We start from the raw sequence: 114,308 nt of genomic DNA, 5'->3' as shown, positions 1-114,308 counted from the left end.
CTGCGGGGGCTCGAACGCGGCACGCTGCGCATCGGCGCCAGTACGACGCCCGCCAGCTACCTGTTGCCCTATCTGATCGCCGCGTTTCACAAGCGCTATCCAGACGTCGCGGTGACGATCATCGATGGCAATACCAGCGACATCGTCGCGGCGCTGGGCGCGCTCGACATCGCATTGGTCGAGGGCCCGGCCGGGCAGGATCTGCCGCTTGGCACCACGGTGACGTCGTGGCGCGAGGACGAGATCGTCGCCATCGCGCCAAAGGGGCATCCGCTCGCGGACGGCCGCGAGTTCGTCACGCTCGACGAACTGGGCGCGCAGCCTTTGGTGCTGCGCGAGCCGGGTTCGGGCGTGCGGCTGATCGTCGAACGGGCCTTCGCGGAACATGGCGCGCCGATGCGCGCGGCGCTCGAAATCGCGGGCGTGGAGGGCGTGAAGGAAGCGGTGCGAGCGGGCATGGGCATCGGATTCGTCTCGGCGATGTCGATTCGTCACGAGGACAGCGCACTGCAACGACTGCGCCTGGCGCCTGAACCGTTGACGCGGCGTTTTTCGATTCTGCTGCCGCATGCCGCCACGCCGTCGCGCGTTGCCACGCGCTTCCTGCAGCTATGCGAGGAGCCTGGGTTGATCGGCTAGGGAATTCCACTATGGCGCGTCTCCCGCACTCTGACGCACCATTCGCTCTGAATCAGGACGCTTCGGCGTCTTTTTTGAAAAGTGTTAATGGAACCGGTTCCAATCGTGTGAATGGGCCGAAATTGATAGTGGGTGGTATGTGAATCAGTTTTCTCGGCGGGAAGCGGCTCCGGAAGTGGTAATCGTCGCGAGCGCGTTCGGCGCGGAGGCGATTCGCCGCGATGGTCACGCCGTCTGGGCCGGCGCGGCGGCGCGGGCAGGCGCGCACGGTTTCGAAGTGCGCCGCGAGCTGTTCGCAAGCGATGCCGATGTGCAGCCCTCCGTGCTCGCGCGGCTCGGCGCGCGGATTCGCGCACAGGGTTTGTGGGCCGTCTATTCAACGCCCGCCAGCTTGTTCCGCGACGACGGCGCGTTCGATTCAAAGGCGCTTGCTCTTGCGATCGAAGAAGCCGCGGCGCTGGGCGCGCGTCTCGTGAAGCTGCAACTCGGCGGCACGGAGCAAGCAGTCGCGACGGACGGCGTCACGCTGGATCAGTTGCTGTCGGGCGTCGCGACGTCGCGGGCGCGCGTGGTGGTCGAGAACGGACAGCTGAAGGCTGGCGGCACGCTCGGCGTGTTCGAAACGCTGTTCGCCGCACTGCCGCGCCAGAGCGGCCTCGCGATGACGTTCGACACCGGCAACTGGCAGTGGGCAGAACAGGATTCGCTCGATGCCGCCCGGCGACTTGCGCCGCATGTCGCCTATGTGCATTGCAAGGCGGTGATGGGCGAAGGCGGGCGCCGCTTCGCCGCCGCGCCGGCTGATGGCGACGCGCGTTTCGCGACGCTGCTGGCGAGTTTGCCCGGCGACGTGCCGAGAGGCATCGAATATCCGTTCATGGCCGGCGCGGACATCTCGCTCGCCGACGATGCCGCGCGGCAGGTTGCTCGCATCGGCGCATTTGCGCGGCATTTTGAATAACGCATTTTGCATTCAACGTTGCATTTTGCATTCAGCATTCAGCATCAATCAGTAAAGGAACCGACATGCAAGCTCAGACCGACTCCCTGGACGTCGTCACCTACGGCGAGGCGATGACGATGTTCGTTGCGGCCCAGACCGGCGATCTCGCCCGCGTCGGCCAGTTCACCAAACGCGTGGCGGGCGCGGACCTGAACGTCGCGATCGGACTGTCGCGGCTGGGCTTCAAGGTGGGCTGGATGAGCCGCGTGGGCAACGATTCGTTTGGCCGCTACGTGCTCGACGTGCTCGCGGCCGAAGGCATCGACGCGCGCCGCGTGACGGTGGACCGGCGCTATCCGACCGGCTTCCAGCTCAAGGGCAAGTGCGACGACGGCAGCGACCCGGCGGTCGAGTACTTCCGCGCGGGATCGGCGGCCAGTCACCTGTCGCTCGACGACTATGTTGCCGGCTACGTCCTCGGCGCACGCCATCTGCACCTGACGGGCGTGGCTCCGGCGATCTCCGCGACCTCGCGTGAACTCGCCTTCCACATGGCCCGCGAAATGCGGGGGGCAGGCAAGACCATCTCGTTCGATCCGAACCTGCGGCCGACCTTGTGGCCGTCGCGCGAAGCCATGGCGGAGTCGCTCAATGCGCTGGCCGCGCTGGCCGACTGGGTGCTGCCTGGCGTGACCGAGGGCCTGACGCTGACCGGCTACGCGAAGCCCGAGGACATCGCCGCGTTCTATCTCGAGCGCGGCGCGAGAGGTGTGGTGGTGAAGCTGGGCGCACATGGCGCGTACTTCCGCACGGCGGACGACGAGCAGGGCATCGTCCCGGCGATTCCGGTGACGAACGTGGTCGACACGGTCGGTGCGGGCGATGGCTTCGCCGTGGGCGTGGTGAGCGCGCTGCTCGAAGGACGCGACGTGCGGCATGCGATCGCGCGCGGCAACCGTATTGGCGGGCTGGCGATCCAGGTGATCGGCGACAGCGAAGGCTTGCCGACGCGCGCCGCGCTTGATTTGCTCGAACAGCAGGATTCCAGCGACAGGGCGGCCAGCGCTGCATTCGATCCGGCTTGAGTTAGAGCCTGACTGAGGGCCTGAATGAAGGCCACGAAGGCCCTCGCCCGTGCATTGAATCGTGCATTCAAAGTGCAATAAACCGCGCATCAAACATGCTGTAAACCGTGCATTCAACATGCACGATGCCGCGCTCACCGTTCTGCTTCAGGAGACAACCATGCAGACTTCCTCCACTCCCACGCTGGCCGTGCGTCGCTGGTGGGCGATCATGCCGATCGTCTTCATCACCTACAGCCTCGCCTATCTGGATCGCGCGAACTACGGATTCGCGTCGGCCGCCGGCATCAACCAGGATCTCGGCATCAGCAAGGGACTGTCGTCGCTGATCGGCGCGCTGTTCTTCCTCGGCTATTTCTTCTTCCAGATTCCGGGCGCGATCTACGCCGAGCGGCGCAGCGTGAAGAAGCTGGTGTTCTGGAGCCTGATCCTGTGGGGCGGGTGCGCCGCGCTCACCGGCATGGTGAGCAACATCCCGTCGCTGATGGCGATCCGCTTCGTGCTCGGCGTGGTCGAGGCCGCGGTGATGCCGGCCATGCTCGTTTTCATCTCGAACTGGTTCACGAAGTCGGAGCGTTCACGCGCGAATACCTTCCTGATCCTCGGCAATCCGGTGACGGTGCTGTGGATGTCGGTCGTATCGGGTTATCTGGTGAACTCGTTCGGCTGGCGTCACATGTTCATCGCGGAAGGGCTGCCGGCCGTGGTCTGGGCGGTGATCTGGTGGTTCATCGTGAAGGACAAGCCTGCGCAGGTCAGCTGGCTCTCGGAGCAGGAGAAACGCGATCTCGACGCCACGCTGCGCGCCGAGCAGGCCGCGATCAAGCCGGTCAAGAACTACCGCGAGGCGTTCAAGTCGCCAGCCGTCATCAAGCTGTGCGCGCAGTATTTTTGCTGGAGCATCGGCGTTTATGGGTTCGTGCTGTGGCTGCCGTCGATCCTGAAGAGCGGCTCGACGCTCGGCATGGTCGAGACCGGCTGGCTCTCCGCCGTGCCGTATCTCGCGGCGACCATCGCGATGCTGCTGGCTTCCTGGGCCTCTGACAAGCTGCAGGCGCGCAAGGCGTTCGTCTGGCCGTTCCTGCTGATCGGCGCCATTGCCTTCGCGGGCTCGTATCTGCTCGGCTCGACGAACTTCTGGGCGTCGTATGCGCTGCTGGTGGTCGCTGGCGCGGCGATGTACGCGCCGTATGGCCCGTTCTTCGCGATCGTGCCCGAGCTGCTGCCGAAGAACGTCGCGGGCGGCGCGATGGCGCTCATCAACAGCATGGGCGCGCTGGGCTCGTTCGTCGGTTCGTATTTTGTCGGCTATCTGAACGGCGCGACCGGTTCGCCCGCCGCCTCCTACGTCTTCATGAGCGCCGCGCTGTTGCTGTCGGTCGGGCTCACGCTGGCCGTCAAGCCGCAGGCGACGGTGCGCACGGGCGTGGCGGCGCGATCCTGAGCCGTTTATGCTTGGCCCCTTCAACCCGTACTCGCATCGAGCGCCCATGACCCGAACCATCGTTGCCTACAAAGCCTTGCCCCCCGACGTCGACGCGTGGCTGCGCGAGCGCGCCGACGTCATCGACGTCGATCCGAAAGACCACGCCGCGTTCGTCGCGGCGCTGAAGCGGGCCGACGGCGCCGTCGGTGCGAGCGTAAAAATCTCCGCCGACATGCTCGAAGGCGCCGCGCATCTGAAGGCGTTCTCGACGATCTCCGTCGGCTTCGATCAGTTCGATGTCGCGGACCTCACGCGCCGCGGCATCGTGCTCACGCACACGCCCGACGTGCTCACCGAATCCACCGCCGACACCGTGTTCGCGCTGATCCTTTCAAGCGCGCGCCGGGTCGTGGAACTGGCTGACTGGGTTCGCGAAGGCCACTGGAAGGGGAGCATCGGCGAAGCGCACTTCGGCGTGGACGTGCAGGGCAAGACGCTTGGCATCGTGGGGTTGGGACGCATCGGCGGGGCGGTTGCGCGGCGCGCGGCGCTCGGCTTTCGGATGAACGTGCTCTACACCAACCGCAGCCCGAACGAGCAGGCCGAGCGGGACTATGGCGCGCGGCGCGTGGAACTCGACGAACTGCTCGCGCAAGCCGATTTCGTGTGTCTGCAAGTGCCGCTCACGCCCGAGACGCGCGGCATGATCGGCGCGGACGAGTTGCGCGAGATGAAGCGCAGCGCGATCCTCATCAATGCGTCGCGCGGGCCGACGGTCGACGAAACCGCGCTGATCGACGCATTGCGCCACGGCACGATCCGCGGCGCGGGCCTTGACGTGTTCGAGCACGAACCGCTGGCCGCCGATTCACCGTTGCTCGCGATGAAGAACGTCGTCGCGTTGCCGCATATCGGCTCGGCCACGCACGAGACGCGTCACGCGATGGCGCGCAATGCCGCCGAGAACCTGATCGGCGCGCTCGACGGCACGCTGACGCAAAATATCGTCAATCGCGACGTGCTGACGCGCTGAGCCACACGGATCGAGACGGATCGGACCCGCGCATGCGCTAACATGCGCGATGCGAGCAGAACCCTCATCAAGGCCGCGCGTCTCGCCGTCAGGCGCCGCGCGGGTCACGACCCTTATGTCCGACGATCCTTCTTCAACTCAGCCCCCGGCGCCGTTTGTCACGCGCCGTGCAACGATCACCGATGTCGCCCGCGAGGCGGGCACCGGCAAGACCAGCATCTCGCGCTACCTGAACGGCGAGATGGGCGTGCTGTCGCCCGACTTGCGCGAGCGCATCGAGGCGGCCATCGCCAGGCTGGACTATCGGCCGAACCAGATGGCGCGCGGTCTCAAGCGCGGCCGCAACCGTCTGATCGGCATGTTGCTCGCCGACCTGACCAATCCGTATTCCGTGGAAGTGCTGCAGGGCGTCGAGGCCGCGTGCCACACGCTCGGCTACATGCCGCTCATCTGTCACGCGGCCAACGAGATCGACATGGAGCGGCGCTATCTGCAACTGCTCACGACGTACCGCGTCGAGGGCGTCATCGTCAATGCGCTCGGCGTGAAGGAAGCGTTGCTGCAGGGCTTCGCGCAGGGCGGCATTCCGGTCGTGCTGGTGGACCGCTCGGTGGAGGGGCTCGTGACCGACATGGTCGGGCTCGACAATCACGCGGCCGTGGCGCTCGCCACCCGTCACCTCGTCGCCGAGGGGTTCGACGAGCTGCTCTTCATCGTGCAGCCCGTGACGCACGTCAGTTCGCGGCGCCTGCGCGAGGCGGCTTTTTGTGAAACGGTCGCGGCGCTGGAGGCAAGCGGCGCAACGCTCGTGATCGATCTCGCCGATGCCTCGGCCGCGCTCGACGAACTCGACGCACGCGTGAGCGCGGCACAGGCAGCGGGCAGGCGCGTCGCGCTGTTCGCGGCCAACGGGCCGGTTGCGCTGCGCGTCGCCGTGCATCTGAAGGCGCGCTATGGCGCGGACTGGCAGGCGCGCGTCGCGCTGATGTCGATCGACGATTCCGAATGGGCCCAGCTCGCCGGCATGACGTCGGTGCGCCAGCCGACCGGCGATATCGGCCGGCGGGCGGTCGAGTTTCTGCATGAGCGGCTCGGCGGCGCGACGATGCCCGCGCGTGAATGCCTGCTGCCTGGCGAGCTCATCGTGCGCGCCTCTACTGCGCGTGACCAGCACGCGCTATCCCACGGAATTTGAGGAACTTGAATGGTCAGTGTGTCGACCTTGTTGTGTCTTGCGCTGGCGGCGCTGCTGATCGCCGCGCTGCCCATCGTGTTGTATCGAAGGCTGCGGCCGCGCTTCGGCATCGTGCCGCGCGAGGCGATTCTCGGCGTGGGTGTGTTCGCGCTCTTCGCGATGGTCATCGAACGTGCGCTGCACGGTTTCGTGCTCGGCAATGCCGTCACGTCCGGCTGGCTCGCGAGCCCCGCGGTGTTCGTCGTCTATGGCGCGCTGGCTGCAGGCGTCTGCGAGGAAGTCGGCCGCTTTCTCGCGATGAAGTGGCTCATCTCGCGCGAACCCGGCGCGCTGGACCGGGTTGGGCCGGGACTTGGGTATGGCATCGGACATGGCGGGGCCGAGGCGTGGATCGTCGGCGTGCTGGTGCAGGTGCAGTGGATCGTCTACGCGGTGCTCGCTGATCGCGGCACGCTCGATGCGCATTTCGCCAATGCGCCGCTCGAAGCGGTCGCGCGCATTCATCTGGTGTTGCTGAGCCTGTCGCCGTTATCGGCGGGCATCTTCGTGATCGAGCGCGCAAGCGCGTTCGTTCTGCAACTGGGCTTCTCCGCGCTGATGTGGCAGATGTTGCGCGAACGGTCGCGTCATGCGCTGCCGTTCCTGATCGCGGCGCATGCGCTCGTCGGCCTGCCTGCCGCGCTGTTCCAGGCGCGGCTGGTGCCGCTCTTCGCCGCCGATGCCGTGTATCTCGCACTCGGCGTGTTCGTCGCGGCGGGGCTGGTGCGCTACTACCGGCGCGCGGCCTGAACCGGCTCCTACCTCTCCCGATCTCTCTTCGACACGGCATGGAAGACTATCAATACGACTGCCCGAGCGCGGACATCGACATGCTTGCGCGTGTGATCTCCGACCTCTTTCCGGAACAGACGCAGTTCGCGGAGCGCAAGGACGACACCGGCCGCACGTCACTCGTGATTCACTACGTGGCGATGCGCTTTGGCGCGCAGGCGCGGCGCATCGCCATCGAGGTGCGTTTCGATCCGGACGCGCTTGCGCGTTACCGGGCGATGCCGCAACGCATGCATGCGCGCAGTTATGCGGTGTTGCGCGCGTATGTGGAGGCCGCGCTCGGATCGCTGGAGGAGCAGTATGCGAACGGCGAGGCCGTGCCGCGCGAAGTGGAACTGGAGATGGGCGAGGACTTCGCCTGACGTGACTCGTGACTCGTGACTCGTGGCTCGTGACTCGTGACTCGCGGCTCGTGTCTAGAGCACGCGATATACCTTGGCGAAGCGCGCCGCCTTGACAACGCCGTAGTCGCCGGGCGCGTATTGCATGACCCAGTCGCCGGCATCGCCGGTGAGGATATCGCCGGCCGCCGAGCGCGCGACGGAGAAGGGTTCGTGCATCTCGCGAGCAAGCACGATGCTGGGCAGGTTGCGATAGATGCCCGGCTCGCCGTGTGCGATGCCGCCTTCAGGCGCGTACTTCGCATCGAAACGTGCGCGCGACACGACCCAGCGTTCGCCGCCCGCACCGCTGACGATGGCATCGCCCGGCATGTGGCGATTCGGACCTTCGAGACTCATCAGTTCGCCGTCATCGGCCGAAAATTCGACGGATACGGCTTCGTCCTTGACGACGCGGCATGCGGCCGGGTCAGAGGCGAGATCGAGCTGGGTCAGATGGAGCATGGTGCGATGCCGGATGGCGTGACATTGGAATGCGGGATCGTAACGGCATTCGCGCGCATTGTGCACTTCGGTACGTGAAAAAGCCCGCCTGAGCGGGCTTTGTATGCGTCATGCAAGACACGGCTCAGTCGGCTCAGTCGGCTCAGGGCTTGGTAGCCGAGGCCGGCGCCGCGCCGGCTGCTGGCGGGCGGCGATGCGCACGATGGCGATGGTCCTTGCCATGCTCGTCACGGAAGCTGGTATCGGCCAGCTTCTTCTGTTCCGGCGAGAGGCTTGCATACAGCGGTTCGAAAGCGTCGACGAGGCGCTTCGTGCCGTCCGCGTTCGCTTGCGTGATCTGCTGATACTGCTTCATGTCGTCGAGCGCGGACATGGTGCTGCGCTGGGCGACGCGCTGGCGATAAAGATCTGCCATGGTGCGGCCGTTGTCGCGCATCACGTCGGCGAACTTCGACCATTGCTCTTCCTGCTGCGGCGTGATCTTGAGGCTTGCGTGGAGCTCTGAAATACGTTCTTCGGTCCGTGCCTCACGCTTCGAGGCGGCTGGCGCCGAAGCAGCGGCCTGTGCGGCCGAAGCCGAAGCGGCTGCGGGCGCGGACGATTGCGCGAATGCCGGGCTCAATGCGCCCAGCGAGACCAGCGAGGCGGCCAGGGTGACGAGAGTTCTTTTCATTCGTGTGTACCTTGAATCGGGATGAAAGGTGGGCCTGCCGGTATGCTGCATGCCATTGGCGGATATTAGTATCACGATTGCATGCAAATGCGTTTGCATTGCGACAACTGCTTACATTCGATACGACTCTGGAAAAAAAGCGCAGTGGATACCTTGTTGAGCATGCGGGTCTTTGTGGCCATCGTGGATCTGGGCAGCCTGAGCGCCGCGGCCGAACGCTATTCGATCTCCGCGCCGATGGCGGGCAAGCATTTGCAGGCACTGGAAGCGCGTCTGGACACGCGGCTGATGGTACGTACGACGCGCCGCCAGAGTCTGACCGAGGTCGGCCGTGAATACTACGAGCGCTGCCGCCGCATTCTCGCCGAGGTCGATGCCGCCGATACCCTCGCCGAAGCCATGAGCGCGACGCCGCGCGGCGTGTTGCGCGTGACGGTCCCGTTGACCTATGGCGTGCATTTCGTCACGCCGGCCGTCACCGATTTTCTGGCGGCGTTTCCACAGATTGCGGTGGAGCTGGATCTCACCAATCGCGTGGTCGATATCGTCGAGGAACGGTTCGATGCGGCCGTGCGCATCGGCGCGCTGGCGGATTCGAGTTTCGTCGCGCGCCCGCTGAAGCCGTATGCGATGGCCGTCTGCGCGGCGCCTGGTTATCTGGCGCGTGCGGGGACGCCCGCGACGCCGGCCGATCTCGCGGGACACGAGTGCCTGGGTTTCGTGCATCAGGGACGCGAGGCGGGCTGGCGGCTGGAAGGCGAGGATGACGCGATCCTCGCACGCCGCACGGGTTCCGCGCGCTTTCGGGCAAACAACGGCGAGGCGCTGAAGAAGGCCGCGCTCGCAGGGTTCGGACTGGTATTGCAACCGCATGCGCTGGTCGAGGACGAGCTGAATAGCGGGGCGCTGGTGGCGGTGTTGCAGGCGTATTTGCCGAAGTTCTCCCCGGTGCATCTGGTGTATCCGCGCGATACGCGGGCGACGCCGAAGCTGGCGAGTTTCGTCGACTTCATGATGGCGCGGCTGGGGGTGTGACACGGGTGTGTGCGGACGGCGGACGGGACGGAAGCGTGGACGAGAAGCTTTGGGAACCTTGCCGCGATTCGAACGCGCCACTCTGCTTATGGCCCTGACCTGTCAGCGATAATGCAGAACACAGAATGCCAAAGGCGGTTTTGCATTCGAAACGCGTAACGCAAAACACAGCACGGCGGGAGTGAAGCGGGGGAGGGCGAGATGTAAGGCAGGCATGAAGTTGCTGTGTTACTCCGTTGTTCGGCTACTGGCTCGCACGTGAGTCCGCGAGCCTGAGAATCCAGGGGAAATCGCACACTGCTTGCCCATATACCGAAAGCAAACGTCGGATACCCTTTGGCATTCAAAACGCAAAACGCTTAGAACCAGACCAGCCAAAACCACACGCCAGGGACAACGCACACATGAGACCGCCGCGCCTCGATCAACTCGACGACATCGATCGCAACCTCGTCGCGCTGTTGCAGATGAACGCGCGTGAGAGCGTCGCTGAACTCGCGCGGCAGCTTGGCGTCGCGCGCACGACGGTGATCGCCCGCATTGCGCGGCTCGAGAAGAACCAGGTGATCGCGGGCTATGGCGTCCGGCTTGGGCAGGACGTGCTCGACGCGAGCATCCAGGCCTACGTGGGCATCAAGCTGACGCCGCGATATGGGCGCGATTTGCAGAAGCGTTTCGCGCGCATGCCCGAGATCCAGTTGCTCTGCGCGGTGAGCGGCGAGTTCGATTACGTCGCCTGGCTACGCGCCGACTCACCCGACCGCCTGAACGATCTGCTCGACGAAATCGGTGCACTGGAAGGCGTCGAGCGGACGACGACGTCCATCATCCTGGCGCGCAAGATCGATCGGGCTGGCTAGCGGAACACGACAAAATGCAGCGTTGCATGGTCAAAACGTCGAAAACGTTCGTCGAAGCGCATCATTTTGCGTCTAGGAACCGCATTCGTTCGCTCCTACACTGTTTGAAGAAGGCTTCGGCCCCACTCGAACACACACAAGGAGACGAATATGAAAGTGGCTCTCGTCGGCGCCGGATTGATCGGTCGAAGCATTGCTCAGCTGTTGCGTGACAGCGGGGATTTCGACGTTGTCACGTTCGATCGCGACGAACACGCGCTCGCGCTCCTCGACGCGCAAGGCTTCGCGACACGCCGTGTCGATTCCGCCGATACCCCCGCGCTGCGGCAGGCGCTGCAAGGCTTCGACGCCCTCGTCAACGCGTTGCCTTACTACCTCGCGATCAACGTCGCCTCGGCAGCGAAGGCGGCCGGCGTCCATTATTTCGATCTGACCGAGGATGTCCGCGCGACGCATGCGATCCGCGCCATCGCCGACGGTTCGGGACTCGCCTTCATGCCGCAATGCGGTCTCGCGCCGGGTTTCATCGGCATCGTGGCGCACGATCTCGCGAAGCGTCTCGACGATGTTCGCGAAGTAAAGATGCGCGTCGGCGCGCTGCCCGAGTTTCCGACCAACGCGCTCAAGTACAACCTCACGTGGAGCATCGACGGGCTCATCAACGAGTATTGCCAGCCCTGCGAGGCGATTCGCGACGGCCGTACGCAGTGGGTGCAGCCGCTCGAAGGGGTGGAGCATTTTTCGCTCGACGGCATCGAATACGAGGCGTTCAACACGTCTGGCGGACTGGGCACCCTATGCGAAACGCTCGCCGGCAAGGTGGAATCACTCGACTACAAGTCGGTGCGCTATCCAGGGCACCGCGATCTGATGCAATTCCTGCTCGACGATCTGCGCATGTCCACTGACCGCGATGGTCTCAAGACCATGCTCAAACGCGCAGTGCCGTCGACGGCGCAGGACGTGGTGCTGATCTTCGTCACGGTGACGGGCATGCGTCACGGCCAGCTCGTGCAGGACGTGTTCACGCGCAAGATTTTCGCGAAGCATGTGTGCGGCGTGCCGATGAGCGCCATCCAGATCACCACGGCCGGCGCGATTTGCGCCGAACTCGATCTGTTCCGCGAGGGCGTGCTGCCGCAGTCCGGCTTCGTGCGTCAGGAGCAAGTACCTCTCGAGGCGTTTCTCGGCAACCGTTTCGGCAAGCTGTACGAAGGCGCGAATGCGCTGACGCCGGCGCGGCAGCTCGCGGCCGCCTAAGACTCATTCATAAGGTGCATTCATTACGCGTAATACAAAACGCGTAATGCAACCTGCCTCATCCCGTCTCGATCAGACGCGCAAGCAAGTCCGCATCGGCCTGGTCCGAGGGCGCGGTGTTGTCGACCATCACGAGCGTGCGGGCGAGGGTGTCGTCGGGTACGAACAGGCGCTGGCGATACTCGTCCCAATGCGCCAGCTTGTACGCATCGTTTGGATCAGCGCGGGCAAGAATGCGCTCGCGCGCCACCGCCTCCGCGGTGTGAACCCATACGACACGGATCGCGACATCGTCGCCGATACCCAGCCACGCGCGCTCGAACAGGCGGCCGCTGCGCACTTCGCGCGTGAGCGGCGCAACGACGATCACGCTCGTACCCAGCGACAGGTTTTCCGCCGCTGTATTCATCAGCGAGCGGTATTCGGGATCCCGGAAGTGTTCGATGAACCGTGGGCTGTCGCGATCGTGCGGATCGCCGGTGAGCGCGCCTATCGCGGCGGCGCTGTACGGCCCGTAGAGCGTGTCCTTGTCGAGCAGACAGAAAGGCTCGCCGGCGGCGCGGCTGAGCGGCGCGAACAGGCGCCTGGCCAGCGTGGTCTTGCCGGTGCCCGCATGACCGCAGAAGAAGAGCAGATGTTTCACGCTTGAACATCCTCGAAAGGGTTGTGCATGACGATGATGCCGCGCGCCCGTGCATCCCGGCAAGCGCGCAGTCAATCGTCCGCGCTCGAGCGCTGATAGCGGTTCATGAGCGGCGTGGCGGTAATGCCGTGAACCACGACCGATGCCGCAATGGTCGCGATGACGAGCGGCACGAGCGGCGCCGCGATATCGCGCGGGGCGTGTTCGAGCGCAAAGAGCAAGTAATAGAACGAGCCCACCCCGCGTATGCCGAACCAGCTCATGAGCCGCCGTTGCGTGCCAGTCGCGTGGGAGCCGATCAGCGAAAGCTCGACGGCCGCCGGCCGCAGCACGAGGAAGAGCGCCGCAATCAGCGCCGCGGCTTGCCACGTGAAGAGCTCGCGCCACATCGTCGCAAGCAGGGCGCCGACCATCAGCATGATCGCCACCTCGGCGATACGTTCCAGTTCGATCGTGAAGCCATGCACGCGCTCGGCCACGAAAGCGTGCGCGCGTTCGGGATCGGCCGCGGCCGCGCCGACATCGTCCGCATCGATTTTGCCGACCGCCTGCCGCGGCGTCTTGTCGCCGCTCGCCTTCTGTTCGACGCGGCGCATCGCGAGTCCCGCCGCGAATACCGCGAGGAAGGCATAGGTATGCATCAGCTCCGCGACGCCGTACGACAGCGCGATCAGTCCCAGCGCATAGAAGCCTTCCGGCCCCAGTGCCTGTCCGTGGCGCGTGCGCAGATACGCGACGAGCCGCACCGACAATGCGCCGAGCAGCCAGCCGCTGGTGAGCGCCCCCCCGATACCCCATGCGGCCTGCAACGCAAAGCTCCAATGCAGCGCTTCGCTTGGCTTGGCCTCGAGACTGCACACCGCGATGCCGAGCAGCGCGAAGGGCAGTGCAATGCCGTCGTTCAGGCCGCCTTCGCCGGTCAGCGAAAAGCGCAGCAAGTCGATGTCGCCGGGCGTTTCCACCTGCACGTCGTGCGCCAGCACGGGATCGGTTGGCGCAAGCATAGCGGCGAGCAACAACGCCGGCCCCCAGCCGAGGCCGAGCACATAAGCACCGAAGACCGTGAGCGCGACGACGGTGAGCACCATCGCGACCAGCCCGAGACGCACGGGCAGGAGCCAGATGCGATCGGTCGGCGGCACGCGCAGGCGCAGACCAATGGCGAACAGCGAAGCAAGCATCGCGACTTCGGTGATGCGCCGCAGGATCGTTGCGTCGGTGGCGAGGTGGAGCGTCAGCAGATTGGCCGCGGCGGGGCCCAGCGCGAAGCCAATCGCCAGATAGCACATCGCGGTGCTGATCGGCAGGCGCCGGAACATCGAACTGGCAAGGCCCATGAAGATGAGCACGCCGCCGACGACGAGAAACCATAACGTCTCGATCATGAATGCCTTCGGTTGCTTGAGCCGGAAAGGACGAAAGCCGCACGCCTGGACGCGCGGCATGATTCACACAAAAGCAGCACGTGTCATGCCCATGTCCGCAACGGGCGCCCGGTGCAGCGTTCCTGAAGCCGCGGCGGCTTGCGCGTAAGATGCTTCGACCTATGTTTGGACTCATGTGGAGCGCATCGCCATCCACGATGGCGCGCTCGCAACGGATCACGGAGGCCTCACCATGTCACAGCATTTCGATGCAGTCGTCATCGGCACGGGACAGGGCGGTTCGCCGCTCGCGGTACGTTTGGCCGAAAGCGGCCGGCGCACGGCGGTGATCGAGCGGCATCTGTTTGGGGGCACCTGCGTGAATGTCGGCTGCACGCCCACCAAAACCTACGTGGCCAGTGCGCGGGCCGCGCATGTCGCGCGCACGGCGGCGCGCTACGGCGTGGTGATCGACGGCGACATCGCGATCGACATGGCGCGCGTGAAGGCGCGTAAGGACGAGGTGATCGGCAGTTCACGCAGCAGCGTCGAGAAGTGGCTGCGCAGCACGAAGAACGTCACCGTGTTCAAGGGCCATGGCCGCTTCACAGGGCCGCATGCATTGCGCATCGAGGCGGCCGACGGCTCGACCCAGGACATCGATGCCGATCTCGTCTTCATCAACACGGGCACGCGCGCCGCGGTTCCGCGCGTGGACGGCCTCGACAGCGTGCCCTATTTGACCAACTCCTCCATCCTCGAACTCACCGAGGTGCCGGAACATCTGGTGATCGTCGGAGGCAGTTATATCGCGCTCGAATTCGGCCAGATGTTCCGGCGTTTCGGCAGCCGCGTGACCCTGCTCGTGCGCGGCGAGCGGATCCTCACGCGCGAGGACAAGGACGTGTCACGCGGGATGCAGGACGTGCTGTCGCGCGAGGGCGTCGAGTTCCGCTTCGGCACCGACCTGCAGGGCGTCGAGCCGCTGGCGGCCGGCGTGCGCATCGTGACCGGCGCGGGGACGGTCGATGCGTCGCATCTGCTGTTCGCCACCGGCCGCACGCCGAACACCGACGATCTTGGCCTCGAGCATGCGGGCATCGCAGTGAACCGGCACGGCATGATCGATGTGGATGGCCAGTTGCGCACCCGTGTGCCGGGCATTTATGCAATCGGCGACGTGAACGGACGCGGCGCGTTCACGCATACCTCATGGAACGACTATGAGATCGTCGCTTCGAACCTGCTGGATGGCGAGGCGCGCAGCGTCGACACGCGCATCATGGCGTACGCGGTGTTCGTCGATCCTCCGTTCGCGCGCGTGGGCATGAGCGAGGAAGAAGTGCGGAAGGACGGCCGCGAAGCGCTCATCGCGACGATGCCGATGGCGCGTGTCGGCCGGGCGCGCGAGCGCGGCGAAACCGATGGCTTCATGAAGGCGCTCGTGGATGCGCGCACCAAGCGGTTCCTGGGCGCCGCAATCTATGGCATAGAAGGCGACGAGGCGATCCATACCTTCATCGACATCATGAACGCGGATGCGCCCTACACGACGCTGCAGCGCGCGATGCACATCCACCCGACCGTGAGCGAACTGATCCCGACGCTGCTCGAAGGCCTGAAGCCGTTGCGGTAGGGCGTAGCTTCACTGCGCGCGTGCAAGGTCAGGCCTTGACCGGCGGCTCCGCTTCCACCGTCTTCGCGTGCTCGGTGCGGGTCTCGGGCATCGCGAGCCACACCATCAGCACGGCCAGCGCGCCTGCGCCCGCCAAACCGAAGAAGCTCATGGTCGTGCCGAAGCGGTCGGCGGCGAAGCCCGCCGCCGCGGTGGACAGCGTCGCGCCGACGCCCGCCGCGAGACCGAAGAAACCGATGGTCAGGTTGTAATGCCCGCGTCCGCCCGCGACGTCCGCCGCGATGAGCGGCAGCATTACGCCGAATACCGCCGCGCTGATGCCGTCGAGCATCTGCACCGGCACGAGCAGGTAAGGGCTGCTCACGCCGGCGAACAGGATCGCGCGCACGGGCAGCGCACAGAAGCCGAGGATCAGCACCGGCCTGCGTCCCCACTTCTGCGCCTGGCGTCCGACCCACGGCGACATCAACGCGACGAGGAACTGCGGCACGATGATGCACGCGGCGATCACGAGTTGAACGTTGTCGCCCATGTGCGCGGTGACTTCGCCGGCGGCGAGATTGAGCATCGCCGCGTTCGACAGGTGGAACAGCACGACGCACATTGCGAAGATCAAGAGGCGCCGGTCTTTCAGCAACTCGCGCAGCGACTCGCGTTCCTCACCCTCGTGCGTGATCTTCGACTTGCCGGGCGGTGCGCGCGATATGGCGGGCGCCATGTCGTAATGGATCATGCGCAGCGCGAAGATCGCCGGCACCGCGAGTGCGGCGGTCAGGAAGAAGACCGAGCGCAGCGACAGGTACTCGCCGAATGCGCCCATCAGTGCGGCGGTCAGTGCACTGCCGATCGATGCCCAGCGCGCATTGCGGCCCAGCCGGTCGCCGAGATCGGCGCGCGAGACGAGGGCAAGCGAGATCGCGGCCATCGCCGGGACGAGCATGCAGCTCGCGAAGCCGTGCAGCACTTCGGCGGCGAACACAGGGACGAAGGTCGGACTCGCGGCGAGCAACAGCGCGCTCACGATGATCGCGACGATCGCGGAAAGCGCAGCGAATTTCTTGTTGCGCATGGCGTCGACGAGCGCGCCGGCCGGCAACTGGCTCGCCATCGCGCTGATCGTGCCGACGGAAAGCATCAGGCCGATCTCGCCCTGCGTCCATTTGTTGGCCGCAAGGTACGAAGCGATGAAGGGGCCGAAGCCGGTCTGCACGTTGGCGACAAAGAAGTTCAGCCAGTCGAGCGCGCGCAGACTGCGTGCAATTACCATGTTGTGAATCTGTTCTCGATGTCGTTATCCGTTATTTGGCGGGACGCGCGCTGGAGGCCGGCTTCTGCGCCGACACAGCGCCCGAAGCCGTCGTCCCTGTGGGGCCCGTCGCTGCCGCGCCTGATGTTCCCGACGCGGCCGACGCGCCCGCCGTCGCCGACGCCGCTTCCGGCGCCACCGGCGCCACCGGCGAGACGATCTTGATCGGCTGCTCGGGCGAGTAGGTCGGCGTCGCCTTCAGTTGCGCGTCGTTGAAGTCCATCTGTAATTGCCATTGCTTGTTGTGCGAGATGACATGCAGGTCGCCCCAGTTGGCGGCCACATGGCGCTTGTCCTCGGCCAGCGAACTCGACAGATCGAGGACGAGCGCCTGCGGCTGCGCCTGCGAATCGACCAGCACGTCGACCACCCGGCCGATGCGCGCGCCGCTCTTCTGCGACACCGTCGAGTCGACCAGCTGCACGAGATTCGCGGGCGCCTCATTGACCGGTTGAGGCTTCGGCGCCGGATCCGCGGGCTTGCCCTTGGCGGGCGGCGACGGTTGCACGAAGGTGATCGGCGCGCCCTTCGCATTGGGCGTGAAGCGGAAAGCCGTCCACGGGAAATTGACCTTGCGGTCGCCGACGCCCATGAAACCGGCCAGGTTCACCATCAGCAGCTTGGGTTTCGCGGCAGCATCGATATACATGTCCACGGCGCGGCCGACGACCTTGCCGTCGGGCCGCTGCACTTCGGCATCGAGGAGGCCGTGCAACTGATCGTGCTGCATGGTGCGCGTCGAGATGATCGGCGGAGGCGGTGGAGGCTCGGCCGGCTCAGGCGGCGGTGCGACGGCCGGCTCCTGCGGTTTCGGCCGGACGATGCGCCGCTTGGGCTTCGGTGCCGGCGCGGGCTTGACGGCGGAGGCGGGCTCGGGTGCCTGCACTTCGGGCAAGGGCTCCTCAGGCTCGCTGGGCGCGGCTTCGGCTGGCGTCGGGATGTAGGAATGCTCGACGATCGGTGCGGGCACCTGTTGCGGCAGCAAGCCGCATGCGGAGAGCGCCGCGGCGCCCAGGAGGGTCGCGGCGGTGCGAGGCCGAAGGGCGTTGGGGGTTCGCGGACAGATTCCTGCAAGTGTTCTTGCGCGGGTTCGTATGCAAAGTCGTGCGCAGGTTCGTGCGCCAACCCATGCGCATAGGGCGACGAGCGCCAGCGTGCGCGCCAACAGGCGCGCCAGGCAGTACGCGGCCGCGTGCAAGGCGTCATCGATCGGGCGCACGCGGCGAGGCGCGCGCTCACGGTTCGACGACCCATGACCCCGATGCGGGAAACCGCCTGTCATCACAAAAGCTCCATGGTTCCGAATTACCTGCTTGTCGGTCTTGATTGTCGTTGGTCGGATCGTGGCGTCGCGCAGTCGCTGTTGGCTTGTGCGCGTGCATTTGCGTCTGCGTCAGCGCTGCGCGGTTGCGAGCGGCGCACCCGTTTTAACACACTGCGCCCTGCATGCTTCGTGCGTCCCTCGCCAAGACGGGTTGCATCATGCATGCAAAAGGCTGAATGCAAAGTGCCACAGGCTGACGTCGATGCGTCGTGACGGGCCGCTTGCCGCCGCCGTGCGCTCGCGCCGACGTCCTCATGCCGCGCCCGGGCGATTGCGCGCGGCCAGTATTTCGACGAGGAGGGCGGCGGTATCGGGAGCGCCCATCTTTTCGGCGGCGTCTCGGGCCGAGAAGCCGCCGGCATCGCGCGCATCCGGATCCGCGCCGCGTTCGATCAGCAACTCGACGATCTCCACACGATTGAACATCGCGGCGATCATCAGCGCGGTGCGTCCATCGGGCGAGGCGCCTTCGACATCGGCGCCGTGCGCGAGCAGCGTCTCGATTACGTCCGTGAAGCCCTTGAACGCGGCGCCCGCGATCGGCGTCTGGCCGTTGTCGTTGCGCAGATCCGGATCGGCGTTGTGCTCGAGCAGCACGCGCACGGCGTCGGCGTGGCCGTGATAACTCGAAAGCATCACAAGACTGTCGCCCTTGTCGTTGCGCAGATTGGGCGGCAGACCCTTGGACAGCAGGGCGTCGAGCATGGTGGCGTCGCCGCGCCGGGCCACGTCGAACACTTCGCTTGCAAAGGCGATCATGTCGTCGTCGGGGCCGGGGTTCGGCTGCTTCGGCGCCTGCTGGTTCGAATCATGCTGCATGCTTCACTCCATTTCGATTGCGCCGCGTGCTCTGCTTCGTTGCGCCGGGAAGCGTTGCGAGCGGGTGCCTTGATGTGTCTTGCATGCATCGGTCATGCATGCAAAATGGCATTTCGCATGCAAAACGCATCATGCAAAATGAGCGGCAAACGCGGGATCAACCGGGAGCATACACAGGTTTCATGTCCCGCCACGCTTGCCGCGGGCCGGAGCAGCACGAATCGAGCCCAGCGGCGTAGCGGTCGCATGCTGTATGTTGAGTTTTTTGCGTCGGTGCGAGGCGCCTGCGGGCGCCACGGGCGTTGCGGGTGACCAGGCGCGTTGCGAATGCCGCAAAGTCTCGTGAGCGGCGAGAGTCGCAGAAGCCGCAAACGTGGCACGTCGCGAGGGCCGCAGCATCCGCGAAAGCAAGCGGAAGTGGCGACAGTCACGAAAGCCTCTGACACTGCAAGTCTTTCTCGCGTATGACCCGTCTTGCGAGACGTTGACATGCGCGACAAGGTAAGGCATCCACGCCGATCGAGCCCGCAACATCCAAATACCGAAAACCCAAACCCTCATTCCCACCCGATCGCCGGCGATCCGCAACACCATCACTCACACCCTCACCAAGACACGACCCAAATGACCGACGCAGCATCCGATCCCCGCGACACACCGCCGTCCGAAACCGGCATCCGCCGCCGCGCCCCGGCCGCTGAGCGCAATGGCGATGCAATCCTGTCGGTCCTCAGGCGAGTGCTGCCCCATCAGGGCGTCGTGCTCGAGATCGCGAGCGGAACCGGACAACATGCGACGCATTGCGCTGCCGCGTTGCCGGACATCGTCTGGCAGCCGAGCGATCCCGATGCCGCCTCGCGCGACTCCATCGCCGCCTGGCGTGCTCACGCCGGACTGGCGAACCTGCGCGAGCCGCTTGCTATCGACGTGACGAGCGATGACTGGGGAATCGACGCGGTATCGGCGGTGGTGTGCATCAACATGATCCACATTGCGCCGTGGGCGGCCACGGAGGCACTCTTTGAAGGCGCCGGCGCGCGACTCGGCATGGGGGGCGTGCTGTATCTGTACGGGCCTTACAGACGCAACGGTTCGCACACAGCGCCGAGCAACGAGGCCTTCGATCAACAGCTGCGCGCGCGCGATTCGCGCTGGGGCGTGCGTGATCTGGAGGAGGTGGAAAGATCAGGCGCGCGCGTCGGCTTTGCGCTCAAGGAGGTCATCGCAATGCCCGCGAACAATTTCAGCGTCGTGTTCGAAAAAATGGCCTAGCGCATTCAAGCTTCCGCCGCACCCGCACCCGCACCCGCACCCGCACCCGCACCCGCACCCGCACCCGCACCTGCGCGTGACAACCGTCCGCGCCATGAAACGCTTGCCATGAAGGAGGCGGCTACGATCATCGCGCCGCCGATCCATCCGGCAGTCGAGACATGTTCACCGAGCCATACGCTTGCGAACAACGCACCGAACGCCGGCTCGCTGCCCATCAGCAGGGACACGCGGGTCGGACTGCTACGCCCGATCGCGTAGTTTTGCGCAAAGAATGCAAACAGCGTGCATGCCAACACGAGGTACAGCACCGAGCCCCAGAACGCCGTATGTCCGGCGACTGACGGCAGCGGCTGCCATTGCGCCGGCGCGAACGTCATCGTGAGCGCCGCGCTGCCGATCGTCACGACACCCGCCTGCACGGCCGTCACCGTGAGCGCGGGCAGCGGCCCCGCTCGCAGCACGCGCTTGGTCACGCACACCGAAAGCGCGCGCAGCACCGCCGCAGCGAGGATCAGGCCGTCGCCCAGATTGAAATCGAAGGAAAGGGTGCCGTTGCCGGCAAGCAGCCAGGCGCCCGCAAAGGACACGCCGACTGCCGTCCATTCGGGCGTCGAGGGACGTCGGCGCAGCAGGCCCCACTCGATGAGCGGCGTCAGCACGACGCACAGACTGATGAGAAACGCGGCATTCGCAGCACGCGTGTGCAAGACGCCGAAGGTTTCGGCGAGAAAGATCGACAGCAGCAAGAGGCCGAGCACGATCACACCGGCAAGCGTTTTCCCGCTTGCCGACCGCAGATGCCGCAGATTGACGGCCAGCAGGCAGAACGTGATGCCGAAGCGCAGGGTCAGCAGCCCGAGCACGGGATAAAACGCCAGCGCGCTTTTGACGACGCCATAACTGCTGCCCCACACCATCGCGACGGCGAAGAGCAGCAGATCGGCAAGCGGCAGCACGCGGCGGGCGGGCGATTCGCGGGACATGGACAGCTCCGGAATTAAAAATGCAGAAGAAGCCGTCATTGTCGAATGATGCGTCGCGCGCGATAATCGGGTCGTCACGCACAGCGTTATTGTCGCCGATGCACAAATGAATCCCGTCGATCTGTTTGCCCTGATGCCCGACATGGCCGTGTTCGCGCGCGTGGTCGACGCCGGCAACTTTTCCGTTGCCGCGCGGCAGTTGGGCACGCCGCCCTCCACGGTGAGCCGTCAGATCAAGCGTCTCGAAGAGGCGCTCGCCACGCGCCTGCTCGAACGCTCGACCCGCAAGGTCCGCGTCACGGAAGCCGGGCAGCAGGTGTATCGATACTGCCGCGACATGGCCGCCGCCGCCGCGGCCGCCGTCGATGCCGCGGGTCTTTCCACCGGCAAGCCGCAGGGACGCGTCACGCTTTCGGCGCCGACGGCCTATGCAAAATCCGTTATCCATCCGCTCGGGCCTGCGTTTCTCGCGGCCTATCCGGACGTCGACGTGCAGCTCGTCTTCAGCGACCACGACATCGATCCGCTCGAACACGACATCGATCTCGTCATCCGCGCAACCGACCAGCCGCCGCAAGGACTCGCTGCCCGCCCGCTCGGGCGCGTGCGCTGGCTGCTGTGCGCGTCGGCGGAGTATCTGCGCGAGCGGGGTGTGCCGGAGCATCCGCGCGAACTCACGGCGCACGACTGTCTGTATCTCGGAGAAACCGCCGACGACAATCGCTGGCGCTTCACCCGGCACGCGACCCACGCGGACAGAGAGAGCGCTGAGACGGCGACGGTCACGGTGCACGGACGCTACCTCGCGAACCACGCGGGCGCGCGGCTGGAGGCGGCCGAACGCGGGCTCGGCATCGCGGCGCTGCCGGAATTTGCTGCCCGCGACGCGCTCGCCGCCGCCAGCGTGCAGCTCGTGCTGGCCGACTGGGAGATCCAGGTGCGCGCCTATCAGGGCCCGGTGTGGCTGCTGTATCCGCCGAACCGCTTCCTGCCGCCGAAGGTGCGCGCGCTGATCGATCATCTGCACGCGCACCTCGGGGACGCGGGGCGGGGCGCTTTGACATCGGCATAATTCCGGGCAAGGTTGCGCGCGCCGAAACGCAAGGTTGCGCGCGCCGAAACGGACGTCGCCGTGTAGACTGCGAATGGTCGTTCATTGCGCCGCAGTCGCCCGGGGCGCTCAATCCGATTTCACCTTTCCCGGAGGCGTCGTACATGCACGCAGCGTTGCCGCAAGGCGAGCAGGAAGCCGGTTCCACTGATACACCCGCAAGACCGACGCGCGATCTGCGCCGCGTCGATATCCATCCAGACAACTGGTATCCGCTCGCGTGGTCGCGCGAGGTGAAGCGCGGCCGCGCGCACGGCGTAAAGTTCGCCGGCGATCCGATCGTGCTCGTGCGCACCGAATCGGGCCAGGTGTTCGCGCTCGAAGACCGCTGCGCGCATCGGCAGGTGCCGTTGTCGGCGGGGGTCGTCGACGGCGAGTCGATCCGTTGCTGCTATCACGGCTGGACCTACGACTGCACTGGCCGCTGCACCGACATTCCCTATCTCGGCCGCGAGCGCCTGCCCAACGGCGTGCGCGCGTATCCGTGCCGCGAGGCGGCGGGACTGATTTTCGTGTTCACCGGCGACCCGGCGCTCGCCGCGGAAGCGAAGTTCCCCGAACTCGGTTCCGCCGATGATCGCGCCTACAAGACCCGCCGTTTCGGCGGCGATGTGAAGTGCCATTACACCTTCATGCACGAAAACCTGATGGACATGAACCATCAGTTCCTGCATCGCCGGCAGATGGGCAGCATGCGCGCGCGCTCGCTTGGGCGGCGTCGCGGGGATGACTGGATCGAGGTCGATTACGTATTCGCGCGGGAGGCGGGCAAGCAGCCGCTCGGCGAGGCGCTGGTGTTCAGCCAGAAGCGCGGCGCGAAGCCCGACGACTCGAACAAGGACGTCATGACGGTCCGCACCGAGTACCCGTGGCAGACGCTCAAGATCCGGACCAAGGACGAGACCATGGTGATGGATCTGTGGATCGCCTACGTGCCGCTCGACGCCGAGCAGCGCACCAACCGCACCTTCGGCCTCTTGTCGATCCGCCGCCCGAAGCTGCCGCTGGTGCTCGACGCCGCGTGGCCGCTGCTGGTCTGGTTCACGGAGCGCATTTTCACGGAAGACCGGTGGATCGTCGAGCGTGAACAGGAAGCGCATGACCGCCAGGGCGCGGATCACAACCACGAGGTGTTCCCGGTGATCCTGGACCTGCGTGCGTTGCTGTCGGAACGAGGCGTGGCGCACGGCACCGGTCGCGGCGGCGGCGAGACGCGTCGCGTGCATTTCATTCAGCCAGTGCAGGAACTGCCGGCTTCGTGAGCGGACTTCCTGCGGAGCGCTCTCGATTGCGCGCGCCGCGGCGCGGCGTTATACAGGACAGAAGGCAGCCCATCGACAGCAGGCGAACGCTCACGCACGGAGGACATCCATCATGAACAACGACCCGACCGAGCCGCGCAACGACGCTCCGCACATCGACGATGCGCATCCCGAAGTCGAGCACTTCGACGCGGCGATCTCGCACGTTGACCAATCCTACGCGGCCGGCAAGATGGCCGCGGGCGCGGCGAAGGGCATCCTGTTCAGCATCATCGAGACGCTCGGCACGCTGGTCGGCGACCCCGATCTTCCCGCGCATGCGCGCTCGGGCTATGAAGGGCTTCTGGAAACGGCGCGCGAACTGCGCACGAAAATCGAGCCCTGAGCCGGCCGTGAACACCGCCAGCGGCGCTTCCTGGCGCTTGCGGATGCTGACGTAAAGCTTCCTTCCTGCTTTCGGTTTCAGTGCGTCAGCGCTGAGCCGAAAGCCAGACGCTTGATCAAAGTAATGCCGATCCTGACGTCGCGGGTCAGCTGATCCGCACCACACGTTCCTCGCGCCGGTATCACCCGGCGCCGCCTTTCCAGGCATCTCAACATCCCCTGCAACCCCGTGGAATCGACGTTCCCGGCGATCTGCCCGCGTTCGCCGCGCAATCGTTCGTCTCATGCCAAACGCGCTCCGAAGCCATGTTGACGTCAGGTAATCGTCAGTTTCGCGACCGGATGCCGCCAAACGCAGCTTGCGAAAATTCTGGTTAACCAGACAGTGAAAAAAAACGACAACAAAGTGTGACGTTCTTTCGCATTCTGTCTGTAAGCCATACACTTCCCGTCGATAAAAGTTACGACTTGATACACGTGAAGCTGCTTCGGCGGCACCGGTTCCACAAGTCGACGACACAAGTTCAGCCCATTGCATGAGGAGATAAAAAATGAAGCGTTTCGCGCTGACCCAGGCCGCTGCCGTCGCAGCCACGACATTTGCGGCCGCGGCACCGGCTTTCGCCCAGAGCAGCGTTACGCTCTACGGTATCGTCGACGATTCGATCGTCTATCAAAGCAGCCAGACGTCGCTGGGATCGAACAGCGGCGGCCGCTCCAACGTCAAGATGGCGTCGGGCATCTGGGCGGGCAGCCGCTTCGGCCTGAAGGGCGCTGAAGATCTGGGCGGCGGCAACAAGGCCATCTTCCAGCTGGAATCGGGCTTCAACATCAACACCGGCGGCCAGCAGTACACCAACGCGATGTTCGGCCGCCAGGCATGGGTCGGTCTGACGAACCCGGGCTACGGTACCCTCACGCTGGGCCGTCAATACACCTCGTACTACACGCTGATGTCGCCGTACAGCCCGACCAACTGGCTGACGGGCTACTTCGGCGCGCACCCGGGCGATCTGGACGAACTCGACACGATCTACCGCGCGAACAACTCGATCGTCTATACGTCGCCGAAGCTGTACGGCTTCACGGTGAGCGGTTCGTACTCGCTCGCGGGCGTGCCGGACAGCGCCTACCAGGGTTCCACGTGGTCGGCTGCGATCCAGTATCAGCAAGGCCCGATCGGCGGCGCAGTGGCGTTCACGCGCATCAACAACTCGACCAACGGCGGCGGCGTGTACGGCGCGGACTCGACGACCAACACCGGCGGTCAGTCGGGCGTGTCGGCGGTGACCAACGGCTACCAGGGCGCACAGGCGCAGAACCGCTTCGCGGTGGGCTTCGGCTACACCTTCAACAGCGCGTGGGATGTCTCGGCGACGTACACGAACGTTCAGTACATCCCGGGCATCAACTCGAAGTTTAGCGACACGGCCGTCTTCAATACGGCCGGCACCGTGCTGCACTGGAAGGCGACGACGGCATGGGACTTCGCGGCAGGCTACAGCTACACGTGGGCCAGCAAGGCGAACGGCATCGACGACGCAGCGTCGTACCATCAGTTCAACCTCTCCCAGTACTACTCGCTGTCGAAGCGCACGGGCCTGTACGCACTGGAAGCGTTCCAGCGCGCGAATGGCCGCACGCTGGGCACGCCGGTGTTTACGCCGACGGGCGCGGTCAACCGCCAGATCAATGCGACTGCATCGATCGGCGATGGCTTCCAGGGCCAGCCGTCGTCCTCGCGCAGTCAGTTCGCGGCGGGCGTGGGTATCATCCACCGCTTCTAAAGCAGCTTCTAAAGCAGCTTCTAAAGCAGCTTCTAAAGCAGCTTCTAAAGCAGCTTCCAGGGCTGCTATCAAGCGATACATCGCGGCCGCGCGCCGCGAATCGTTTCGAATCCGGACGCCTCGTGCGTCCGGTTTTTTTTGTGCTTTTCCATGCGGCTCCGATGCGCCGGCGGGCGCGGCCCTTGCTGACCGCATCTTACCGACGCAGCCATGGAGAACCGAATCATGTCCAATCGCTCAGACCCGCCATCCGACGCCGATGCGCCCGCCGGCCTTGCGCGTCCCTTCAGGCTGTTCGCGGTCGAACAGCGCGTGCTGGCGCAGAACGTGGACGGCAAGGTGATCGACATCGGCGCGATGGAAGCGAGCAACGGCGCCTTCTGCGTGCGCACGGACTCGGGCGACATCGTCGCGGGGCCGAAGCGCAGCGCCGAACTGGCGTTGAAGGCGCTGGTCGGCCACCTGTCGTTCGACTTCCTCGATGGCCTCTTCACCAGCGAGCGCGAAACCGAATTCAGCGGACGTTTGCAGGACTATCCGGGCATCGAGTTCGAACTCGACGAGCCGTTGCCGCGCGACATGACCGACGTCCGGCCGCCGCATCTGTTCTGACCGCAGCCGCAGCCAGGGCCGTTCACGAGCCGGAGTGAATCGTCTTCACGGCGTCCTTCGGCGCCGCGCCGGGCGGACGACGCGTGTTGCGATCCGCGTGATCGGCGGCGCGCGGCGGAAACATCGCGCCAACCAGACGATCGACGAAGAAAAAGAACTTGTCGGACGCGTAGCCCGCGATGAAGGCGATCGCCAGCGGTGAAATGTTCTTGCCGCCTTCGAGCAAGCCGCTGAACAGGCCGATCGATATCCCGACGATCACCGCGCTCGTCACATGCGCCCGGTTCGCCACTTTCGAGTGCTCGGGATGGAAGGTGCTGGCCGCGGAATCGGCGGACAACTGGCGCAGGATCGCCGCGCACGCGCCGAGCCAGGCATAGAGCACCGGCAACATGAAGCCGGTGACCGCGCCGACGATCGACAAGATGATGTCGTTCGCATAGAGCGCCATCGCGCGAATGTCCTGATACACGGCGATCTTCTGGAAGCCTTGCTGAACGGCGTCGAGGTCGGTGGGTGGATGGCTGTCGCCGGGTTCCGCGTTCGGCCGGGCGAGCAGCGGCAGGGTGACTTCGAGCACCTTGCGCGCGACATCCGGATTGCATTGCCAGTCGCTGCTCTGCGTCTTGCCCGAGAAATAGCGCGGTGAATGCGAGGTGCGATAGGCGCCCTGAAAGTTGAGCACGTTTTCCTGGGCGTCGCAGGGCGCCTTGTAGGGGCTTCGGATCGCGCCAAGGCCGAGACTCGTCGTGAAGGCGCTGATGCGCGACACGTCCGCGAACAACTGGCGATTATTGGTCGCGAAGTTCTGCAGTTCCTCCTTGATCTGCAGCGCGGGCTGCGAGTTTTGCAACGCGATGACGGCATCGTCGTCATGCTTTTTTTCGGCGTCGCCGATCGCCACGGCATGCGCCTGCAACTGATTGTGCAGCGTGAGCGCGGCGGCGTCGTTGCTCTTGACGATGGCGGCGATGTCCGTGGCGACCTGATTGGCGACGAACAACAGACACGACAGGGACACGACAGGGACACGACGAACACCGTCAGCGCAATCGCCGAATACGTATAGATGCGGATGGCGCGGCGCGCGCCGACCCGCGCCTCGTCGCCCGCCGTTTCCGCGACGACCGGCGAGACCGCATGAGCGATGCGGCTCATCGCGGCGTAGAACGCGCTCTCGATGTGCGCGTCCCACGCATGTTCCTCCTGCGCCGCGCGCGCTTTCGCGATCGCTTCGACATCGTGTTCGTCGATCGGCTTGCCGTTCTGCGCGCCGTACGAAATCATGTCGCGGCAGTGATCGAGATCGCTGACGAGGCGCCGTCCGGGATAGTGCGCCGAGGCCGCGATGCGGATCATCGCCTCATAGAACGCGCTGCCGATCGTGCGATTCCATACGCCTTGATCGAACGCCTCGCGCGCGCGCCGCACGGCGTCGACATCGAATTTCGTCAGCACGGTGCCGCTCGCGGCCGCAGGCGAGAGGAGCGCTTCGCACGCCGCGCGGTCCTCGGCGACGCGCGGACCGGGCTGGCCGCCGGCGGTTTCGACTTCGCCTTCGTCTTCCTGAGAGTCGGCGGCGGGCCGCGCGGAGCCGTCGTGCGCCCCGTGCGCGGCGCGTTCCGGTGTCGTGGATGTGCTCATTCCGGTCTCCTCGTGTCCGGGCGGAGCATGGGCTGCGGACGGACGTGTTGCCGGCCACGCGCGCGGATGATTGCGATGGCAACTATCGGCGCATGGCGTGCGTGTTCGACTAAGGCGCCGCGCACGGCGTACTACGCGTTCATGTGCCGACAGTCAGCGCCTTCAGTTGCGTGACGAACGCCGGATATGCACTGAGAAAGCCTGGATCCTGCAGCCGCGCGACGAGACTCGGATCGATCGTTTCGTTCAAGGCCTGACCGGCGGTGCGCGGCTCCTCCTTGCACACCGACTTGAGGAACGGGTGGTGCGCGGTGAACTCGGTGTACGAATCGATGGGCTGCGAATCATAGGCGAGCGGCGATATCTGGATGGGGCCGTCGATGGCGAGACCGCGCGCGGCGGCTTTCTGGCGCAGCCATTCGGCCGGAATCAGCGGCAGCAGATCCGCGGGCGAGCGCGGTGGACTGAGATAGCCGCCGCCGACATTCGCATGCGCGCCGGCGAACCAGCGCTGTTCGAGCGGCAGAGCGCCGCGTGCTTCGTCGCCGGGTGTCCACAAGGTCGGTTTGTAGAGCGACCGGAATTCGTTGGCCGCGATCGCGTGATAAGCCGCCTTCGTGCCGTTCGACAGCGTGGTGTCGTGGAACCGGTAGTAACTCGAAAAGCCCGGGACCGGCACGCCGTCCAGCGGGATGCCGAGTTCGCCGACGGTATCCCACACGCCGATGAATTCGACATCCACCTCGCGCGAAAACTGCTTGCGAAAGGCGACGACCGATTCGGCCGACGCCCCGACATCGCCATCGCGATAGATGCCGTAGGCCCGATCGACCGAGTCCGCGTCCCAGCCGTTGGCAAGGCCGCATTTGCGAATGAGTCCCGCCAGGCTGCGCGCGGAATACGCGCCGCGGCTGAAGCCGAGAATGTAGATCTTCGCCTCGGGCCGGTAACGCTGGCATAGCCATGCATAGCCGCTCTTGATGTTCTGGCTGAGACCGTCGCCGAAGGCGCCGCCGAAAAATTTGTCGGCGAGCGCGAACAGGCCTTTGCCCTGCGTGCCGACGCCCGGCACGTAGAAGGTTTCCTGCTGATCGGTTTCCGGCGCGAGCTTGTAGAGCAGATAGGCGTTGGTGCGATCGTTGGGTTCGTTCCACGTGCCGTCGAAGAAGATGGCGAGGTTCATGAAGGCGGGTCTCCAGTGGTCCTGATCCGACGGCGCCGGTATGACAATTGACGCCCCGATGTAAGGAATAGGAAACGGCGGCCTCATGTGCAAGCACGCGAAGCATGTAAAGCGGGCTTCATGCACCGAAGCACTGCATTTTGGCGGATTAGCGTGGCATGAGCAGGACGCGGGAGCACATGCGTGCCGCGCACGCCGCGCGGCCTTGTGCGATGCTGAAGTGCGCGGCCGGGACAGCGGGTCGCGCACTTCAGCGGGGTGAATCATGAAAAGCAAGCCTTTCGGCGCGGCGTTGATCGTCGCATCGGTCATGCTGGCGATACCGGGTGCATCCGCATTCGCGCGCGATGATGGACCGCGTCTCGCGCAGGACCGCCTCGATGCGCTCGTCGCGCAGCATCGGGACGCGGCGCGCCATGTCGGCCAGACGCCGGTGCGTCAGGACCGTGAGCGATCGCAGGATCCGTTGCAAGCTCCGACCCAGGATTGGGCGCTTTCTGCGCCGGAAGCATGACCCAGTGAGTATCGGAGGTGGGCCACCCGGCCTGCCGGTTAGCCGGCGTGCAATGCGCCGGATGGCGCTCGCACGCATTTTTTGCGACGTGTTCCACTTTTTATTTGCGGGTAAAGGTATGAAATTTGCGGCCGCCGCCCGGGTGCTCCGCGGCGGTACGCCGTTGATCCTCCCTTTCACCTTCATTGAGACCCATGACAAGGAAAGCGCTATCGATCGCCATTCTCTCCGCCTCCGTACTCGCAGCAGGCTGCGCGGGCATCGGACCGGGCCACCTCAAGGCCGATCAGGTCGACTACGCCCGCGCGCTCGGCGACGCGAAAAAACGTGAAATTCTTGCAGCGATTGTCGGTTTGCGCTTCGCCGATGCGCCTTCGTTTCTCACCGTGAGCAGCATCATCGCGGCGTACACCTTCGATGCCACCGGAGGCGCGATCGTGAACGCCGGCTCCGGCGCCCAGCCGAACTATGCGCAGGCGACCGGCAGCGTGTCCTACTCGAACCATCCCACTTTCACGTTCACGCCGACCACCGGCGATGCTTACGCGAGCGCGTACATCCGGCCGCTGTCGCCCACGCTCGTCATGCCGCTCGCGGAGAGCGGGATTCCGATCGACCTGCTGTTGCGCATCACGGCGCAATCGATCGCGGGGCTGCAGAACGGCACGGCGCTAGGCGGGCCGAATTCATCGGGTTCGCCGCAATTCTTCCTATTGTTGCAGTCATTGCGCCGTCTGCAACTGGCGGGCGAATTGAACGTCGAGTCGCGCAATACGGACGACGGCAAGAGCGACAAGGCCGCCAAGGGGACCAGCCGGATCAACGACGCGGACAAGAGCGGCGTGTTCATCACGCTGGGAGCGACGCGAAGCGGCGACAGCAAGCAGGTCACCGACGATCTGGCGCTCGTACGCAAGCTCCTGCACTTGTCGCCGAAGATGAAGACCTATGAGATCGTCTATGGGCAATCGGCGGATCACGACCGGGTTCCGATGGTCACGCGCTCGGTGCTCGGCATCCTGACCGACCTTGGTGCGCAGATCGCCGTGCCGAACGAGCAGGTGGGCAACGGCGCGACCAAGCCGACGATCGACTGATCGGCGGTGAAACGCGGCCGACCATCGTGGTGAAGACGGGGGAGAAGCCGCCGAAGGATGCCTACGTGAACGTGCTTTACGACGAGTCCTCATACTGGATCGACCGTGGCGACTTCGATTCGAAATACGCGTTCACGGTCGTGCAGAATCTGATGGCGCTCGCGGAGGTGACGGATACCTCGAAGTCGCCGGTGGTGACAATTCCCGCGAATTGACGGACACCGCGCTTATCGAACCGTTCAACTGGGGCTGTAGCCGCCGACGCATGAGGTACGGCATGCCGCATGGACTCGGATGTCGCAGAGCCTGATCGCGCGCTTGCGTTTTGCATGCAGCATTTTTAATGCATAGAGGCATTTTGCATAACGGGCATTTTGCATAACGCATGCAAACGACAAAGAGCGACATCGAAAAGATGTCGCTCTTTGATCTTTCCGCCGCTGTGGAGCGAACGGAAGGGGACGAATGCCGGATGACTGGGGCGCTTGTCGGCTGAATTATTGGCCGAAATAGGTGCCCAGTGCCCGCGGCTGCGCGCCGACCGTGCGTCCCGATTGCGACGACCCTGCCACCACCGAACCGTAGTCGCTCGTTTGCGTGCTCACGCGGGCTTCGGCGGCCTGAATGTTTTGCGGGTACGACGGATCGCTGATGTTCGGGTTGTAGCCTGCCTGCTGGAGTTGGGCGAGTTCGGCGCGGACCTGTGCGCGCGAGACCGGGGCATCGGATTGCTGAGCGAACGACAGCGCGGGAACAGCGAGGGCAGCAGCAACAGCAAGGGTGGAAACGAGCGTCTTCATGATGTGTAACTCCGATTCGGATGTCTGATGATGCTGCCGTTCTTTTTCAAGCAGCTTGGAACGGAGTTTAAAGACGGGCCCCATGAAGATCATTCTCTTATCTGTTGATTGATCTTTGTCGATACGGGAATAATGGCAGCGACAAGCTTTGCGCATCATGCGAGTTTCAGCGACAGGCAATGCCGGATCTGGCTTGACATGCTAAAAAGGGCCTTGGTCGTTGCCTTGGAACATTTTTTATTACAAGACGCGTAAAGATGATTTCTTGAGGCGGCGCTTAATCGCGGGTCGTTGTCCCGCTAGAATCGCGGCGCCCCTTGGCCATCGTGACAAAACCATAAGAAGCGCAAAGCGGGCGACCGAATCGCCATCAGAATCCAGGTTATGCCGCTACAGGCGGCGCAATCCCTCTTTCATCAGCAGAAATCCTTCCGCATAAACCCTCGCAACCGTTTGCGCAAATTGTTTTGTAAGCTTCAGTTGTGTCATCGTAGCGAATGTTCTTGTCCGCTTGTTTCGGGCAATCCAACGATTCAAATAACGAACACCAAACGGGGCAAGCGGAACTTCGATGTGGATCGTCAGACTCGCGCTCAAGCGCCCGTACACTTTCATCGTCCTGTCGCTGCTTCTGCTGATCATCGGTCCGCTCGTCATCATGCGCACGCCGACCGATATCTTTCCCAATATCGACATTCCGGTGGTCAGCGTCATCTGGTCTTATACGGGTCTGCCGCCCGATCAGATGGAGCGCCGCATCACGCTGAATTACGAGCGCGGGCTGTCGGTGGCCGTGAACGACATCGAGCATATCGAGTCGGAATCCTTGCCCGGCATCGCGGTGATCCGCATCTACTTTCAGCCGGGTGCAAACGTCGATGAAGCCATCGCCGAGATCACCGCGCTGTCGCAAACCCAGTTGCGCTCGCTGCCGCCGGGTATCACGCCGCCCAACATCCTGCGCTTCAACGCCTCCACGGTGCCGATCCTGCGGCTCGCGCTGTCGTCGTCCGAACTCACGGAGCAGCAGCTCTACGACTTCGGCAACAGCTTTCTGAAGACCCAGCTCGCGACCGTGCAGGGCGCGTCCGTGCCCTTGCCCTATGGCGGCAAGCAGCGGCAGATCATGGTCGATATCGACTCGAACAAGCTGCAGGCGAAGAACCTCGCGCCGACCGACGTCGTCAATGCCATCAGCGCGCAGAACCTGATCCTGCCCACCGGCACCACGAAAATAGGCCCGATGGAATATTCGGTCGGGCTGAATGCGAGTCCGGGTTCGATCGACGGCCTCAACGACATCCCCATCCGCACGGGTCCGGCGGGCACGATCTATATCCGCGACGTGGCGCATGTGCGCGACGGCTTCCAGCCGCAGACCAACATCGTGCGCGTGGACGGCACGCGTGCATCGCTTCTGACGATCAACAAGAGCGGCAATGCATCGACGCTGGATATCGTCGCACGGGTGAAGAACCTGTTGCCCACTCTGCGGGGCATGGTGCCAGAATCGCTGAAGATCGAACCGGTCGCGGACCAGTCCCTGTTCGTGCGCGCGTCGGTGTCAGGCGTGTTGCGGGAAGCGGTGATCGCGGCGGGGCTCACCGCGCTGATGGTGCTGCTCTTTCTCGGCAGCTGGCGCGCCACGCTGATCATCGCGATCTCCATTCCGTTGTCGATGCTGACGTCGATCGTCGCGCTGTCCGCGATCGGCCAGACCATCAACATCATGACGCTGGGCGGCCTTGCACTCGCAGTCGGCATTCTCGTCGACGACGCCACCGTCGCCATCGAAAACATCAGCCAGAACCTGGAGCAGGGCAAGGCGCTGGAAGAAGCCATTCTCGATGGCGCGCAGCAGATCGCCGTGCCGACGCTCGTCTCGACCCTCTCCATTTGCATCGTCTTCATTCCGATGTTCCTGCTGACGGGCGTCGCGCATTATCTCTTTGTGCCGATGGCGGAAGCCGTGGTCTTCGCGATGCTGGCATCGTATTTCTTTTCGCGCACGCTGATCCCGACGTTGGCCAAGTATCTGCTGCGCCATCATGAACACATGGGTGGCGATGTCGCATCGATGAAGGGCTCGCGCAATCCCTTCGTGCGCATTCATCTTGGCTTCGAGCGTCGCTTCGAGGCGGTGCGCGGCCGCTATCGACGTTTTCTCGAAGCGCAACTGGCGCATCCCGGACGCTTCGCTTCATTGTTTCTGCTGTGCTGCCTGCTTTCGCTCGGGCTTGCGCCGTTCCTCGGGCGCGACTTCTTCCCGTCCGTCGATTCAGGCGTGATCGCATTGCACATGCGCACGAAGACCGGCACACGCATCGAGGAAACCGCGGCGCTGACCGATCGTGTCGATGCCCGTATCCGGCAACTGATTCCACGCGGCGAGGTCCGTTCGATCATCGACAACATGGGCCTGCCTGTGTCGGGCATCAATCTCTCGTACAGCAATACGGGCACCATCAGCTCCGCGGATTCCGACGTGCTCATCAGCCTCAACGAGGATCACGCGCCGACCGAAGGCTATATCCGTGAACTGCGCAAGCGCCTGCCACAGGAGTTTCCAGGCGTCGCATTCTCGTTCCTGCCTGCCGACATCGTGAGCCAGATCCTCAACTTCGGCGTCCCGGCGCCGATCGATATCGCGATCACCGGGCGCGACGTGCATGCCAACCGTGCGCTGGCCAACCGCTTGCTGGAAAAGATCCGCCGCGTGCCGGGACTCGTCGATGCGCGCATCCAGCAGCCGTCTGACCTGCCTTCCATCAATGTCGACGTGGATCGCACGAAGGCGCTGCAGGCCGGCTTCACGCAGCGCGACGTCGCGAACAACCTGCTCATCACGCTCTCGGGCAGCCAGCAGACGACGCCCACGTTCTGGCTCAATCCCGCCAACGGCGTGAGCTATCAGGTCATCACGACGGCGCCGCAGTACGACATGGATTCGCTGCAATCGGTCGCGAACATTCCGGTCACGTCGGCAAGCGGCAAGACCAATATTCTCGGCGCGCTTGCATCGCTGTCGCGGGGTGCGCGCGATGCGGTCGTGTATCACTACAACGCGCAGACCACCATCAACCTCTATGCGACCACCGAGCGGCGCGACCTTGGAGGCGTGTCGGATGACGTGCAACGCATCCTCGACGAAGCGCGCAGCGAGTTGCCCAAGGGCTCGTCGATCGAGATGCGCGGGCAGGTCGAAACCATGAACAGCTCGTTCTCGGGTCTCGCGTTCGGGCTCATCCTCGCGGTCGTGCTGGTCTATCTGCTGATCGTCGTGAACTTCCAGTCATGGCTCGATCCGTTCATCATCATCACGGCCTTGCCGGGTGCGCTGGCGGGCATCGTGTGGACGCTGTTCCTCACGCACACGACGCTCTCCATTCCCGCGTTGACGGGGGCGATCATGTGCATCGGCATCGCGACGGCCAACAGCATTCTCGTGGTGAGCTTCGCGCGCGGTGCGCTCGCCGAACATGGCGATGCACTGCGTTCGGCGCTCGAAGCAGGCTATACGCGCTTTCGTCCGGTGCTGATGACGGCGGCCGCGATGATGATCGGCATGGTGCCGATGGCGATAGGACTCGGCGAGGGCGGCGAGCAGAACGCGCCGCTCGGACGCGCGGTGATCGGCGGCTTGATGGTGGGCACCCTCGCCACGCTGTTCTTCGTGCCGGTCGTGTTCTCGATGATCTATCAGCGCATGGAAGCGCGCGGCAAGGGACCGGGCGCGACAGCGCGCGCGCCGCGCATTGAAACCAACGATCCGCAGGCGGAGTGAGCATGGAAGAGCAGGTGTCGCAACGATCCGACAAGCCGAAGCGCGGGCGCTGGTGGCTCGTGGCCGCGCTCGTGGTGATCGTCGCGCTCGTCGCACAGGGCATCGTCTCGCGGCATGCGGCGCATGCCGAACTGGAGCGCGATGTGAGCGAGCACAGCGTGCAGACGGTCGAGGTGATCAAGCCGGCGCGCATGAAGGCATCGCAGGACCTGGTGCTGGCGGGCGATATCCGCGCGTTCTCCGATGCTCCCATTTTTGCGCGCACCAACGGTTATCTGAAGCGCTGGACCGTGGACATCGGCACGCGGGTGAAGAAGGGGCAGTTGCTCGCCGAGATCGATGCGCCCGAGATCAACGACCAGTTGCGCCAGGCGCGCGCCGATGCGCAGACCGCGCGGGCCAACTATCTGCTCTCGAAGACCACGGCCGAGCGCTGGACGCAGATGCTGAAGAACAATTCAGTATCGCGTCAGGAAACGGATGAGAAGAACGGCGACATGCTCGCCAAGGAGGCCGCGTTCAATGCCGCGCAAGCGAACGTGTCGCGGCTCGAACAGCTTGTGTCGTTCCAGAAGATCTATGCGCCGTTCGATGGCGTCGTGACCGCGCGCAACACGGATGTCGGGCAACTGATCGATGCGGGCAGCGGCGCGGCAGGGCGTGAGCTGTTCCACATCCAGGATGCGTCCGCGCTGCGCGTGTTCGTCGACGTGCCGCAGGCCTATGCGCGCATGGTCACGGTGGGGCTGCCCGCTGAGCTCCTGCTCAATGAAGATCGCAACCGCAAGTTCGAAGGCGTGACCGTGCGCACGTCGGGCGCCGTCGATCCGGTTGCACGCACGATGCGCGTCGAGGTGGATGTCAAGAATCCGACCGGCGAACTGCTTGCGGGTGCGTATGCGCAGGTGCGTTTCCGGCTGACGAGCGCAACGCCTTCGTACACGCTGCCGGGCAATGCATTGCTGTTCCGTCCCGATGGCGTGCATGCCGCGAGCGTCGATGCCAACGATCGCGTCAAGCTGTTGCCGGTCACGCTCGGTACGGACTACGGCACGCGGGTAGCGATTGCGTCGGGTTTGAAGGGTGATGAACGCGTGATCGTGAATCCGCCCGATTCGATCATCGACGGGACGTCGGTGCGGATCGGCCGGACGCGTGGCGGCGCGGCGCAAGGACCGCGCGGGAGTGCGGCGAAGCCGGAAGGAAGCGAGTCGTGACACGCGCTGCATTCATTCTTCGGCGAGGCAGGCCGATCGCATGGCTTGCCGCGGCGCTGCTGTCGGGGTGCGCGGTTGGCCCCGACTATGTGCGTCCAGACGTTGCAATGCCGGCTGCATACAAAACGCAAATGCCTGCTGATGTCCCGGCATCGGCATCGGCGACGCAGGACTGGAAACCCGCCCGGCCCGCCGACGCCACGCCGCGCGCGCCGTGGTGGGAAGTCTATGGCGATCCGCAGTTGAACGCGCTCGCGGAACGGGTCGCCGGAGCGAACCAGACCGTGGCCGCGGCTGCGGCGCGCTATCGCCGGGCGCGTGCAACCGTGGCGCAGACCCGCTCGGCGTACTTCCCGACGATCACTACGAATGCTGCATTCAATCAGTCGCGCGCGTCGTCGAACGTGCTGTACAAGTCGAGTGCGGGCGTGACGGTGCCGGACTATCTCGTCGATGCCCAGATCTCCTGGGAGCCCGACCTGTGGGGGCGTATCTCGCGTGCGGTCGAAGGCGGCCGGGCAGAGGCGCAGGCGAGCGCGGCAGATCTTCAGGGCGCGATCCTTTCGATGCAGGCCGAACTCGCCACCAACTATTTCGATCTGCGCGGCACGGTGGAGGAAGAGCGGCTCTTGCAGGCCACGCTGCAGGCCTACGACAAGGCGCTCGCACTGACCCGCGACCGCTTCGCTGGCGGCGTCGCAGCCGAGTCCGACGTGGCGCAGGCGGAGGAACAGCTTCGCTCGACGCAGGCGCAGTTGATCGACCTGGAGACGTCGCGCGCGAGTCTCGTCAACGCGATCGCCATTCTCGTCGGCGAGCCGCCCTCGAGCTTTTCGCTGGACGTCGATCCGCTCAATGAAGGGAATGCGCCTCGACCTTCGGCTGCGCTGAACGCACTGCCGCTCAGCGTGCCCTCTGCCTTGCTCGAACGACGGCCGGACATTGCGGCGGCCGAGCGGCGCGTCGCCGACGCGAATGCGCGCGTTGGCGTGGCTACGGCGGCTTTTTTTCCGAACTTGTTGCTCGCCGCGACGGGCGGACTGGAAGCCACTCACTTCAGTTCGTGGATCGAGGCGCCGAGCCGTTTCTGGTCGCTGGGGCCGCAATTGGCGTTTACGGTGCTCGATTTCGGCGGCCGCGCCGCGGCACGCGATGCCGCGCGCGCGGCCTATGACGAGAGCGTCGCGGACTATCGGCAGACCGTTCTCTCGGCCTTCGGTCAGGTGGAGGACAACCTGAACGCGCTGGACGTGTTGCGCCGCGAGAGCGCCGCGCAACGCGATGCCGTCGACGCCGCCCAACGCGCGCTTTCGAAAGTGGGCAACCGGTATGAAAACGGCGCGATCACCTATCTGAGCGTGGTCGTGACGCAGGCGATCGTGTTGTCGGACCAACGGGCGGCGGTGCGCATCGAGCGGCGCAGAATGTCGGCGAGCGTTGCGCTCATCAAGGCACTGGGCGGCGGTTGGAGCGCCGCCGAGCTGCCGGGCACGGACGAGTTATCGCGGCGCGAGTGATAAGGCATTTTGCATGCATTCGGCCGGTTGGAATCATGCATGCAAAGGGCAGAAGGCAAAATGCAATGGGGTCAGGAACGATCCGTAGCGATGAGAGCAACGGCGACGGCTCCTCAGGCTGGCCCCACTGCGCTCGGCTCTGTGCCTACCGCGCTCTGCATGCCGCATGATGCATGCAAAATGCCGCTTGGCATTCAGCATCAAGCATTCAAAATGCAAAACGCCGGATCCCTGATGATCTCAAAGACCCGGCGCTTCCTTGCTTCCGATTCGTACCCAAACGCGACTACGCAACTCGCCCCGCGCACAGTCTCTCAATTCCTGCCCTTCGGCCGGCAAGTCATGAAGTACTGCGAGCTCATCCACCACGGCGCGATGGGCAGCGGACTGAGCTGAGTGGCCTCGATCCGGAAGCGCTTGCTCACGACATCGCGCAATTCGCGGAAGTCGAAGCCCTTGTGCGTCGTGCGCGGATTCTCCGGCCGGCTCACGCGGATCCCCACCATCGCCTTGAAGAATTCGGCGGGCGAGTACTCGGACTGCAACGAGCGGCTGCGAATCATCCAGTTCGAGACTTTCGGTCCGATCGCGAGTCCATACATGATCGGCACTGAAATGACGAATGCGCCGCCTGGTTTGAGAATCCGCGAGGCGTCGTCGAGCAGGGCGCCAAGCTCGTGATCGTAGAGATGTTCGCAAACCTCGAACGCGGTCAGCACATCCACGCTGTTCGTCGCCACGGACCCGAGCGACTCCGCATACTTGATCTCCGGAAACGCCGGCGCCATGAACATGTCATGACCGATGAGCGTCACGTCCGGACGACTTTCGCCGAGCGCATGCAGGAACAGCCCCGGTCCCGCGCCGAAATCCGCGACGGTACCGCCCTTCGGACACAGTTCGCTGACGAGATTGATCGCCATCGACATCCTCGTGCGATGGGCGAAACGAGCGAGCGGATTGCCTGAATTGACGGTTTGTTCTTCGTATGAAATCTCGCGCATCAAAAACTCCCCACGTGGTTTATCGGCCTGATGCTCCGGTGGCGCGCCGCGATATTCCCTGTTCGTTCCGGGCGATAGTGCCGGGAGTCGCCGCACCGCGCAATCGGCTACGGTAGCCGTTGACCGCCGAACTCAAGCCGCCTGCCGCCATGCCTTCGAGTCGGCCGGCATGGTCGCATCGCACCCTGCATCAAGGCGCTTTCAAAACGTGGAGACTACAGGAAGAGCCACGCGCCGCATGCGATGAGCGCCACACTCCAGAGCCAATCGATGTTGATCCAGCCGCTGCGCAGAAAGCCCATGCCGCCGCGCGCCTGCACGGACATCGCGATCATCGAGATCAGCGCGATGACGGCGAGCATCGCGCCCGTATGCACCATCAGCGCGAGCGCGCCCGCTTCGTAGGCCTGATCGGAGATCCTGCCGGTGCAAAGCGGCAGCAGCGCGGGCACGAGCATCAGCCCGGCGCCGTGCGCGCTCGACATCACGAAGGACCAGAGCGCGAGCCCGGCGAGCCCGGTGCGCATGCCGACCGTCGGCCTGCCGCGATGCCCGCGCCAGGCCCGCCACACGCCCCAGCCGATGAGCACCGCCCCGCAGCCGCGCGCGAGCGTGTCGTGGCCCACCGCCATGCCGAGCGTGAGAGCGCCCGCCAGCACCAGCGCGACCGAGGCGGCATGCCCGAGCGCGATCGGCACGAGCGACACCAGCGCGACGCGCCGGCTCCTCGCATAGAGGCCGAGCGCGACGGCGAAGAGCCATCCCATGGCGGGATTGAGCCCGTGGAAGGCACCGAGGCTCGCGGCCGTGAGGAGCAGCGTGGGCGACGCAGAATCCATGCAGGCGGCTCGCGGCGCGTCAGGGGTAGCAGAACGAGTCCGACGAGCAATCGCCGCCTTGCAGCCGGATCTGATGCGGCCGATGTCCCTTCGGCCAGTCAATGAAGAACTTCTCGTCGACAGACAACCCGCCGTCCGCACCGGCATCGAGCTTGACCATCCAGCCGTCGATGCCTTCCGGATAGAACTGCGCATCCACCGCGCCATACAGCGAGTTCGTGAAGTACACGCGACGGCCGTCGCGGCTCACCTCGACCATCTGCGGGCCGCCGTTCAGCGCGCCATTGGCCGCGCCCGGATGGGTCGCGCGGGACACCACGCCGCCGATGCGCACCTTGCCCGTCAGCTTCGGCGCGAACGGGTCGGACACGTCGTACTGCAGCATGTCGCCGGTGCCCCAGCAGGAGACATAGAGGAAGCGGTCGTCCATCGACAGATCGATGTCCGAGACGAGCGGCGGCACCGCGTTGAAGCCCTTCAGCAAAGGCGGAAGCTGGTCGGCGTCGGCGGGCTCGGCCGGAATCTCGATGATTTTCTTGACCGCCCACTGGTCCTTGTCGCGATACCAGGTCCAGATCGACGACGACAGATCCTTCAGACTGATCACGCAATTGACGAAGCCGTAGGCCTTGGTCGGATCGTGCGCGGGACGCAGTTCGAAGACGAGCTGATATTCGTCGCCGAAATCGATCTCCTGAATATGCTTGCGCTTCGTGAAGTCCCAGAAATGCAGCTTGCGGCCGTACTTCGCGCCGAGCAGCAGATCGGGCACGAGGCCGTTCTCGAACGTGTCCGGCGTGCCCCATTCGCTCGTGACCATGGTGTCGTAGCCGAGATGCCACCAGCCGTCATAGGCAAGCTGTTGCGGGCCGCGCTCCACTTCCCAGCGGCCCAGCGGATCGAAGCTTTGCTGGTCGAGCAGCAGCACGCCGCCGGGCGCCTGGCCCTGGGCATTGCCGAGCGCGGTGATATAGATCCCGCCCGGCCCGCAATGCACGGTGTGAGGCCGCGTATAACCGGTCTTTTCGGCCAGTTCCGCAGGCTCGATCGTCTTCACGATGACGGGCTTCTTCGGATCCGGCTTCGTATCGATGATATGGATGCGCGATGAACGCAGCCCCGGCACCACCAGATAGCGCCGCTCCATATGCGGATGCGGCGCATTGGGACACAGACAGGACGAGCATGCGTTCCAGCCGAAATGATGCAGCTCGTCACCGGTATCGGGCATGGCGATTTCGCCGACGATCTTCGTATAGTCCGGCGAATCCGGATCGACATCCACCACGGCGATCTTGTCGGGTGCGCGGCGCTCGGGGTCGAAGGTCGCCACGTACGCGAGGGTTTCGCGCGGCGCCTTCGCTGCAAGACGCGGGGAAGGGTAGAAGCTCGGATCCGGTTTCCATGTCGCCATGTGCGTCTCCAGTCGTCGGTTCGCCTGCCAAGCACTATAGGACACAAGTGCCTCATGTGCTCCTGGTCGCGCCAACGCTGAAGACCATGCCAAAGAAGTCGGACCCGCAAGCGTATCGCGGCCTAGAATGCAAGGTATCGCCCCATGACCCACGGGAGGTTGCGATGAGCGAGCCGATGATCAGCGTGATGGCGGGCGTGTTTCTGTTGTTGTGCATCGCGGCGGTGCTCGTGATGCATCGCCGGCACCCGCATATTCACACGCCGCAGCCGCGCTGGCTGGACTCGCATCCGCAGCGCGACTGGATGCACAGGCATTGAGCGTGCAGTGCAACATGCAAGGCTGAAGCGCACAACGCGCCGGCATCGTCCGGCGTCGTTTGCTTGAAGTGTTCGTGTGAAACGTCGATCAGCGGCGCGGCCCTTTCATCGCCTCGGCTTCCATGGCGGCATGCCATTCCTCGCTGTTCTCGATCGGATCCATGCCCTCGTCGATGAATGCCGATGCGCGTTCCGCCACGCCGCGCGTCTCCTCTTCGGTTTCCTCGTCGGCGAAGGTGTCGTCGTCGGGCGGCGGCTCCAGCATGTCCTGCAGCATCGCTTCCAGTTCAGGTGTTTCCCACGGTTCGCCGCGCTGCTTTCGCTTCTTGATGTAGTGCCGGATCTCGGCGTCCTGCTCGGGCGTCAGCGGTAGTCCGCGAAAGGTGCGGTTGCCGTCGAAGTCACTCATGATCGCTCCTTGCACGCTCAGCCTGTCATCGGGTTGGAGGCGTCCCTAGTGTAACGCCGGTCGCGCACGGTTTAAAACGCGCGCGCGGGCTCAGCTAGGGTTTCACGAACTTGAGCGTCATCCGGTCCGATTCGCCGATCGCGGCATAACGCGCGCGGTCGGTATCACCTCCCTTGAAGGTCGGCGGCAACGACCATACGCCGTGCGGATAGTCCTTCGTGTCGCGCGGATTCGCATTGATCTCGCTGCGCCCGGCGAGCACGAAGCCGGCGGCCGTCGCGTGCCCGATCACGAAGGCTTCGGTGACATAGCCCGTATCGATCATCTGTTGCACGCTCGTTCCCGGCCGCGCGCGATGTTCCTCGACGCCCAGTTCGCCGCCATGCTGGAGCGCGTCGTAGAAGGCCTTGAAATTCGCATCGACCTGTCCGTCCTTGATCCAGTTATGGATGTTGCGGAACGTGAGCACGTGTGCAAAGCGCTCATGCGCATCGAAGCCGATGAACCGTCCCGCGTGCAGCGTCCCCACCACCACCTTGCCGTAGAGCGCCGGCGTGCCGGCGAGCTTGCGAAGATACGCGGCATCGGTGTCGCTGTCCTCGGCGGCGAGATCCGCGGACGTGCTGAGATATTGCGCTTCGTAGAGCTGCCCCGCATCGCGCAGATACGGCGCGAGGATGTCCGTGTACCATCCGCCGCCCGGTGCGATTTCCAGTACCGCTTGCGTCGGCGCGAGATCGAAGAATTGCAGGGTCTCCTTCGGATGCCGGTAGGCATCGCGCGCACGCGCCCTGTCGCTGCGTTGCGGGCCGGCGATCGCGGCATCGAGCGATGTCGTGGCCGCGTCTTGCGAGGCGGCGGGTGTAGTGGATGACGATGCAGCGCATCCGCTCAGCACGAGCGCGGAGAAAACGGCGGCAAGCGCGAAAGCGTGCACACGGCACAGGCGGGCGATGTCCATGAGATTGAATGCGTAACGAAGAAGGGGACACCATACGCGTTTCCGGTCAAGCCTGCTGCGCTCCGGAGACGTCGTATAGAATGTCGCCCCCGATTGCCCGCAATCGCCCTCATCGATATTCCGCGCCATGTGGTTCAAGAATCTCCAGCTTCACCGTCTGCCCGCTCACTGGTCCGTCACGCAGCAGCAACTGCAGCAATGGCTCGCGCCGCTCGCGTTCAGCGCGGCGTCGAGCATCGAGAACGAACGGCGCGGCTGGGTCGCGCCGCGCGGTGACGGCGAACTCGTCTATTCGATCAATCGCCAGATGCTCATCGTGTATCGCGCGGAGAAGAAGTTGTTGCCGTCGTCGGTGGTCACGCAGTTCGTCAGGGAACGCGCGGCCGAACTTGAGGAGCAGCAAGGCTTCAAACCCGGCCGCAAGCAAATGAAGGAACTGAAGGAGCAGGTCACCGACGAACTGCTGCCGCGCGCCTTCAGCATTCGCCGCGACACGCGCGTGTGGATCGATCCGGTCAACGGCTGGCTTGCGATCGATTCGGCGTCGGCCACCGTGTGCGACGACATCATCGGTCTGCTGGTCAAGTCGGTCACGGATCTGCCGCTCGCGAGCGTGCGCACCGCGCGTTCACCCGTGTCCGCGATGACCGAGTGGCTCCTTTCAGGCGATGCTCCCGGCGGCTTCACGCTCGATCGCGACACCGAACTGCGCTCGACCGGCGAAGGCAACGCGACGGTCCGTTACGTCGGACACGCGCTCGAAACGGAAGACATGCGTCGTCACATCGAGGCAGGCAAACAGTGCATGCGGCTGGCCATGACGTGGGACGACCGCGTGTCGTTCGTGCTGACGCCGTCGCTCACGCTGAAGCGCGTGAGTGCGCTCGACGTCATCAAGGAAGCCGCCGATCCCACCGCCGCCAACGACGACGAACGCTTCGAGTCCGACTTCATCCTGATGACGGGCGAACTCGCGCGCATGTTCTCGGCCATTGCGGAGGCGCTCGGCGGCGAAGAGGACTTGCGCGCGGCGGCTTGAGGCGAGATTGACGCGTTCGCTTCGTCTTCAGGCCGAAGCCGAAGCCGAAGCTGACGCCGAAGCGAACGCATAGCCATTCTTGCCATTGCGCTTGACGGTGTACATGGTGTCGTCGGCAACGGCGACGAGGCGCCAGTAATCGTCGACGCGGTCCGGATAGCTGGCGATGCCGATGCTCGCGCGCACGATCGACAAGCCCATCTGCGCGTCGGTCTCGTGCACGCAGGAGATGATGCGCTGTGCGATGGCGGCGAGTTCGCCATCGCTCGAAAACGACTGCACCAGCAGCGCGAATTCGTCGCCGCCAATACGCGCAACCAGATCGCTGCCGCGCACCGCCTGACGAAAGCGGCGCGAGACCGCGATCAGGAATTCATCGCCGATACGGTGGCCACGCGTGTCGTTGACCCGCTTGAACCCGTCCAGGTCGATATACAGCACCGCGATGCGTCCGCCGCCGCCCGCGCGGTGGCCGGCCGCTTCCTCCAGCGCGGCAAACAGCTTGCGGCGGTTGGGCAGGCCGGTCATCGGATCGTGCAGCGAAGCCTGTTCGAACTCGTTCGAGAGGCCGACGAGTTGCCGGTTGCGTTTGGCATACATGCCGAGCGCCGTAATCAGCACGCCAAACACGATGGCCGAGAGCGCGATCAGCGTATGCGACACGCTCAGAATGCGCGAGCGCACGTCCGCGCTCGTGCGGTCGCGCTCGGTGCGCCAGTAGGCGTAAGTGGAATCGAGCGCGCTGCTCGCCTCGCCGAGCGCCGCGGAGGGTGCAAGCACGGAGGCGGGGAGCGCCGGCGCCGGTTCGGGACTCGATGAGATGAGCGCATGCAACGCCGCCAGTCGCGCGGAGAGTTCGAGGCGCGCTTCGCGATAAGCCGTGCGATGTTGCGGATCGCTGGCAGGCGCATCCTGCAGGGACGAAGCGGCTGCACGGGCCGCGCCCGCGCGCTCGACTGCCTCAAGCACGAGCCCCACATACTCCTGTTGCAGTTGTGCGGAGAAAATCGCGCGCACCTGAAAAGCCAGGAACAGCAGACCCATCAGAAGACACAGCAGCGCGGCGCCCGCGAGCGGCGCCGGGCCTCGCGCGCGCGCCCGTCGGAACGCGTGTTCGAGTACGCGCCGGGTGCGCATCGCGACGGTTTCATCAGGGACGGGAATACTCCTCTCGCTGACGGGTCGGAACATTGTGTCGATAGCTCACTCGATGAAAGAACGCGCCGACGCGGGCAATCAGCCCGCCCTCGGGCTTGGCATGCGCGCTGTGCCGGCGCGCCGGGTTGGCCTGGGCAGAGGGCACGGCGCGATTACTGGTCTGAACCGCAGGGCCGTTGCCGCGGCGCGTCGCCGCGGCCGTTTGCGCGGGTACGCTGGTTTGAGGCGTCGCGGCAAGCGCGGTGGCCGTCGCGAGTTCCGCCGTGCCGGCCGCATCCCGGCCGTGGTCGTCATCGGCAGCGACGGTTGTGGGCGCATCCATGGACGGCGAGGCGGTATCGAGCGGCGTCGCCGTCACGTCCGCCGAGGTATCGCCGCTCGTGTTGCCCACATACACGGCAGGCGCGGTCCCGGGCGCCTCCACGACACCCGCTGACTGCGTTTGCGCGGCGATCACCGGCTGCTCGATGCTGAGCGTCTTGCGTGCGCTCGCCATCGCTTCCGCATAGACGCGCTGATCGTGGTTGAACCACATGCCGTAGCCCACGGTTCCCAGCACGCCGATGCCGAGCGCACTCGCGGAGGCCATCCACAGCGCAAGCCGCCCGAAGCGCAAGGGTGCGCGCACGGGCGAAGGTTCATCGCCGAAGTCGGGCTCGGGCGCAGGCAGATTGGTGACACTCGGATCGTTCGCCGGGCCAGGGTGGGCCTCGAAACGCTCCTCGGGGGGTAGCTCAGCATGGTGAGGCATGACAGCACTCTCCAGAACGTATGGGTCGGACGGCGGGCGCCATGGCAGCGCGCACGCCCGCTCAGGCAGCCGCGCGGGACGACGGGCACGCGCACCGGAATCAGCCGAAGCAGGAACGGTGCTGCCATCGCCCGGTTCAGCGCAGATGACCCATGCGCGGAACGCGGCTTCGCCGGGCCGGCCTTCAGGCCGGCATTCTTCCAGCAGATCAATACAGCTTCCGCCCGATCTCGCCATGAAGCAGGCGATATCGGACAGTCGAACATAGGGCGGAATGTGTTGCGCTTTGAGCAGGTCCGACGGATGCGACAGCGTCCGACAAGCCCTGCGCGGAGCGTCCGCATCGCGCAACACGACAACGAAGTATCTCCAAACCAATACTTAGCAGGCTTCGTTCCAGCCCCAAAAATGAGGCACTGTGCAGGCATCATTCTTCAGAGGACCACGCCGGGCGTATGTGAGTTGGCGCACATACGAATCGTGGCGTCTGCGAGCTTCCACGACGCATGGGCATTCGTGGCCAGAAATTGTTAAAAGTTCACATGGATTCCCGAAGTTTCACCATTCGGGATGAGGGTTTCGGTGAGCTTTCAGCCGCCTCGCCTCGTCATCACCACAAGCGCGATGCCGCCCAGTATGGCAATCGAACTCATCACGAGCCGCGCTCCAAGGGTTTCGCCGAGCAGCAACACGCCGCCCGCCGCCGTGATGACGGGCACGCTCAATTGCACCGTGGCGGCCGTCGCGGGCTTGAGGCCCTTCAGCGCCGCATACCAGATGACGTAGCCGAGGCCGGAAGTCAGCGCCCCGGAGGCGATGGCGTAGCTGACGCCAGCGGCATCGAAGCGGGCGTGCAGCAACGCGAGCGCCGCTATCGAAACAGCGACCGCGAACGGCAGCGCCCGCAGGAAGTTGCCGGCGGTGGCCGCGACCGGATCCGCGCGGCCGCGCCCGCGCAGCGAGTACACGCCCCAGCCGATGCCTGCCGCGATCATGAGCGCCGATGACCACGGGTCCGGCGCCGCCAGTCCGGGCAGCACGAGCCAGACGAGCCCGGCGAGCGCAAGAGACAACCCGAGCCATTGCGCGGGCGCAAGCCGTTCTCCCTTCGTGAGGCCGTAGCCGATCATCGTCGCCTGCACGGCGCCGAACAGCAGCAGCGCGCCGGTGCCGGCCGGCAGCCATACATACGCATAGGAAAACGTCGCGGCATAGACGATCAGCGCGAGCGCGGAAACCCAGCTGCCGGCGCGTGCCGCTTTGGCGAGCGGGTCACGGCCGCGGGCCATCAGGATCGCCGCAAGCAGCAGCGCCGCCGACGCGATGCGTACCAGCGTGAACGTGGCCGCGTCGATCTGCGTGCCCTTGAGCGCGAGCCGGCACAGCAGCGAGTTGCCGGCGAAGGCAAGCATCGCGCTGCACGTCAGGACGGCGACGCGCGCGTTCGGTGGCGAAGACGCGTGGGATGCGGTATCGGAACGGGGTTTGGACATCGGCGGGAAGGAAGACGCAGCGCCTCACTGTAGCGCACGCGTGCCCGCTCTTCATGCTGCGCTGCTCAATCCGTGGTGAAGCCTTGCGGCGGCTGATCGGCCTCGGCCTCGTGGCCGAAGCGCTCGAACTCGGAGATGACCTGCGCGCCAAACAGCAGCAGCGTCGCCAGCGCTTCGAGACTGAACAGCACGACGATCGACGTCGTCAGCGAGCCATAGACCACGCTGACCTGCGAGAGCGTCGCGAAGTACCACACCAGCACGTGCCGCGTGATTTCCCACAGCACGGCCGCGACGACGCTGCCGAGCAGCGCGAGCCGCAGCGAGGGGCGTCCGACCGGCATCACGAGATAGATCGAGGTGAGCACGAAGACTTCGCCCGCGAAGCCGAGCAGATAGAGCAACAGCCGCGACACCCCCTTGAGCGACACCTCGATGCCGAGCAGGTCGATGGAGTTGCTGCCCATCGCCTGGAGACCGTTGGAGACGAACGTGACGATCAGCATGCCGACGCCCAGAAACAGGATGTAGCAATACGGCAGCAGGGCGGAAAGCAGGAAGTGGCGGCGGCGGATCGCGACGCGATGCACGAAGATCACCGACATCGCGTTTTCCAGCACGGTGAAGGCGAGGGAACTGAAGAAGATCATCGTGACGAGCAGCAGCCAGCCGAGCACGGTGCGATGCGCGAGGAAGTTGGCCAGCTCGCGCACGATCGCGCGCGCCTGTCCCGGCACGAGCCATTCGAGCAAATGAGCAAGGGTGTCGAGCAATTCCTGCTGTCCGACGAAACGCGACAGCACGATGACGATCAGGATCAGCAAAGGGACGATGGAGAGCAGCGCGTAATACGCCACTGCGCCCGCCAGCAATACGCCCTAATTCGCGCGAAAAGCCTTCAGCGTGCGCAGCGCGAAGCCGAACGGGTGACGCGCGACACTGCGTACTTGCGGGCCCAGTACCGGGCCGAGAATCCGGGACATGCCACCTCCGCGCGGGGCGCACTGCGCATCCCTTGTGGACGAGCAAGTTTTACGCCCGTGGCGGAGGTTCTGCCCGGGCTTAGCCTGGCCGGCGGGCTTCGCTGCGTGCCGCGGCCTGCTGCGCCGCTTCTTCGAAAGCGAGATCGAGGAGGGTATCGACGTCCTCGGCGGGAAGTTCGGTGGCGTCGATGTTACGCAGGCGGCAGAACAGCGCCAGCGCTTCAGCGGCAGCGGCGAAGGCATTGTTCATATCGCGGGAGGGGAGGCGTCTTTTTCTCATGGTGAGCATAACGGCAAGGGCACGATCGGACTTTAACGTGGGGCAAGCCACAGGAAACACGGTCGATGTCCGGTTCACCTTCGTCAGTGGATGGACTACTCTTGCCCTTGAGCCGTGCCCCAATTCGTTCGACAGTCCGCTTCCGTATCGGTCCAGGAGGACGCCATGTCAGCCACCCCTGCAAGCTCCGCCCATGGCGCCGCACCTGGCGCCGACGCCGAGATCGTCGACGCCGACGAGCGGCTCTACAACCACGACCTCGCGCCCGTGCCGCGCGCGAAGCGCACCTGGAACGGCTACAGCATCTTCGCGATGTGGATGTCGGACGTGCACAGTGTCGGCGGTTACACCTTTGCCGCGAGCCTCTTTCTGCTCGGCATCTCCGGCTGGCAGGTGCTGCTCGCGCTGACCATCGGCATCCTGGTCGTGTATGTGCTGATGAACTGGGTCGGCAAGCCGAGTCTCGTACACGGCATACCGTTTCCAGTGGTGGCCCGCATCTCGATGGGCGTGATGGGCGCCAACCTCGCGGCGCTGATTCGCGGTGTGGTCGGTATCGTGTGGTACGGCGTGCAGACCTACTTTGCATCGAAGGCCGTGGCCACGCTGCTGCTGTTGTTCGTGCCGTCGGTGGCCGCATGGCGCGACACCAGCTTTCTCAGGCTCGACATGCTCGGCTGGGTGAGCTTCCTCTTCATGTGGCTTCTGCAGCTCATCATCTTCCAGCGCGGCATGGAGATCATCCGCAAGTTCATCGATTTCTGCGGGCCGGCGGTGTATGTCGTGATGTTCGTGCTGATGGGCTGGATCCTCTATCACGCCGGTCTCGGCAGTCTCAATCTCACGCTGTCGGGCAAGGTCCTGTCCGGCGACGAACAACTCCACGCGATGATCAACGCCACCTTGCTCGTGGTGAGCTATTTCGCCGCGCTGCTGCTGAATTTTGGCGACTTCTCGCGCTTCGCCAAGAGCGAGCGGCAGATGAAGGTCGGCAACTTCCTGGGCCTGCCGTTCAACTTCGTCGCGTTCGCGATCATCACGGTGATCGTCACCGCGGGCAGCGAGAAGGTCTTCGGCACGATGATCATGGACCCGGTCGAGATCGTCTCGCGCATCGAGAACAAGGTGTGGGTCGCGATCGGCAGCATCACCTTCATCATCGCGACGATGGGCATCAACATCGTCGCGAACTTCGTTTCGCCGGCCTATGACATCGCCAATCTGTTCCCGAAGCACGTGGACTTCAAGAAGGGCGGGTTGATTGCATCGGTGCTCGCGGTGATGGTGTGTCCGTGGATTTTCGTCGACAGCCCCAAGGCCATCACCATCTTCGTGTCGGTGTTCGGGGCGGTGCTCGCGCCGATGTACGGCGTCATGATGTCCGACTACTACCTCGTCAAGCGCCAGCAGGTGCAGACCGCCGATCTCTACACGATGCAGCCCGCCGGACGCTTTCACTATGACGGCGGATGGAACAAGGTCGGGCTGGCGGCGCTGCTCCTGTCGGGGATCGTGTCGGTCGGCTGGGAGCTCTCGACGCAGATGCTCAAGCTCCTGCCGCCCAACAATCTCGGCTGGCTGATCGGCGCGGCGGCGGGCGCGCTGCTTTATGTGTTGTTCATGCGCCTCGCGAAGCGTTCCTAGCCAGTCCTACTTGATCCATTTGCGCACGTCCTGCTCCCAGTCGGGCTGGCCGCAATTGGGCGGATTCTCCGGCCCGAGCACGGTGATATAGCTCTTCGTCTTCATGCAGGCCTCATAGGCGCGAATCTGCGTGCAGCGGCCCGCGCCGGCCTGCTTCCCGGCGGCCTTGCAGGCGGACATCGCGCTGTCCATGCCGGTGAAATCGGCGTCGCCGCTGTCGTTCCAGGGCGGCGGGCTGGCTGTCGCCGAGAATTCCACCGGTGTGCTGCAGGCGGCGAGCAGCAACGCGGTGGCGGGGAGAAGGCACGAGCGGACGAGTCGGTTCATCATCGTTGGAACTCCGGTTTTTAAGCTCTTGTTGAAGGCGCGTGATCCGCCGCCTATTATTCCCCGCTGTCACAACCCGCGTCGGCTTTTTGTTCGAGCCCCTGCGCGCGTGAGCCGTTGACCTCACTCCTCTGGAGCACTGGATGAAAGCCGTGCCGCTCGCCCGTGTGCTGTCGTCGTGCCTGGCCATTGCCGCCTGCGCGGTATTCGTGCCGTCCGCTTCCGCCGAGAATGTCTCGTTCGGCCCGGATCAGTTGTGCGGGCTGCACAGCGCGCGTCCCGACCAGCCGCCCGCCGCGAAGCTGAGCAAGGTGCAGGGCCGCAACGGACCGATCGGCTATGCGCGGTTCGGGCGCGGCCGGCCGCTTCTGCTGATTACCGGCTATCGCGCGACGCTCGGCGAATGGAACGCGTATTTCCTGGGCGAACTGGCGAAGCATCGCGACGTGATCCTCTTCGACAATCGCGGCATTGGCGGCTCGACGATCGTCGGCGGACAGTACGGCCCGGATTATTCAATCCGCGACATGGCCGCCGACGCCGCCGATGTCATCGCGGGCCTGAAGCTGTCGCAGGTCGATGTGGTCGGCTGGTCGATGGGCGGGATGATCGCGCAGCAGCTCGCGCTCGATGCGCGCGACAAGGTCGCATCGCTCACGTTGATCGCCACCGCGCCGCCCGGCCCCGATGCGGTGCCGACGCCGCCCGAGGTGCTCTCGGTCCTGTCGGGCGGGGGCAAGGACGCCTTTGCGCGCATCATGGGCGTGCTGTTTCCCGCCGACGCGGTAGCGGATGCGTCGCGCTGCTTCGTCGGCGACATGTTCGCACCGCCGGGCTACAAGGGCCGGCCGGTGCCGGAGGCGGTCGCGGCGCAGCAGGATCGGGCGATGCAGGGCTGGTTCGCCGATAGCGCCGCCGCTGCTGCGTTGCGGCGCTCGCCGGTGCGCACGCTGATCATCGAGGGCGCGGACGACGCGGTGCTGCCCGACGAGAATGGCCGGGCGCTCGAGCAGATGATTCCGCGTTCGCGGCTCGACGTCGTCGCCGATGCCGGGCATGCGCTGATGTTCCAGTATCCGCTGGAGCTGGCGCGGCATGTGGATGCGTTTGTGGGGCGGTGACGGGCGCGGGATCAGGTGCGGGATCAGGCGGAACGAATTGAGACGCCCGAGCAGACCAACGATCCTCCGCGACATTCAACCCGAAGCGCCGCGCCCCTAAGCTCTCTCCATCGACTTCCAGGAGAAGAGCAATGAACAGCAACAGCGCAACACACCAGCCCGCGCCGATGCCGGTGGCGTTCTTCGGCATCGCGGTCGGCGCGCTGGCCTTCGCGGGCGCGTGGCGCGCGGCCGCACGCGTCTGGACGATTCCCGATGCCGTCCCGGCATTCGTCACGGCTGCGGCGCTCGCCGTTTTGCTCGTGGTTCTGATCGCCTATGCCCGCACCTGGCGCGTCGCACGCGCGGCAGCGCTCGCCGAATTGCAGCATCCGGTGCAGTCCTCGTTCGCGGCGCTCGTGCCGGTGTCCGTGCTGCTCGCCGCGCAAGCCGTGCAAGTCTATTCGCGCGATCTGGCCATCGCGCTCTTCACGCTGGGCGTGATCGGCCAGCTTGCTCTCGGGGTCTGGCTGCACGGACGCTTCTGGCAAGGCGGCCGCAAGCCCGAACTGAGCACGCCCGCCATCTACCTGCCGACCGTCGCGCCAAGCTTCGTCGCCGGCACGGCCGCCGCCAGTCTCGGCTTCACGCAACTCGGCGCGCTGTTCTTCGGCGCGGGCGTATTTTCGTGGCTCGCGATCGAATCCATCGTGCTGCATCGCGCCGCCGTGCATGAACCCTTGCCGGAAGCCATGCGTCCGAGTCTCGGGATCCAGCTGGCGCCGCCTGTCGTCGGCGGGGTGAGTTATCTCGCGATCACGCAAGGCGTGCCCGATCTGTTCGCCTGGATGCTGCTCGGTTATGGGCTCTATCAGGCCTTGCTGGTGATCCGGCTGGTTCCGTGGATTCGTCAGCGCGGCTTCACGCCGGCCTACTGGGCCGTGAGCTTCGGCGCCGCCGCCTTGCCGACGCTCATGCTGCGCATGCTCGAACGCGGCGCCACGGGTCCGCTCGAATGGCTCGCGCCGGTGACCTTCGTGCTGTCGAACGTGGTGATCGGCTTGCTGATTGCGGGCACGGTGCGGGCCATCGTGCGTGGCGAATTGCTGCCGGCGCCCGCTGGCACAAGCAGTCCGGCCCGGCCGATCAGCCACCGCGCCGCCACCCTCCCGCGTTAAACGAGGCGACCCTCATCACAGTTCAAGCACCTCGCCCGTGCGCAGCGCGCGCAACGCGAGGTCCGGCAGCGCGGCGCGCAGTTCATCGAGAATCTGCGCGCCGTGTGGTGGCTTCAGATGCGAAATCAGAAGTTCGGCCTGGAGGCCAGGGCCAACGCCACGCAGATCGTCGGCGAGGAAGCTCGGGCAATGGTGATGCGCGATGCGCGCCAGTTCGATTTGCGCATCGGGAAACGCTGTCTCGACGATCACGTAACGCAAGCCCGGCAGCGCGCGCACGGCGGCCCAGAACGCGGGATGCGTCGTGGTATCGCCGCTGAAGGCGAGACTCGCGGTGGCGCCCGTCAAAGCGAAGCCTGTGGACGGCACCGTATGGCACGCGGGCAGGGCGGTCACGATGCGCCCGTCGAGCATCACATGCCCGCCTGCTTCCAGCGCCTCGAACCGCACCGCGGGCGCCGCCGCCGATGGAATCCGCGTGAAGTCCGGCCAGATCAGATTGTTGAAGATGTGGGCGTGCAGGATGTCGAGCGTCGCGCGGCTCGCATGAACGGTGACCGGCGCGCTGCGCGCCTCGCCGACGGCGTCGATCATCAGCGGCAGATACGCAATGTGATCCAGATGCGAATGCGTGAGGAACACGTGATCGATGCGCGCGAGGGCGTCGTCGCTGAGCACGGCGACACCCGTGCCGGCATCGATCAGCAGATCGTCGTCCACGAGCAGCGCCGTGGTACCGCCCGGATCGTGGTCCGAGCCATTGCAGACGCCGCCATGGATCGCACCGCTACAGCCGAGTACCCGAACTTTCATGATGCGGCCCAGTTGAAGACTACAAGAAATCACTTCGTATCGAACGCGCTGACGCAGTCCCAGTCGGCGGGCAGCTCGGCATTGCGCAGCGTCTCGATCCGCTTGCGATACAGCGCATACAGCTGCTGTCCGGGATACTGCGCCGCCAGTGCATCGAGCCGCGTCAGCGCCGCATCCCACTCGCGCGCGCGGTAGTGCGAGAGCGCCGCGTGCCAGCGCACGAGCGCATCGGCGTCGTGCTGCGGCGGCTGCGGCTCGAACACGGCGATCGGCGCAACGCGGCCCCGCACGCGCACGCGGTCCAGCTCGCGAAACACGATCTCGGGCACCTGCGCGCGCGTCGCCTCGCCAACCATGATGTCGATGTCGAAACGCCGCGTCAGGCCTTCGAGCCGCGCCGCGACGTTCACCGCATCGCCCATCACGGTATAGGCCTTGCGCACCGGCGAGCCCATGTCGCCGACCGTCATCGGCCCGGTATTGATGCCGATGCCGATCCACAGCGTCGGCCAGCCGCGCGCGCTCAGCGTACGGTTCAGTTCGACCAGCGCCGCGCGCATGCCGAGCGCCGCCGCCACCGCGTGACGCGCATGCGCCGGGTCGTCGACGGGCGCGCCCCAGAAGCTCATGATCGCATCGCCCATGTACTTGTCGAGCGTGCCGCGATGCGCGCGGATCACCTCGGTCATGGTGCCGAGATACTCGTTCATCAGGCGCGCGAGCGCTTCCGGCTCCAGCGTCTCGGCGATGGCCGTGAAACCCAGCACGTCGCAGAACAGCACCGTGAGTTCGGCGCGGCGTCCCGCCATGCTGTAGTCCTCCGGATGCCGGCTCATTTCCTCGACCAGCTCGGGCGGCACGTACTGGCCGAACAGCGCGGCGAAGCGCCGCTTCGCGCGCGCCTCCACAAAATAGCCATACGACATGTTGAGTGCGTGGAGCGCGACCACGGCGAGCAGCAGCGAGGCCATCGGAATGAACCAGTCGAGGCGCGCGAACGCATACAGATCGGCGGCGACGAACGCCGCGAGCAGCAGCGCGGTGCAGAGCGTCGCGCGCGCGGGGCCGTGCCACGGCCACACGAAGATCATCGCGAGTCCCGCGACCACCAGCGCGAACGCCTGCAACACGGCGGCGAAGGGCGGCTGGAAGCGGATGACGCCGTCGAGCATGCCGCTGATCAGGCTCGCATTGACCTCGACGCCCGGATACACCTCGCCCACCGGCGTCGTGCGCTGATCCATCAGCCCCGGCGCGGTCGTGCCGACCAGCGCGATCCGGCCCGCCAGCGCGCCTGCCGGAATGCGCCGCGCGAGCACATCGGCGATCGAGTAATACGGGAAGCTGCCCGCGCCGCCGCGATATGGCACGAGCGCCGCGCCGTTTTCATCGAGCGGAATCGCGCGGGTGTCGCGCGGCGTCGTCAGCGCGAGGCCGGACAGCGGCGCGGTCGCGTCGGCGGGGTCATCGAACAGCGGGCGCACGGCGGCGTCGCCGTACAGCGCACGCAGCACTTCCAGCGACAGCGCGCCATACACGCCGTCGCGATAAGCGGTTACGAGCGGCACGCGCCGCACCGCGCCATCGAAGTCGATGACCGGGTTGAAATAACCGGCGCGGCGCGCCGCCGTTTGCAGCTTGGGCAGGTTGCCGCCGTAGCTGGTCCAGTCGAACAGCGTGAACGGATGCGCGCCAAATGCACCCGCGAGCAGCAGCGGCGCCGGGATCGCGCCGCTCGACGCCTCCTGGTTCGCGAAGTAATAGCCAAGCACGACCGGATGGCGCATGAGCGTAGCGGCGAAGCGTTGGTCGTAGTCAAGTTGCGGAGCCAGTGTCGCGAGCGCCGCGCGGTAGTCCGCGTTGCCGGCGAGCGCGCCGCGCGCGAGTCCGTCGAGTACGGCAAGGCCCGAGCTGGCATCGGGCTCGGCGAACACCATGTCGAAACCGAGCACCGCGATGTGCTCGCGCTCGAACAGCGTCTCCACGAGTTCCGCCATGCGCGCGCGGCTCCACGGCCAGCGGCCGAGTTCGGCGAGGCTCTTTTCGTCGATGTCGAGAATCGCGATGCGCGCGTCCGTCGTGCGCGGCATGAAGAGACGCAGCTGGGTGTCGTAGATCAGCGCGTCGAAGGTATCGACGAAACGCAGCGGGTAAAGCGACAGCGCGTGCGCGGCGAAGCCGATCACGATCGCCACGCCGAGCGCCCAGCGTCCGCCCGCGCGCTTCAGCACGAAAGCGAAAGGTTCCCGGTCCGCGCGCCGGCCGTGGCTCATTGCGCCGCCCGTAACTGCTCGTTGGCCGCGCCGAGCCGCGCCGCCAGCACGCGCGCGGCGAACTTGTGCATGCGCGCCGCGAGCGCGGGGTCCTCGTCCTCGAGACGCCTGAGCGTTGCAAGCGCCAGGCGCGAGACGACCGTAGGCTCGTCGGCGACGACATCCGCGCTGCGTTGCGCGCCCGTGTACACCGCCATTTCCCCGACGATGGTCCCCGCGCCGAAACTCCTCAGGCGCAGCGTGCGGCCGTCGCCGAGCGCGAGCCGCAGCGTGTCGAGATGCGGACGCAATGCGTCGAGCGTGGCGGGCAGCGTCGAGACGAAGGTTTCGCTTGCGTCAGGCGCGGCGCAAGCCGACGCAGCGCCGCGCGCGCCGCGCAGGATCTGTGTCTCGATCCATTCGAGGCCGCTGTCGAGATCGTCGAAGACATGCAGGCTGCCGGGTCCGGCCGCGTCGTTTGCATGCGTGGCATCCCGCGCCAGCCAGTTGCGCAGCGCGGGAGACAACCCCGTCAGCACGATCTGCGCACGCACGCGTCCACAAGCCTGACGCAGGCGCACGAAGCTCGCGGCGCTCGATGCATCGACGCCATGCACGCGCGCGAAATCCACCAGTACGAAGCGCACGCCCGGCTCCTTCGACGTGCCTTGCGGGGCTTCGATGCGCCCCCGGATATGCGCGAGGATCGAGTGCGCGGTGCCGAAGAACAGAAAGCCCTGCAGCGCGACGCCATAGAGCGCGTGCGCGTGGGCATCGAGCAGCCGGGTGTCGTCGACGCCGCGCTCGACGTTCGAACGCCGTCCGCGGCCATCGAATTCGCGGCGCAGGCAGTTCACGCGCCCGTAGCGCACCACGAACAGCAGACACGCCGCGACGATGCCCAGCAACACGCCCGCCGTGATGCCGTAGACCGCGATGCAGACCATGATCGCGGGAATCAGCAGGTAGTCGTGCCACGGCAGGCGCCGGATGGACATGACGAGCCATTCGATCAGCATCGCCGCGCCGATGAAGAGTTGCAGCCCGACCAGCACCGGCTTTGGCAGGAGCGTCATCATGCTCGGAAAGAACGCGATCACGGCGAACGAGAGCACCGCGGCCAGCACGCCCGCGCGCCGGTCGCGCACGCCGAGCCGCCAGTTGGTCATGGTGCGCGTCATGGATGGCGCGCCGACCAGCCCGCCCGCCAGCCCGGTGACGAGGTTCGCGAGACCGGCCGCGCGCATCTCGCGGTTGAAGTCGATGTCGCGCGAGGTGGTGACGCCGATGCTGGTCGCGTTGAGCAGGACGGTCATCGACGAGACCGCAGCGATGGCAACGATGTCGAGTGCGTGCGACCACAGCATCGGCAGCCAGGCGACGTGGATCAGCGCGACCGGCAGGCGCATGCCGGAGAGCGGTTCGTAGCGGAACAGCAGGCCCATGCGCCGCGCGTCTTCCAGGTGCTTGCCCGACGCGGCCAGACCGACATGGAAGAGCGCGATGCCGAGCGCCATCATCGACGGCAGGACAATGGCGTAGCGCGACGGCCGCGTGATGCGCGTCAGCACCAGCAGGCCCAGGCCGACGACGAGCGCCGGCACGCTCGCGAGCCACGGCAACTGCATGACGATGCGCGGCGTCGCAAGGCCGACGGGCACATCGGTCAGCACGCGCAGCGCGCCTTCGAGCAGCAGCAGGCCGGTGCCCGCCAGAAAGCCGCCGATCACCGGAAACGGAATGTACTGGATCGCATTGCCGCGCTTCCAGTGCGCCAGCGCGAACAGCAGCCCCCCGGTTGCAAGCGACGACACCGCGATCAGCATCAGCACCGTGGCGAGCACGGCTTCGTCGTCGCCGCCCGCGGCATGCACCGACAGCGCGATGCCCGCCGCGAGCGGCGCCAGCAGTGCCGTGGCGTTGGAATCGGGCCCTGCAATCACGAACGGCACCGAGCTCGTCAGCGATACCACCAGCGCGACGAGAACGCAGCTCAGCAGCGCGGTGGGCATCCCGGCCGGCAGCCACGGCGAGAGGCCGGCCGAGAAGATCATCGCGCCGTAGCCCGCGGCATAGGAGAGCGCGATCAGCGCGGTGAGCAGCGCCGCGAGCGTGTCCGTGCCGAACGTCGCCAACGTCAACGCCGCCGGCCGCGCGTCGCGCGCGGGCCGCAGCAATGCGGGGTCGGTGCCCGGATGCTCGCTCATCGCGCCTCCGCTAGCGGCAGGCCGCCGACGGCACCACCGGCGTCACGCGCGAGGCGGGCAGCACGCCGAAGGGCAGTCTCGGACTGACGACGATCGTGCCTTCGCCCGCGCGCACGATCTGCCGGTCCACTTGGTTCAGCACCACGATCTGCCCGTCGTACACGACGATCTGCTCGCCCTTGCAATCCGCGTTGGCGCCGGGTTCGACATCGGCGCAATCGGTCACGGAATATTCGGTGCCGCGAATGCCGATGGTCGAGGTCGGCGTTTTCACGCGATAGTTCTCCGGCTTGCCCTGTTTCGCGACCAGCCCGTCCACCGCGCGCAGCCCGCCCTTCACCAGCGACAGGAAGCTGCGGTCCTGTTGCGGCGCGTCGGCGGCGTAGTTGAAGTCGTCGACCCGGAACACGGAGCCCGGCTTCAGGTACACGCGCTGGCCGTCGGTGAAGATCATCACGATCTCCGAGCCGACGCCGGTCTGGACCGTGTCGCCGTTGTCGATTGCGCCGCCCACGGCCGCCACGCGCTGCGCGCCGTTCGCCGACTGGATCGCGACGTTGCCGACCAGCGCCTTGATGGTCGCGACCGTGCGTCTTTGCTCGGCACGCGCGCTCAGGGCGAAGAACAAACACAGCAGGAAGAGGAGGACGCGCGCCATGGCCGGTCTCAGAACGATTTGGTGAGCGCGACCCAGAAGCGGTTCGCGTGGCCGGTGCCGAGCGTCGCCGGCACGTAGCCGAGCGTGTGCGCCCAGGACATCGACAGCAGGAGATCGTGCGGGGCGGCCACGCTCGCGCCGATGCCCAGGCCCGAGAGCCGCATGTGATTGCTGCCCGGCACGACCGGATGCGCGACGACCTTGCCGTCGGCGGTATCGACGAATGCGCTCAGCGTGACGCGCACCGGCACGAGCGTCTGGGGCACGCTCTGCCGCAGTTCCAGGCTCGCGATGTAGGCCTCGTCGACGGGCGCGTCGCCGGTGGCGTAGGCGCGCACCGCGTAGGGTCCGCCCAGCGAGATCTGCTCGGACGAGTCGAGGTTGCGTGAACTCGCCTGACCGTTCAGCGAGAAGTACAGCTGCGTCCCGTTGGCCTGCGCGCCCAGAACTTGCGTGTGCGTCAGCGCGAACACGAACTTCGAGAACGAACCCGCGATCTCCGCGGCGGCTTGCCCCGGCTGCGGCGACTTGAAACGCAAGTTGCCGTGCTGGGCGCCGAGGTCGAACGTCGTGATGCTCTTTTCGAGCGTCAGGTTGCCCGACAGCGCCAGGCGCGCGACGTCGCTGTTCTTGTCATCGACGGAATCGAACGCGCCCAGGTGATCCGACAGCAGTTTGTGATCGTAGCCGAGCGTCGCGTACACGTTCGCGGCAGGCGCGCGCAGCAGCGCATAGCTCAGGAAGGTGGACCACACATTCGCGCTGCCGTAGGCGTCGAGGTCGTCGAACTGACCGCCCACCGAGTAGGTCGAGCGCGTATAGCCTGCGCCCCAGCTGAGCCCGCTGCCGCCGAGCGGCACCGCATAGCCGAGATTGCCGTAGAACTGCCCGGTGATCGAGCCGAGCAGCCGCGCGCCCAGCTGGTCGCCGATGCCGAGCGGGTTGTTCCATTGCAACGCGCCGATCAGCCGCGCGGTGCCGGTCGTCGTCTGACCGAAATTGTCGGCCTGCACGCTGCCCGACAGCGCCGGCGCCTGCGGCATCTGTAAGGTGAGGTCGGAGGTGCCCGGCAGGAGGCCCGGCGCAATCGTCGCGTTCGCGCCGGTGGCGCCGGCGGCGTCCTGCGCGAGCAGCGTCGCGCGGGTGAGCGCGTGCTCGTCGATCACGTCGCCGCTGTGCAAGGGGGTGAGGAAGCGTTCGAGCACCGCGTCCCGCGTGCGCGAACGGTTGTCGAGGCCGATGCGTCCGTAATGTCCCTCGCTCACCGCGATGCGCACGATGCCATGGTCGATCTGCTGCGGCGGCACGTAGCCGCGCGCCACCAGATAGCCTTGCTGGCGGTAGAACGCGCTGATGCGGTCGGCGGCGTTGTCGAGATCGTCGAGCGAACGGTTCGGGCCGATGAGCGGACGCACCGCGTCGAGCAGTTGCGCCGACGAGAACACCGTGTTGCCGCTGAATTCGAAGCCCTTCACCTCGAAGCGGATGCCGCCCGGCGCCGGTTCCTGGGGCGTCACGGGCGTGGGCGTCACGTTCAGTCGCAGATCGGACGGCGGCGGCGGGGCGGGTGTTTGCTGCTGCTGTTCCCGCAGGATCGTGCCCGCGTTCGGCAGCGTCTGCGCGCGCGCATCGCGGATGTCGCGCGAGCCGGCGGCAACCAGCGCGGCAAACAGCGCCGCGAAGCGCCGTCGCCGGGCGCGGCTGCCGCTGCGGGCGGCGGGCTTGAGGCGCCGGATGCGCGCGGGCCTCACATGCGGCAGACGTGACCGGGCCATGCGTCGTCCGGCAGACGGCTGCCGTCGCTCGACGAATCCGACCGCTGCTGCACCAGCGGCGCCGACTGCGGCTCGAGGCCCGGCGTCGCATCCGACAACGGCGCGGGATTCGCTGCATCCGTGCGCACCGAATCGAGGATGCCGGGAAGCGTCGCCGCCGTGGCGATCGCGGGTTCGTCAGGCGGCTGATCGGGCGTCGCCGGTGGAGCTTGCGGCGGCGGCGGGGGCGGCTCCGGCGGCGGTCCCGCCGCGATCCGCAACGTGCCGCCCTGGGTCGTGATTCGATAACCGGTCGGGCCGCCGGCCGTGGTGACCGTGATCGCGTATGCGCCGCTCGCCGCGCCGGGCGTGGCGCCCGTGCTCGTCACCGTGAACACGAATGGTTCGTGCACCGTCGGGCTGTCCGCGAACGCGTGGCCGTAGTTCGTGCCGTCGTAGCGCAGTGCGATCGTCACGTCGTTCGGGCCGAGCGTGCGCGGCGTGTCGAACGGCACGTCGAGGTTCACCGCCGTCAGCGTGACCTGCTGCACCGCACCGAACGCGAAGCGGTTGCCGGCGGACGACGCGGCGCGTGTGTCGGGCCGGCCCGTGCCTGGGTCGTAGGCATCGCCCCAGAGCGCGAGATTGCCGCTTTGCAGGCCGCCGAAGCGGTCGGCGTCCGGGGAATCCGAATAGACGATCCAGCGGCCGTTGGGCGTCGAGAGTGCCTGCGGGCCGGCGTGGTTGTCGAAGGACGCCGATGCCAGCGTGATCGCCGTGCCCGGCGCGCGGCTCGACACCGGAGCGGCGAGCGTCAGCGACGGCGCCGCCAGCGTCACCGCGCCGCTCGCTGAGACGCCCGTCACGCCCGTCAAGCCGGCGACGCTGCCGACCGTCAGCGGCGTCGCGCTGGTGACGGAGAGCGCGCCGGCATCGGCGGCGAGGATGCCAATGCGGTTCGATGCATCCGTCAGCGTGTAGGTCCCCGCGCCGCCCTGCAACGCGAGTCCGGCCACCGCGACGGCGGCTCGCTGCGTGGTGACGCCGCCCGTCGACATCGCCAGCGTGCCCTGCGGTGCGCTAATGGCCGCGTCCAGGGCAATCCCGCGCGGCGCGGTGAGTGACAGCGTATTCGAGCCGCTCCATGCGACCGGCCCGTCAATCGACACGACGTCGCCCGCATTGATGCTGACATTGTTCGATACGAGCGCGCGCGACAGCGTGCTGCTCCCGATCGTGTCGGAGCGGCCATCGAAGGCGGAATCGCGATTCGGCCCGACCCGTGCCGTGAAGCCGCTGTCGATGCGCCGCGTGCCGGTCTGGCCCAAAGCGGCTGCCGTCGTGTCGGAGCGGCTTTCGAAGGCGGAGCCGCCGTCCGGCCCGACCCGCGCCGGCAAGCCGCTCTCGATGCGCCACGTGCCGGTCTGGCCGGAAGCGGCCGCCGTCGTGATGCGCGCGTCGTCCGCGACGCTGACCCGGGTGCCCGCCGTCGCCACCGAGCCGCCGTTGCCGCCGCCGGGAGCAGAGGCGTCGAGCGTGCCGCCGACGCGCGCCACGCCGCCTTCCGCGACCAGCCGGATCACGCCGTTTTCGTTCACGGCGCTGCGCGCATGGATGATGCCGGTGTTGTTCACGACGCTGCCGAACAGCGCGTCCTCGGCGCGGGCGGTGAGCCAGGCCTGCCCGCCATCGGCCTGGATGAGTCCGTGATTGGCGGCGAGCGCGTGCAGCGTGCCCTGATCGACCGACAACCCGATCAGGCTGTGGTCGCCGAGTGTGACAGCCACGCGGCGTCCGGCCGCGAGCGCCGTGACGCCTTCAGGGGTCGTGATGGTGCCGGCGTTGAGCACGCGCGCGCCGACCAGCGCGACGTATCCGCCGGGCGCGCTGGTGAGGGTGCCGAGATTGACGACGGGCGCGCCGTCGCGGTCATCGCCGTGACGATGATGGCGAGGGTCCCACCCATGCCGTCGGTCGCCCGCCGCGAAGGCATAGTGGCCGCTCATGAAGTCCTGGGTGGACAGGCCGAGCGTCGAGGCAAGCAGGCCGCCGACGTTTACCTGCGCGCCCGGCCCGAAGATCACGCCATTCGGATTGACGACGAACACCTGTCCGTTGGCGTTCAACTTGCCGAACAGCAGCGAAGGACGCGGCCCGACGACGCGGTTGAGCGCGATCGCGTTCGCGCCCGGCTGATTGAAGGTGACGGATTCGCCTGGGCGGGTGCTGAACCCATTCCAGTCGATGGCCAGGCGGCTGCTGCTCTGCTGGATGACGGTGGCCGAACCGCCGCCGCCGATCGCCCCTGAACCCGCGACGATGCGTCCGCCGCTCGGCCCGGCATGGACAGGCGCACACGCCGCGCCAAGCAACGTGGCGATACAGAGCCGTAAGGTGGGCGATGCGGTGCCCGCGCGCAGAGTGCTGAACATGTCGGCCGACTCCTCTCTGTTGCGGCGCATCGCGCTTAAGCGCTGCGGACGCATCATCAAGCAGTTTAGTGTTCCGAATCATGCTTGCAATTACGCGTTTAGTGAACCTGCGCCGGAGCAGGCTGTGTGCGCTTGCGCACGCAACGCACGCAACGCACTGAGTGTAATGGCGCTTCAGACGCGGGAAGTTCAGGCGTGCTCGCTCGCGAGCGTGCTCTGCACGAATTCCTTCAGGAACGCGACCCAGGTCCGGATCTTCGCGTCGAGATACTGACGCGATGCATACATCGCGTAGATCGTCATCGACTGGAGTTCCCATTCGGGCAGCACGCGCACCAGCGCGCCGCTCTCCAGCCACGGCAGGGCGGCCAGCATCGGCAGTGGCGCGATGCCCAGGCCGTTCGACAGCGCGACAGCCAGCGCATCGGCGGAATTCACGCGCAGCCGGCCCGGCTCCAGATCCACTTCGACCCGGCCGCGCGGGCCATCGCGCGGTCCATCGAAGATCCAGCGGTCGAGCGGGAACACGGTCGTCACCATTTGCAGGCACGCGTGCTTCGGCAAGTCTTCCGGAGCGCGCGGCGCGCCTGCTTTCTTCAGATAGGCGGGCGACGCGCACAGCACACTCGGCATCGAGCAGATTTTGGTGGAAACGAAGGCGGAATCCGGCAGTGTGGACGTGGTGACCCGAAGGAACACGTCGAAGCCTTCGTCGAGCATGTCGGGCACGTGCTGCGACAGCGTCAGTTCGACCCGCACCTGCGGATGCGCTTCCAGATAGTGCGTCAGCGCCGGCACGACGTAATGCTGGCCGAACGTGATCGGCGCATGCATGCGCAGCACGCCGCTCGGCAGAACCTGTGCGTCGCCGGCTTCGGCCTCGGACAGATCGACCAGTTCCAGCACTTCCTTGCAGCGGGCGAGATAGCGGTTGCCCGCGTCGGTGAGCGCGACGCGACGCGTGGTCCGGTTCAGCAGGCGCGTGCGCAGATGAGTTTCGAGTTCGGTCACCGCGCGCGAGGCCTGCGCCGTGGTGATATCCATTTGCTGCGCCGCAGCGGTGAAGCTGGCCGCTTCCGCCACGCGCGCGAAGATTCGCATGCTGCGCAATAGGTCCATCGTGCTGCCGGTTTTTTGACGAAGCCGGAACTATCCCATGGCGGCGGTCCGGCGCGCAACCCGCGCGGCCGGATCGCGCGGCCTGCGTTTCCGCACATTCGTTTCAGGATTCACATCTGTTACAGGACTTGTAAACCGGCGGGCCTGACGCCTCGCTACTCTGGATACATGGCCGGTTTGCGGCCGTAGCCAGGAAGAGGACAACAATGAACGTCAAGGGCCTGATCGGAGTGGGGATCGCACTGTCGGCGGGGCTGGCGTGCGAAGCGGCGATGGCGCGGGTAAGCGTCGGCATCAATCTCGGGGTACCGGTTTATGCGGCGCCCGCGCCGGTCTATGTGGCGCCGCCGCCTCCGGTCTACGTCGCGCCGCCGCCCGTTTATGCCGCGCCGCCTGCGCCGGTCATGGTCCAGCCGGCGCCGGTGGTCATGGCGCCCGGACCCGCCATCTACGTGGGCTGGCATGGCGACCGGTATTGGGACGGCAACCGCTACTGGGCGCGCCGCGACTGGTACGCGCATCACGGCGGCTATGGCTACCGTCACTGGTAAGGGCGATTTTCGCGGGGAGTGCACATCATGGATAACGCGTCACGAACTCGAAGCCCGGCACGCCGCGCACGTCTGTTGGCGGTGAGCGCCACGCTGCTGCTGGCGGCCGGCCTCGGCGGCTGCGTCTATGCGCCGCCTTACGGTTATGCGCCCGCGCCGGCCTACGGTTACGCGCCGGCATATGGATACGCCTACGGTCCCGGCTATTACTCGGCGCCTTCGGTGTCGTTGGGAATTGGCTTCGGCGGAGGCGGAGGTCACTGGCACGGACACTGATGTCGCTGCACACCGGGCGTTCCGTCAGATGGGAACGCCCGTTGCTGCGCCGGTCTTCATCGTTACGGAGACTGCGCATCATGACCGAGCACCCCGCAAGCTTGCTGTCGTCACACGCGCGCTGCGAGCATTTCATGTTGCCCGAGAACGGCTGGGTGCCGAACAACCGGCGTCTGCCGGTCCTGCTCTGGCGCGGCGCGATCGATCCGCGCGCGCCTGACGGCGCCGGCCGCTTCGAAGCCTTGTTCGCCCAGAACGGCTGGCCGCCCCAGTGGCGCGACAGCGTCTTTGACTATCACCACTACCACTCCACCGCGCACGAGGCGCTGGGTATCGCGTCCGGCGATGCCGAGCTGATTCTCGGCGGTCCGCATGGCCGCGTGATCGCGGTCAGCGCGGGCGATGCGCTCGTGCTGCCCGCCGGCACGGGCCATTGCCTGCTCACGGCGGGGCGCCGGTTTCAGGTGGTGGGCGCCTATCCGCCGGGGCAGCAATGGGACATCCGGCGCGAAGCCCTCGATGAGCCGGAGCGCGCCGCCATGGAAGCGCTGCCGTTTCCGGCCAACGATCCCGTCGCGGGCGAAGACGGGCCGCTGCGGCATCACTGGCACTGAGTGAGAACCGCGCTCAGGCCTTGCTCTGTTTCGAAGTTTGGACGCGACGGCCGCCGATGAACGGCACTCGCGTGACGACGCCGGTTGCGAGCGCCGTCCCGACGAGCACGACCGCGCAGGCCGCCGCCATGCCAGGCGACACGTGTTCGGCGAGAAACCACGCGCCCCACAGGATGCCGAAAATCGGAATGACGAAGGTCACGGTGATGGCGCGCGCCGGTCCGGCGACGGCGATCAGGTGAAAGAACATCATGTACGCGACGCCGGTGCAGGCAATGCCCAGTGCGAGTACCGCGCCCCAGGATTGCATCGATACCGCGCCGGCAGGCCACGAGATCAGCGCGAACGGCAGCAGGACGAGAGTAGCGGCGCTCATCGTTCCGGCGGCGACCGTCAGCGAGTCGACCCCCATCAGATGCCGCTTGGTGTAACTCGCGGCGATGCCGTAGCAGAGCGTCGCGGCGAGCGCGGCCAGTGCGGCGAGGGCGGTCGCGAGCGGTGAAACGGCGGCGACACTGGCGTCGTGCACGAACATCTGGTCCCACACCAGCGCGAGCACGCCTGCGAAGCCGAGCGCCAGGCCCGCGATGCGCATGCGCGTGAGCCGGTCGCCGAGCCACAGGAACGCGACCAGCGCGCCCCACAGCGGCGTGGTCGCGTTGATGACCGAGGTCACGCCGGCGGACAGGGTCAGCTCGGCAAACGCGAACAGGCAGAACGGCAGCGCCGAATTCAGAATGCCGACCACGAGCAGCGGCCATGCGCGCTGGCGCATGGTCGTGAGCGCCGGACGCAGCGTCCCGCGCAACACGAGCATCAACAGCAGGAACGCAGCGCCGATGCCGACGCGCAGCGCCATCAGCGGCGCCACGCCGAAATCGGTGACGCCGACGCGGATGAACAGGAACGAGCCGCCCCACAGCGCGGCAAGCACGAACAGTTGAGCGAGATTGGCGGGATTCATGGCTGGGCGGTGTGGTAGGAGTGGATCGTGAAGCCATCGTAATTGCGGCGGCCGTGCTGACGTTTCGGCGCGACGTGAAACAAAACCTGCATTGGAGGCGTGCCGGGCTTTGTTCCACGCCCGCATCGTAGGCGCGCGCGTGCCGGGCGGCAAACGAGCAATTCTCACCGATATGTGAGGAAAATTGACAAACACGGAGCGCTTCTCGGGCGTGGTCAACGTGCTGCCGAGCGGCACATCAGCCGATTGCCGTCATCGGGAATCGGTGCGAACCTTGACGTATGGGTCAGGAAGTACGCTTCTTGCGGCGTAGTGCACGCCGTCCTCTCAGGAGAACACCATGGACAATGCAAACGGCAGCGCATCCCCGATGCAGCCCGGCGAACCGCCGCTGATACGCCGCTCGGTCACCAGCGCGATGGAAGCCGCGCTCGCGCCCGGCGCGGCGCAGGGAAAGGAAGCCACCGTGACGCCACTCGCACCGGGCGAAGCTCACAAGCCCAGTCACCACGCGCTGCACCACGTGCACGGCAGCGTGCTCGAAGGCGGCGACAGTCCGGCGGTGCTCGCACAGCCGGCCGCCGCCGTGGCGGAGCGGCAGGGCAGCCGGTTTCATCCGACGCCACCGGTGGCCCGCCGTGCGCGCGACGCGCTCGCGGACGCACAGCAGCGGGTGGCGAAGCATTACCGGCAGGTGAGCGAGGGCACCGACGACTACGTCCACGACAACCCGTGGAAGTCGATTGCGCTGGCGGCAGCGGGTGGTCTGATCGTCGGCTTGCTGGCGGCGCGCTGAATCGGCGGGCTGGCCGGGATGGCCGCGCCGGATTGTATTTGCGTGACCAAAGCGGGCCTCAACCTTGCTGAACGTGGTTACGCGCGATGCTCTTCATCGCGCGCACGCCATCATGGAAGAACGGTCGTACGACATCTGCACCGAGCGGTGAGAAATCTGGAATCAGCGAACCTCGGCGCTCGCTGGCCCGCGGCGTGTGCTGATCGCGCATTCGGAATCGAATGTCGGCGAATCGTTTGCGTTGCTGTTGGCCATGCGGGGTTTCGAGGCCGTGCAGGCCGGCCAGATGGAGAATGCCCTCGTGCTGGCCCGGAAGTGGCGTCCGCAGGTGCCGTTTGTCGATACCCAGGTTGGCGAGCGGCATGATCACGCCGTCGCACGGATGATGCGGGCCGCGCTGGCCGAGACGGGCAGCGCCGCCGAGCTTACGTTGATGATCGCGTTGGCGGCGGATGCGCTGCGCGATCCGCGCGACAGCCTCTTCGGCGCAGGCTATGACGGCTTTTGCCGGACGCCTTGTCCGGTCTGGTGGATGTACGACGTGCTGAAGTGCTTTTACGCCCATTGAGCCTGAGCCGGAACCCGCTGGCGCGGACGGCCGGCGCATTCCGGCAAGGTCGGAATGCGCCAATGGGACACGTTTTGAAACGGGGCGTCACATGCTTTTCGACGTCTTGAAGTCGTTGGTTTCCAGTTCGACCGATTGACCGTGATTACGCTCGAGCGCACGCCGGGCTGCGTCCTCGATCTGCAAGCGTCCGCCTTCGAAGGCGGAAAGAAGGTCATGCGAAGACGTACCGGTGTTGCCGAAGTGATCGTTGAGCGCATCGAGGGAGACGCTGCACCAGACTTCGCGATTGTCCACCTTGGCCTCGAATGCGACACGTGCTGCCGCCACGACATGACGTCGTCCGCTGAACTCAATCGTCATCCTCATCACCTCCTGACATTCGTTGGGAATACGCAGAACGCGCTCATCGCAGGCGACGCAACCACGCTGCGCAACGACGATGCTCCCGACGGCAGGCGTGGCCCACCGTCTGAGCGCATCATACGCCCGGCCTCGCGGCCGAGCCTCTCAACCTGTCCTTGCAATGGACGTGCCCGAAGGCGCGCCCGGGGCCACGCCTTCTAGCAGCACGCACATCCGCCGCGATGGCGCATGCCGTAACTTCCGGTGTCCTCCGCGCCGGAAGCCTGCGCGCCCGCCCCCCCGACGCTCGGCGCACCGATGGTCACGCGCACGGCCGCGACGCCGCATTCGGGACAGGCGGCGGGACCGTCGCGCTCGGCGATACGGCGGACGGCTTCGAATGCGCCGCAGGATGCGCAGTCGTAATCGTAGACAGGCATGGGTGGTCCGTTCGGGGAGGGTGGCTTGTCCATTCAGTTTAGCAAGCTGGCGCAGACCGTTCATCGTCAGTCCGCCGCGTGACCGTGCCCCAGCGACATGGCGTGGCATTGCCATTGCTGACCAGCGGGGGAATGGTCCGTTTACGCGCTCAAGGAGAGTCGATGAAACGCAATGCAACCCTGCGCGCAGCGCTGGCTTCCGCGGTGATTGCGGCAGTTCCGCTCGGCGCACTCGCCCAGACCGAAGTGGCCAGCACGACGGTCGCCAACGACTTGCCGCCGGTGGACAAGGCTTTCGTGCAGGCGGCGTCTTCCGCCGGATCCACGGAAATCGATGCCGCCAAGCTTGCGACGAAACAGTCGCAGGACAAGGACGTCAAGAGCTTCGCCCATCACATGATGGTGGATCACATGAAGCTGGCCATGCAGCTCAAGATGGCCGCGCCGCATGGCGTGACGGTGCCAATGAACAATTCCGACCCGTCCGCGCTCGATTCGCTGAAGGCGCTGCACGGCAAGGCGTTCGATACCGCCTATATCCAGAAGCTCGGCATCCAGGGGCATCAGGAAGCGGTGCAGGTGTTCCAGAAGGAAGCCGCCGAAGGCCAGAACGCCAAACTCAAGCAGGCCGCCCAGAAGGCCCTGCCGACGATTCAGTCGCACCTGAAGATGGCGCAGGATCTCGCGGCCAGGAAGGGCTTGCAGGAGTAACGCGCTTCGGCCTGCTGCAAGGGCAGGCCGAAGCGGCAGGACGCCGCGCGCCGCTGTCCTAGCGCGCGGCCTTGCGCAGCATGCGCAAACGCGCCTGTTCGAGCGTTTCGAACTTGCTGTCGGCTTCGTCGTACACCGACACCTTGCCGCGGCCGATGTCGTACACCCATCCCTGTACCTGGATCTTGCCCAGCGCGAGCTGCCCGGCCACCGCCGGATGCGTGCGCAAATGGGTCAGTTGCAGGCGGACGTTCTCTTCCACCATGGCCTGGACGATCCGCTCTTCCTCGAGCTTGCGCGCCATCACCACACTGCGGGCGGCCTCCGCGTTGCGCAGCCAGGCATGCACGGTCGGCATTTCCTCGGCGATGGTCGCGCCCGAAGCGAGACCCTTCATCGCGCCGCAGTCCGAGTGACCGCAGATCACGATCTGCCGCACGTTCAGCGCGAGCACCGCGTACTCCACCACGGCCGACACGCCCCCCAGCATCTCGCCATAAGCCGGCACGATATTGCCGATGTTGCGGCACACGAACAGCTCGCCGGGACGCGTCTGCGTGATCATCTCCGGCGACACGCGCGAGTCCGCGCAGGTAATGAACAGCGTGTGCGGCGTCTGGCGGCGCGCGAGGCTCTTGAAGAGCGCTTCGCTGTCGGGAAACACGTGACGGCCGAAATCGTCGACGCCCTGTAGCAGATACAAAAGATCAGGCGTCTCGAAGCCTTCGCGCTCGTCGTTCTTCGCGGATGTATCGGGCATGGGAAAACCTTTTAGCGGTGCGTGTGCGACGCGTGGCGGCGTCGCCTCTGGACGAGAGCTTGCGGATTTTCGGCAGCGGCTGCAAGTCGTCCATTCGGACAGCGCGTATTCGAGCCCGAAAAACCCCGTTACCGGCGCGTAAATGGCCGCTTAGTTCGGCTAATCCGAAGCAAAAGATCCAAAAACACGTATTTTTCGACAGCAATCGTTTCGCTAAATTGCTTTCATTGAAAGCGAAAAGTAAGGAAGCGAAATGAAATGTCCCGTGTGCCCCGCAAACGACCTGCTGATGTCCGTCCGCGAGGGCATCGAAATCGATTATTGCCCGCAGTGCCGCGGCGTGTGGCTCGACCGCGGCGAACTCGACCAGCTGATCCGGCGCGCCGAGCAGGCGTCGCTTGCCGAGGTAAAGACCGAGCGTGACGAGTGGCGCCGCGAGCAGGAACACGGGCGCGAGCGTCGCCCGCTGCGCGGTGACGAAACCCGTCACGACGACCATCGCTACGTCGATCCACGCAATGGGCGCGAGCATCCGCGGCGCAAGAAGTCCTTCCTCGGCGAACTATTCGACTTCGATTGAGAACGCCCGCAGTTCATCCCGCCCGCAGTTCATCTCGCAATCACCACCGCAGCACCACGGAGAACGTCAATGGCAACGGTCAAGCAGGTCCTTCAAAGCAAACGTGACGCGACGGTCCACACCATCGACGCGGAAGCAAGCGTCCATGAAGCAGTCTTGTTGATGTCGAAGGCGCAGGTCGGCGCGCTGGTGGTCCTGGTCGGCGATGCGGTGTGCGGCGTCGTCACCGAACGCGACTATGCGCGCAAGGTGATCCTGATGGACCGGGCGTCGCGCACGACCACGGTCTGCCAGATCATGACCGCGCCCGTGCTGTCCGTGCGCCTCGGTACAAGCACGGAAGACTGCATGGCGCTCATGACCCGGCACCGCATCCGGCATCTGCCGGTGATGGAGGCGGACAGGCTCGTGGGCATGGTGTCGATCGGCGACATGGTGCGCCAGCTGATCGACGAGCAGCAGTTCGCCATCGAGCAGCTCGAGCGCTACGTGCGCGGCCCGCACGACGATGCGCCGACATGTGCGCTCACACGCCGCAGCATGATTCCGCAGACCCTCGAGACGCGCTTCTCCTGATTTCGCGCGATCAGGTGGCGTCCATGCCGGCGATCGGCTCGACCGGGCGCGCGGGGTCCGTCGGCGGCGCGAAGTCGCGGCGGAAACGGTTGAGCGCCGAGAGTCCCATCGAGAGGCCCGGATCCAGGTAATGGACGATCAGACTGCGGCGCTCGCCGTTCAGAACGTCGAGATTGCAGTGCTGCATGAGAAAGCCGTTGAAGATGAACACGCTGCCGGGCTTGCCCTTGACACGCGTGCAGGTGCCTTGCTTCAGATGCCGTTGCGTGCGTGCGGTGCGCATCGGCAGCGGCAGGTGGCGCTCGGTCCATTGCAGGCTCTTGGTGAAGAGATTGCTCACGCGGCCCGGCAGGCCGCGCGGCTTTGTATAGGCGATGAGATCGCCGGCGCGCTCGTTGTCGTCGGCCGACTGCAGCAGGATCACGAGCGTCAGCACGTGCGAATCATAGTGACGGCAATGGCTGTTCGCGTGCTCCGCGACGCTGCCCACGCGCAGGCCGAACCATGGACCCATCGCGGCCTTCGCCTGCAACGTGTTGTCGATCCATTCGGACGCAAGCCGCACCGATTCGCTCTCCAGTTCCTTGAACTTCGGAATCTCGCGCAGCGTGTGCAGGATGTCCTTGGCGCTGTTGAAGAACTGCTTGTGATCCGGCGTCGCTGCATGAGCGGCGTCGAGCTTTCCCTTGATTTCGGCAAGCAAGGGCTTGGGCACGACCGATTCGAAGACCGCGAGTTCTCCCCGGCATGCCCGCAGCAGCGCCGCGTGGTCTTGTTTTTTCATGGCTTCCCCGACGATGACGACTGGTTGACTGCGATGCATGGCGGACGTGGATGCATGGGCGTCGCCGGCGCGCCTGTCGACGCGTGAGTCCGCCCGCCCGGCGCAAACCGCTGCGGCCGGTTGCTGCGACATGACGTGACGGCGCGTGCCGACGCATCTGCGGCGCGCTGCATGGTGGTCTGTCCATGCAGCGGCGCGCGTAACGGCTGCGCGTGAGAATGACACCTGCTGGTCTCGCTCATGGCGGTTTCTTGTTTTTGCTTGTTTTGATGTGTCGTGCCCGGGTCCTTGTCGACCCGTTGCGCAGTCCGTTTGCCGTCTCCTCCATGACTAACCAGTGAGACCATTTTTCGGACTTTGTGCGGCAATCCTAATGGCAGGGTTGCAGCGCGAATGTACGACGGCGCACGCGCTCTGCGGCGGCGCGCACGTCGGACAAACCCCGAGCGGTACGACCAATCAATGCCTGGACCGAGCGGGCATCGCCCCGGCAAACGTTCTCCGCGCCCTGCGTTATGAGCGCCAGCCGACACAGCAAACGTTGGCGAGCAGGGGCCGCCCGGTGCTACGTGCGTCCGCGCACGGATGACCATTAAGCATCCGGGTAATTTTCGATCTCAACAAAACGGGCCCGGCCAGGCTCGATACGCACACCGCGACGCTTGAACAGAATCACAACGCGTTTTCACCGGTGCATGCGGCAAACGACGATCCGAACACGGACATATGACGGGGTATCAATGAACAGGGCAACGCTCGAAGACAAACTCTGGGTGGCGACCTTCATCATCGCGGTGTCGAGCGACGTGCTTTCGGGCGTGATCCGCTATGCGACCTCGATGATCCACCTGGCGCCCGCGACCTATCTGCCCAAGCTGCTGATGCTCGCCTGGGTGCTCCTCGTTGTCATCAAGCGGCCGAAAGCCAATCACGCGCTCATCGCGCTGTATCTGCTCGCGCAATCCTTCGTGTCCCTGGCGCACGGCGTGGCGCCCGAAGCGGTCGGCTTCTGGGTGTGGACCGTGATGCCGATGCTGTTCGCCCTCACGGCCTCGCCGCAAGCGCTGCAGCTCCTCAACAGCGGCGCGGCGCGGATGGCCTTCTTCCTGCTGGCCGCCGCCTGCTTCATCGGCCTGCTGCTGAACAGCTTCGCGCCGATGCCATGGGTCGGGCAGAGCGTATCGGTGGGCGGGCATAACGTCTCCGTGGCGATGAACTCGTATGTCGGCGTCGCCTCGCGGCTGACCGGCTTCGGCCGCGATAGCGCCTCCACCGGTCTGATGGTCGGCCTCTTGACCACCTGGCTCCTGACGCGCACGCGTTCCAAACTGCTGCAGCTGGTGCTGCTCGGCTGCGCGGGCGCCGCCGTGTACGCCACCACCAACAAGACCGCGCCGGTGGCGATGGCGCTGGTGGTCTGCGCACACTGCTTCTTCGCCACGCCGACCATCAAGCGCGCCTGCCTGTGGGCGATCGGCGTGGCGGTCGGCTTCCCGATCGTGACCTTCCTCGCCACGGCGGCAATCAATCTGGCGGGCTCCAGCTACGTGACACTGGCCTCGTTCCAGGACCGCATGTGGAATACGTGGCCGCGGCTGATCGAAGGGCTGCTCAAGGACAATCGCATCTGGCTGGGTCTCGGCCCGGGCGGCTTCGGTTCGGCATCGACCTATTACGAGAGCGCCTTTGGCTTCCAGGTCGCCTACGCGGACAACACTGTGCTGTACGCGGTCGCGAGCTTCGGCCTGATCGGCACGGTGGTCCTCGTCTGGGCGCTCGTGCGCCTGATGCTGCGCGCCGACGACAACGCCGTGCGCACCTCCTGGGTGATGCTGCTGTATCTGCTGTTCGCCTGCGCCAGCACGGACATCTGCGAATCGATTGGCTGTCTGCTGTTCCTCGGCGTGACGATCCGCTATCTGCACGTCAGCGTGCCCGAGTCGTACAGCCGTCTGAGTCCGATGAACCCGTTGAGCCGTATCACGACGCCGGGTCAGACTCCCGCGTCCGGCGTGGTGATCGACGAGCACCAGCATCTCGACCCGCGCCTGAATGCGCCGGTGACGAGCTACGGGAGGCATCTGACGTGAGAAGCCTCGGTCCTCGCCTGGCCCGGCGCGTGACGCTGGCCGGCCTCCTTGCGTGCTGCGGCGCCTTGCTGGCCGCCTCGCCCGCACCGACGGTCACGCTCGACGGCTCGGCCAGTTCCGCCGAAGAGCACTATGTCGCGGCGCCGCGCTTCGGCGCGTCGCGGGCGAACACCGGCGTGGCGATCCACCAGATCAGCGATCCGCGTCTGCTCGACGCCGTGAAGGACGTCGGCTTCTCGTTCGTGCGCACCGATCTCTTCTGGGAAGAGGTGCAGGCGCGGGACGGCTGGCACTACGGCGAGTTCGACGGCCTGGTGTCAAACCTTCAGGCCCGCGGCCTGGGCGCGCTCCTCATCCTCGGCTACAAGCACTACCTGTTCAGCCCGGACCAGCCGCCCACCAGCGCGCCGCAGCTCGCCGCCTTCCGCACGTATGTCTATCAGTCGGTGTACCGGTATCGCAACGCGCCGGTGCGCTTCGAAGTGTGGAACGAGCAGGACCACAAGGATTACTGGCTCGCGCCGCCTTCGCCGCGCGCCTATCGCGCGCTGCTCGAGACGGCGGTGAGCGCCGCGCATCAGGCGAATCCGGACGTCACGATCGCGACCGGCGGCGTGCAGCAGGTGGACCGCGACTTCATCCGCGCGGTGGGCGACATGAGCGCGTCGACGTCGAAGAGCGGACCGGACGCGGTGAGCGTGCATCCGTACCGACAGCAATATCCGGAGACGGTGCTCGACGACTATGCCGCGCTGCGCGAAGACCTCTCGACGTATCAGAAGCGTCCGCAAGTGTGGGCAACCGAATGGTCATACCCGACCTATGCGTACGACTATGTGAAGGACATCGGCAACGGGCACTCGCCGGAAGCGCGAGCCCGCCAGGCGAAGTATGCGGTGCGGTTGTTCCTCATGAACTGGATGGCGCAGGTCGGCCTGACTTCGTATTACGACATGCGCAACGACGGTCGCGATCCGAAGGAGATGGAACACAACTTCGGCTTGCTCGACGCGGACAACGCGAAGCTGCCGGCGTATCACGCGGTGAAGCATCTGTTCGGTTTCACGGCGGGCGTGAAGAACGCGCGCTACTTCATGGATGACGCCGAGAAAATCGCGGTGCTCAAGTTCGAGACGGGCGGCGCGACGAAGTACGTGGTGTGGTGCTACGGCGCGGGCAACGTGATGAATGTCGATGTCTCGCGCTTGCCGTCGAACGCGGTCGTTACCGATATGTACGGCAGGCCGATCACCGGTCGCGGCGTGCTGGCCGTGACCGAAGCGCAGGGTCCGGTGTTCGTCACCGCGGGTTCGTGACCCAGGCAACGAGATGTGAGTTTCAGGTTTGCGGTGGTGTGCGGGGAGGGCGGGGTGCGGACGGGGAAAACGCACCCCTGCCCAGTTGAATCGATTTGGATGCCGTAATGGATTTGCCGACGATGGCCAGTCGTAGCTGACGTCCTTGGTCTTTACTTCTTTGTTAGGGATATAACATGCTTTCATACAACATGCGCCCCACCATGACGCCAGTTCCGCACCGGGGTGACGGAATCGTGGATCTCTGGCGCAGCGTGGTACGTCACAAGACCTTGCTCGGCGCGGTTACCGGCACATGCTGCGCGGCGGGCGTCCTGTACATCCTGCTGGCGACGCCGCAGTATCGCGCGGAAGCGCTGCTGCGCGTGCAAAGCAAGGCGGGTGTCGCGATCAGCTCGCTGTCGGACGTGTCCGGCTCGATCGCCGCCGAGGGTTCCGCCAACGACGAAAGCGACGTGCTGACCTCGCGCTCGGTCGTGAGCGCGGCGATCGCGCAGACGGGCGCCGAGACGGTCGTGCAGACCGAGAGCCATTTCCCGTTGATCGGCCGCTGGTTCGCGATGCGTCACGCGACCGACCGCGAACTCGTGCCGGCGCCGTTCGGTCTCGATCAATACGCGTGGGGCGGCGAGCGCCTGACGCCGGGCGTGTTCAACGTGCCGAAGGCCGCGCTGCAGATGAAGTTTCACATCATCGCGGGCGAGGGCGGCCGCTGGACGCTGTACGACAAGGACGATACGCGTCTGGCCGAAGGCAAGGTCGGCGAGACCGTGCCGTTCCAGGTGACGACGCCCGAAGGCGCCGCGCCCGGCGAAGTGCGCATCGACACGCTGCGCGCCCGTCCTGGCGTCGAATTCCAGATCGTGAAGTATTCGCAGCAGACCACCTTCGACAACGTGCTGCAACGTCTGCGCACCGCGATTCCGCCGCGCGATTCGGCGCTGCGCGATCCGGCGCTGATCCACCTGACCTATCAGGCCGACTCGTCGTTCGAGGCGCAGGCAATGGTCAATGCGATCGTCAAGAACTATCAGGAACGCGACGTCGAGCGCCGTGCCGCGCAGGCGCAAACCAGCCTTGACTTCCTGAAGCAGCGCCTGCCCGCGCTGAAGGCCGATCTCGAACGTGCCGAAAGCCGTCTCAACACGTTCCGCACGCAGACCGGCACGGTCGACATGCAGCAGCAGAACGTCGCGCTGATCACGCGCATGAGCGCGCTCGAAGAACGCCAGACAACGCTGCAACTTGCGCTCGACGCCGCGCAGCATCGCTATCGTCCGGATTCCGAGCCGTATCAAAGCGCGCTCACGCAGCTGAACCAGGTGAAGCGCGAGATGGGCGATGCGACGAAGACCGCAGCGGCCCTGCCGAGCATCCAGCGGCAATATGTCGAACTGTCGCGCGAAGTCGCCGTGACGACGCAGCTCTACACCAGCGTGCTCACCAACGCGCAGCAGCTCGAAGTGGCCGCGGCCAGCACGCCGCCGGGCATGGCCGTGGTGGACTGGGCCATCGCGCCCGAGAAGCAGTCGTGGCCGCGCGCGTGGATCGTGCTGCTCGGCTCGATCTTCGGCGGTCTGTTCCTGAGCACGGTGTCGATCTACGCGATCGCACTGCATCGCCGTGAACTGCGCAGCCCGGAGGAGATCGATCACTTCTCGCAAGTGCCGCGTCTCGCCGTGATCGCCCGTTCGACCGCGCAGCTGCGCCAGGATGTCCGTGCGCTCACGCATAACGCAGCGCCGGCGCGTCTGCTCGCGATGACGAACCCGACCGATCCGAGCGTCGAAGCCTTGCGTTCGCTGCGCAGCAGCGTGCGTGCGATGCTCTCCGGCGTGCCCCTTGCGAATCATCCGGGCTTCCACGGCCTGCATCCGATGAACCCGCTCAACCCGATGAACCCGATGGCGCTGAGCCACGCGGTCGGTCACACGGGTCACACGACGGCGGTGATGAATCCGGGCTATGTGATTGACGCACCCGGCGCCCACGACAGCGGCAGCCGCGTGCTCCTGTTCACGGGTCCGACGCAAGGTGTGGGCAAGAGCTTCGTGTCGTCGAACTTTGCTTATCTGCTGGCCGAGACGCGCGCTTCGGTGCTGCTGATCGACGCCGACATGCGCCAGGGCCGCCTGCGTCATCTGACCGATGACCGCGAGCATCCGGGTCTGGCCGAAGTGCTGGCCGGCACGGCGAAGGTGGAAGACGCGATCAGGCCGCTCGGCAATGGCGGACTCTCGCTGATGGACGCGGGCGCGGAATTCCCGGAGAACCCGGCGGAGCTGCTGACCCGTCCGGCGTTCCAGGAAATGATGACGATGCTGCGCGACATCTACGATTACATCGTGATCGATTCGCCGCCGGTGCTGCCGGTCGCGGACGCGCTGTCGATCGCGATGCAGAACTGCGACCTCGTGCTGCTGGTCTCGCGCGCGGATCGCACGGGAGCCAGGCAACTGGAGGAGACGCTGCGCCGTCTGGAGAATGTCGGCGCGAAGGTGGGCGGGCACGTGTTCAACGGCTTCGCACCGGGACGCTACGGTGCGCGCGAGGAATACGGCATCCGGACGTCCATGCGGTAATAGCTTGAGCGAGGCGCGCGTGCGAGCGACAAGCCGTTAAGAAGAGCCGCCGCCGTTTCTTTGAGCCGGAGTGCTGGGATGCCAGCCTCCGGCTTTTTCCTTTGCTGCGCGCCTCAGGGGCATAAATCAGGGCGTATAACCGTCCGTCAGCGTGTTCATGAACGCGATGATGTCGTGGATGTCATCGTCGGTCATCGCGGGCTTGTCGCCCGGCTTGCGGTCGAAGGGCGCATCGGTGACGTCGATGTTCGCGTGGTACTGCGGCGGCAGATCGTCGTATTGCCGTGGCTTGCCCGCCGCGTCGAGCGGATAGATCTTCGCCGGGTCCGCGCTGCGCAGGTTGTAGAAGTTCATTACCTGCTTCAGGTCGTGATACACGCCGTTGTGAAAGAACGCGTGGCGCGTCGCGACATTGCGCAACGTCGGCGTGAGGAACATGCCGCAGTATTGCGTCAGCGTGGCGGCGTCGGAGCGGAAGGGCCCGCACACGCCCATGTCGTAGAACTTCGGGTCGTGGTTGATCGGCAGGTCGCGGTTGCGCGGCACGCCCAGCGCCTCGTATTGCGTGTCGGTGAAGAGCGGCGGCAGGTGGTCGGCGGTCGGCTTGCTCAGATGGCAGCCGGCGCAGTTGGCCTTGTCCGGATCGTTGAAGAGGCGCAGGCCATGCAGCTCCGCCTGCGTGAGCCGCGTCTTGCCTTGCAGCCAGTAGTCGTACTTGCTCGTGAAGCGATGGAACGACGGATCTTCGAACTGGTAGCGACCCACCGCGAACATGGCTTCGTCGACCAGCAGGTCCGGCTGCTTCACGATGCGCTCGCCGAACAGCTGCTTGAACTGGTCGAGGTACGGTGCGTTCATCAGCTTGCGCGCGACTTCGTCGGGGCTGTGGTTCGCCATTTCGACCGGGTTCAGCATCGGTCCGATCGCCTGGTCCTGCAGCGTGCTCGCGCGGCCGTCCCAGAACAGGCCGCCTTGCGGCACCAATGCGGGCGCGGCGGGCGCGACGCCGGCCGTCTTCGCCGCGCGCTGCGTGCCGGCCGCGGCGGTGGCCAACTGGTCGAGCGAGACGGGCGCGGCGTCCATGTCGTTCTGGTCAGGGCCGATCGAGAACGGCGCCTGGCGGTACAGATAGGCCAGCGACGGCGGCGGCCGATAACCGGCCTGCGTCATGTGCTCGCCGCCCAGCTGCACCGAGAGATCGTTGGGCGGGCCATACGCGTGATCCGGGTGGTGGCAGGACGCGCAGGACTGCTTGCCCGATGCCGACAGCGACGCGTCATTGAAGATCTGCTTGCCGAGCAAGGCCACCGCGCTCAGCGGCTGGCTGGGCGGCACGTGCAGCGCGACGGGCTGCGGATTAGCGCCGGTGAGATCCTCGACCAGCGTGCCGACGGACAAGGGCATCCGCTCCGGATAAACGAGCGCATAGGCGGCGAAGGCGGCGCAGGCCGCCGCGGCGATCGCGGCGGACCAGCCGAGCACGCGCGGCAAGAGGCGCGGCGTGGCGCCGGCGGAGAGCGAGGGCGGCAAGGCAGGGTTCGGAGAGCTCATGACGATGGAGATGAAGAAGGCTTAAAAAAATCATCGAGCCGGCGCGTTGAGGCGCCGGCTCGAGCCGTGGCGAAAGGGGCTGCGCGCCGCGCCTTCACATGGAAGAGGGCGCAAGGCGGAGGGCGGGGCGCGCGGTCACGCTTCAGTTGCTGGCGGGCGCGGCGGCGAGCTTCGTGCCGAGGCTCGGATCAAGGAAGACGGTCGAAGCGTTGCCCGTGCCGTTCACGTCGAGCATGCTGCGGATGTCGCCGGCCGTCGCGTCGAACGAACCGGCGCCAAGACGCGCGCCGCCGAGCCAGTTGTCCTCGATGAAGCGCACGACCGAAGCCTGCGTGATCGGCGTGTGGTCCACGTAGTTGACCTTGGCCCACGGCGAGATCATCAGGAACGGCGTGCGCGTGCCGGGACCGCAGCGGCCGTTGACCTCGCCGCCGTTGATGCCGAGCGGTTGCGTCGCGCCCGCGGCGGTGCACTCGCCCTGGCCCGACAACTGGTCCGCGCCGGTGAAGGTGGCCGTGCCGACCTTGGTGACGAGGGACTTGTCGAACGAGGAGCTCTTGACGGTCGGCACCACGTGGTCGTACCAGCCGTCCGAGTCGTCATAGGCCACCACGACGAGCGTGTCCTTCCAGTCGGGCTGCTGCTGCAGGAAGTTCGTCACCTTCACGACGAAAGCCTGTTCGTCGAGCGGGTCGGAGTTGCCCGGATGGCCGTCGCTGATGGCGGGCGCCTTCAGGAAGCTCACCGACGGAAAATTGCCCGCCTTCACGGCCGTGAAGAAGTCGTCGACGTCGTACTGGTGATGCACCGGCGTCGCGGTGTTGTCGAGCGTCGACTCGGTGTAGCCGATCATCGCGGTGGTGGTCGGGCGCTGGTGCGTCGGATTGGCCGTCGAGGTGTAGTACTGGAACCACGCGTGATGCTGCACGTAGTCGGCGGGCGCGGTGCCGAGCACGTCGGACCACGTGGAACGCGCACAGCCCGTCGTGCCGTTCGCGTTGACGGTCTGCAGGTTGAAGCCGCCCATGAAGCCGCCCCAGGTGATGTTTGCGCCGTTCAGCAGGTCGCCGATGTTCTTGCCGCCCATCATGCCGGTCGGGCCGGACGTGGCGCCGAGCGCGGCGATCGAGCAGACGTCGGTGGTCGGGTCGAGGTCGCCGATCATCGTGAAGCCGCCTTGGCCGTCAGGAATCGCGTTGCCGGTCGTGCCCGTCGGATTCTTCGGATTGGGTGTGACCGTCACGCCCTGGTTCTGGCCCGAGACCACTTCGATGGCGCCCGGCGTCGACGGACCGAAGGTGTCGGTCCACGCGTTGTCGTTCATCGCGTAGTTCTGCGCGAGATTCCAGTAAGCCGTGACGGTATTGCCGTCGAAATAGCCCAGCACCTGCGCCGACGAACCGAACTGGCCCGTGCTGCCCGTGATGATCGAACTGGCGGACGTGAAGAGCGGGAACGCGTCCATCTTCAGGTTGTCGTCGGCGAGCTGTTCAGGCCCGTAGCTGTGGTTCTGGCTCTTCGTGTTGGCCTGCGAGCGGTCGAGGCGGAACGGCTGCGCGGTGGTGGTCGTCAGCGCGACGCGGCCGACGCGCGGCGGCGTGGTCGTCTGGCCGTTGACCATGGCGGCGACGATGTTCGGCGAACCCGGTTGCGCGTTCGGATTGGCGGCGCCGGTGAGTCCGGCGGCGGCCAGCGTGGCGATGTCCGTCTGCGTGCCGGCGGCGGCGGTGAAGGCGGGCTCGCCGGCCACGTTCTTCGCGTTCGGGTAGGTGGCGAAGTAGTGATCGAAGGAGACGTTCTCGCCGAAGATCACGACCAGATGCTTGATTGGGGTGGCGGTCTTGAGCGTATCCTGCGCCGAGACGGCGGGCGTGGCGGACCCGCTCGAATCGTGCGAACTGCCGCAGGCCGCCATGGCCAGCAGCGCCGCGACCGAGATCGCACAGGGAAGGATGGTCTTATAGGACATTCGTTGGGGGCTCCAGATTGCCGCACAGCGCTCCAGGACCGACAGGCTGGAGTGGCTGGTTTATTTTTGAATGGATTTGCAAGCGCGCCTCAAGCCGGGACTTGAAGCACGGGAATTGAAACATTTCAATATGGCGAAGCCGGGACGAATTCCTTACTGGTATTTACATACGGTTTAATTACTCTTTGGTTTCTTTTTTGCGTTTTGCCAGCTCTGTTTTGAAAGAACGCATTTGAAAGAAAGGTGGCGTGCAAGGGGTCGCTTGAAGGGATGCGTCGAGGAGCGCTCGTCCTCGTCCAACTGAATTCCTCAAGCGCCCGAGCGCGGTTACAGGTCGTTGCGCGCGTAATTCTCGGCTTAGTCTCGAGGATTATCGTGGCGTCTGTTCCCGGCGCGGTGCCGTCAGATTGATTGGGTGCGGCATGAGAATTCAGGCTTTCAATGGGCGTCCGGATAAGCAAAAAAGGCGCTGCGCGCGCCTGAACTGACCTTGCAATTCAATATTTATCTTACTTACAAAAGCTTCGCCGCTTTTGCCCGGCGCGCTACGCGGCGTGTTATTCCGCTGCGCAGTCGCACGTTATCGCTTTGAATCAATCGAGAAGGATTCAGCATGAGCCTCAGCGTCGAAATCATCGCCATGGTGCTCGTCGCCGGGTTGCTCTGCGGTTTCCTGAATACCGTGGCGTCATCGGGGTCCGCCGTGTCCTTGCCCATCCTGATGTCGATCGGTCTTCACGCCGCCACGGCGAATGCCACCAATCGCATTCCGGTGCTCGTCGGCGCGCTCGCGGCGACCGTCGGCGTCATGCGCGAAGGCGTCATTCCGTGGCGCCGCGCGCTCAAGGTCGCGGCGCCGCTTGCGCTCGGCGCAGCCGTCGGCGCGCTGGCCAGCGAGCATCTTCCGGGACACGACTTGCGCAAGGTCATCGTGGGCGCGGTGATCGTCGCGCTGATCCTGATCTTCACCAAGCTCAAGAAACTGCTCAACGCCGCCGGAGACAGCGAGTTCCGCTTCGACGCGAGAACCGTGGCGCTGCTCTTCGCCGTGGGCATCTGGACCGGCTTCATCGTGCTCGATTCCGGCACCTACATGCTCCTCGTGCTGGTGCTCGCGGCGGGCCTGACGCTCGTCGAAGCCAACATCGTCAAGAACTTCGCGACGCTCTTCACGACCACCGCCGCCATGCTCGTCTTCATTCAGCATGGCAACATCGACTGGCGCGCCGGCGGAATCATGGGGCTCGGCAGCCTCGCGGGCGGGCTGATCGGCGCGCGCATCGCGGTGTCCGAGCATGCGCGGCGCTGGATCGTGGGCTTGCTGGTCACCGTGATCATCGGCGAGCTGGTTCATCTGGCGATCCCGGCACACAGGTTCAACGAAGAATTCATGCCCGCCATCAACCTGTATGCGTCGATCCTGACCGGCCGATCCGGTTCATGAAGACCCCAGGCAAAGATCGTATGGAATGGTCAGGCCGGACTTTGTATCGGCGATGGCCGCCTTGAGCGTTGCTTCACCCCGTCATAAGCGCTACTCTCGATCCGGTCCTGAACGTCGAACGCGGTTCAACCCGGAGGCAACCGTTTCGTGAAGCGAGCATGGGCTTTCTCCTTCGCCGTCGCCCTGAGCGCGGCGCTTGCCGGATGCGGCAAGGGCGGGTCGCAAGACGCGACGCAGAACGCGGGCGCATCCGCGACTCAGGCGCCGGTCCAGCTTGGACAGGTTGCGAGTGGAACCTCTGCCGCTTCGGGCGCGCAGGACCACGGGGCGCCGTCCACCATCCCGAAGGCGCAATTGCCCGGCGAAGCTGCGGAGACACTGCGGCTGGTCCAGTCGGGCGGACCTTTTCCTTTCGGCGAGGACGGTGTCCTGTTCCGCAATAGCGCGTCATTGCTGCCGCAGCATGCGCGCGGTTACTACCGTGCATACACGGTCCGCACGCCGGGCGCGGCGGATCGAGGCTTGCGCCGGATTGTCTGCGGCGGAGCGCGCAAGCAGATTCGCGACTGCTATTACACCGACGATTACTACGCGAGTTTCAAACGGATCGGGGACTAGGAAAGGGTGATTCAAGCCGGCTTGCTCGCGGCCGATTGCTGATAGTTCGCGATGCCGAGCTTGTCGATCAGCCCGATCTGTATTTCCAGCCAGTCGATATGCTCTTCGGTTGCATCCAGCAAGTCGACCAGTAGCTGTCTCGATACAAAATCCCGCACGGACTCGCAATAGCCGATGCCGCTCTTGCATTGCGACTGCGCCGCCCGTTCGAGCGCGAGATCGTTTTTCAACGCATCGAGCGTTTGCCTGCCGATGTTGAGCGGATGCAGATCCTGAAGATTCGGCTCGCCGTCGAGCATCAGAATGCGCTCGATCAAGCGGTCGGCATGCGTCAGTTCGTCCATCGATTCGGCGTATTCATGCGCGCCGAGTTCTTCCAATCCCCAGTGTTTGTACAGGCGAGCATGGTGCAGATACTGATGCACCGCAGTCAGTTCGTTCTTCAGTTCCGCGTTGAGAAGCTCGATAACTTTCGGATCGCTTTGCATGATGTCGCTCGCCCGGTGATTGATCCGGAAAGCATATACGCATTCGCTTCGTTGCTTTGCCCTCGCATCCGTATCTGTCCTGCGCGGAATGCCGGTTATGCCGGACAAATAAGAATCATTCGCGATAACTTCCAAACATTGCTATAGTCCAGCCCGGAATGAATGGGAAGCGACTATGGGGAGAACGGACTTCGTGTCAACGGCCGTTGTCGCGTCGAAAAGAAGTCAAATCAAAAGGACAGGCCAGGCATGCAAGGGCGTCGGGGACGGCAAGGAACGGGTGTTGCAGACGGGGACAAGCATTACGCATACGGCAGAGCGGGCAAGCAACAGATAACCTGTGCAGCACTTCTGATGTTCGCCTGCGCGGCGCACGCGCAGGATTCAGCCGCGGTCACGACCGCCGAGCCGCAGTTGAAACCCGTGATCGTGACGGGCGAGCGTGATCGCGAGACCGCGACGAGCCATGTCGAAGGCTATGTGGCCAGACAGTCCGCCACGGCCACCAAGACCGATACACCGATCATCGAAGCGCCGCAGTCCATCTCGGTCATCACCGCCGACCAGATGCAGGCGCAAGGCGTGCAGAACATCGGGCAGGCGCTGCGTTACACGGCGGGCGTCATTGGCGAGCAGTTCGGCGGGCTCGACACCACGGTCAATTACTACACCGTGCGCGGCTTCCAGAACACCATGCCATTCGTCGATGGCCTTTCCACGCAGACCTTCTTCACCGTGCTTTCGCCGGCCTGGGATCCCTACGGTCTCGAGCGCATCGATATCCTGCGCGGCCCCGCATCCGTGCTGTACGGGCAAACCGTGCCGGGCGGCACGGTGAATCTCGTCACCAAGCGTCCGACTGCCGATCCGTTCCACGAGGCCTCGATCGAGTTCGGCAGCCGCGGGCTGGCGGGCGGACAGATCGACATCGGCGGCCCGTTGAATAAGGACGGGACTGTCCTATACCGCTTCACCGCGGACGCCAGCAGCGCAAGCACACAGACAGCGTTCGTGCAGGACAAGCATGTGTTCGTCGCGCCCGCGCTGACCTGGAAGCCGAATGCGGACACGACCTTGACCGTGCTCTCGCATTTCAGCTATCGCGACACGGGCAATCCGAACGCGGATTTACCGGCGATCGGCACGCTGTATCCGAGTCCGCATGGCCGCATCGGCACCGGCACCTTCGACGGCGAGCCCGAGTTCAGCCAGTTCAAGCGCACCGAGGCCGCGATCGGCTATGAGCTGGAACATCGCTTCAGCGATATCCTCACGGTTCGCCAGAACCTGCGTTACCTGCACGCGCATCTCGACCAGAAGACCGTCGGCGATGCAGGGCTGGAAGACGATCTCGCGACCATCGACCGCTATGCGTATGCCGCGAAAGCCAGCGCCGATATCTTTACGATCGACAACAACGCGCAGTTCCGCTTCGGCACCGGACCGGTCGAGCACACGGTACTGGTCGGCGTGGACTATACGCATTCGGTCGACCGCTGGGCCGAGCGCGATGCCTCCGAGGTGCCGCCGCTCAATCTCTATGCGCCGGTGTATGGCGGCGCGGGCAGTATCGTGTTGCCGGATACGGCGGACTTCAGCCAGAAGAACACGCTGAATCAGGTCGGCGTGTATGCGCAAGATCAGATCCGCTTCGGCAAACTGGTTGTCACCTTCGGCGTGCGGCAGGACTGGACCAGCACGAAGCAGTTCGACCGGATCGCCGGCGTCAACGCTGCCGACAACGACGCCAACCGCTTCACCTATCGCGCGGGACTCGTCTATCTGTTCGACAGCGGCTTCGCGCCCTATGTGAACTACGCGACGTCGTTCCAGCCGGGTCTCGGCATCACGTTCGACGGCTCGCCGCTCAAGCCGACGACCGGACAGAGCGTCGAAGCGGGCGTCAAGTATCAGCCGAAGAACCAGAAGAGCTTCGCGATGCTGTCGCTCTACAACATCAAGCAGAAGAACGTGGTCGAGCCGGACTTCGCGCATACCGACGGCAACTTCGTCGAGCAGACCGGCGGCGTGCGGGTGCGGGGCATCGAGTTGTCGGGCGTCGCGGATTTGGGCGCCGGCCTGAATCTCACCGCCGCCTATACGTACATGAGCGGCGTGATCACGGACAGCGACGAAGGCTATGCGGGCAATCGCGCGGCCAACGTGCCGCATCACATGGCGAGCCTGTGGCTCGACAAGACGCTGCAGGGCGGTCCGCTCAAGGGCCTGGGCTTCGGCGGCGGCGTGCGCTATATCGGGCCGCAATACGGCGACCAGGCCAACACGCTGAAACTGTCCTCGACCACGCTGTTCGACGCCGCGATCCATTACGACATCGAGCGCTGGCGCCTGTCGGTCAATGCGCAGAACCTGTTCGACCGCATCTATGTGAATTGCCAGAGCGACACGTACTGCGGTTATGGTTTGCGACGCAGTGTCATCGGGCGAGCCACCTATCAGTGGTAGGCTGGGCGCCCCACATCACGTTTCCCTGTCATGACCCGGCGATCCAGCGTACGCACGTGGTATCTCGTTCATACCTGGACGAGTCTCGTCTGCACGGCGTTTCTGTTGCTGGTCTGCCTGACCGGCCTGCCGCTGGTGTTCTCCGACGAGATCGACGCGTGGCTCGAACCGCATACCTATGCCGCGCTGCCGGCGGATGCGCCTCGGGCCGCGCTGGACCGGCTCGTCGGCATCGGCAGCCGGTTGTTCCCGAAGGAGGTGGTGACCAACGTGTTCATCGACGACGACGAGCCGCAGGTCTACGTCTGGATGGCTCCGTCATTCGATGCATTGACGCGCGACCGGGATGTCGCGCACTTCATCCGCTTCGATGCACGCACGGCGGCCGTGTTGGAAGTGTCGAAGCCGGAGGGCCAGCAGCCCACGCGCTTCATGGGCCTGATGCTGTCCTTGCATCGCGATCTGTTCATGGCGTTGCCCGGCGAACTGTTCCTCGGGTCGATGGCCGTGCTGTTCGTGATCGCGCTCGTATCGGGCGTCGTGCTGTATGCGCCGTTCATGCGCAAGCTCGCGTTCGGCACGATACGGCGCGACCGCAACACGCGTCTCAAGTGGCTGGACTGGCATAACCTGCTGGGCATTGCGGGGTTCGCGTGGATGCTCGTCGTCGGTGCGACCGGCGTGATGAACGAACTCACCACGCCGCTCTTCGCCCTGTGGCAGCGTACCGATGTCGAGGCGGCGCTCGCACCCTGGCGCGGCGCGCGGCCGCCGACGCAGGCGGAACTGCGGCCCGTGCAGGAAGCGCTGGACACGGCGCGTCGCGCGACGTCGGACACGGTTTTCACGAGCGTCATGTTTCCGGGCAATCCGTATGGCACGCCGCATCACTATCTGTTGTGGGGACATGGCACGCGTCACCTGACTTCGAAGCTGTTCGAGCCGGTGCTCGTCGATGCCCGGTCAGGCGCGCTCACGCCGATGCCGCCGATGCCCTGGTATCTGCGCGCGCTCGAAGTCTCGCGGCCGCTGCATTTCGGCGACTACGGCGGGCTGCCCTTGAAGATTCTCTGGACGCTGTTCGATGCGCTCACCATCGCGGTGCTCGCGAGCGGCCTGTATCTGTGGTTTGCGCGCCGCAAGACGCGGGATCAGCGACTGAAGCACCTGATCGCCGTGCACGAGACTCGTTCTTGCGGCGAACCTGCGCCTGTCATCCCGGACGTGCGACATGAATGACGCCCGCAAGATCTGGACGATACCGCTGCTGCTTGCGGTCCTGACGTTGTTCGGGTTGTTGTCGGCGCTGCTCGGCACGGGCGTATGGCACCCGCTCGCCTGGTTGGCGCTGGCGGTTCCGGTGGCGGTGGTGCTGATGGTCGGACTGAAGGCCAGCCTGAGGCGGCCGCCTCGATGACGCTGGCCCGAACCTGACGAAGGCGCGAAGCACCGGGCCGCAGCCCGATGCCTCGCGCTACGCTCAGAACGCGTCCGTCATGCCCATCGCCGGATCGGAGACCGAGTGACGGCCCGTCTCCATGCGTCCCGCGATACGCCGGTAGAAGCTGCGGTCCGTGCTGCTGGTGATCTCGAAGTCATACCAGTAGCCGGTCTGCGCGAGATTCCAGAACATGGCGACCGGCAGCAGGCCGCCCGTGCTGACCGTCCACGTGTGGCCGGGTCCGAGGCTGTCGGCGCGCGGGAACGGCGCGGGCGCGGGCCAGGCGCCGAAGCCGGCGGCCGCGAAACCGTCGAAGCCCGACGGGCCGCGTCCGAAGCCCGGCAACGGGAGACCCGGAAACGCCTGCAGCGCGCCATAGACGCGGTTGGACTTCACCGTGAACTGGGCCAGTCCCGCGCCGTCATTGCGCAGTTGCAGATGCAGGTTGCCGGTCAGCGTCCCATAGCCCACGCGGACTTCCAGGTTGCTACCCCGATGTCCCTTCAGCGCGGAGAGATCGCCCTTGAACTCGCGATGCCAGCCGTTCGGACCCAGCACCCACAGGTCGTACTTGCCGAGGTCGCTGGAGGCCGGGGTCCAGATATCGTCCAGCGTTCTACCGGGTTCGACGGCGTACCGCTTCGGCAGGCGGTCCAGATGCAGCTTGTCGTACACGTGGAACACAGCGCCCTGGCGGCCCGTGTTGGCGAACAGCAGCTTGACGCCGCCGCTGGATGCGTCGACGTGCGCGCTCGCATGCAGTTCGTACGGCAGCGCGCGCGACGGACGGAAGCCGTTCGCCTGCGCCGGCATGCCCCGACCGGCCTCCGGCACGATCTGTCCCAGCGCCTGCTGCGTGGCGCGCAGCGCATCGGCGTCGGCCTTGCTCTTTTCCCCGGCGAGCGTGGGGAGCGGCTCGCCGTTCGGCGTCGCGAAGTTGAAGGCGGTGGTGAGGTCGCCGTTGATCAGCCGTCGATACGACGAGATGTTGCTTTCCTTGATGCCGAAGCGCGCCTCGAGGAAGCGCAGCACCGAGGTATGGTCGAAGGTCTGCGAGTTGACCCAGCCGCCACGGCTCCACGGCGAGATGACCCACAACGGCACGCGCGGACCCGGACCATACGGCTTGCCGTCCGGTGCGGCGGGCTGGCTGTCGGGCGCGGCGCCGGTGTCGGCGCGGGTGACATAGGGATGCGTGAAATACTCGACGCCCAGCTCGTTGCCGGACAGCGTGGTCTTGCCGGCACAGCTGCCGTCACCGTTCGGCGACGGCACCGCCGCGGGCGGGACGTGGTCGAAGAAGCCATCGTTCTCGTCGAAGTTGACGAGCAGCACGGTCTTGCTCCACACCTCGGGCACGGCGGTCAGCGCATCGAGGAATTGCTGCACGAACCACGCGCCCTGCACCGGGCTCGAAGGACCAGGATGCTCGGAGTAGACATCGGTCGGAACGACCCACGACACCTCCGGCAGACGGCCGTTCTTCACATCGTCGGCGAAGGCTTCGACGAAGGTGCCGTTGGTGTTGGGATCGGCGTCCGTGGTCGGCAGCGTGTTCGCATAGCCCTTGATGATCGGCTGGGCCGCGGCATCGGCCGGGTTGTAGACCGGCTCGGCGGCCTGGGTGAGCGACGTGTTGACCTGGCGCGCCGCCGGCAACGCCTCATTGGCCTGGCGGAACTTCTTGAAGCCGAGCAACGGGTTGCAGCCGTAGGTGTTGATGATGTTCTGATACACCTTCCAGCTCACGCCGGCTTCTTCAAGGCGCTCGGCCGTGGTCTTCCAGTCGAAGTACGCCGAGGCCGACGATGCCACCGTGTAGTCGCCGGTGAAGTTGTTCACGAAGGTCTTGCCATACGCCGGACCATTCGTGCCGGTGGAGTGGAACATCCGGTTCGGATGCGTGCCGCCCAGGAACGCGCAGTGGTAGTCGTCGCAGATCGTGAAGGCTTCGGCGAGCGCGCGCTGAAAGGGGATTTCAGGCGTGTCGAAATAACCCATCGTCTGGTTCTTCTTCGACACCGGCCATGCCGCCATGCGGCCGCCGTCCCATGCGGCCTGCGTGTCGACCCAGCTGTGCGGCGTGCCGGTGACGCGCTGGGCATTGCCGCGCGTTTCGTCGAGATGGTAGGGCAGGTCGACGTTGCCGCTGGCATCGATCTGCTGCCATACGTTGCGGCCGTTCGGCAGCGGGATCGTGAAGCGATCGCCGTAACCGCGCACGCCTTTATAGGTGCCGAAATAATGGTCGAACGCGCGGTTTTCCATCATCAGGATCACGACGTGCTTGACGTCCTTGATGGTGCCGCTATCGCGAGCGCGCGGCGGATGCTGGGCGGAAACACGCTGAGCGCGGCGGCTGACAGGCCGGCCGAGGCCGTGCTCTGGAGAAACTTGCGACGGGAGTTCACGGGGGAAGTGTTCCTTCTTGTTGGCTGGAGATCGCAATGAGCGTCGAAACCTTCGATAGCGTTCACCGCAGCCGATCCCCCGGCGCACCGGCATGGCTTGTCACGGCCAGGCTGCGTGAGCCGGCCGCGCTCCATGCTCGATGTCGCCCGGAAGGAAGACTGCCTGCCGAGACCCCGCTCGTGGAAGCTCAAGGACGTCGTAATGCACGTATAGCATGCCCGTAACCGTCAGTACGGTGACTGTCAGGTCCAGGTGACTGAGGAATATAAGGGGCAAGGATGACGGAATGGTGTCGATAACGGCATTCGCTTGTGCCATGTTCAATGCATGGCTCGCGCGGGACGCTGCCTGAAGGTGAACGCGCAGACGAGCATGAAGCCCATCAGTGCGAGCGATGCGCCATAGCGGCTCAGTTCGAGTCCGCCTTGCGCCACGGGTTTGTCGAGGAAGTCGCCGAGGACCGCGCCGAGTGGACGCGTCAGGATGAACGCGCTCCAGAACAGGAAGGTGCGCGACGCGCGCGTCGTGTAGAAGGCAATGGCGATAGCCGCGAGCAGTCCGCCGAAGATCAGCGCGGCGCCGGTGTAGCCGAGGCCGGCGTCATCGGCGGTCCAGTCGCCGAGCGCGGTGCCGAGCGTCTGCGAGAACATGATGGTCACCCAGTAGAACATCTCGGCGCGCGGCGATGATACGGTGGCGATCGATACCGATCCCATCGCGCGATACCAGACCGCCAGCGAGATCACGAGCAGCGTCAGCAGCAGCGCGCTGCCGCCTGCGTAGCCGATCCCGAGCGAGCGATCGGCGAAGTCCGCGAGGGTCGTGCCGACGGTCGTCGTCGCGACGATCGTGAACCAGTAGAGCGCGGGATGAAAGCGGCGCGCCTTGATCTGCGCACTGACGGCAACGATGAACACCGCGGCGAAGATGAACGTGCCCAGCAGATAGCCGAGTTTCATGGACATGGAGACGGCATCGCCGGCGGTTTCGCCGAGGGTCGTCGCAGCGATCTTGATGAGCCAGAAACCGAAGGTGACTTCAGGAACTTTGGCCGTGACCGCAGAGTGTTTTTGCATGAGTGCTCCGCTCAAGGATGGGGACGTGTCGTGCATGGAGGAGCGGAGAGCTTAGTGAGCGATCGCTTATGAAAGGCTTAGGGTCGCTTGCGGGTCTGGTCGATCCGATCGCTGACAGCTTCCTTCGCGCTGCATTTCAGATCGGTTTCATGCGTTCGATTTTTCGCGTCCATGCGCGTGGCTAAGCCTCTCTTAAGGGCGGCAACCTCAAGCTTGTTGATGACGCAGTGTTCATGCATTCATGCAACCCAGGTTGCGTCCTTCCGGGAGCTTTCGATGAGCCTGCCGCACCTCGGCGCCATCCGGGCAAACGTCGTGCTCTTCGCGATGTCGGTCATGGTCATGGAGTGCGCCGCGCTTCTGACGCTGGCGTGCATCGGACATCCTGGATGGATGGCGGCCGTCGCTACCCGAAGCGCCATCCTGTGCCTGTCCGGCATGCTCTGGCGTGTCGTCAGGCAGCGCGCGCGCAGGGCGTTCGAAGCGGCGCGTGAGACCGGACATGTCGTCTGGCAGCGCGACGACTGCAACGGCCGCTTTTGCATCAGCGAAGCGTGCCCGTCAGGTTGGCTCGTGCAACTCCATCGAGAAGCGAGCGGAGCAGAAAAGAGGGCGGACAGCGTCGTCATTCATTCCTGAGCCTCTTGGCGAACTCAGCCTACAGGTCCACGCAGACAGTCCTTCCCGGACTGTCTTTTCAACCCGGCGAATGCCGGGTTTTTTTCGGCGCTTGCAGCGCCGTTTTCAGCGTGACACACGTTGCAAGGGCGGCGGCAACTCCTTGTTTCGGGTCTTCGGCTAATGAGAATTATTCCCATTGTCCCACGAAAATTCTTACGAACACTTAGCCGGAGCTTTCAGTGTTGCGTGGAGAGCCTTGCTGCACAACGGTCTTTAAAAATCTTCTTAAAGACCCGTTTACTCCTTTGTTAACAAACATTACACTTCGCGCCGATAGTAGATGCGAAACATTCGCATCTACTTGATCTCTCGCGGGCTTCGTTCGCGTCAGTGCGCCTCACGCAATGTGAGGCTTCAACCCTTCTCACACACACCATGCCCGCTCTGTTCAAGACGCGGACGCGTCTGCTCGCGTCCGTCGGTGCGCTTTATTGCGCCAGTTTCGCGTTGCCTGCTCACGTCCTCGCGCAGACCGCGCCGGACGCCGCCGATGCCTCATCCGCGACGCTGCCCGCCGTCAAGGTGAACGCCAGTACCGCACAGTCCGACATGCAGACGAAGGCGCTGCCGTCCTACAAGTTCACGGCGCCCTTGCTCGACACGCCGCGTTCCATCACCGTCATTCCGCAGGAACTGATCCGCGAGACCAACGCGACGACCTTCGCCGACGCCCTCAAGACCGTGCCGGGCATCACATTCCTCGGTGGCGACGCGGCGGCGAATCCGTCGGCGGACCGGCCGGTGATCCGCGGCTTCGAATCGCGCAATTCGATTTTTGTGGACGGCATTCGCGACTCGGGCGTGCAGAATCGCGAGACCTTCGACATCGAAAACATCACGGTCATCAAGGGCCCGGATTCGGTGTACGCGGGACGCGGTTCGGTCGGCGGTTCCATCGACATCGAAACGAAGATGCCGAAGAGCGAGGACTTCATCAACGCGGGACTCGGCATCGGCACGGAGGCGTACAAGCGTCTGACGCTCGATGTGAACCACCCATTCGGCGACGGCAACGCCTTCCGCTTCAACGCGATGGGTTACGACGCCAATCAGGCGGGCCGCAACAACGTGTACAGCAAGCGCTGGGGCGTCGCGCCTTCGGTGGCTTTCGGCCTGAACAGTCCGACGACGGTCACGGTCAGCTACTACCATCTGAACTCGTACGACATGCCGGACTTCAGCGTGCCGTTCCGTTCGACCGGCGGCACGCCGATCAACAGCGACCGCGGCCAGTTCTACGGCTTCAACAACCGCGACTACCGCTACGGACAGACCGATACGGGCGAAGTGCGCGTCGAGCATCGCTTCAACGACAATCTGAAGCTGCGCAACACGACGATGTTCGGCCGCTCGACGCTCGATTACGTCGCCACCAATCCGCAGTTGCTGAGCGCGACCTCGAACATCCTCGGCCTGCAGGCGAAGAGCGGCAAGTACGCGACCAACAGCATCACCAACCAGACCGAACTGACCGGCAAGGCGACGCTGCTCGGCATGCAGCACACGATGACGGGCGGCGTCGAGTTCAGTCACGAACGCAGCCTGTACGAGGGCTATCTCGTGGCGGACAGCGCGGGCAACAACATCCGGTCGAGCACGCCGTGCAACGTGCCGTTCAACTGCACGCCCATCAACGCGTGGAATCCCGACAACCCCTGGCTCGGCAGCATCCTGCTGAACGGCGACAAGGGCTTCCCGGGCGCGGCGACGCATACGCAGACCAACACGGCATCGGCGTATCTGTTCGACAGCGTGAAGATCACCGACCAGTGGCTCTTCAACGCGGGCGTGCGCTTCGACCGTTTCGACGTCACGGCGACGCAGCAGGGCGCGAAGGACCTGACGAACGATTCGAACCTGTTCAGCTATCAGCTGGGCCTTGTCTACAAGCCGCTGCCCTCGGTGAGCCTGTACACGTCGTATGGCACGTCGGCGAATCCCCCGGGCGCGAACTCGGGTCTCGGCGGCGGCACCGACCAGATCACCGCGACCAATCAGGATCTCTCGCCGGAGCGCAGCCGCAATATCGAAGTGGGCGCGAAGTGGGACGTGCTCGACCGGCTCTCGATGAACCTCGCGCTGTTCCAGACCGACAAGACCAACGCACGCGTGAGCGACGGCCTGGGCGGCCTGATCAACGCCGGGCATCAACGCGTGCGCGGCGTGGAAGTGGGGTCGGCCGGGAACATCACGAGCAAATGGAGCATGTTCGGCGGCTATTCGTATCTCGATGCGATCACCGTCGATGCCGGCGCGGCGAGCGCGGCCTCATCCGGCCTGCCGATGGTCATGGTTCCGAAGCACAACGTCGCGCTGTGGTCGTTCTATGACGTGATGCCGAAACTGAAGGTCGGTGCGGGTGCGACCATCGCGAGCAAGACCTACGCTTCGGTCTCGCCGACGGTGCGCAAGTGGACGCCGGGTTATGCACGCATCGATGCCGTGGCGACCTATCACGTCTCGAAGGCAGTGGACTTGCAGTTGAACGTGAACAACATCTTCGATCGCAAGTACTTCTCGACCGCGTATCCGATTTACGCGACGTGGGCGCCGGGCCGTTCGGCCGTGGTCACGCTCAACTTTTATCAGTAAGCGGCAGGCAAGGGGCGATCGCAGTACGCGATCACCCCTCGAGCATGACCGTCCGGCTGAACCCGAACGTGCTGACCCGCGTGATGGCTTCACGCGTCAGCGCGACGCCGCGGAAGCCGCCGGGCATCGGCAGGGTGAGGGCATGATCGTGGGCCATGGCCTCGCTCGTTTGCCCGAGCCGCGAGCGGGCGATTCCGGCGGCCTCCGCCCATGCCCGGCCGCCGCGCGACGCATCGTCCGACACGGGCGCCACCGTCAGCCCCACGCCCACATCGCACGCGGCGATCACCATGGCGATCCAGATGCCCGCGTAGGCGACATCGACGCCCAGTTGCACGTCATGGCTTGCTACGGCGACGCGCTCGAACGGGCCTTCGGTCAGCCCGACTTCCTCGGGCGCACAGGCAAGCATGTGTGAAAGGGACAGGCGCAGCGTCGCGCGGGCGATGCCGAAGCGTCGTCCGATCGGCGAGCGGGGATGCATGCGCGCTCGCCTGCGTTCCGCGATGCTCAGCCACTGACCGATGTTCAACGCGGACGCAAAAGGAAAGTCGGTGGAGACGAGCCACACGTAGAGTTCGCCCGGGGCGGGCGGCGCCTGCGCGACGGTGTCGGCCTGGGTCAGATCGTAGTGTCGCCACGCGATGCCGTCGGCCCCGATGTCGAGCGGTCTGACACGCGCGGTCTTCATGCCGGCGCTCCCGTGGCGACATCGGCCACAAGCGTTGAATGGTGCTGCGAGCAATGCGCGCCCGTCATGTCGGCCCTCGGACCCAAAATCGCGCATTGTGCGGACGCGGTGCTTATGGGACGCTTAAGGCGCCCCTGCGCCGAAGAAAGAGCGCTCACCCCCTTACCATCGCGGATATCGGGCGGCTAAGCTTCCGGGTCGTGCCAGTGTCGGCATGGCGAAATGGCTGGGGAGGGCAACGTGCGCTTGCTTCTGGTGGAAGACGACGAAATGATCGGAGAATCGGTGGCGGCCGCGCTGCGCCGCGACAACTACACCGTGGACTGGGCTCAAGACGGCCGCGAAGCCGAGTTGTCGCTCGCCAACGACGTCTACGATCTCGTGCTGCTCGACCTGTCGCTGCCGCGCCGCGACGGCATCGATGTCCTCAATGCGTATCGGAGCCGGGGCGGCAACGCGCCGGTGCTGATCATCACGGCGCGCGAAGCCGTGGACGAACGGATCCGCGGCCTCGACGCCGGCGCGGACGACTATCTGCTGAAACCCTTCGATCTCGCCGAACTCGCCGCGCGCATCCGCGCGCTGTTGCGGCGGCGGACCGGGCAGAAGCATCCGGTCTTCTCGCACGGCGAACTGTCGCTCGATCCGGCCGCGCACGAGGCCGCCAAAGGCGGCGTGCCGCTCAACCTGGTGCCGCGCGAGTTCGCGCTGCTGCAAGCCTTGATCGAAGAGCCGAAGCGGGTCTTCAAGCGCCGCGAACTCGAAGAAAAGCTGTACGGTTGGGGCGAGGAAGTGGGCAGCAATGCCATCGAGGTTCATGTGCACAGCCTGCGGCGCAAGATCGGCGCGGAAGAGATCGTGACGGTGCGCGGCGTGGGCTACCGTCTGAAGGGGCTCGGATGACATCGATCCGGCGCTGGCTGCTCGGCTGGCTGATCTGCGGTCTCGGCGCGGTTTGCGCCATCGCGGGCTATGGCATTTTCAGCCTGGCGCAGCTGGAGGCCGGCGAACTCTTCGACTACGAATTGCGCACGATCGCGCTGTCGATGCCGAGCAACGTCGATGACACGTCCGGTGCGCACGGACGCGCGCCGGAGTTGCGCGGCATCGCGGACGACCGGCTCGTGATCGACATCTGGGACGGCTCGGGCAGGCTCGTCTATCACTCGCCGAACGAACCCGAGCTGCCGTTCATGGGCGAAGGTTTTCGTTCGGCCCAGCGCGAGGGCATTCGCTGGCGCGCCTTCGGCCATGCCGAACGCACCCGCTTCATCCAGGTGGCGCAGCCTTCGAGCGTGCGCGAAGAACTCGCGGCCCGGCTCGCGTCACGCACGCTGATGCCGCTGGCCGTGCTGATCCCGGTGTTGATCGGCATCGTGCTGTTCGTCGTGGCGCGCGGGCTGTCGCCGGTCGGCGCGGTGTCGCGGGCACTGGCGGCGCGCTCGCCCGAGTCGCTCGACCCCATCCGCTTCGACAAGCCGATGCCTGTCGAGCTGTATCCGCTCGTCCAGGCATTGAACGATCTGCTCAGGCGCGTGGACGAGGCGTCGGAAGCGCAGCGCGCCTTCATCGCCGACGCCGCGCACGAACTGCGCACGCCGATGACCGCGCTCAAGCTTCAGATCCAGGGCGCGACAAGCGACGGCTCGATGCAGGTCGACCCCGTTACCCGGCAGAAGATCGAAGGGCGCCTGAATCGCGTGATCCATCTCGCCCAGCAACTGCTCAGCATGGCGCGCGAAGATGCGGCTCGCGAAGCGGCCATGGCGCCGATGAGTCTGCGCAACCTGTGCGAGGAGCGCGTGGGCGATTACTCATTGCTGGCGGAGGCGAAGTCGCTGGATCTCGGGCTCGAAGTCGATCAGGCGCGCGGCGAGCGGGATGCATTCATGATCCACGGCGATGTCCACGCGCTCGGCGTCCTGCTGAACAACCTGCTGGACAACGCGGTGCGCCATACGCCGGCGGGCGGGCGCGTCGACGTGATCCTGCGGCGCGAGCCCCGGGGACTCGCGCTGACCGTGCTCGATACCGGCAGCGGCATTCCGGTTGACGAGATCGCTCGCGTGTGCGACCGCTTCTACCGGATTTCAGGGACGGCAGGGCATGGCAGCGGGCTTGGGCTCGCCATCGCTTCACGCGTGGCGCGACGCCATCATGCGACGCTGGTCGTGGCGAATCGCCGCGACGTGACGGGGCTGGCGGTATCGGTGCAGGGGCTGCGCGAACTCGCCGATGCGCCTCTGGACCTCGCACCAAGAACCGCCGCGCACACGGCCGAGTGAGGCCTGCTGCGTCGCCGTTCCGCAGCGCGCCTGTCTGCTAAGCATTTCATAAGCATGCGCCCACTAGGCTCGTGGCCTTGTCCGGTCGACGAGTTTCCAGATGAAGCGCGCAATCTCCCGCTCCGCCCGCGGCCTGCATTCGCCATGGCCGCACGGGAGCGGCGCATGAGAGTCCTGCTGGTCGAAGACGGGCACAGCGCCGATGAGTCCATGCCACAGGCGCTGATGGGCTACGGCTATGTCGTGGATCTCGTCCAGGATGGCAAGACGGCCCTGGTGTCCATGTCGACGCATGTCTACGATGCCCTCCTGCTCGATGCGGCAAGACACATCCCGCGCGGGCTGGATGTGCTGCGCATGGTGAGACGCGCGGGCGGGCATGTGCCCGTCATCGTGATGACGACGCGGGGCGCGACCGCCGACCGGATCCGCGCGCTGAACGAAGGCGCGGATGACTGTCTCGGCAAGCCGTTCGACATGCTGGAACTCGACGCGCGCCTGCACGCGCTCATGCGACGCCTCGGCGCGCGCTCTGCGGCGCTGTTGACGAACGGCGTGCTGACCTTGAATCCGGCGACCCGGGAAGCCCGCTCGGACGCGGCGGCGATGCGCCTTTCCGGCCGCGAATTCGCGTTGCTGCAAGCGCTGATGATGCGGCCCGGCGCCATCCTGTCACGCGCCGATCTGGAAGACTGTATCTACGGCTGGACCGACGAGGTCGAGAGCAATGCCGTCGAGTTCCTGATTCACACGGTGCGCAAGAAGCTGGGCGCCGAGGTCATCAGGAACGTGCGCGGCGTGGGCTGGATGGTGTCGCGGCCAGCCTGATGCGGGCGGCATGCCGGGAAAGGCGCCGCAACCCTCGCGGCGCCTTCTTCTTGCCGTGCTCTCGCGCTTACTGCTTGAACTTCGCCGGCACCTTCGTCAGATCGATCCTGACGATCTCGCCGAAATCCTGCGTCTTGCCGTCCGGCAGGAACTTCTCGCTGGGCGGGAACGGATTTGCGGCCGTGGCCATCGGCACCGTCGCGGGTTCGTCCGTAATGCCGAAGTCCGAATCGTTCGAGATATAGAGCTGGGTCGGGTCGGCGGGATCGATGGCGATGCCCTCGACCTTGTCATGACCGAAGTACATACCCTTCGGATCGATGGTGGTGAAGAGCGCCGCATAGTTGAGGAACAGCGACTCCGTGCCGACCGTCATGCCCGCGGCGCCAAGCGCCTGTACGGCGGCGGGTGCATCGACCGTGCCCGCCAGATCCTCGATGGTCTTGCCGCCCACTTTGAGCCCGCTGGCCGGATCGTAGCTCACCGCGCCGCCCGCGATCGTGGTGCCGATCAGCGGCGATTTCGGACCGACGTCCGTGGCCCGGCTCAGATCAAGCTTCCACAGATTCTTGTCCGCGCGCGCCTTGCCGCTTGCCGTGCCGTCGACGGTGCCTTCGAAGTTGCCGTCGCGTTCGTCGACGATGAAGGTGCCGTCCGGCAGCGCCGTGATCTCGCTGACGGCCTGGCCTTCGGGGTTGCCCGCGCCATTCGTATGCAGGGCATACAGGTATTCGTGCACGTCGTTGACCGGGTCCGCGAGCGACACCTTCACGACCCGCGTGATCGCGCCCTTGCCCGACGCCACCGCCGTCACGCCGTTCTTGTCCAGCGGCGACTGCATGATGCCGATTAGATACTTGCCGTCGGCGCTGAGCGTCAGGCCTTCCATGCCCTTGTTCGGCTTGCGTTTCCTGAGCTCGCCGGGCAGCGCCAGATCGTTGCCGGTGCTCGCGGTCGAGTAGGGATTGAGGCGGGAGAGTTCCTTGCCGCTGGCATCGAAGTGGACGATGTACGGGCCGTATTCGTCCGATACCCAGAAGGTGCCGTCGGCCAAGGCGACGAGACCTTCCGGATCGAGACCGGCGCTGCTCGTGGGCAGCACGTTGCCGTTGACGTCGTAGATGGTCTCGGCGGTGCTCGCTTGCGGATTGACACGGCCGTTCATCGGCGTGCCGTCGGCAAGCGACAGGCCGATGACCTTCGCCACGCTCGCCTTGCCGCCGCTCAGCTGGAACAGTGCGATGGCCGGTTGAAACGCCTGGTCAGGCTCGATCTTGCTGGCGCCGTCCGGGGCAGTGACGTTGGGACCGCGATCGGTCATGCCGTAGAAGTAGCCGGGCTGATTGGGCGCAGTCGTCAGCGCGGAGCCGTAGCCCGTGCCGACGATCGGCACGTTGCCCCAGTTCGTGTAGGGCGCGATGTTCTGGGTGTAGAGCTGCGTGGCCTGTTTGGCCTGGGCAGCGGGGCTGTTGTCCGCCGATGAATCGTCGCCGCCGCATGCGGCCAGCGTGAGGGTCACTGCCAGCGCCACGAACGTCTTGTTGTTGACCATCCCTTGCGCTCCTTTTCTGGTGTCGTTCTTATGAAAAGGGCCAAGGGTATCGACGTGCAGTGGCAAATTCGTGACCGGCACATCTGGCGAGTGCTTGCGAAGATGGTTCTGAAGCAGGGATGCGTGGCTTTCTTCAGACAGGCGTTACTCGTCGAACATCTGATGAGGATGCTTGCTCGCGGCCTTCATGGCCGCCCGGTTCGCGAGCCAGGCCAGCGAGCAGAGCAGTGCCCCCGCGACGCCGTAGGGAATGAATCCGAAGCGTCCGGACGCGCCGGTGCCCAGCGCGTAAGCCGGTAGCAGAATGCCTGCGGAAAGAAGAACGTAGGGCAGCCAGCGCACAGTCGATGATCCTCCGATCACCCGGGTGCAAGTCGAAATCCCGGGCGTGGCTCACGCCAGATGAGTCGCGGGCAGCGTGCTGCGGATCGCGACGAAACGGGCAGATTAGCAAGTTTCGGTCCGCGTCGGTTGGGCGTGCGCTTGCTGTCAGTGCGTCAGTGCGAAATCTCGTCGAGCGTGCGATTGTTCGTGCGCGGGCCGAAGAAGCCGATCGCGCCCATCACCATCACCATCGAGCCGCCGATCAGACCGAACACGCCTTCCACGCCGACATGCCGCAACGCGAAAGCGATCATGAAGCCCGAGAACATCGCGGAGAGGCGCGACATCGAGTAGACGAAGCCGACTGCCGTGGCGCGGATGCGCGTCGGGAACAATTCGGTCTGGTAGGCGTGATAGCCGACCGAGAGCAGGGTGCCCGACAGCGTGATGAGCACGCCGAGCAGCATCAGCATGGCAGGCGACGACTGCGTGGCGAACAGGCTGCCGAAGACGGCAATGCCGAGCGCCGAGAGCACGATCAGCGTCTTGCGTTCGATACGATCCGCGAAGGCCATGGCGAGCAACGGCCCGAACGGATTCGATGCCGCGATGATGAACGAGTACATCAGGCTGTGGGTAATGGTCACGCCCTTCGACACCAGCAGCGTGGGCACCCATGACGCAAAGCCGTAGAAGCCGATCGCCTGAAACAGGTTGAATACCAGCAAGGTGATGGCGCGGCGGCGATACGGGCGCTGCCAGATCTCGTTGAAGCGCGCCTTGCCGCCAGTGGCCGCCGGTTCGCGGCTTTCGACGGGCGTGGGCAGCGCCTGACCGTATTGCTGCGCGACCCGGGCTTCGAGCGCGCCCAGCACGCTGTCCGCTTCGTCGAGACGGCCTTGCTGCGCAAGCCAGCGCGGGCTTTCCGGCACGCGGCGGCGAATCGCCCACACGATCAGCGCGCCCAGCGCGCCGATGATCACGACCCAGCGCCAGCCGTCGATGCCCCAGGGCGCGCGCGGCACGAGCCACCACGAGAACAACGCGACGGCAGGCACCGCCGTGTACTGCACCAGATGCACGAAGGCGAAGGCGCGGCCGCGCAGATGTTTCGGCACGAGCTCGCTGACGTAGGTATCGATCGTCACCAGTTCGACGCCCACGCCGATACCTGCGATCAGCCGCCACAGGTTGATTGCGGTCGCGCTGTCCTGCCAGGCCATCGCGAACGTGGCGATCGAATACCAGAGCAGCGACACGGTGAAGGTGGTCTTGCGTCCGAAGCGGTCGGCCAGGCGCGTGAAACAGAAGGTGCCGATGAACAGCCCCGCGAACGAGGCCGCGACGAAGGCGCCCAGTCCGGAGAAGCCGAAGAACGAGGCGGTGGTCGTCGAGTAGAGGCCGCTCTTGACCAGGCCCGGCCCGACGTAAGCGGTGAAGAACAGATCGTAGAACTCGAACCAGCCGCCGATCGACAGCATGAAAACCAGCGCCCATACCGAGCGTGTCGCGGGCAGGCGGTCGATACGCGCGTTGATGCGTTGCGATCTATCGGCCTCCGGTGGGGTGTGCGGCGGGTTGACCCCATCGACGGGCAGGCTGGCCATCTGCATGTTCTCCTTTTCAACATCCGTGATAGTTCTATTCAGTAGAACCGTGTTCTGTACAACAGCATGCGTATGGTAGTCGCGAGCCGTCAAGACGAGCGACTAGGGATAACACCAGCAGGCTTGCGTAAAGAGGGAGGGGTGGCGGCAATCCGAATGGAGGGCCGCCGATGCTGGCTCGTTGGGGAAGGTCTTCGCCGGCAACGAGGTGTCGGAGGTTCGCCTGGCTGGCGCGATCGGTTGCGTCGTCGCGGTCGAATCGGGCGATGCTACGCGTCGTAGCGCGCGGCCATGCCGCCCAGCGCGGTCGTCGCCTGCCTTGCGCTGAGGAGGAGCGCCTTGCGCGCGGTATCGATGGTGGAGGCGTCGCCGAATCGGCCCTTCGGTCCGGACACGGTCAGCGCGCCTGCGATCAGGCCGGTTGCATCGAATACCGGCACCGATGCCGACACGGTCTCCGGATCGCGTTCGCCATAAGACACCGCGAACAGTTGCTCCCGCACCTCATGCCAGCGCGGGTCCGACGCTTCGGTGAACGCCAGCAGCACCTTGCCGGACGCGCCTTTGTCGATGGCGAATTCCTCGCCCACCCGGATCGCGACCCGTACGCTTCGCGACGGCTCGACCCGGTAGAGGACCAGCCGTTTGTCGCCCTGGCGCACGTACAGCGAGGCTGTCTCGCCGAGATCGCGGCTCAGTTGTTGAAGAATGGGTTCGACCACCGGTCCCACCTGGAAAGACCGCTGATAAAGCGTGGCGAGCCGCAGCGGTTGATGTCCGATTGCATACTGGCCGTCACTCAGCTTGCGTATGAAGCCGCCGTGTTCGAGTGCGCCGAGCAGGCGCAGCACTGTGCTCTTGTATAAGCCGGTGCGGCGCGAGAGTTCCGTGAGGGTCAGCCGTTCGTCGGTCGGCCCGTAGGCATTGAGGATCGCAAAGGCGCGATCCAGCACCGCGACACCACTGCTTGCCTCCGTGGCGTCCAGCGATGGCGCTCCCATTGCGGGCGCGGTAGTCGTCATCTCTTCTCCTCCCTGGTTATTCCACCACTTTACAGTTCTATGGTGCAGAACTCAAATTCTATAAATCGGGTTTACCCATCTTTAAGGTATCGCCAAACGCACCTATAGTTCTCTCTAGCAGAACCATGATCTATCAGATAGAACAAAGGAGCGATTTTGGAACCTTCCACGCCAAAAATCCTGATCAGCGAAGTCGGCCCGCGCGACGGCCTGCAAAGCATCAAGAGCGTCATGCCGACCGAGGCCAAGTTGCGATGGATTTCCGCGCTGGCGGCCGCCGGCTTGCAGGAGATCGAAGTGGGCTCCTTCGTTCCCGCCCGGCTGCTCCCGCAGATGGCCGACATTCGCGAAGTGGTCGCGCATGCGCTGTCGCTTCCCGGGCTGCATGTGGCGGTGCTCGTTCCGAATCTGCGCGGCGCGCAGGGCGCGTTCGAAGCGGGGGTTCACAAGCTGACGCTGCCGGTCTCGGTGACTGAGGAACACTCGATGGCGAACATTCGCAAGACCCCGGCGCAGATGATCGAAGAGGTTCGCAACATCGTCGCGTTGCGCGACGCGCAGTATCCGGGCGTGCAGATCGAGGCGGGCGTATCGGTGGCGTTCGGCTGCACGCTTGCCGGCACCGTCACGGACGACCAGACGATGCGCATGTGCATCGCCATGGCCGAGTGCGGCGTGGACGAGATCGGTCTCTCCGATACCAGCGGCTACGCTAATCCGGTCCAGGTGCGTCGCTTGTTTCGCCGGTTGCAGTCCGAACTCGGCGCGAAGGCAGGCGGCGCCCACTTCCATAACACGCGCGGTCAGGGACTCGCCAACGTGGTCGCCGCGCTCGACGCCGGCGTCACCACGATCGATTCGAGCCAGGCGGGCCTCGGCGGCTGTCCGTATGCGCCGGGCGCGACCGGCAACATCGTCACCGAAGACCTCGCGTTCCTGCTGGAGGCCATGGGCTACAGCACCGGCGTGGACATCGACAAGCTGATCGCCGCGCGCGCGATCCTTGCCGAAGCGCTGCCCGGAGAAGCGCAGTACGGGCATGTTCAGGATGCCGGACTGCCGAAGGGATTCGCCTATGCGGACGGGCGTGCGCCGAGCGCGCCGCAACCGCAAGGCTGTCTGCTGGGGGCCGCGCAATGAGCGACATGCAAGCGAATCGATCCCTGCCGTACAGCGGCGTGCGCGTCGTCGAGATGACGCACATGGTGATGGGACCCACCTGCGGCATGGTGCTCGCGGACCTGGGCGCGGAAGTCATCAAGGTCGAACCGATCTCCGGCGACAGCACGCGCGCATTGCGCGGCTCGGGCGCGGGCTTCTTCGGCACCTTCAATCGCAACAAGAAGAGCATTGCCGTCGATGTGAAGGACGCGCGCGGCATCGAGATCATGCACAAGCTGACCGGCGGCGCGGACGTCTTCAGCGAGAACTTCAAGAGCGGCACGATGGACAAGCTGGGCCTCGGTTACGCGGCGCTCGGCAAGCTCAATCCGCGTCTCGTCTATGTGTCGCACAAGGGCTTCCTGCCGGGGCCGTACGATCACCGCACCGCGCTCGACGAGGTCGTGCAGATGATGGGCGGCCTCGCGTACATGACGGGGCCGGAAGGGCGTCCGCTGCGCGCGGGCACGAGCGTCAACGACATCATGGGTGGCATGTTCGGCGCGATCGGCGCAATGGCGGCGCTGGCGCAGCGCGAACGCACGGGACGCGGACAGGAAGTGCAGAGCGCGCTGTTCGAGAACAACGTGTTTCTGGTCGCGCAGCACATGATGCAGTACGCGGTGACTGGACAAGCGGCCTCGCCAATGCCCAGCCGCATCTCCGCCTGGGCCGTCTACGACGTGTTCTCGGTCAAGGAGGGCGAACAGATCTTTCTGGCGGTCGTGTCGGATACGCAATGGGCGATCTTCTGCGACGCGTTCGGCCTGTCGGCGCTCAAGGCGGACGCGCGCATCGCAACCAACAATCAGCGCGTGCAGGCGCGCGACTGGCTGCTGCCGCAGCTTCGCGAGCGTATGAAAGCGTTCACGGCCGCGGAGATCAGCGCGGTCTTCGAGCGCTGCGGCTTGCCCTATGCGCCGATCACGACACCGCAAGACCTGTTCGACGATCCGCACTTGCTCGCAACCGGCGGACTCGCCGACGTGACCCTGCCCGCCGACGCCAGCGGCGCCGGCAAGGCCGTGTCCACCCGGACCGCGCTGCTGCCCCTGACGCTCGATGGTGAACGGCTGAGCTTGCGTGCGGCGCCGCCGTCGCTGGGTCAGGATACGCGCGCACTCCTCATGGAGCTCGGCTATACGTCCGAGGCGCTCAGGCAGTTGACCGAAGCGGGCGTCGTCAAGTGCCAGGACCCGGTCTGACAGGGGCCGAAGCACGACACATCATTGCGCTGCACGAACAGCGCGGCCGACAGGAGACGACTCATGCCAACCCTTTCCTCCAACGTGGTCGCCGACCGTTCCGTCGATGCCACGCTCGAACAGCAGGCGGTGAAGAAAGCCGCATGGCGCTTCATTCCGCTGCTCGCGCTTGCCTACTTCTTCAACTATCTGGACCGCACCAGCGTGGGCTTTGCCGCGCTGACGATGAATCATGACCTCGGTCTGACGGCCACGCAGTTCGGCTGGGGCGCCGGCATCATGTTTGCGGGCTATTGCGTCTGCGAAGTGCCGAGCAATCTGGCGCTGTATCGCTTCGGCGCACGGCGCTGGCTTGCACGCATCATGATCACGTGGGGCTTCTTCGCGGCCGCGACCGCGCTCGCCACCGGGCCCGCCAGTTTCTATGCGATCCGGCTGCTGCTCGGCATCGGCGAGGCGGGCTTCTTTCCCGGCGTGATCTTCTTCCTGGCGGTGTGGTTTCCGGCGAGCTACCGCACACGCGTGCTTGCCTGGTTCACGGTGTCCACGCCGCTTTCGTCGCTCGTCGGCGCTCCGCTGTCGACCTGGCTGCTCTCGATGGACGGCGTCCTGGGACTGGCGGGCTGGAAGTGGATGTTCATCGCGGAAGGCTTGCCCGCGTGCGTGCTCGGCTTTCTCGTGCTCAGGATGCTCGTGGATCGGCCCGCCGATGCGAAGTGGCTCTCGCCGCAAGAGCGCCAGGCGCTGCAGAACGCGTTTGACCGCGAGGGTGCGGCCAGTACGAAAAAGAAGGACTTCAGCGCGGCCCTGAAGGACGCGCGCACCTATCTCCTCGCGATGATCTCGTTTGGCTTCACGATGGGCTCTTACGGTATCGGCATCTGGCTGCCGCAGATGCTCAAGGCCCACGGCATGAGCATGACGGAGACGGGGCTGCTGTCGGCCGTGCCGTATTTCTTCGCCACCATCGCGCTGCTCTGGTGGGCGAGGCGGGTCGACCGGCGCGGCGCACCCGTCGCGAATCTGGCGGCGGGTCTGCTGATCGGCGCCGTGGCGCTTGGCGTATCGACCCACTTTCATCAGCTGCTGCCCGCCATGACCGGGATTACGCTCGCGCTGATCGGAACCATTGCCGGCCGCACGATCTTCTATACGCTGCCGAACCGCTTTCTCTCCGGCCAGGCGGCTGCCGGCGGTCTGGCGCTGATCAATTCAATCGGCGCGCTCGGCGGCTTTGCCGGGCCGTATCTCGTCGGCTATCTCAAGGACAGCTTCGGGACGTTCACGGCGGGCATGGTCGGTCTGTCGGCCGTGCTGCTCGTCACGACCTTGTTGACGCTCTCGCTTTACGCCTTCAAGACAGAACGTTAAGGAAGCGGTCTGCGCCGGTTTTCCCGGCGCGGCAGCAAGTTCACCCAGGAGACGGCGCATCATGAGCACGACAGGCAATTACCTTCCCGTTCGCGCGACGTGGCTCGCCACGGGCACCGAGGCGGCGCTCGAACCGGACCTGCCGATCATCGACGCGCATCATCATTTCTATGAACGCGCCGACTGGACCTATCTGCTCGATGACTACCTCGAGGATATCGAGTCGGGGCACAACATCACGGCGTCGGTGTATATGCAGGCGCTGACGCGTTATCGAACGGACGGTCCCGAAGCAATGCGGCCGCTCGGCGAGATCGACTACGTGATCAAGGCCACTGCGCCCTTGCAGGAAGGCAAGCGGCAGATCGCGAAGGGGATCGTCGGGTATGCGGATCTGCGGCGCGGCAGCGCGGTGCGCGACGTGCTCGAGGCCGGCTTGCAGGCAGGCGAGGGCCGCCTGCATGGCGTGCGCCATCTGGTGACCTGGGATTCGGATCCGACGCTCGTGAATCCCATATCGGCCGCCCCGCGAGGCCTGCTGCTCGATACGGCCTATCGGGCGGGCGTGGCGCAGCTCGATGCGCTCGGCCTGTCCTGTGACGCCTGGCTCTTCTTCACGCAATTGCCCGAACTCTTCGATCTGGCGAAGGCCTTTCCGCGCACGCCGTTCATCGTCAATCATTGTGGCGGCATCGTGCGGATTGCCCGCTTCGCGGACCAGCGCAAGGAAGTGTTCGACCTGTGGTCGCGTTCCATGCGCGAACTGGCGCAATTGCCCAACGTGCATGTCAAGCTTGGTGGCCTGGGCATGCGAATCAACGGCTTCGATTTCGAGAAGGGCGCGCGGCCGCCTTCGTCCATTGAACTGGCGGAAACCTGGAAGCCGTGGATGCACACCTGCATCGACGCGTTCGGCGCGGATCGCTGCATGTTCGAAAGCAATTTCCCGGTCGACAAAGGTTCCTATCCTTTCAGCAACGGCTGGAACGCGTTCAAGCGCCTGACCGCTCAGGCAAGTTCGCAGGAACGCGAGGCGTTGTTTCGTGGAACGGTGAGTCGCGTTTATCGGCTCGATTGACTTCTGCGTGCGCCGGCCGGGTATCGGCGGCGTTTTCCAGCCCTGAAAGATAGAACTTTACGCTTCAAATGCAACAATATATCATTGCGACCGCAACGTCGTTGCGAGCCTGCGCCCGACGTCATTTCCATGCCTGCATCGAGCAACGATATATTGTTGCATCGCCTGCGCGTTCGGCGTCAAAACGAAATCAAATCCAAAAGCCACCGTGAAAAAAGACCTGAAACGCCTGTCGCAACGTGCCTTGCGCCTGTCCCCGCTGTCCTTCGCTTGCTTCGCACTCGCCGCACAGGCCCAGCAGCATGCAGCGACTGCGGCATCGTCGGTGCCGGGCGGCGCGCTTGCGCCAGTGTTTGTCACCGCCAATCCGCTCGGCGATTCGGATCTCATCGCGCCCGCGACCGCGCTCTATGGCGATGAACTGACGCGCAGGCAAACCAACTCGCTGGGCGAGACGCTCAATGGTCTGCCGGGCGTCTCCACGACGACGTACGGACCGATGGTCGGCCGCCCGATCATCCGTGGCATGGACGGCGATCGCATCCGTCTGCTGCAGAACGGCGTGGCGGCGTGGGACGCGTCGTCGCTCTCCTACGATCACGCGGTGCCGCAGGAGCCGCTGACCATCGAGCGGGTCGAGATCGTGCGCGGGCCGGCGGCGCTGCTGTACGGCGGCAACGCGATCGGCGGGGTGGTGAATACGATCGACAATCGCATTCCGCGCGAGCCGATCAAGGGCGTCGACGGTGCAGTCGATGCCAGTTACGGCGGCGCCAACAATGCGCGGGCAGGCGAAGCGATGGTGGAAGGCGGCAATGGTCAATTCAATTTTCACGTCGATGCCTTCGACCGCGAAACCAGCAAGGAGCGCATTCCGGGCTTCGCGCATTCGGACCGCCAGCGCGCGCTTGACGGCCCCGATGCCGACGAAGCCTACGGCAGCATCCCGAACAGCGATGGCCGCTGGCATGGCGGCGCGGTCGGCACGTCGTACACCTGGGCCGATGGCTACGCAGGCCTGTCCTACAACGGCTACGAAGCGAACTATGGCTCCGTCGCCGAGGACGATGTGCGGCTGCGCATGCATCAGGATCACATCGCGTTCGCATCTGAAGTGCGCAACCTTCAGGGACCGTTCTCGCAGCTGAAGTTCGACTTCGGCTACACCGACTACGAGCACAAGGAAATCGACAACGGCGAGACCGGCACGACGTTCCGCAACCACGGCTACGAGGCGCGGCTGGAAGCACGGCACAAGAAGATCGGGCCGCTGGAAGGGTCAATCGGCGTGCAGGTCAGCCAGAACACCTTCTCCGCGCTCGGCGACGAAGCGCTCGTACCGACCACGCAGACCACCAACGTCGCGCTCTTCGGTCTCGAGGAATGGAAGGTCACCGACCGGCTCAAGCTCAGCGCCGGCGCGCGTTATGAACATGTCAGCCAGGATCCGACCGCTGCTGGCAACGAGAAGTTCGCGAGCGCGAGCACACGCGATTTCAATGCCGTGAGCGCGTCGCTCGGTGCGCTCTACAAGCTGACGCCCGTATGGTCGGTGGCCGGCGATGTCGCCTACACGGAACGGGCGCCCGCGCTCTACGAACTCTTCGCCAACGGCCCGCATGATGCGACCGGACAGTATCTGATCGGCGATCCGGAGGCGCAGAAGGAGAAGGCGGTTTCAGCGGATCTGTCGCTGCGTTTCGCGAGCGGTCCGAACAAGGGAAGCATCGGCGTCTTCTACAGCCGCTTTAGAAACTACCTGACCGAGTACAACACGGGCCGTCTCGTCGATGACGACGATCAGGTCGTCGCGCCCGGCACCGATGACGCCCTCAACGAAGCGGTGTATCGCGGCGTCCGCGCGGAGTTCTACGGGATCGAATGGGACAGCAAGTGGCGCGTCTTCGAGCACGGTGCCCACACGGTCGATTTCTCGCTGGTCGGCGACTACACGCATGCGCGCAATATGGACACCGGTTCGCCGTTGCCGCGCATCTCGCCGCTGCGCGCGACCGTCGCGCTGGACTACGGTTACGGGCCCTTCGGCGCGCGCGCGGAGATGCAGCATGCGTGGGCGCAGCATCGCGTGCCTGAAGACGATCTGCCGACTGCCAGCTACACGAAGCTGGGCGTGATGCTCACCTACAAGTTCCACGTCGGAAGCACGCACTGGCTCGCCTATGTGCGCGGCGACAACCTGACGAATCAGGACATCCGTTACGCCAGTTCCGTCGTGCGCGATATCGCGCCGGAAGGTGGCCGCAGCGTCATGGTCGGCATGCGCACGACGTTCTGATGCACAGTCAAGGCGCCGGACATCCGGCCGTTTTCGACGTCTCGCGCCGAAGCGTCCGCGCGATAGTCATGCACGGCCCTATGCCTTCAACGCATCACGATCCTGACGCAGCGCGCGCCGCGCGAACATCGCGAAACTTGCTTTGACCACGTTCGGTTGCAGCAGGAAATCATGCGATTCCTTCGCGAGCACCGGGTTCAGTTCCGCGATCGGCCCCAGCGTTTCCGCGCGAATCTGATTGCGCGCGGCGCGCTCGATCAACATCGACAGATAGGCGGTCTCCTCGATCGACGACGTCGCCGCCAGAAAGCCGTGATGCGCCAGCAGGATCGACCGGCGGCTGCCCAGCGCGGACGAGATGATCTCGCCTTCGTCGTCCGCGATCGGCAAACCGGGCCACTCCTTGAGAAAGGCGCAATCGTCGAAGAAGGGCGTGGCGTCCATGTGCGCGACACGCAAGGGACGGCCTGTCATCGACAGCGTCGAGACGAACGGCGGATGCGTGTGCACGATGCTGCGCACGTCCGGCCGGCGTCGGTAGACCCACATATGAAAACGCACCGCCGGATTGGGCATGCCGACGCCGTCGATCACGCGCAGCGATTCATCGATTTGCATGACGTGGCGCGGTTCGACTTCATCGAAAGCCACGGCGAGCGGCGTGGTCAGATAGGTGCCGTCGTCGCAGCGCACCGTGATTTGCCCGGCCAGCGTTTCCGAATGGTTTTCCATGGCCAGCATGCGGCACGTCAACACCACCTTCTCGCGATCGGTCCAGTTACCCGTGTCCAGCCGTGCCGCCATCTCGCTGACGGCATGTTGGGTCACTGACTGTTTTGCTTCATTCAACATCATGAGTCTCCGGTATGGATTCGCGTGGTTCGCATTGGGCGCCGACGCAGCGTGATCTGTTCATGCCGCCGGCTGCGGCAAGCCTTTCATCGTGACGTAACCGGGCAGCGCGGCAATGCGTTCGATCCAGGCGGTCACGTGCGGGTAGTCATCGAGCGGCAAACGACCTTCGCGCGACAGGCCGACGTAGGGCATGCACGCGAGGTCGGCGATCGTGGGACGGTCGGCGGAGAGCCACTCGTGCTTCGCGAGATGAGCATCGAGCACGCCTAGGACACGCTGTCCCTTGGCGGTCACCGCTTCGATATCGACCTGCTCGCCGAGCAGGTAGTACAGCCGGGCCGGCTGCAGGCTATTGCCAATCTCGTTCGCCGCGAAAGACAGCCATTGCGCGACGCGCGCATGCGTCCGGGGCGTGTCACCCAGCCACTGCGGCGCATGGCGGTGGGCGAGATAGGTGAGAATGGACTGGCTATCGCACACGAGAAAGCCGGCGTCGTCCAGTACGGGAATCTGCCGCAACGGATTGATCTCGCCGAACCACGGCGCATGATGCGCTTCGTTCGGCACGTCGACGAACTCGCAGCGACTGGGCAGCCCGAGCATGGCAAGCAGCATCCGGACCTTGTGGCAATTGCCCGAGAGCGGGTGGTCATAGAGTGTCATCATCGCGATGGATTCCGAAGTAAGGCGTTCGTGTCAGTCGGAAGAGGTGGGCTTCATCAGCCAGGCGCTCAGCGCGCCGATCAGTCCGAGCCCGCTCAGATAGATGCCGACTGACCCGATCCCGCCCAGATGCTTGACGAGCGACGCCGCGATGAGCGGCGCCAGTCCACCGCCGAGCGCAGCCGCGACCTGGATACCGATCGAGATGCCCGAGTAGCGCAACTCGGGCGGAAACTGCGCTGCATACAGACTCGATTGCGGACCGAAGATGATCGCGTAGTTCAGCGCCAGCGCGGTGATGGCCGCGAGCGTATAGAGGGTGAGGGAGCCGGTGCCCATCGCATGAAAGAGCGGCACGGCCATGACTGCGAGCAGCAGCGTGCCGATGATGTAGAGCCGGCGCGCGCCGATCCTGTCGCCCAGCCAGCCGAAGAACGGGATGGTGAAGATCTGCACGAGCGAGCCGAGCAACACGGCATTCAGTGCGTTGGCGCGTGTGAAGCCGAGATTGGTGGTTGCATAGGAGATCGAGAACACGATGATCGTGTACACCAGCGTGACTTCCGCCAGCTTGCCGCCGATCGCCAGCAACAGCGGCCGCATGTGCGAGACCAGCACGTCGCGCGCGGGAATCGACGCAACCTTCTGCTGGCTCTTGACGGCCTTGAAGTCGGGCGTCTCTTCGACCTTCATCCGGATGAACACGCCGATGGCGATAAGCGCGGCGCTCGCGAGAAACGGAATGCGCCAGCCCCATGCCATGAAACTGGCGTTCGGCAGCATGTTCACCAGCGCGAACGCGCCGGTGGACAACAGAATGCCGACAGGCGCGCCGGCCTGGGGCAGACTGCCATAGAACGACTTGGCGCCGGGCGGCGCGTGCTCGACGGCCATCAGCACGGCGCCGCCCAGTTCGCCGCCGAACGACACGCCCTGGCCGATCCGCAACATCACGAGCAGAACCGCAGCCCAGATGCCGATCGACTCATACGTCGGCAGGAAGCCGATCAGCGTCGTGCAGATGCCCATCAATACCAGGCTCCAGATCAGGATCGATTTGCGGCCGATCTTGTCGCCGAAATGGCCGAAGATGACGCCGCCGAGCGGCCGCGCAAAGAGGCCGGCCGCGAATGCGCCGAATGCGGCCAGGGTGCCGGTCGCGGGATCGAGACTTGGGAAAAAAAGCTTGTTGAAGACGAGGGCCGCGGCTGTGCCGTAGGCCAGAAAATCGAACGCCTCGATGGCCGTGCCCGCCATCGAGGCAGCTGCCACCCGCACCATCCGCCGGTCTGCCGGCACGCTCGTGTGCGTGGGGCTCGACGCATTCTGTTCAACCGTGTCCATCGTCTCTCCCTGTTGCGTTGCCGTGTCCTTTTTTGTCTGCAATTTGCCTTATGGACAACAAAGTTGTCCACGGCGTTGCCAGTCTAGTCGTTTAGAATCGCCGCTGAAATCCCTGTCAAAATAAATTTTCGAGATGCGCACCGGGCGCGAGACAGGGCAACTTATCCATCGTGAGACAACGTTTGTTGACTGCAAAATCGCGGGGACGGGCGACCGCACGTCCGACAGAGCACGCCTCCGGCGCCGAAGCGCAGCAGCCTGGCGAGCTGGCGCGCGCGCTCAGGCAGCGGCGTGGGCTCACCCTCGACGAGCTCGCAAACCGCACGGGTATCAGCAAGGGACATTTATCGCGTTTCGAGCGTGGCGAGAAAAGCGTGTCGGTTTCAGCGCTGATGCGCGTGGCTCAGGCGCTTCATACGTCGGCGGCCACGCTGCTCGGCGAAAAGGTGGATCAGGGCGTGCTGCACATGGTGCGCGCAGGGGATCGGCATTTCAGCCGCGAGGGCGGCGCGGATTACGACTTCGCCCCATTGAGTCGAGCGAGCGGTAGTGAAGGCGGCGACGGTCCAACGGCGTTGCTGGTGAGGTTTTCTTCCGACGCCGATCTGAAGGAAGCCGCATTCCATTCCGGCGACGAGATTTTCTTCGTGCTCTCGGGTGCGATCGAGATCGAACTGGCGGATCAGTCCGTCATCTTGCGTGAGGGCGACTTCGCGCAGTTTCCCGGCTTGGTCAGGCATCGCATACGCAGCGTCGGCAGCGACGCGGAAGTGTTGATCGTGGTGACGGGCGCGCGCGATGAATGAGCGTGAGCGAGTTTGGGCGTGATGCTGCGGGGATGTCCGGCGTGAGACTTCAGGAAGCCGCTGCCGGCGGCTGAACAGCACCCGTGGCGGTGTGCGGTCATCGTGGCCGTCGCGGGGCGATGTAAATGGCTGACACCCGCTGGACGACCCAATGGCCAGGTGGCCACCGGTTCGGAACGCGACATTTGAATCTGGGACCCACATCAAAATGTCATGGCTAAATACAAATGTCCGATGTCTGGCTCATTAGAAATGTCAGGGTTTAAGATTTGCCAATCTCTTTAGATCATTATCTCCCCACCGCGGC

At 65.2% G+C, this 114,308-nt stretch carries 100 protein-coding genes and 3 pseudogenes (1 of these 103 running past the window's edge); 56 read left to right on the top strand and 47 right to left on the bottom strand.

Annotation, left to right across the window (positions count from 1 at the left end; all coding sequences use genetic code 11):
• The 8 genes from QCE63_RS08890 to QCE63_RS08855 all read left to right on the top strand — a co-directional run.
• Positions 1–639, top strand: the 3' portion of a protein-coding gene (locus QCE63_RS08890) for a LysR family transcriptional regulator (protein WP_309832376.1). 252 nt of this gene lie to the left of the window's left edge; only the last 639 of its 891 coding nucleotides appear in the window; the start codon falls outside the window, past its left edge; it ends in the stop codon at positions 637–639.
• Positions 640–778: 139 nt separating this feature from the next.
• Positions 779–1,600, top strand: a complete 822-nt coding sequence (locus tag QCE63_RS08885) for a TIM barrel protein (protein WP_309832375.1) — start codon at positions 779–781, stop codon at positions 1,598–1,600.
• Between the two features lie 65 nt (positions 1,601–1,665).
• Complete coding sequence (locus tag QCE63_RS08880; protein ID WP_309832374.1) at positions 1,666–2,667, top strand: sugar kinase; 1,002 nt, start codon at positions 1,666–1,668, stop codon at positions 2,665–2,667.
• A gap of 160 nt (positions 2,668–2,827) precedes the next feature.
• Positions 2,828–4,111, top strand: coding sequence for an MFS transporter (locus QCE63_RS08875; RefSeq protein ID WP_309832373.1), 1,284 nt, complete (start codon positions 2,828–2,830; stop codon positions 4,109–4,111).
• A gap of 46 nt (positions 4,112–4,157) precedes the next feature.
• The gene (locus QCE63_RS08870; RefSeq protein ID WP_309832372.1) at positions 4,158–5,126 is read left to right on the top strand and encodes a D-glycerate dehydrogenase; all 969 of its coding nucleotides are present in this window, start codon (positions 4,158–4,160) and stop codon (positions 5,124–5,126) included.
• A gap of 115 nt (positions 5,127–5,241) precedes the next feature.
• Entirely contained in the window at positions 5,242–6,321 is a 1,080-nt protein-coding gene (locus QCE63_RS08865) for a LacI family DNA-binding transcriptional regulator (RefSeq protein WP_309832371.1), read from the top strand.
• Positions 6,322–6,330: 9 nt separating this feature from the next.
• Positions 6,331–7,110: a YhfC family glutamic-type intramembrane protease gene (locus QCE63_RS08860; RefSeq protein WP_309832370.1), complete on the top strand. Its 780-nt coding sequence runs from the start codon at positions 6,331–6,333 to the stop codon at positions 7,108–7,110.
• Positions 7,111–7,148: 38 nt separating this feature from the next.
• Complete coding sequence (locus QCE63_RS08855; protein ID WP_309832369.1) at positions 7,149–7,514, top strand: DUF3022 domain-containing protein; 366 nt, start codon at positions 7,149–7,151, stop codon at positions 7,512–7,514.
• Positions 7,515–7,568: 54 nt separating this feature from the next.
• On the opposite strand, the gene QCE63_RS08850 is transcribed toward QCE63_RS08855, so the two are convergent.
• Positions 7,569–7,997 (bottom strand): PGDYG domain-containing protein, encoded by a 429-nt coding sequence (locus tag QCE63_RS08850; protein WP_309832368.1) that lies wholly within the window; start codon positions 7,995–7,997, stop codon positions 7,569–7,571.
• Between the two features lie 142 nt (positions 7,998–8,139).
• Complete coding sequence (locus QCE63_RS08845) at positions 8,140–8,670, bottom strand: Spy/CpxP family protein refolding chaperone (RefSeq protein WP_309833742.1); 531 nt, start codon at positions 8,668–8,670, stop codon at positions 8,140–8,142.
• A gap of 144 nt (positions 8,671–8,814) precedes the next feature.
• Between QCE63_RS08845 and QCE63_RS08840 the strand changes: the two genes are divergently transcribed.
• The 3 genes from QCE63_RS08840 to QCE63_RS08830 all read left to right on the top strand — a co-directional run bounded on the left by QCE63_RS08840 (position 8,815) and on the right by QCE63_RS08830 (position 11,825).
• Positions 8,815–9,705, top strand: coding sequence for a LysR family transcriptional regulator (locus QCE63_RS08840; RefSeq protein ID WP_309832367.1), 891 nt, complete (start codon positions 8,815–8,817; stop codon positions 9,703–9,705).
• 404 nt (positions 9,706–10,109) lie between these two features.
• Positions 10,110–10,565: an Lrp/AsnC family transcriptional regulator gene (locus tag QCE63_RS08835; RefSeq protein ID WP_309832366.1), complete on the top strand. Its 456-nt coding sequence runs from the start codon at positions 10,110–10,112 to the stop codon at positions 10,563–10,565.
• A gap of 150 nt (positions 10,566–10,715) precedes the next feature.
• Positions 10,716–11,825, top strand: coding sequence for a saccharopine dehydrogenase C-terminal domain-containing protein (locus QCE63_RS08830; protein ID WP_309832365.1), 1,110 nt, complete (start codon positions 10,716–10,718; stop codon positions 11,823–11,825).
• Positions 11,826–11,883: 58 nt separating this feature from the next.
• On the opposite strand, the gene QCE63_RS08825 is transcribed toward QCE63_RS08830, so the two are convergent.
• Positions 11,884–12,468 (bottom strand): ATP-binding protein, encoded by a 585-nt coding sequence (locus QCE63_RS08825; RefSeq protein ID WP_309832364.1) that lies wholly within the window; start codon positions 12,466–12,468, stop codon positions 11,884–11,886.
• A 71-nt stretch (positions 12,469–12,539) separates the two neighbouring features.
• Complete coding sequence (locus QCE63_RS08820) at positions 12,540–13,853, bottom strand: cation:proton antiporter (protein WP_309832363.1); 1,314 nt, start codon at positions 13,851–13,853, stop codon at positions 12,540–12,542.
• Between the two features lie 232 nt (positions 13,854–14,085).
• Between QCE63_RS08820 and QCE63_RS08815 the strand changes: the two genes are divergently transcribed.
• Positions 14,086–15,468, top strand: coding sequence for an FAD-containing oxidoreductase (locus tag QCE63_RS08815; RefSeq protein ID WP_309832362.1), 1,383 nt, complete (start codon positions 14,086–14,088; stop codon positions 15,466–15,468).
• A gap of 28 nt (positions 15,469–15,496) precedes the next feature.
• Here QCE63_RS08815 and QCE63_RS08810 read toward each other — a convergent pair whose 3' ends face one another.
• The 3 genes from QCE63_RS08810 to QCE63_RS08800 all read right to left on the bottom strand — a co-directional run bounded on the left by QCE63_RS08810 (position 15,497) and on the right by QCE63_RS08800 (position 18,857).
• A complete protein-coding gene (locus tag QCE63_RS08810) occupies positions 15,497–16,735 on the bottom strand; it encodes an MFS transporter (protein ID WP_309832361.1) in 1,239 nt (412 codons plus the stop codon).
• A gap of 31 nt (positions 16,736–16,766) precedes the next feature.
• Positions 16,767–17,759: a hypothetical protein gene (locus QCE63_RS08805; protein ID WP_309832360.1), complete on the bottom strand. Its 993-nt coding sequence runs from the start codon at positions 17,757–17,759 to the stop codon at positions 16,767–16,769.
• Positions 17,760–18,350: 591 nt separating this feature from the next.
• A complete protein-coding gene (locus QCE63_RS08800) occupies positions 18,351–18,857 on the bottom strand; it encodes an ankyrin repeat domain-containing protein (RefSeq protein WP_404990118.1) in 507 nt (168 codons plus the stop codon).
• A 684-nt stretch (positions 18,858–19,541) separates the two neighbouring features.
• Here QCE63_RS08800 and QCE63_RS08795 point away from each other — a divergent pair.
• A complete protein-coding gene (locus QCE63_RS08795) occupies positions 19,542–20,189 on the top strand; it encodes a DUF938 domain-containing protein (RefSeq protein ID WP_309833739.1) in 648 nt (215 codons plus the stop codon).
• Positions 20,190–20,194: 5 nt separating this feature from the next.
• Here the strand turns inward: QCE63_RS08795 and QCE63_RS08790 are convergent, their stop codons facing one another.
• The gene (locus QCE63_RS08790; RefSeq protein ID WP_309832358.1) at positions 20,195–21,175 is read right to left on the bottom strand and encodes a DMT family transporter; all 981 of its coding nucleotides are present in this window, start codon (positions 21,173–21,175) and stop codon (positions 20,195–20,197) included.
• Positions 21,176–21,281: 106 nt separating this feature from the next.
• On the opposite strand from QCE63_RS08790, the gene QCE63_RS08785 reads away from it, so the two are divergent.
• The 5 genes from QCE63_RS08785 (at position 21,282) to QCE63_RS08765 (ending at position 26,331) form a co-directional block, all read left to right on the top strand.
• A complete protein-coding gene (locus tag QCE63_RS08785) occupies positions 21,282–22,247 on the top strand; it encodes a LysR family transcriptional regulator (protein ID WP_309832357.1) in 966 nt (321 codons plus the stop codon).
• 143 nt (positions 22,248–22,390) lie between these two features.
• On the top strand, positions 22,391–23,548 hold the full coding sequence (locus QCE63_RS08780) for an aromatic ring-hydroxylating dioxygenase subunit alpha (RefSeq protein WP_309832356.1): 1,158 nt from the start codon (positions 22,391–22,393) through the stop codon (positions 23,546–23,548).
• Between the two features lie 112 nt (positions 23,549–23,660).
• On the top strand, positions 23,661–23,933 hold the full coding sequence (locus QCE63_RS08775) for a hypothetical protein (protein ID WP_309832355.1): 273 nt from the start codon (positions 23,661–23,663) through the stop codon (positions 23,931–23,933).
• 550 nt (positions 23,934–24,483) lie between these two features.
• A complete protein-coding gene (locus QCE63_RS08770) occupies positions 24,484–25,719 on the top strand; it encodes a porin (protein WP_309832354.1) in 1,236 nt (411 codons plus the stop codon).
• Positions 25,720–25,944: 225 nt separating this feature from the next.
• Positions 25,945–26,331, top strand: a complete 387-nt coding sequence (locus QCE63_RS08765) for a hypothetical protein (protein WP_309832353.1) — start codon at positions 25,945–25,947, stop codon at positions 26,329–26,331.
• A 22-nt stretch (positions 26,332–26,353) separates the two neighbouring features.
• Here QCE63_RS08765 and QCE63_RS08760 read toward each other — a convergent pair whose 3' ends face one another.
• The gene (locus tag QCE63_RS08760) at positions 26,354–27,352 is read right to left on the bottom strand and encodes a hypothetical protein (protein ID WP_309832352.1); all 999 of its coding nucleotides are present in this window, start codon (positions 27,350–27,352) and stop codon (positions 26,354–26,356) included.
• A 119-nt stretch (positions 27,353–27,471) separates the two neighbouring features.
• On the opposite strand from QCE63_RS08760, the gene QCE63_RS08755 reads away from it, so the two are divergent.
• Positions 27,472–28,149, top strand: coding sequence for a hypothetical protein (locus tag QCE63_RS08755; protein WP_309832351.1), 678 nt, complete (start codon positions 27,472–27,474; stop codon positions 28,147–28,149).
• Here the strand turns inward: QCE63_RS08755 and QCE63_RS08750 are convergent.
• Positions 28,115–29,158 carry a DUF2235 domain-containing protein gene (locus QCE63_RS08750; RefSeq protein ID WP_309832350.1) on the bottom strand — a complete coding sequence of 348 codons (1,044 nt, stop codon included), beginning with the start codon at positions 29,156–29,158 and terminating at the stop codon, positions 28,115–28,117. The two genes, QCE63_RS08755 and QCE63_RS08750, sit on opposite strands and share 35 nt — an antisense overlap.
• 265 nt (positions 29,159–29,423) lie before the next feature.
• Between QCE63_RS08750 and QCE63_RS08745 the strand changes: the two genes are divergently transcribed.
• Together QCE63_RS08745 and QCE63_RS08740 are read left to right on the top strand one after the other, a co-directional pair.
• A complete protein-coding gene (locus tag QCE63_RS08745) occupies positions 29,424–29,672 on the top strand; it encodes a hypothetical protein (RefSeq protein WP_309832349.1) in 249 nt (82 codons plus the stop codon).
• A 194-nt stretch (positions 29,673–29,866) separates the two neighbouring features.
• A pseudogene (locus QCE63_RS08740) lies at positions 29,867–30,984 on the top strand (hypothetical protein).
• Between the two features lie 282 nt (positions 30,985–31,266).
• Here the strand turns inward: QCE63_RS08740 and QCE63_RS08735 are convergent.
• Positions 31,267–31,569: a DUF4148 domain-containing protein gene (locus QCE63_RS08735; protein WP_309833738.1), complete on the bottom strand. Its 303-nt coding sequence runs from the start codon at positions 31,567–31,569 to the stop codon at positions 31,267–31,269.
• A gap of 571 nt (positions 31,570–32,140) precedes the next feature.
• On the opposite strand from QCE63_RS08735, the gene QCE63_RS08730 reads away from it, so the two are divergent.
• The 3 genes from QCE63_RS08730 to QCE63_RS08720 are packed head-to-tail and all read left to right on the top strand — an operon-like array spanning position 32,141 to position 38,087.
• On the top strand, positions 32,141–35,353 hold the full coding sequence (locus tag QCE63_RS08730) for an efflux RND transporter permease subunit (RefSeq protein WP_309832348.1): 3,213 nt from the start codon (positions 32,141–32,143) through the stop codon (positions 35,351–35,353).
• 2 nt (positions 35,354–35,355) lie between these two features.
• Complete coding sequence (locus QCE63_RS08725; RefSeq protein ID WP_309832347.1) at positions 35,356–36,570, top strand: efflux RND transporter periplasmic adaptor subunit; 1,215 nt, start codon at positions 35,356–35,358, stop codon at positions 36,568–36,570.
• A 14-nt stretch (positions 36,571–36,584) separates the two neighbouring features.
• A complete protein-coding gene (locus tag QCE63_RS08720; RefSeq protein ID WP_404990117.1) occupies positions 36,585–38,087 on the top strand; it encodes an efflux transporter outer membrane subunit in 1,503 nt (500 codons plus the stop codon).
• A 314-nt stretch (positions 38,088–38,401) separates the two neighbouring features.
• Here QCE63_RS08720 and QCE63_RS08715 read toward each other — a convergent pair whose 3' ends face one another.
• The 3 genes from QCE63_RS08715 to QCE63_RS08705 form a co-directional block, all read right to left on the bottom strand.
• Positions 38,402–39,091, bottom strand: a complete 690-nt coding sequence (locus tag QCE63_RS08715; protein WP_309832345.1) for a class I SAM-dependent methyltransferase — start codon at positions 39,089–39,091, stop codon at positions 38,402–38,404.
• Positions 39,092–39,306: 215 nt separating this feature from the next.
• Complete coding sequence (locus tag QCE63_RS08710; RefSeq protein WP_309832344.1) at positions 39,307–39,930, bottom strand: hypothetical protein; 624 nt, start codon at positions 39,928–39,930, stop codon at positions 39,307–39,309.
• Positions 39,931–39,949: 19 nt separating this feature from the next.
• Positions 39,950–41,344, bottom strand: a complete 1,395-nt coding sequence (locus tag QCE63_RS08705) for a selenium-binding family protein (RefSeq protein ID WP_309832343.1) — start codon at positions 41,342–41,344, stop codon at positions 39,950–39,952.
• A 164-nt stretch (positions 41,345–41,508) separates the two neighbouring features.
• Here QCE63_RS08705 and QCE63_RS08700 point away from each other — a divergent pair, with 164 nt between their 5' ends.
• The gene (locus tag QCE63_RS08700) at positions 41,509–41,664 is read left to right on the top strand and encodes a hypothetical protein (RefSeq protein WP_309832342.1); all 156 of its coding nucleotides are present in this window, start codon (positions 41,509–41,511) and stop codon (positions 41,662–41,664) included.
• Between the two features lie 88 nt (positions 41,665–41,752).
• Here QCE63_RS08700 and QCE63_RS08695 read toward each other — a convergent pair whose 3' ends face one another.
• Together QCE63_RS08695 and QCE63_RS08690 are read right to left on the bottom strand one after the other, a co-directional pair.
• The gene (locus tag QCE63_RS08695) at positions 41,753–42,073 is read right to left on the bottom strand and encodes a hypothetical protein (protein WP_309832341.1); all 321 of its coding nucleotides are present in this window, start codon (positions 42,071–42,073) and stop codon (positions 41,753–41,755) included.
• A gap of 94 nt (positions 42,074–42,167) precedes the next feature.
• On the bottom strand, positions 42,168–43,034 hold the full coding sequence (locus QCE63_RS08690; RefSeq protein WP_309832340.1) for a methyltransferase: 867 nt from the start codon (positions 43,032–43,034) through the stop codon (positions 42,168–42,170).
• Positions 43,035–43,161: 127 nt separating this feature from the next.
• Here QCE63_RS08690 and QCE63_RS08685 point away from each other — a divergent pair, with 127 nt between their 5' ends.
• Positions 43,162–44,073, top strand: a complete 912-nt coding sequence (locus QCE63_RS08685) for a recombination-associated protein RdgC (protein ID WP_309832339.1) — start codon at positions 43,162–43,164, stop codon at positions 44,071–44,073.
• Between the two features lie 27 nt (positions 44,074–44,100).
• Here QCE63_RS08685 and QCE63_RS08680 read toward each other — a convergent pair whose 3' ends face one another.
• The 5 genes and pseudogenes from QCE63_RS08680 to QCE63_RS08660 all read right to left on the bottom strand — a co-directional run bounded on the left by QCE63_RS08680 (position 44,101) and on the right by QCE63_RS08660 (position 48,708).
• A complete protein-coding gene (locus tag QCE63_RS08680) occupies positions 44,101–45,210 on the bottom strand; it encodes a GGDEF domain-containing protein (protein ID WP_309832338.1) in 1,110 nt (369 codons plus the stop codon).
• A 13-nt stretch (positions 45,211–45,223) separates the two neighbouring features.
• Complete coding sequence (locus QCE63_RS08675; RefSeq protein WP_309832337.1) at positions 45,224–45,982, bottom strand: hypothetical protein; 759 nt, start codon at positions 45,980–45,982, stop codon at positions 45,224–45,226.
• Positions 45,983–46,572: 590 nt separating this feature from the next.
• Positions 46,573–47,394, bottom strand: a complete 822-nt coding sequence (locus tag QCE63_RS08670; protein ID WP_309832336.1) for a DMT family transporter — start codon at positions 47,392–47,394, stop codon at positions 46,573–46,575.
• A gap of 146 nt (positions 47,395–47,540) precedes the next feature.
• Positions 47,541–48,458 (bottom strand): annotated as a pseudogene (locus tag QCE63_RS08665) (YihY/virulence factor BrkB family protein).
• A gap of 79 nt (positions 48,459–48,537) precedes the next feature.
• On the bottom strand, positions 48,538–48,708 hold the full coding sequence (locus QCE63_RS08660; RefSeq protein WP_309832335.1) for a hypothetical protein: 171 nt from the start codon (positions 48,706–48,708) through the stop codon (positions 48,538–48,540).
• 195 nt (positions 48,709–48,903) lie between these two features.
• Here QCE63_RS08660 and QCE63_RS08655 point away from each other — a divergent pair, with 195 nt between their 5' ends.
• Entirely contained in the window at positions 48,904–50,382 is a 1,479-nt protein-coding gene (locus QCE63_RS08655) for an NCS1 family nucleobase:cation symporter-1 (RefSeq protein WP_309832334.1), read from the top strand.
• Between the two features lie 6 nt (positions 50,383–50,388).
• Here QCE63_RS08655 and QCE63_RS08650 read toward each other — a convergent pair whose 3' ends face one another.
• Entirely contained in the window at positions 50,389–50,712 is a 324-nt protein-coding gene (locus QCE63_RS08650; RefSeq protein WP_309832333.1) for a hypothetical protein, read from the bottom strand.
• A 140-nt stretch (positions 50,713–50,852) separates the two neighbouring features.
• Here QCE63_RS08650 and QCE63_RS08645 point away from each other — a divergent pair, with 140 nt between their 5' ends.
• Positions 50,853–51,830 carry an alpha/beta hydrolase gene (locus QCE63_RS08645; protein WP_309832332.1) on the top strand — a complete coding sequence of 326 codons (978 nt, stop codon included), beginning with the start codon at positions 50,853–50,855 and terminating at the stop codon, positions 51,828–51,830.
• A 131-nt stretch (positions 51,831–51,961) separates the two neighbouring features.
• A complete protein-coding gene (gene tehA / locus QCE63_RS08640) occupies positions 51,962–52,987 on the top strand; it encodes a dicarboxylate transporter/tellurite-resistance protein TehA (protein WP_309832331.1) in 1,026 nt (341 codons plus the stop codon).
• A gap of 15 nt (positions 52,988–53,002) precedes the next feature.
• Here the strand turns inward: tehA and QCE63_RS08635 are convergent, their stop codons facing one another.
• From QCE63_RS08635 to QCE63_RS08605, 7 genes are all read right to left on the bottom strand, one after another.
• Positions 53,003–53,800, bottom strand: coding sequence for a 3',5'-cyclic-nucleotide phosphodiesterase (locus QCE63_RS08635; RefSeq protein WP_309832330.1), 798 nt, complete (start codon positions 53,798–53,800; stop codon positions 53,003–53,005).
• A gap of 29 nt (positions 53,801–53,829) precedes the next feature.
• The gene (locus tag QCE63_RS08630; RefSeq protein WP_309832329.1) at positions 53,830–56,073 is read right to left on the bottom strand and encodes an adenylate/guanylate cyclase domain-containing protein; all 2,244 of its coding nucleotides are present in this window, start codon (positions 56,071–56,073) and stop codon (positions 53,830–53,832) included.
• Entirely contained in the window at positions 56,070–58,259 is a 2,190-nt protein-coding gene (locus QCE63_RS08625) for a SulP family inorganic anion transporter (protein WP_309832328.1), read from the bottom strand. Before QCE63_RS08625 ends, QCE63_RS08630 begins: the two co-directional genes overlap by 4 nt.
• A gap of 10 nt (positions 58,260–58,269) precedes the next feature.
• The gene (locus QCE63_RS08620; RefSeq protein ID WP_309832327.1) at positions 58,270–58,917 is read right to left on the bottom strand and encodes a FecR family protein; all 648 of its coding nucleotides are present in this window, start codon (positions 58,915–58,917) and stop codon (positions 58,270–58,272) included.
• 8 nt (positions 58,918–58,925) lie between these two features.
• Positions 58,926–60,692: a ShlB/FhaC/HecB family hemolysin secretion/activation protein gene (locus QCE63_RS08615; protein WP_309832326.1), complete on the bottom strand. Its 1,767-nt coding sequence runs from the start codon at positions 60,690–60,692 to the stop codon at positions 58,926–58,928.
• Positions 60,665–63,103, bottom strand: a complete 2,439-nt coding sequence (locus QCE63_RS08610; RefSeq protein ID WP_309832325.1) for a filamentous hemagglutinin N-terminal domain-containing protein — start codon at positions 63,101–63,103, stop codon at positions 60,665–60,667. The genes QCE63_RS08615 and QCE63_RS08610 overlap by 28 nt, the downstream gene beginning before the upstream one ends.
• Before the next feature lie 189 nt (positions 63,104–63,292).
• Entirely contained in the window at positions 63,293–64,222 is a 930-nt protein-coding gene (locus QCE63_RS08605) for a LysR family transcriptional regulator (protein ID WP_309832324.1), read from the bottom strand.
• Between the two features lie 206 nt (positions 64,223–64,428).
• On the opposite strand from QCE63_RS08605, the gene QCE63_RS08600 reads away from it, so the two are divergent.
• The 3 genes from QCE63_RS08600 (at position 64,429) to QCE63_RS08590 (ending at position 65,663) form a co-directional block, all read left to right on the top strand.
• On the top strand, positions 64,429–64,773 hold the full coding sequence (locus QCE63_RS08600; protein WP_309832323.1) for a hypothetical protein: 345 nt from the start codon (positions 64,429–64,431) through the stop codon (positions 64,771–64,773).
• 27 nt (positions 64,774–64,800) lie between these two features.
• Entirely contained in the window at positions 64,801–65,049 is a 249-nt protein-coding gene (locus QCE63_RS08595; protein ID WP_309832322.1) for a hypothetical protein, read from the top strand.
• An 80-nt stretch (positions 65,050–65,129) separates the two neighbouring features.
• Positions 65,130–65,663 (top strand): cupin, encoded by a 534-nt coding sequence (locus QCE63_RS08590; RefSeq protein WP_309832321.1) that lies wholly within the window; start codon positions 65,130–65,132, stop codon positions 65,661–65,663.
• Positions 65,664–65,676: 13 nt separating this feature from the next.
• On the opposite strand, the gene QCE63_RS08585 is transcribed toward QCE63_RS08590, so the two are convergent.
• Positions 65,677–66,627 (bottom strand): DMT family transporter, encoded by a 951-nt coding sequence (locus tag QCE63_RS08585; protein ID WP_309832320.1) that lies wholly within the window; start codon positions 66,625–66,627, stop codon positions 65,677–65,679.
• A gap of 340 nt (positions 66,628–66,967) precedes the next feature.
• On the opposite strand from QCE63_RS08585, the gene QCE63_RS08580 reads away from it, so the two are divergent.
• Both QCE63_RS08580 and QCE63_RS08575 read left to right on the top strand, forming a co-directional pair.
• Positions 66,968–67,423, top strand: a complete 456-nt coding sequence (locus QCE63_RS08580; RefSeq protein WP_309832319.1) for a glycine zipper domain-containing protein — start codon at positions 66,968–66,970, stop codon at positions 67,421–67,423.
• 196 nt (positions 67,424–67,619) lie between these two features.
• A complete protein-coding gene (locus tag QCE63_RS08575) occupies positions 67,620–67,991 on the top strand; it encodes a response regulator (protein WP_309832318.1) in 372 nt (123 codons plus the stop codon).
• An 87-nt stretch (positions 67,992–68,078) separates the two neighbouring features.
• On the opposite strand, the gene QCE63_RS08570 is transcribed toward QCE63_RS08575, so the two are convergent.
• The gene (locus QCE63_RS08570; RefSeq protein ID WP_309832317.1) at positions 68,079–68,354 is read right to left on the bottom strand and encodes a DUF1488 domain-containing protein; all 276 of its coding nucleotides are present in this window, start codon (positions 68,352–68,354) and stop codon (positions 68,079–68,081) included.
• 200 nt (positions 68,355–68,554) lie between these two features.
• Positions 68,555–68,776 carry a zinc ribbon domain-containing protein gene (locus QCE63_RS08565; protein WP_309832316.1) on the bottom strand — a complete coding sequence of 74 codons (222 nt, stop codon included), beginning with the start codon at positions 68,774–68,776 and terminating at the stop codon, positions 68,555–68,557.
• A gap of 162 nt (positions 68,777–68,938) precedes the next feature.
• On the opposite strand from QCE63_RS08565, the gene QCE63_RS08560 reads away from it, so the two are divergent.
• Positions 68,939–69,487, top strand: a complete 549-nt coding sequence (locus QCE63_RS08560) for a DUF4142 domain-containing protein (protein ID WP_309832315.1) — start codon at positions 68,939–68,941, stop codon at positions 69,485–69,487.
• Between the two features lie 58 nt (positions 69,488–69,545).
• On the opposite strand, the gene QCE63_RS08555 is transcribed toward QCE63_RS08560, so the two are convergent.
• Complete coding sequence (locus tag QCE63_RS08555; protein WP_309832314.1) at positions 69,546–70,247, bottom strand: carbonic anhydrase; 702 nt, start codon at positions 70,245–70,247, stop codon at positions 69,546–69,548.
• Between the two features lie 253 nt (positions 70,248–70,500).
• Between QCE63_RS08555 and QCE63_RS08550 the strand changes: the two genes are divergently transcribed.
• Both QCE63_RS08550 and QCE63_RS08545 read left to right on the top strand, forming a co-directional pair.
• Complete coding sequence (locus QCE63_RS08550) at positions 70,501–70,827, top strand: zf-TFIIB domain-containing protein (RefSeq protein ID WP_309832313.1); 327 nt, start codon at positions 70,501–70,503, stop codon at positions 70,825–70,827.
• A gap of 69 nt (positions 70,828–70,896) precedes the next feature.
• Complete coding sequence (locus QCE63_RS08545; RefSeq protein WP_309832312.1) at positions 70,897–71,403, top strand: CBS domain-containing protein; 507 nt, start codon at positions 70,897–70,899, stop codon at positions 71,401–71,403.
• Positions 71,404–71,413: 10 nt separating this feature from the next.
• On the opposite strand, the gene QCE63_RS08540 is transcribed toward QCE63_RS08545, so the two are convergent.
• Positions 71,414–72,187 (bottom strand): hypothetical protein, encoded by a 774-nt coding sequence (locus QCE63_RS08540; RefSeq protein WP_309832311.1) that lies wholly within the window; start codon positions 72,185–72,187, stop codon positions 71,414–71,416.
• A gap of 740 nt (positions 72,188–72,927) precedes the next feature.
• Here QCE63_RS08540 and QCE63_RS08535 point away from each other — a divergent pair.
• From QCE63_RS08535 to QCE63_RS08525, 3 genes are all read left to right on the top strand, one after another.
• Positions 72,928–74,277 carry a hypothetical protein gene (locus tag QCE63_RS08535; protein WP_309832310.1) on the top strand — a complete coding sequence of 450 codons (1,350 nt, stop codon included), beginning with the start codon at positions 72,928–72,930 and terminating at the stop codon, positions 74,275–74,277.
• The gene (locus QCE63_RS08530) at positions 74,274–75,593 is read left to right on the top strand and encodes a glycosyl hydrolase family 5 (RefSeq protein WP_404990093.1); all 1,320 of its coding nucleotides are present in this window, start codon (positions 74,274–74,276) and stop codon (positions 75,591–75,593) included. Before QCE63_RS08535 ends, QCE63_RS08530 begins: the two co-directional genes overlap by 4 nt.
• 203 nt (positions 75,594–75,796) lie before the next feature.
• Positions 75,797–78,175 carry a polysaccharide biosynthesis tyrosine autokinase gene (locus QCE63_RS08525; RefSeq protein WP_309832309.1) on the top strand — a complete coding sequence of 793 codons (2,379 nt, stop codon included), beginning with the start codon at positions 75,797–75,799 and terminating at the stop codon, positions 78,173–78,175.
• Between the two features lie 126 nt (positions 78,176–78,301).
• Here the strand turns inward: QCE63_RS08525 and QCE63_RS08520 are convergent, their stop codons facing one another.
• Positions 78,302–79,726: a cytochrome c peroxidase gene (locus QCE63_RS08520; RefSeq protein WP_309832308.1), complete on the bottom strand. Its 1,425-nt coding sequence runs from the start codon at positions 79,724–79,726 to the stop codon at positions 78,302–78,304.
• A 142-nt stretch (positions 79,727–79,868) separates the two neighbouring features.
• Positions 79,869–81,695, bottom strand: coding sequence for an alkaline phosphatase family protein (locus QCE63_RS08515; RefSeq protein ID WP_309832307.1), 1,827 nt, complete (start codon positions 81,693–81,695; stop codon positions 79,869–79,871).
• Between the two features lie 613 nt (positions 81,696–82,308).
• On the opposite strand from QCE63_RS08515, the gene QCE63_RS08510 reads away from it, so the two are divergent.
• Both QCE63_RS08510 and QCE63_RS08505 read left to right on the top strand, forming a co-directional pair.
• Positions 82,309–83,139, top strand: a complete 831-nt coding sequence (locus tag QCE63_RS08510; RefSeq protein ID WP_309832306.1) for a sulfite exporter TauE/SafE family protein — start codon at positions 82,309–82,311, stop codon at positions 83,137–83,139.
• 147 nt (positions 83,140–83,286) lie between these two features.
• On the top strand, positions 83,287–83,757 hold the full coding sequence (locus QCE63_RS08505) for a ribonuclease (protein ID WP_309832305.1): 471 nt from the start codon (positions 83,287–83,289) through the stop codon (positions 83,755–83,757).
• 11 nt (positions 83,758–83,768) lie between these two features.
• On the opposite strand, the gene bfr is transcribed toward QCE63_RS08505, so the two are convergent.
• Positions 83,769–84,245, bottom strand: coding sequence for a bacterioferritin (gene bfr / locus QCE63_RS08500; RefSeq protein WP_309832304.1), 477 nt, complete (start codon positions 84,243–84,245; stop codon positions 83,769–83,771).
• A gap of 354 nt (positions 84,246–84,599) precedes the next feature.
• On the opposite strand from bfr, the gene QCE63_RS08495 reads away from it, so the two are divergent.
• Genes QCE63_RS08495 through QCE63_RS08485 form a run of 3 tightly spaced genes read left to right on the top strand, consistent with a single transcriptional unit; the run spans position 84,600 to position 88,128 of the window.
• Positions 84,600–86,711, top strand: a complete 2,112-nt coding sequence (locus QCE63_RS08495) for a TonB-dependent siderophore receptor (protein WP_309832303.1) — start codon at positions 84,600–84,602, stop codon at positions 86,709–86,711.
• A 30-nt stretch (positions 86,712–86,741) separates the two neighbouring features.
• Positions 86,742–87,950 (top strand): PepSY-associated TM helix domain-containing protein, encoded by a 1,209-nt coding sequence (locus QCE63_RS08490; RefSeq protein WP_309832302.1) that lies wholly within the window; start codon positions 86,742–86,744, stop codon positions 87,948–87,950.
• Positions 87,943–88,128: a hypothetical protein gene (locus QCE63_RS08485; RefSeq protein ID WP_309832301.1), complete on the top strand. Its 186-nt coding sequence runs from the start codon at positions 87,943–87,945 to the stop codon at positions 88,126–88,128. The genes QCE63_RS08490 and QCE63_RS08485 overlap by 8 nt, the downstream gene beginning before the upstream one ends.
• 63 nt (positions 88,129–88,191) lie before the next feature.
• Here QCE63_RS08485 and QCE63_RS08480 read toward each other — a convergent pair.
• Positions 88,192–90,563 (bottom strand): annotated as a pseudogene (locus QCE63_RS08480) (phosphocholine-specific phospholipase C).
• A 321-nt stretch (positions 90,564–90,884) separates the two neighbouring features.
• On the bottom strand, positions 90,885–91,640 hold the full coding sequence (locus tag QCE63_RS08475; RefSeq protein WP_309832300.1) for a hypothetical protein: 756 nt from the start codon (positions 91,638–91,640) through the stop codon (positions 90,885–90,887).
• Positions 91,641–91,916: 276 nt separating this feature from the next.
• Between QCE63_RS08475 and QCE63_RS08470 the strand changes: the two genes are divergently transcribed.
• Together QCE63_RS08470 and QCE63_RS08465 are read left to right on the top strand one after the other, a co-directional pair.
• A complete protein-coding gene (locus tag QCE63_RS08470; protein WP_309832299.1) occupies positions 91,917–92,279 on the top strand; it encodes a hypothetical protein in 363 nt (120 codons plus the stop codon).
• A 417-nt stretch (positions 92,280–92,696) separates the two neighbouring features.
• The gene (locus tag QCE63_RS08465; protein ID WP_309832298.1) at positions 92,697–94,913 is read left to right on the top strand and encodes a TonB-dependent siderophore receptor; all 2,217 of its coding nucleotides are present in this window, start codon (positions 92,697–92,699) and stop codon (positions 94,911–94,913) included.
• Positions 94,914–94,944: 31 nt separating this feature from the next.
• On the opposite strand, the gene QCE63_RS08460 is transcribed toward QCE63_RS08465, so the two are convergent.
• A complete protein-coding gene (locus QCE63_RS08460; protein WP_309832297.1) occupies positions 94,945–95,604 on the bottom strand; it encodes a hypothetical protein in 660 nt (219 codons plus the stop codon).
• 240 nt (positions 95,605–95,844) lie between these two features.
• Between QCE63_RS08460 and QCE63_RS08455 the strand changes: the two genes are divergently transcribed.
• The 3 genes from QCE63_RS08455 to QCE63_RS08445 all read left to right on the top strand — a co-directional run bounded on the left by QCE63_RS08455 (position 95,845) and on the right by QCE63_RS08445 (position 98,717).
• Entirely contained in the window at positions 95,845–96,507 is a 663-nt protein-coding gene (locus QCE63_RS08455) for a response regulator (protein WP_309832296.1), read from the top strand.
• Positions 96,504–97,889 (top strand): ATP-binding protein, encoded by a 1,386-nt coding sequence (locus QCE63_RS08450; RefSeq protein ID WP_309832295.1) that lies wholly within the window; start codon positions 96,504–96,506, stop codon positions 97,887–97,889. Before QCE63_RS08455 ends, QCE63_RS08450 begins: the two co-directional genes overlap by 4 nt.
• Before the next feature lie 165 nt (positions 97,890–98,054).
• On the top strand, positions 98,055–98,717 hold the full coding sequence (locus tag QCE63_RS08445) for a response regulator transcription factor (protein ID WP_309832294.1): 663 nt from the start codon (positions 98,055–98,057) through the stop codon (positions 98,715–98,717).
• Between the two features lie 67 nt (positions 98,718–98,784).
• Here the strand turns inward: QCE63_RS08445 and QCE63_RS08440 are convergent, their stop codons facing one another.
• From QCE63_RS08440 to QCE63_RS08425, 4 genes are all read right to left on the bottom strand, one after another.
• Complete coding sequence (locus QCE63_RS08440) at positions 98,785–100,269, bottom strand: esterase-like activity of phytase family protein (protein WP_309832293.1); 1,485 nt, start codon at positions 100,267–100,269, stop codon at positions 98,785–98,787.
• 144 nt (positions 100,270–100,413) lie between these two features.
• On the bottom strand, positions 100,414–100,611 hold the full coding sequence (locus QCE63_RS08435) for a hypothetical protein (RefSeq protein ID WP_309832292.1): 198 nt from the start codon (positions 100,609–100,611) through the stop codon (positions 100,414–100,416).
• 155 nt (positions 100,612–100,766) lie between these two features.
• Entirely contained in the window at positions 100,767–102,200 is a 1,434-nt protein-coding gene (locus tag QCE63_RS08430) for an MFS transporter (RefSeq protein WP_309832291.1), read from the bottom strand.
• A gap of 269 nt (positions 102,201–102,469) precedes the next feature.
• Positions 102,470–103,222, bottom strand: a complete 753-nt coding sequence (locus tag QCE63_RS08425; protein WP_309832290.1) for an IclR family transcriptional regulator — start codon at positions 103,220–103,222, stop codon at positions 102,470–102,472.
• A gap of 156 nt (positions 103,223–103,378) precedes the next feature.
• Between QCE63_RS08425 and QCE63_RS08420 the strand changes: the two genes are divergently transcribed.
• The 5 genes from QCE63_RS08420 (at position 103,379) to QCE63_RS08400 (ending at position 110,333) form a co-directional block, all read left to right on the top strand.
• A complete protein-coding gene (locus tag QCE63_RS08420; protein WP_309832289.1) occupies positions 103,379–104,362 on the top strand; it encodes a hydroxymethylglutaryl-CoA lyase in 984 nt (327 codons plus the stop codon).
• Positions 104,359–105,588 carry a CaiB/BaiF CoA-transferase family protein gene (locus QCE63_RS08415; RefSeq protein ID WP_309832288.1) on the top strand — a complete coding sequence of 410 codons (1,230 nt, stop codon included), beginning with the start codon at positions 104,359–104,361 and terminating at the stop codon, positions 105,586–105,588. The genes QCE63_RS08420 and QCE63_RS08415 overlap by 4 nt, the downstream gene beginning before the upstream one ends.
• A 63-nt stretch (positions 105,589–105,651) precedes the next feature.
• Positions 105,652–106,959, top strand: coding sequence for an MFS transporter (locus tag QCE63_RS08410; protein WP_309832287.1), 1,308 nt, complete (start codon positions 105,652–105,654; stop codon positions 106,957–106,959).
• A 61-nt stretch (positions 106,960–107,020) separates the two neighbouring features.
• A complete protein-coding gene (locus QCE63_RS08405; RefSeq protein ID WP_309832286.1) occupies positions 107,021–108,037 on the top strand; it encodes an amidohydrolase family protein in 1,017 nt (338 codons plus the stop codon).
• Between the two features lie 208 nt (positions 108,038–108,245).
• Positions 108,246–110,333 (top strand): TonB-dependent receptor, encoded by a 2,088-nt coding sequence (locus tag QCE63_RS08400; RefSeq protein WP_309832285.1) that lies wholly within the window; start codon positions 108,246–108,248, stop codon positions 110,331–110,333.
• Between the two features lie 78 nt (positions 110,334–110,411).
• Here the strand turns inward: QCE63_RS08400 and QCE63_RS08395 are convergent, their stop codons facing one another.
• The 3 genes from QCE63_RS08395 to QCE63_RS08385 are packed head-to-tail and all read right to left on the bottom strand — an operon-like array spanning position 110,412 to position 113,195.
• Positions 110,412–111,185, bottom strand: a complete 774-nt coding sequence (locus QCE63_RS08395) for an aldolase (RefSeq protein WP_309832284.1) — start codon at positions 111,183–111,185, stop codon at positions 110,412–110,414.
• A 60-nt stretch (positions 111,186–111,245) separates the two neighbouring features.
• Positions 111,246–111,854: a glutathione S-transferase family protein gene (locus QCE63_RS08390; RefSeq protein WP_309832283.1), complete on the bottom strand. Its 609-nt coding sequence runs from the start codon at positions 111,852–111,854 to the stop codon at positions 111,246–111,248.
• A gap of 30 nt (positions 111,855–111,884) precedes the next feature.
• On the bottom strand, positions 111,885–113,195 hold the full coding sequence (locus tag QCE63_RS08385; protein ID WP_309832282.1) for an MFS transporter: 1,311 nt from the start codon (positions 113,193–113,195) through the stop codon (positions 111,885–111,887).
• Between the two features lie 170 nt (positions 113,196–113,365).
• Here QCE63_RS08385 and QCE63_RS08380 point away from each other — a divergent pair, with 170 nt between their 5' ends.
• Positions 113,366–114,001 carry an XRE family transcriptional regulator gene (locus QCE63_RS08380; RefSeq protein WP_309832281.1) on the top strand — a complete coding sequence of 212 codons (636 nt, stop codon included), beginning with the start codon at positions 113,366–113,368 and terminating at the stop codon, positions 113,999–114,001.
• The last annotated feature ends 307 nt before the right edge of the window (positions 114,002–114,308 follow it).

This window comes from Caballeronia sp. LZ065 (assembly GCF_031450975.1).
Taxonomy (GTDB): domain Bacteria; phylum Pseudomonadota; class Gammaproteobacteria; order Burkholderiales; family Burkholderiaceae; genus Caballeronia.
The sequence above is the reverse complement of the archived record's forward strand: the minus strand, read 5'-3'. Positions and strand labels throughout refer to the sequence as shown.

Bases quoted from the DNA above. Each gene is read 5' to 3' on its own strand.
- QCE63_RS08765 (WP_309832353.1), top strand. From the start codon at position 25,945: ATGTCCAATCGCTCAGACCCGCCATCCGACGCCGATGCGCCCGCCGGC.
- QCE63_RS08845 (WP_309833742.1), bottom strand. From the start codon at position 8,670: ATGAAAAGAACTCTCGTCACCCTGGCCGCCTCGCTGGTCTCGCTGGGC.
- QCE63_RS08520 (WP_309832308.1), bottom strand. From the start codon at position 79,726: ATGAGCTCTCCGAACCCTGCCTTGCCGCCCTCGCTCTCCGCCGGCGCC.
- QCE63_RS08660 (WP_309832335.1), bottom strand. From the start codon at position 48,708: ATGAACAATGCCTTCGCCGCTGCCGCTGAAGCGCTGGCGCTGTTCTGC.
- QCE63_RS08855 (WP_309832369.1), top strand. From the start codon at position 7,149: ATGGAAGACTATCAATACGACTGCCCGAGCGCGGACATCGACATGCTT.
- QCE63_RS08850 (WP_309832368.1), bottom strand. From the start codon at position 7,997: ATGCTCCATCTGACCCAGCTCGATCTCGCCTCTGACCCGGCCGCATGC.
- QCE63_RS08620 (WP_309832327.1), bottom strand. From the start codon at position 58,917: ATGGCGCGCGTCCTCCTCTTCCTGCTGTGTTTGTTCTTCGCCCTGAGC.
- QCE63_RS08675 (WP_309832337.1), bottom strand. From the start codon at position 45,982: ATGCCTCACCATGCTGAGCTACCCCCCGAGGAGCGTTTCGAGGCCCAC.
- QCE63_RS08590 (WP_309832321.1), top strand. From the start codon at position 65,130: ATGACCGAGCACCCCGCAAGCTTGCTGTCGTCACACGCGCGCTGCGAG.
- QCE63_RS08705 (WP_309832343.1), bottom strand. From the start codon at position 41,344: ATGGCGACATGGAAACCGGATCCGAGCTTCTACCCTTCCCCGCGTCTT.
- QCE63_RS08635 (WP_309832330.1), bottom strand. From the start codon at position 53,800: ATGAAAGTTCGGGTACTCGGCTGTAGCGGTGCGATCCATGGCGGCGTC.
- QCE63_RS08450 (WP_309832295.1), top strand. From the start codon at position 96,504: ATGACATCGATCCGGCGCTGGCTGCTCGGCTGGCTGATCTGCGGTCTC.
- QCE63_RS08655 (WP_309832334.1), top strand. From the start codon at position 48,904: ATGTCAGCCACCCCTGCAAGCTCCGCCCATGGCGCCGCACCTGGCGCC.
- QCE63_RS08625 (WP_309832328.1), bottom strand. From the start codon at position 58,259: ATGAGCGAGCATCCGGGCACCGACCCCGCATTGCTGCGGCCCGCGCGC.
- QCE63_RS08430 (WP_309832291.1), bottom strand. From the start codon at position 102,200: ATGGCCAGCCTGCCCGTCGATGGGGTCAACCCGCCGCACACCCCACCG.
- QCE63_RS08570 (WP_309832317.1), bottom strand. From the start codon at position 68,354: ATGACGATTGAGTTCAGCGGACGACGTCATGTCGTGGCGGCAGCACGT.
- QCE63_RS08515 (WP_309832307.1), bottom strand. From the start codon at position 81,695: ATGTCCTATAAGACCATCCTTCCCTGTGCGATCTCGGTCGCGGCGCTG.
- QCE63_RS08535 (WP_309832310.1), top strand. From the start codon at position 72,928: ATGAACAGGGCAACGCTCGAAGACAAACTCTGGGTGGCGACCTTCATC.
- QCE63_RS08750 (WP_309832350.1), bottom strand. From the start codon at position 29,158: ATGAACCTCGCCATCTTCTTCGACGGCACGTGGAACGAACCCAACGAT.
- QCE63_RS08475 (WP_309832300.1), bottom strand. From the start codon at position 91,640: ATGCAAAAACACTCTGCGGTCACGGCCAAAGTTCCTGAAGTCACCTTC.
- QCE63_RS08875 (WP_309832373.1), top strand. From the start codon at position 2,828: ATGCAGACTTCCTCCACTCCCACGCTGGCCGTGCGTCGCTGGTGGGCG.
- QCE63_RS08755 (WP_309832351.1), top strand. From the start codon at position 27,472: ATGAGCGATGCGGCTCATCGCGGCGTAGAACGCGCTCTCGATGTGCGC.
- QCE63_RS08410 (WP_309832287.1), top strand. From the start codon at position 105,652: ATGCCAACCCTTTCCTCCAACGTGGTCGCCGACCGTTCCGTCGATGCC.
- QCE63_RS08670 (WP_309832336.1), bottom strand. From the start codon at position 47,394: ATGCTTGCCTTCGCCGGCAACTCGCTGCTGTGCCGGCTCGCGCTCAAG.
- QCE63_RS08820 (WP_309832363.1), bottom strand. From the start codon at position 13,853: ATGATCGAGACGTTATGGTTTCTCGTCGTCGGCGGCGTGCTCATCTTC.
- QCE63_RS08835 (WP_309832366.1), top strand. From the start codon at position 10,110: ATGAGACCGCCGCGCCTCGATCAACTCGACGACATCGATCGCAACCTC.
- QCE63_RS08710 (WP_309832344.1), bottom strand. From the start codon at position 39,930: ATGGATTCTGCGTCGCCCACGCTGCTCCTCACGGCCGCGAGCCTCGGT.
- QCE63_RS08610 (WP_309832325.1), bottom strand. From the start codon at position 63,103: ATGTTCAGCACTCTGCGCGCGGGCACCGCATCGCCCACCTTACGGCTC.
- bfr (WP_309832304.1), bottom strand. From the start codon at position 84,245: ATGCAAAGCGATCCGAAAGTTATCGAGCTTCTCAACGCGGAACTGAAG.
- QCE63_RS08470 (WP_309832299.1), top strand. From the start codon at position 91,917: ATGAGCCTGCCGCACCTCGGCGCCATCCGGGCAAACGTCGTGCTCTTC.
- QCE63_RS08395 (WP_309832284.1), bottom strand. From the start codon at position 111,185: ATGTTGAATGAAGCAAAACAGTCAGTGACCCAACATGCCGTCAGCGAG.
- QCE63_RS08780 (WP_309832356.1), top strand. From the start codon at position 22,391: ATGCACGCAGCGTTGCCGCAAGGCGAGCAGGAAGCCGGTTCCACTGAT.
- QCE63_RS08630 (WP_309832329.1), bottom strand. From the start codon at position 56,073: ATGAGCCACGGCCGGCGCGCGGACCGGGAACCTTTCGCTTTCGTGCTG.
- QCE63_RS08390 (WP_309832283.1), bottom strand. From the start codon at position 111,854: ATGATGACACTCTATGACCACCCGCTCTCGGGCAATTGCCACAAGGTC.
- QCE63_RS08770 (WP_309832354.1), top strand. From the start codon at position 24,484: ATGAAGCGTTTCGCGCTGACCCAGGCCGCTGCCGTCGCAGCCACGACA.
- QCE63_RS08485 (WP_309832301.1), top strand. From the start codon at position 87,943: ATGAATGACGCCCGCAAGATCTGGACGATACCGCTGCTGCTTGCGGTC.
- QCE63_RS08585 (WP_309832320.1), bottom strand. From the start codon at position 66,627: ATGAATCCCGCCAATCTCGCTCAACTGTTCGTGCTTGCCGCGCTGTGG.
- QCE63_RS08550 (WP_309832313.1), top strand. From the start codon at position 70,501: ATGAAATGTCCCGTGTGCCCCGCAAACGACCTGCTGATGTCCGTCCGC.
- QCE63_RS08695 (WP_309832341.1), bottom strand. From the start codon at position 42,073: ATGAGTGACTTCGACGGCAACCGCACCTTTCGCGGACTACCGCTGACG.
- QCE63_RS08790 (WP_309832358.1), bottom strand. From the start codon at position 21,175: ATGTCCCGCGAATCGCCCGCCCGCCGCGTGCTGCCGCTTGCCGATCTG.
- QCE63_RS08690 (WP_309832340.1), bottom strand. From the start codon at position 43,034: ATGGACATCGCCCGCCTGTGCCGTGTGCACGCTTTCGCGCTTGCCGCC.
- QCE63_RS08425 (WP_309832290.1), bottom strand. From the start codon at position 103,222: ATGACGACTACCGCGCCCGCAATGGGAGCGCCATCGCTGGACGCCACG.
- QCE63_RS08880 (WP_309832374.1), top strand. From the start codon at position 1,666: ATGCAAGCTCAGACCGACTCCCTGGACGTCGTCACCTACGGCGAGGCG.
- QCE63_RS08545 (WP_309832312.1), top strand. From the start codon at position 70,897: ATGGCAACGGTCAAGCAGGTCCTTCAAAGCAAACGTGACGCGACGGTC.
- QCE63_RS08615 (WP_309832326.1), bottom strand. From the start codon at position 60,692: ATGGCCCGGTCACGTCTGCCGCATGTGAGGCCCGCGCGCATCCGGCGC.
- QCE63_RS08730 (WP_309832348.1), top strand. From the start codon at position 32,141: ATGTGGATCGTCAGACTCGCGCTCAAGCGCCCGTACACTTTCATCGTC.
- QCE63_RS08540 (WP_309832311.1), bottom strand. From the start codon at position 72,187: ATGAAAAAACAAGACCACGCGGCGCTGCTGCGGGCATGCCGGGGAGAA.
- tehA (WP_309832331.1), top strand. From the start codon at position 51,962: ATGAACAGCAACAGCGCAACACACCAGCCCGCGCCGATGCCGGTGGCG.
- QCE63_RS08725 (WP_309832347.1), top strand. From the start codon at position 35,356: ATGGAAGAGCAGGTGTCGCAACGATCCGACAAGCCGAAGCGCGGGCGC.
- QCE63_RS08490 (WP_309832302.1), top strand. From the start codon at position 86,742: ATGACCCGGCGATCCAGCGTACGCACGTGGTATCTCGTTCATACCTGG.
- QCE63_RS08415 (WP_309832288.1), top strand. From the start codon at position 104,359: ATGAGCGACATGCAAGCGAATCGATCCCTGCCGTACAGCGGCGTGCGC.
- QCE63_RS08385 (WP_309832282.1), bottom strand. From the start codon at position 113,195: ATGGACACGGTTGAACAGAATGCGTCGAGCCCCACGCACACGAGCGTG.
- QCE63_RS08775 (WP_309832355.1), top strand. From the start codon at position 23,661: ATGAACAACGACCCGACCGAGCCGCGCAACGACGCTCCGCACATCGAC.
- QCE63_RS08445 (WP_309832294.1), top strand. From the start codon at position 98,055: ATGAGAGTCCTGCTGGTCGAAGACGGGCACAGCGCCGATGAGTCCATG.
- QCE63_RS08860 (WP_309832370.1), top strand. From the start codon at position 6,331: ATGGTCAGTGTGTCGACCTTGTTGTGTCTTGCGCTGGCGGCGCTGCTG.
- QCE63_RS08525 (WP_309832309.1), top strand. From the start codon at position 75,797: ATGACGCCAGTTCCGCACCGGGGTGACGGAATCGTGGATCTCTGGCGC.
- QCE63_RS08510 (WP_309832306.1), top strand. From the start codon at position 82,309: ATGAGCCTCAGCGTCGAAATCATCGCCATGGTGCTCGTCGCCGGGTTG.
- QCE63_RS08595 (WP_309832322.1), top strand. From the start codon at position 64,801: ATGGATAACGCGTCACGAACTCGAAGCCCGGCACGCCGCGCACGTCTG.
- QCE63_RS08650 (WP_309832333.1), bottom strand. From the start codon at position 50,712: ATGATGAACCGACTCGTCCGCTCGTGCCTTCTCCCCGCCACCGCGTTG.
- QCE63_RS08745 (WP_309832349.1), top strand. From the start codon at position 29,424: ATGAAAAGCAAGCCTTTCGGCGCGGCGTTGATCGTCGCATCGGTCATG.
- QCE63_RS08580 (WP_309832319.1), top strand. From the start codon at position 66,968: ATGGACAATGCAAACGGCAGCGCATCCCCGATGCAGCCCGGCGAACCG.
- QCE63_RS08645 (WP_309832332.1), top strand. From the start codon at position 50,853: ATGAAAGCCGTGCCGCTCGCCCGTGTGCTGTCGTCGTGCCTGGCCATT.
- QCE63_RS08465 (WP_309832298.1), top strand. From the start codon at position 92,697: ATGCCCGCTCTGTTCAAGACGCGGACGCGTCTGCTCGCGTCCGTCGGT.
- QCE63_RS08865 (WP_309832371.1), top strand. From the start codon at position 5,242: ATGTCCGACGATCCTTCTTCAACTCAGCCCCCGGCGCCGTTTGTCACG.
- QCE63_RS08735 (WP_309833738.1), bottom strand. From the start codon at position 31,569: ATGAAGACGCTCGTTTCCACCCTTGCTGTTGCTGCTGCCCTCGCTGTT.
- QCE63_RS08800 (WP_404990118.1), bottom strand. From the start codon at position 18,857: ATGATCGCCTTTGCAAGCGAAGTGTTCGACGTGGCCCGGCGCGGCGAC.
- QCE63_RS08560 (WP_309832315.1), top strand. From the start codon at position 68,939: ATGAAACGCAATGCAACCCTGCGCGCAGCGCTGGCTTCCGCGGTGATT.
- QCE63_RS08680 (WP_309832338.1), bottom strand. From the start codon at position 45,210: ATGCGCACCCGGCGCGTACTCGAACACGCGTTCCGACGGGCGCGCGCG.
- QCE63_RS08685 (WP_309832339.1), top strand. From the start codon at position 43,162: ATGTGGTTCAAGAATCTCCAGCTTCACCGTCTGCCCGCTCACTGGTCC.
- QCE63_RS08715 (WP_309832345.1), bottom strand. From the start codon at position 39,091: ATGCGCGAGATTTCATACGAAGAACAAACCGTCAATTCAGGCAATCCG.
- QCE63_RS08440 (WP_309832293.1), bottom strand. From the start codon at position 100,269: ATGGTCAACAACAAGACGTTCGTGGCGCTGGCAGTGACCCTCACGCTG.
- QCE63_RS08830 (WP_309832365.1), top strand. From the start codon at position 10,716: ATGAAAGTGGCTCTCGTCGGCGCCGGATTGATCGGTCGAAGCATTGCT.
- QCE63_RS08460 (WP_309832297.1), bottom strand. From the start codon at position 95,604: ATGAAGACCGCGCGTGTCAGACCGCTCGACATCGGGGCCGACGGCATC.
- QCE63_RS08700 (WP_309832342.1), top strand. From the start codon at position 41,509: ATGAGCGAGCCGATGATCAGCGTGATGGCGGGCGTGTTTCTGTTGTTG.
- QCE63_RS08565 (WP_309832316.1), bottom strand. From the start codon at position 68,776: ATGCCTGTCTACGATTACGACTGCGCATCCTGCGGCGCATTCGAAGCC.
- QCE63_RS08405 (WP_309832286.1), top strand. From the start codon at position 107,021: ATGAGCACGACAGGCAATTACCTTCCCGTTCGCGCGACGTGGCTCGCC.
- QCE63_RS08495 (WP_309832303.1), top strand. From the start codon at position 84,600: ATGTTCGCCTGCGCGGCGCACGCGCAGGATTCAGCCGCGGTCACGACC.
- QCE63_RS08600 (WP_309832323.1), top strand. From the start codon at position 64,429: ATGAACGTCAAGGGCCTGATCGGAGTGGGGATCGCACTGTCGGCGGGG.
- QCE63_RS08815 (WP_309832362.1), top strand. From the start codon at position 14,086: ATGTCACAGCATTTCGATGCAGTCGTCATCGGCACGGGACAGGGCGGT.
- QCE63_RS08555 (WP_309832314.1), bottom strand. From the start codon at position 70,247: ATGCCCGATACATCCGCGAAGAACGACGAGCGCGAAGGCTTCGAGACG.
- QCE63_RS08795 (WP_309833739.1), top strand. From the start codon at position 19,542: ATGACCGACGCAGCATCCGATCCCCGCGACACACCGCCGTCCGAAACC.
- QCE63_RS08870 (WP_309832372.1), top strand. From the start codon at position 4,158: ATGACCCGAACCATCGTTGCCTACAAAGCCTTGCCCCCCGACGTCGAC.
- QCE63_RS08785 (WP_309832357.1), top strand. From the start codon at position 21,282: ATGAATCCCGTCGATCTGTTTGCCCTGATGCCCGACATGGCCGTGTTC.
- QCE63_RS08810 (WP_309832361.1), bottom strand. From the start codon at position 16,735: ATGGTAATTGCACGCAGTCTGCGCGCGCTCGACTGGCTGAACTTCTTT.
- QCE63_RS08605 (WP_309832324.1), bottom strand. From the start codon at position 64,222: ATGGACCTATTGCGCAGCATGCGAATCTTCGCGCGCGTGGCGGAAGCG.